This window comes from Kaistella sp. SH40-3 (assembly GCF_030686865.1).
GTDB lineage: Bacteria > Bacteroidota > Bacteroidia > Flavobacteriales > Weeksellaceae > Kaistella.
Genome location: NZ_JAQYUS010000001.1, coordinates 115,344 through 230,686, shown reverse-complemented (window position 1 = coordinate 230,686; position 115,343 = coordinate 115,344). Strand labels below are relative to the sequence as shown.

Sequence of the window (115,343 nt, the reverse complement as noted above, 5' to 3'; positions counted from 1 at the left end):
TCGGGTGGTTAAATTTTTTGCAAAAGAAAGTTACATCGAAAAAAGTTACGGAACGAAAGTAAAAGATTATCAGGATAAATCATTAGATCTTGCAAAAACAGAGGCATATTTTTTTACCATTATTCTATTTGTTATTGGTCTATTAAATGTGGTTATTCTCTTAATTGGCGGGCAAAAATATATGGCGAACGAGCTCTCCGTCGGTAAGATTGCAGATTTCTTTTTATATATTAATATTTTGATTTTCCCTTTTTCAATGGTGGGTTGGGTAACTTCAGTCAATCAAAGAGCAGAGGCATCAATGGCTAGAATTAATGAGTTTCTGGATATGAAAACCGATATCATTAATACCAAAAATGAGATTTATCCCATTAAAGGAGATATCGAATTTAGAAACGTATCATATGTTTATCCGAACACCGGAATTAAAGCACTCAATAATTTAAGTTTTACAATTGAAGCTGGGAAATCCTTAGCAATTATGGGAAAAACCGGAAGTGGAAAATCTACCATTGCCCTTTTACTTTGCCGTTTAATCGATCCAACTGAAGGAGAAATTTTAATTGATGGAAAAAATCTAAAAGACCATAACCTAGAAAATTATCGAAAATTCATCGGATATATTCCACAGGAAAGTTTCCTTTTTTCAGATACCATCGAAAATAATATTGGTTTTGCGATTGATAAACCATCACATGATTTGGTAGTTGAATATGCGAAGAAAGCAGATGTTCATAAAAACATTGTAGAGTTCAAAAACCAATACAAAACACTAGTTGGCGAACGTGGAGTTATGCTTTCTGGTGGTCAAAAACAAAGGATTTGTATCGCACGCGCTTTGATTAAAGAGCCTTCCATTTTAATTTTCGATGATTCGTTATCGGCTTTAGATACCGAAACCGAAGAAAATATCCTTCAGAATATTGAGAATGAGATTCAGAACTGTACCTCAATCATTATTACACATCGGGAAAGTAGTGCAAAACGTGCGGATAAAATATTGAATCTTACGCCAATAGAAAATGATAATCTGAATTAATAGTCGGAATCATTACCAATAAATCATATTTTTGTATAAATATTTTAAAATAAATTTCTCAGTTAAAAGAAATCTTTTATATTTGTTAACAAGATTTGAAAAATAGCAAACAATGAGTGATTACAAGGAACGCCACGAAAACGAAATTTTTACAAAGGTGTTGAAGGCAGGAAGAAGAACTTATTTCTTTGATGTGCGCGAAACCAAAGCGGGAGATTATTATTTAACAATTACCGAAAGTAAAAAGAATTTTGGTGAAAATGGAGAAGCATCTTTTGAAAAACATAAAATTTATTTATATAAAGAAGATTTTAAAAGTTTCGAAGAGATGTTTAAAGAATCTACAGATTTCATCATTAGCCAAAAAGGAGAAGATGTTATTTCTGAAAAGCACGACAAAGATTTTAAATCAAAATCGTTTACGATTGAATCTGACGATGAAATTTAATTAGATTTCTATAAAAAACAAAAAAGCATTCAAATTATTTTGAATGCTTTTTTGTTTTCGAATTTTTAAAGTTCTTCTAAAGGATTCCAAAACACTTTTTTAAAATCCTGAATTTTTCCCTCTCTAACTTCTACACCTTCTTTCTTTAATTTCCCAACGAAGTCACGAACGCAACTTGCCGTAATTTTACCAGACCCATTACAAACCCGATGTGCCGGAAATTCTTCATCATAGTTTCGCAGTGCATTCCCAACATGTCTTGCATGATTCGGATAACCTACTGCTTTTGCAATCGCACCATAACTTGTCACCCGACCGCTCGGAATCATCATAATGATTTCAAAAACCTGTTTTTTGAATAGTTCATTCATAGATTAAAGTTAGACTTTTTCTAGAAATATTTTCGAATCTAAAATCTGGGAGAGAATAAATTCAAAAAAAGTCGTTCCAGATTTGGAGCGACTTTATATTATTCAAAGAAATTAATTTCTTAAGAATTCTCTAGGATATAAGAGAACATTAGCGGTGCACAAATGGTTGCGTCACTTTCAACGATAAATTTCGGTGTAGTGATGTCCAGTTTTCCCCACGTAATTTTTTCGTTCGGAACTGCTCCTGAATAAGAACCGTAAGAAGTAGTTGAATCAGAAATCTGACAGAAATAAGACCAGAACGGCGTGTCTGTCATTTCCATATCTTGGTACAACATCGGAACTACACAGATTGGGAAATCACCTGCGATCCCACCTCCAACTTGGAAGAAACCAACGCCTTTTCCACCTGAATTTTTCGGGTACCAATCTGCCAAATACATCATATATTCAATACCAGATTTTACAGTTGAAGGTTTCAATTCACCTTTGATACAGTAACTTGAGAAGATATTTCCCATAGTAGAATCTTCCCAACCTGGAACCACAATAGGTAAGTTTTTCTCTGCAGCAGCGATCATCCAAGAATTCTCTCTCGGGATTTCATAATACTGCTCCAAAACTCCAGACAAAATCATTTTGTACATATATTCGTGAGGGAAAAATCGCTCGCCTTTTGCTTCAGCATCTTTCCAAATTTTCACAATATGTTCCTGCAATCTACGGAACGCTTCCTCTTCCGGAATACATGTATCAGTAACACGATTCAAGCCTTTCTCCATCAAATCCCATTCTTCCTGTGGAGTTAAGTCACGGTAATGTGGAACTCTTTTGTAATGAGAATGAGCGACTAAATTCATTAAATCTTCTTCTAAGTTTGCACCCGTACAAGAAATAATATGAACTTTATCTTCACGAATCATTTGGGCTAAAATTTTTCCGATTTCTGCAGTGGACATTGCTCCAGCCAAAGTAATCATCATTTTTCCGCCATCTTTTAAATGCGCAACATATCCTTTTGAAGCATCAACTAACGCTGCAGAATTAAAATGCAGATAATATTTTTCGATAAATTCCGTAATCGGTTTACTCATAATTTTTTGATTTTAGCAAAGATAATGAATTTTAAGAATTTGATGAGGAGCAACCAAATTTTCGCTTCTTAGAAAACCCGTCCCGCTGTCCGTTTCAATTCCTCATTTCGGTACTCGTTTTGCTCGCACCTCATTCCGGGATTTCCTCTTCCATCGGGGCTAAAGAGAAAGAGCGATTTGTTTAAAAAGAGAATTAATGGTGAACTTCCAATAAACAATGAAGTAGTGAAGATAAAAACCGCAGAGTGGAACCCTATGAGATATCAATCAGAAAAAGGAGTAATTAAAAAAGTATCAAATTTTAAACCTCCTATTTTCCTTTTTTTCGGAAAGATGTTTATTGGCTTTTTTCCGTTTTTCGATTTTTGATTTCGAGGGTTTTGTGGCTTTTCGGGTTTTAGGAATGAACAAAGATTTTTCTACAATTTCTAAAATACGCTCGGTTGCAATTTTTTTATTTTGAAGTTGGGTTCGGCTTTCCGAAACCGTTAATTGTAAAATGCCTTCAGCATTGATGCGGTTTTTGAGTTTTTCCAAAATCATTTCTTTTCCTTCGATGGAGAAACATTCACTTTCCGCTACATTCCACATTACGGTAACCGAAGTTTCAACCTTATTTACATTTTGTCCTCCCGCACCGCTGCTGCGAGAAGTTTTGTAGGTTAATTCTTTGGAGAAATCTTTCATGTTTGGAATAAATGGTCTAAAGCAAATTTAGCAATTCTTTACGATTCACTTTGCCATTAGGAATCCGTGGGAAATTTTCGAGAAAAATAATTTCTTTCGGTTGATGATTTTTGGAAGGATAACTAATGGTAGACAATTCTTGATGAATGTTTTTACCCACTTCACCTTCAATGACTAAAACTAATTTTTGACCGAGTTTTTCATCCGGAATTCCCAAGAAAGCAACTTCATTTGGGACTACTTTTTTTGCCAGATTTTCTAATTGTTCGGGATATATTTTTAAACCTCCGGAATTAATGACGTTATCAATTCTACCAAGAAATTTAAATTCTTTACTGCTCTTAATCTCTGCTAAATCATTTGTTATTAAAAGTTCAGGATTCAGGTTCGGAGCAAATATTTGTAAACATCCTCTTTCATCTAGGGAGATTTCAACTTCATCTAATATTTTAAAATATTCTTCTGCGACAGGATATATTTGTTTTAACGCTATATGAGAAAGCGTTTCCGACATTCCGAAAGTCTCAAATATTTGTGCCTGAGTTCCTGACTTTTTAAGTTTTTCGGCGATTTTTGTCTTTAACGATTCTGAAACTGCAGCGCCACCGATTATCAATTTTTTAATCCAATGAAGGTCGTTCAATGAATTTTCAACCTGAAGTGGAGACATTGCACAGAAAGTAATCTCTTCGGTTAAATCTGCGATCGGTCTTGTTGAAGGTTTCTTAACCAGTAATTTTAACTTTCTTTCAACTGCTCTTACTACCATCATTTTTCCAGATATATAATCAACAGGAAGACAGAGTAGGGCAGTGTCACCTTCTTCTAATCCTAAAATATCGCATGTCTTATTTGCGGAATGACGCATGCGTTCTTTTTCAATTTCAAAAACTTTTGGTTTCCCGGTAGAACCCGACGTTTGAACTTTTACGGTTGATGATTTATTAAACCATTCCTGAATAAATGAAGTAACTTTCTTCTCAAATTCGGAACTTGGAGTTTGGAGTTTTGGGTTCGTAAAATCAATTTTCATCTCGAAATTTAAGTTTTTAAATAGAAGGATTTGCCGCATGAAATCGCAGTCGGAAAACCATATTCAGTTTTGAGGAATGGGTAGAAAAAAAGATAGATTCAATTTATTAATTTTAATTGAATCATTGAAACCCGTTCCTCATTTTGTGCCGAAGTTCGATGCAAACTTAAGATAGCCAAATGTTACATACGGTTTACCGTGCCAATTCCCAATAATTCTAGTCCTTTTTTTATTGTTTTCCCTGTTAATTCTGACAATTCCAAACGGAAGTTTTTCGCATTTTCATCATCTTGATTAAGGATTGGGTTATTTTGATAGAAAGAATTATACGATTTTACGACTTCATAAATGTAGTTTGCAACCAAAGCCGGAGAAAGCGTTTCTGCGGCTCTTGACACAACTTCTTTGAAATTGGAAAGATTCATAACCAGTTCCTTTTCAGAGTCGTTAATTTCATAAGCGGAAACGGTTGTCTGTTTGTATTCTGCTTTCGCCAGCAAAGATTGAATCCGTGCGTAAGTATATTGAATAAAAGGTCCAGTGTTTCCAGCGAAATCGATACTTTCTGCGGGATTAAAGAGCATTTTTTTCTTTGGATCGACTTTTAGCATAAAGTATTTCAATGCACCTAAGCCAACGGTTTCGTAAGATTTCTCTTTTTCTTCAGCAGATAAATTTTCTAATTTTCCTAATTCCTGTGCTTTTTCTTTAGCGGTGATGTACATTTCCTGCATTAGATCATCTGCATCTACCACGGTTCCTTCACGAGATTTCATTTTGCCAGCAGGCAGTTCAACCATTCCATAAGAAAGATGGAATAAGTTTTCTGCCCAATCGTAGCCTATTTTTTTAAGGATTTTGAACAATACATCAAAGTGATAATCCTGTTCATTTCCTACAGTATAAATTAATTTCTGAATAGAGTTTTCTTTGAAACGCTGAACGGCTGTTCCTAAATCCTGAGTCATATAAACTGAAGTTCCGTCGCCGCGCAATAGTAATTTATGGTCTAAACCTTCTTCGGAAAGATCACACCAAACGGAGCCATCTTCTTTTCGGTACAAAACTCCTTTTTGCAAACCTTCCTGAATTAAATCTTTTCCTAAAAGGTAGGTATTGCTTTCATACTGAACCTGATCGAAATCTACACCGAGTCTTTTGTAAGTTTCAGCGAATCCGGCATAGACCCAAGAATTCATTTCGCTCCACAAATTTCTTACCGTTTCATCTCCTTTCTCCCAGTCGAGGAGCATCTTTTGAGCTTCTAAAATAATGGGTGCTTGTTTTTTTGCAGTTTCTTCATCATATCCTTTTTCTACCAGATCGGCAATTTCTTTTTTATAGGTTTTATCGAAGGCTACATAATAATTCCCCACGAGTTTATCCCCTTTCAAATTTGTGGATTCTGGAGTTTCATTGTTTCCATATTTTTCCCAAGCAAGCATTGATTTGCAGATATGAATCCCACGATCATTGATGATTTGGGTTTTGATCACATTATAACCGTCTTCTTTTAGAATCTGGGCTACAGAATATCCCAAAAGGTTATTTCTGATATGGCCAAGATGCAATGGTTTATTGGTGTTTGGCGAAGAATATTCCACCATTACCGTTCTGTTTTTATTTTCTTTTTTATCGAAGTTTTCTTTCGTCGAATTAAAATTATCTAAAAAGAAATTATTTTTAATTTTTAAATTAAGGAAACCTTTTACAACCGTATAACTTTCGACAAAATCAGCTTGAGTTGTGAAAGCGTCGCCTAATTCCACTGCAATTACATCTGGACTTTTCTTTAAAATTTTCACAAGGGGAAAAGTAACGATGGTAAAATCACCTTCGAATTCAGATTTATTTTGCTGAACCTCTAAGGTCAGGTTATTTCTTTGGTTAACATCATCGATTTGAAAAACAGTATTTACAATTTCGGCGAGTTTATTCTGGATGATATCTTTAATATTCATGGTTTTATTTTGAAGGACAAATATACGGAAATAAAAAAACCACTCCGAAGAGTGGCTTATATTAATTCTTTAAAATAAATATTAGAATTTATCCCAGAATAGTTTAGTGTAAAGGAAATCTCCACCAATTGCCGATGAACCCGCTTCGTAGTTTGTTGGATTGGTAGTTTGCTCACTTACTGGATATTGCAATCTTACCGGTACCTTGTTGTTTGATCCTGCTACAGCATTTGCTGCAGGTAACAATACTGGGTAATCCAATCTTCTGTAGAAGTTGAAACTTGTAGGCGATTGATCATACATTGCAACCCAAGCTTGCTCTCCAATTGATTTCTTCCAATTGGTTGCATCATATGGATGAGCGGCGATGTATGCAGTTGCTTCTGCTGCTGTCTTACCCCATTGTAAAAATGAAGCAGTAATTGCAGTTGCATAATTTGCTGCAGGAGTACCGCCGATATTCCATCTTGCAGAGGCTTCTGCTAGGTAGAATGCAACTTCAGTATAATTCAAAAGTATTCCCGGAGTAGTGGTTGCGTACGCAAATGCACCCGGTCTGCTGTTTGAATTGAAAGAAGAACTTGAACCAATAGTACCACCTTTATAATAAAAACTGAATCCTAAATCATTTTCTGGAACAATGTCGCCTGCTTTGTAGCCACTTAAAGTGAAAGAGTTTCCAGAAATACTTGCAATGGTTCCAACTTTAGTGTTTGGCATTACAAAAACTTCATCTCCAACTTGAGGAGCCGCCGCTGGTGCAGTATCTGCTGGAGTATAAGTAACTGTGTTACCAGTCACTGCTGTGACAGCACCTGCTAAATAATGTACGTTCTTTTGAAAATAAACATCTCTACGAACATCATTATTAACATTCATGTAATCTACTAAAGTTTTACCTGCAACATAATCATTACGGTTACTTGCAACTAAGTTTGCATATAACTGGCTGTAGTTAGGAGATGCAAGGTAAGCTAGTACGCAATCATCTGCTTTAGAAGTAAATACTCCTCTTGTGATTGCAGTCTGTACTGTTGATTGTGCTAAAGCAGGATCTGAATCAGCTATTGCAATCCCTAGTTTTAACATTAATGAATTACCAAATTTCTCCCATTTTGCAACGCTTCCATTATAGTATTTGTCTCCAGTTGCGAAACTTTTACCAGTCAGGTCAAGAGATGTAACTGCTGCTTTTGTTCTGGCAATTAAACTCGCGTAGATATCTTTTCCAGAATCATATTTCGGAAGGGGATTTGCATCGATGTCACTTGCTTGGCTATAAGGAATATCTCCGTAAAGGTCTACAAGAAGTTGGAATGCATACACTTGTTGCAACTCTATGATGGCCAATTGGTTTTTCTTAGTCTGTTCCCATGTAGTTGCTTCATTGGCAGTTGGTGTATAAGCCAATACCAGTTTTCTTGCTTGATCAAGATTTTTAATTACTCTTACATATAGGTAATTCCAAGTTTGATCTGAAACATTTCTGGTCGAGAAATCATATCTACTTTCATCTAAGTAAGTAGTTTCTTGCCAGTATTGCGTTGTGAGTCTTAAATTATTAACGTTTACGTTAGGGGTACTCACATAATCTGCTAATTGTTTTTGTGCATATGTCAATACTGATGCAGGAACTGTTGTATAGTAACTGTTCGGATCTGTATTGAGTTCGGACATTGATTCCCGGCCGCAAGATTGCAGCAAAGAGACCAATAAGATTGATGCTAATATTTTTTTCATTTCTATTTTATTAAAAGTTTAATCTTATGTTTAAAGAAACAGTTCTGGTGGTAGGAAGTACACTGGTTTGGTATCCTTGAACGTTCCCAGCACTTAATCCAGATTCTGGATCTGCATAAGGTACATGTTTACTGATGATCCAAAGGTTGTTTCCTATTACACTAAACGAAGCACCTTGTACAAAAGTTGATTCTAAGAATCTTTTTGGTAAAGAGTAAGTTAATGCTACCTCTCTTAATTTCACATAAGATGCGTCATAAATGAAGTTCGCAGCAGGGTATGCAGAATATCCAAAGGCATTTTGACCTTCAGCATCAATTCTAGTTGTGTTTGCTGTGTAAATTGGGTTCGCATCTGTTCCGGTATTAACAACACCAGGTAGAATCACACCACCTCCATTTGCAAGTGAATTTCTTACAGGATTTCCTAAATCATTAGTAAATACAGTTTCAGGATATAAACCTGTCGATTGTCCATAGTACTGGTCAAGAGAGAATAATTCACCTCCTTGTCTTACATCAACTTGGAACGATAAGCTTAGATCTTTGTAGGAAACTCTGTTCGTTACACTTCCAAACCAATCTGCCTGCATGTTTCCAATTACTGAATTGGTGTTGGTGCTCAGGTATTTTCCTTTAGATGCTCCACTGTTAGAGAGGACTTTGTTTCCATTGTCATCATATACGAAATTTGAACCTTTTATTGTTCCATAAGAATCATTCAATGAAGCGTTAATGGTTACACCACCTTGGAATGAGCCTAAAGTAATGTTTTCAACACCAGATGCTAGTTCTGTAACTTTCGATTTAGGGTTAGACCAGTTTACATCAAGACCCCAAGTGAAATTAGATGTTTTAACTGGAACTAAATTCAAAGCAAGTTCTAAACCTTCTGATCTCATATTTCCTACGTTCTGGAATTTAGCAGAGTTTCCTGATGCTAAAGTTACAGGTAAAGCAAGAATTTGGTCAGACGTGTCATTTTTAAACCATCCGAAATCTATTCCAACTCTGTTTTTGAAGAACTGTAAGTTAATACCAGCTTCAACAGATTTGGTTTTCTCTGGTTTTAAATTAGGGTTTTTCGCCGTAGTATTATATACATAAGTTGGTGTACCGAAAGTGGTAGTTACGCCGTATGTATTTTGTAATTGGTTTGGTGCGGTGTCATTTCCAACTACTGCATAAGATGCTCTAATCTTACCAAAATTCAAAATAGAATCTTGTAAGAATGACCAGTTAGAAATTACAGCACTCATTGATACAGATGGATACCAGTAAGTATTGTTATCTGATGGTAAAGCCGTTGATACGTCTCTTCTAATAGATCCTTCAACGAAATAAGTGTCATAGAAACCTAAAGTAGCTTGTCCGAAAAGACCGAAGATTCTTTTTTCAGTGTCGGTAATAAGTGGAGCATTTGGAGTTGCTGCACTGTTAGATACTGCGTAAACACCAGGGATATATAATCCTCCTTGCGTTCCTTGTGCATTAGAATAGAATCTTTGAATGTTAATATTACTTCCTAATAATGCAGAGAAGTTAATGTTCTCGTTGAAACTATCTTTGTAGGTTCCGATGAAGTCGTAGTTTTCTTCGTTTCTTCTTTGGTTTACAACAGCGTATCCAGATGGTTGATTTCCGGTTGCAGGTCCTAGAGACATAGTATCAGGTAATGAACCAACTGCTCTTTTTTCATCAATTGTATAATTGAATCCATCATGAGCAACTCTACCCATTAAATTAATTTTGCTTGAAACATCATAATTTAAACTGAAATTACCAGCAAATCGATCTCTAGAATCAGAAATGTAGTTTTCATAAGCACGGAAATATGGGTTATCCCAATAAAGTGGAGCAGTATTGTCTGGAGACATAATGTTCCAAGAATTATTTTTACCGTTCAAGAAATACAAATCTCTTTGTTCTTTCATATCAACGTTGGTTGCCCACCACTGACGGAAATTACCAATCATACCGTGGTAACCAGTTGGGTTTTTACCTCGGGTTTCTTGGGTAACAAAGGTACCATATAAACTTGCAGTCAATTTATCGGTAATTTTATAGGATGCATTTCCTGTAAAACTATTCTTGTCTAACCTTGTATTTGGTAAAATGTCATTACCCTGTACATTCTGGTAAGATAAACGGAAAGAAGATACATCATTCCCTTTCGCAACGGAAATTGAATTATTGTAACTAAATGCTTTGTCAAATAAGTAAGAAGGGTCATTTTCTGCTACTTTCCAAGGGCTTGCTTTACCAAAGCTACTCGCACCTGGTACAAATGAAGTGTATTGCCAAACCAGTAAGTTAGGATCATAAGCAGCACCATAAGAAGCATCTTCGTACATTGGAGCCAACGGCTGTCCATTATAAACCTCAAAGAAAGAATCTTCGTTTGGTCCATAAATAGGTCCGTATCCTTGTCCATACTGTTGTTGGTAAGTAGGGAATGTTTCTTTGTTAATTGCCGATACAGATACTGAAGAAGAGAAATCGATATCTAATTTGTTAGAAGATCGACCTTTTTTGGTGGTGATAATAATCGCACCATTCGCAGCTCTAGAGCCATAAAGTGCAGTCGCAGCCGCACCTTTCAATACATTGACTTCTGCAATGTCTTCTGGGTTAATATCCGAGATAGAGTTTCCTGTATCCACATTTAGTCCAGATGAAGTAATAGAGTTCCCCGAGTTCATCATCGGAGCTCCATCAACAACAAATAAAACCTGGTTGCTACCAGACATTGAGCGATAGCCTCTTAAGGTCACGTCTACTGAACCTCCAATGTTACCACTGTTTTTAATGTTAAGTCCAGCAACTTTACCTGAAAGGTTACTTGTGAAATTCGAAGACGGTGATTTTGTAATATCATCCGACTTGATACTTTGAGTTGCATAACCCAAAGATTTTTTCTCTCTTTTGATACCAAGAGCAGTTACTACTACTCCTTCGATATCTTGCGTTTTTACAGTGTCTTTCTTCTGTGCATTTACCAAAGCAAATGACGAAGTTAGAACAACTACTAAAACGCTTGTTGTTAGTTTCTTCATATCAAATTAAATTTTTTCATTACAACAAAAATGCAAACTTTTTGCAATACTACCAAACAATTTGTTAAATAATTCTTAATAATATCGTAAATTTAACTTTTCAATGAAGTTAATGGAACTACAAAAATCTTTCTCAGGTAAGTATATAGAAGCAGGTTGCGACGAAGTTGGCAGAGGGTGCTTAAGTGGACCTGTCGTAGCAGCAGCCGTAATTCTAGACGAAAATTTTAACCAAAATTTGGTTAATGACTCGAAAAAATTAACATTTAAAACACGATCTTATTTAGATGATTACATCAAAAATAATGTCCAAGAATTTGCTATTGCGGAACTTTCTCCTGCTTTTATTGATGAGCATAATATCTTAAATGCAAGCATTCATGCCATGCATTTAGCTTTGGATCAACTTATAATTCGCCCAGAACTTCTCCTGATCGATGGAAATAAGTTCCATCCCTACCAATTTATTCCACATCAATGTATTATTAAAGGGGATTCTAAACTTCTTGCGATTGCGTGCGCATCTATTTTGGCAAAGAATTATCGAGACAAATTAATGATTGAATTGCATGAAGAATTTCCCGAATATGGCTGGAATAAAAATATGGGTTATGCTACAAAACAACATCGTGAAGCATTAAATAAATATGGACCAACGATTCATCATCGGCAATCATTTCGACTTAATTATGAGTAATATCTGATGAGCAATGTTCACTGAGCAATGAGCAATAAAAAAACGGAAGAGGTAATCTTCCGTTTTTTTAATATTTATCAGTAAAACTTTTATTTTTTCTTTCCGCCTTGCTGTTGTTGCGCTTTTTGTTGTTCCTGTGCTTTTTCCATCATCTCACGCATTCTTTTCTGGAATTTACCTTCTGGTTTTGGACCTTTAGTTTTATTCATCTGAATTTGAGCGTGGATTTTTTTCTCATCTAAAATCCAGTATTTGATGACCAAAATAATTAAAATATTAATCGCATTCGATACAAAGTAATACCAAGATAAACCTGATGCAGACGTATTCAAGAAGAATAGGAATGTAATCGGGAAGATGTACATGATCACTTTCATATTCGGCATTCCTTCTTGCGTTGGTTGCTGAATATTTCCTGCGGTCATTACCGTATAAATTAAAATTACTACCGTACACGCCAAAGCGAAAATACTTAAGTGATCTCCTAATAGTGGAATGTGCATTGGCAATTTAATCACATCATCATACGCGGTTAAATCTTTAGCAAACCAAAAACTCTTACCTCGTAAATCGATCATGTTCGGGAAGAAGCGGAATAAGGCGTAGAAAATGGGAACCTGAATTAATCCCGGCAAACAACCCGCCATTTGGTTGACGCCAGCTTTCCGATAAACAGCCATTGTTTCTTGCTGTTTTTTCATTGCGTCAGCATTTTTGTATTTGGCGTTTACTTCATCGATTTCCGGACGAATTACGCGCATCATCGCACTCAGTTTATGTTGTTTAAACATTACCGGAGATAAGATGATTTTTACAATAATCGTCATTAAGAAAATTACCCATCCTGCTGCAAGACCCCAACTTGAGATCAGATTATACATCGGGATAAAGAACCATCTGTTCAGTGTTCCAATAAACGACCAACCCAAAGGAAGCAGTTCATCGAAGTTTTTATCGTAAGATTTTAACAAAGGTAAATCCAAAGGCATGAAATACCATTTGAAATTTTGATTCAACTCGCCTGCGGCCAAATCAACCTGTCCATTGAAATTGAATTTTTTCACAAATTCACCTTCCTCGATTGTTTCTTGAGAACCGTGGGAGTTTTTGAAACCGTGTTGTGGCTCAATCACCATGGAGAAAAACTGTTGTTTAATTGCTAACCAGTTCAGTGTTTCTTTTGGTTCTTCCATCGTGGTTCTACCGTCGTAATCGAAACTTTTATAATTATCAAAAGTGTAATTGAATTCGGTATGAGTCTGCTCTTGCGAACGACCTTTTTCCATTTGTCTTGCGCTTAGATCCCAAACAAATTCTGCTTTAGAATCAGAAACCAATTGTGCTAAACCTTGTGTTTTTACATCAAAGTCAACCGTGTATTTATCTAATAGCGTATAAATGAATTGAATGACCGCACCATTTACATTCGCTTGCATCGTTACGGAATTTCCGTTTTGAGTCGGTGCGAAAACTAAATCTTTCGTGTTGAATGTTTTCCCCGATTTATCTTTAAACTGAAAGCCGTAAGATGAATTATTCTTATCAAACAGAAGCAACTTCTTATCGTTAACATCGGTTTTTTTGTTATACGCTTTATAAGCGTTTAATTCAACAGTAGAAAGTTGACCACCCAAAGTAGAGATCGCTAAAGTCAGATCTTTGTTCTTTAATTCAACTTGCTGAATGGAGGTTGCTTTTACGCTGTCGTTTAGATTGGTCGCAATTGCCGGTTTTGTAGCAGGATTTTGAACTGCTTTCGTTACTTGAGTTTTATTTTCTGCTTCTTTTAATTGCTGTTCGGTCTGCTGTTTATTTTGAAAATAAAACATGGCTCCCATAATAATCATCGAAAAGAGGGCGAAAATGATTAATTGATTTTTATCTAAACCGTTATTTTGCTGCATTTTAATTGATTTGAAATTTAAAACTGATGAATCGAAATTCACCTAATTTTTTCCATTTAATTTTGGGTGACAAAAATACTGAAATTTTTGGCAATGAAGAATTTTTTAGATGGTCATTTAAAAAGAAAAGAGATAAAAAACATTTTGTCTTTTATCTCTAACTTTTTATTTCTTAGTTGCTGCTTTAATCAAAGCTTTAAATAAAGGATGTGGAGAGGCAACTGTGCTCTTATATTCTGGGTGATATTGAACACCGATATAGAATGAATGGTCTTTTAACTCCAGTGTTTCTACCAAATCAGTTTCTGGATTAAAACCAGTTGGCACCAGACCATGTTTCTCGAACTCGTCCTTATAATCCGAATTGAATTCATACCGGTGACGGTGTCTTTCTGAAATGTTTTTTGAACCGTAGATTTCCTGAAGTTTTGATCCTGATTTCAACGTGCATTTCCACGCACCTAATCGCATTGTTCCACCTTTTTCAACTACATTCTTCTGATCTTCCATTAATGAAATAACAGGTTCTGGCGTTGAGGTGTCGAATTCCATGGAGTTGGCTTTTTTGTAACCAAGCACATTTCTGGCAAATTCAATGGTCATGATCTGCATTCCCAAACAAATTCCCAAAAGAGGAATGTTATTTTCACGTGCATATTTTGCAGCTTCAATTTTACCTTCGATTCCACGATCGCCAAATCCCGGTGCAATCAGCATTCCGTCGATTCCATGAAGTGCTTCTGCGATATTGTCTTCTGTGAGGTCACCACTGTAAACCCATCGTACTCTTACTTCGGTTTCTAAATCGGCACCAGCGTGAATAAATGATTCTGCAATTGATTTGTAAGAATCTTGTAGCGAAACATATTTTCCCACCAAAGCGATCTCAACAGATTTTTTTGGATTCTTATATTTTTTAAGGAAAGTTTTCCAGTCTTTTAAATCAGCTTGTTTGTCAGATTTTAAATTCAACTCCTTTAAAACTACATCATCGAAATCCTGTTTTTGCAGGTAAAGTGGAACCTCATAAATCGTTTCCAAATCTTTACATTCAATTACGTTTTCCAAAGCCACATTACAGAACTGCGCCAATTTCGCACGTTGTTCTTTCGGAATAGTATGCTCTGTTCTACAAACCAAAACATCAGCTTGGATTCCAGATTCCATCAACTGTCTTACAGAATGTTGAGAAGGTTTTGTTTTTAATTCTCCGCTAGAAGCCAGGTAAGGGAGCAACGTAAGGTGAATCACCATAGAGTTGCTGTCGCCCAGTTCCCATTTCAACTGGCGAACACTCTCTATATAAGGAAGCGATTCTATATCGCCCACCGTTCCACCAATTTCGGTGATGATGATATCGTAATTCTGTTTCGCCAGCATTTTTATACGGCGCTTAATTTCATTGGTGATATGCGGAATTACCTGCACGGTTTTTCCCAGGAAATCACCTTTTCTTTCTTTATCAATAACGGTTTGGTAGATTTTACCGGTCGTTACATTATTGTTTTGAGAAGTTTTAGAATTCAGAAATCTTTCATAATGCCCCAAATCCAAATCGGTTTCTGCGCCATCATCAGTCACATAGCATTCGCCGTGCTCATAAGGATTCAGCGTTCCTGGATCGATGTTAATATAAGGGTCAAGTTTTTGGATTGTGACATTGAATCCTCTCGATTTTAGCAGTAAGCCAAGTGACGCCGAGACAATTCCTTTGCCTAAAGAAGAAGTTACACCGCCGGTTACGAAGATGTATTTCGTGTTCTTTTTACTCATTAGATTAGGTTTGTGCAAAGTTAATGGATTTTGCAAGACGGGACAAATAAAGGTGGTGTTAATATTTTTTATGAGCCGGGAACCTGCTTTCCGCTCATACTCCTCACGCCATCGCTTTCCCATCGTTTGTTCCGGGGTAACCGCTGCAATCAGGGCTAGGAGAGATTTGCTAAAAATTGATGTTCATTTAAAGAAAAGAAACTTAATGATCTTTTTATATGAAGTGAGGAAAGTCGTTCTTTTAAATAAATAGGATTTAAAAAAAAACACTCTTATGAGCGAAATTAAAACCTGCTCAAAATTCCCCAATGAATTTTCGTATCTCCAAATTTAATCGGGTTTCCAAATTCATTTCCATTTGAGATTTGAAAACTCATCAAGCCAATGGGTAGAATAAAATTAAAGCCTAAGCCGAAACTGTATAATTTCGGTTTGAGTGCCAAGTTTTTATTGTGCAATTCTCCGTATTGTCCGAAGATATCGAAGAATGCCTGATTGCCAACTAAGTAACGATACTCCGCAGTCGCGAAATAATAGAGATCTGCGTAAAGCGAATTTTCATTAAAACCCCGAAACGAATTCCAGCCGCCAAAACGCAATAATTCATTAACTGCAAAATTGTTTTTAGAATTTAAAAGCGCAGTTTCTCCTCTTAAATTTAAATAGTTATTTCCCTTAATATGAAAGTTTCTTTCACCTGAAATGAAAAGGTTGGTTTGATTTGCAGCGACATTTTCTGCGGTATAATTCGTCGTAATATAATCTGCTTCCGCACGGATTCGGGTTTTGTATAAAAAAAGTTCAACCTCAGAAGGTTCGGAATAATCATACCAAAGCCCGATTCCTTTTTTATCATAATCTCTTCCTTGAACATACAGAGAATCAAGAACCGTAGAAGTTTCAAATGTTCCACGCAGACCAATTTTCTGATTATTTCTTAAATGAAGATAAAAAGCTGGCGTTAGTTTTACATTTGCATAAGTAGAATCCTGTCGGAAAATATTGACTTTGAAATTTCCACCAATATTCGATTTAAATAAATACGGAATATCGGTTTGCAAATCAAAAGTCTGACCTTTATCCGGGTTTCTTTGCCAAAAAATATTCACGGTTTCGAAACCATTAAACATATTTCTAAAATTCAAATTGAGACTTCCATTAAATGTAAACTTCTCGGTTTTATCATTTCCAAAACCAATTACACCATCAAAGGAATTTGATTTTTTCTTTTGGGTAAACAGATAAATGTTCGTAGAATCTTTGGTAAATAAAGTTTGCGGTGGTTTATCCAGGAGTAGAAAAGGATGATTTTGCAAAGACTGATTTAACTTTGCTAAAGTATTTTCCTGGTAATTTTTTCCGACATATTCCTTTTCTAAATTTTTCACAAAACGTTTCGGAACTTGCTCGTAACCTTTAAAAACGATTCCGTCTATTTTTCTTTGATCACTTTTAATGACCGAAAGTTCAACTTGTGGAATATCGGATTTCATTCCTTTGAATTGAGATTTTACCCGATTAAAAACAAAACCTTGATTTCGATATTTTTCGCTGATTTCCTTTTTTAAAGAATCTAAATTTTTGGTAAAAAATTCTGGTTTGTATTTAAGGTTTTGAACGATATCATCATCATCATCAACTTGAACTTGCGCTTGATTGTAATTTTTTCCTTTATCAAAAAAGATTTGTGTAGAATTACCTTCTTTATCAACCTTTTTAATTTCAGTAAAATAAAAATAATTTTGAGTTAAAGAATCCAGGAATTTCACCGCAGAAGTTGAATCTTTTGCCAGTGTTTTTTTATTAGTCTGCACATCGATCAGCCAATATTCTTTGACTTGCGCTTTGAAAAAAACACAGGAGAAAAGCAGTAAAATATAAAGTAGGATTTTCAATGAAATTGTTTCTCTGTTTGAACTCAATTTGTCGAGGTTTATTATACGTTCAGCAATATTTTTTTATCTTTATTAAATTAGTATTTGCGTAAAAATACAAATCTTTAAACAGCAAATGAGACAAAAATCAAATCTTAAAAAAGTTTTCAAAAGAATGCAAAAATATAAAGTCTTAATGCTAAATCGCCTTTTGCAAACTTTTGTTGGTCTAATAACATAATAAAACTTTTGTCTCTTTTGCGGTTAAAAAAAATTGACAAACTCTTTGTGGTTTTAATTACAATGACGCTTAACTTTGCATCATTAAGTGCTTTTATTTATGAAAAAAATTGGTTTATTTTTCGGGAGTTTTAATCCCATTCACATTGGTCATTTAATTTTGGCAAATTATATTATCGAAAATACGGATATGGATGAACTGTGGTTTGTGGTCAGTCCACAAAATCCGTTTAAAGATAAAAAATCTTTACTGAAAGATCATAACCGTTTAGACATGGTACAACTTGCGGTGAAGAATTACCCAAAATTGCGCGCTTCAAATGTGGAGTTCTCTTTGCCAATACCAAGTTATACGATCGATACTTTGACTTATCTGCATGAGAAATATCCGGAATATTCGTTCTCTTTAATTATGGGCGAAGATAATTTAAATGGACTTTCCAAATGGAAGAACGCAGAGACTTTAATTAAAAATCACCACATTATTGTTTATCCAAGAGTTTCTGATGAGTCTAAAAAAGAAAGTGAATACTTACAACACGAAAATATATCTTTGATAAAAGCACCGATTATCGAACTTTCTGCCACCGAAATTCGTAATATGATTAAAGATGGAAAAAATGTGAGACCGATGTTGCCACCAGAAGTTTTTGAGTATTTGGATGGAAGTAATTTTTATAAATAATTAATTACTAACCATAAAAGTCATAAAAGTTTTAATATTGCTAAAGTGTAAAGGGATCTTTTTGAAAGTTCACAAAAGCAATGTTTATATTTTGTCTTCGTGTCCATATTATAATCCTTAAATTTGCGCTCAACTTTATTTATAAGGTCTTTTCAAATAATTATTATGCAGTTCATCGAGAATTTTTTCGCAAAATATAGCCAGGAGCAAATCGACAAATGGTTTAAACAAATTTGTATCGCCGAGGCGATTTCTTGGGTGTTTCTTTTCAGTGCAATGGTTTGGATTCGCTATGATAGGGAAGGACTTTTGCCAACGATCTATATTATCATCATCGGAAATATTCACGGGTTATTTTTCTCGCTTTATTTGTTGTTGCTATTCAATGCAAGAAAAATTTATAAGTGGGATGAAGAAGATACCGTATTTGCCTTGCTGGCTGCATTTTTTCCGTTTGCCACGATTTGGGTGGACAAAAAGTTAGCGCGCTTCGATCGGGAGGAATAGTTATTTTTAAATTTATAATATATCAAGAGTAGAATTTTTCTACTCTTTTTTTTGGTTTAGTATGTAATATTTCTAGAACCTGAGTTGTGTGTTATGTAAGTTTCTATATTTTATTAAAATTTTTATCTTTGATAGTCAGTGATTTAAGTTTTATTTAAAATTAATATCAGTACTTTGTATTGCATAATACTAAAAAGATTATATATCTTTGCATAGTAAGATTCTTACAAAACTAAAAACCAAACTAAAAGAAGGAAGTAAATACGAGTAACCAAAAACGAATAACCATTCAAAAAACTAATAACCCAACTTCCTTCTTTTTTTTAAAAACTTCAAACCATGAAAAAACTAATTATTTCTCTTTCACTACTCATCGGATTTGTTGCATTTGCACAAAAAGGAACCAAAACTGATTCTACGAAAGTTAAAGATATTCAGGAAGTCGTAATGACGAAAAAGGTCTTTCAAAAAAAATCAGACCGTTTCATATATGATGTTGCTGCTTCTCCTGTTGCAAAAGGAAATACCGCTTTTGGATTATTGAAAGAAACACCTTTGATTTCTTCAACCGATGATAAAACATTAAGAATTGCAGGAAAATCAAATGCGGTCATTTTTATTGACGGACGGGTAACACAAATGGATGCTGAATCTTTGGTTCAGTTTTTAAAAAATACGCCCGCCGAAAATATTCAAAGAATCGAAGTAATAACCATGCCGGGAAGTGAGTATAAAGTGGAATCTTCTGACGGAATTATTAATATTGTTCTTAAAAAGAAATCGAGCAATGGTTTGAATGGAAGCATGAGAATGAATAATCAACAAAATTATTATAATGCTTCCGGCGCCGGTTTAAGTTTAAATTACCGAAAAGATAAATTGGGAATTAACACCAACATCAACACCAGCGAAAACATTGAGGAGCAGTATTATATTTTAAAAAATGGAAACAGCGAGTCAACGAACCGTTCAGAAGGACGAATCACAGATCCAAATAAAAATTTAGGAGGTTACCTAAACATTGATTATCAGTTGAATGATAAAAACAGTTTGGCTTTAACTTATAATTCGCGGGCTAACAGAAGTTATAATTCTACGGCCAATCTTTTTAATACAACTACTGATTTAGTTAAACAGGAAACGGAATACACCTGGACAAAAAGTAAAGAAGATGCGCGCTCATATAATAATTCTGTGAACTTAAATTATGAATTGAAAACCGATTCTTTGGGAAGTAAACTGAATTTGAATGTTGCCGGCTTATTCTATAAAAGGTTGCAAAGTGCCAATAACTTCACCATTGCCTCTGACCAATATGGAAACGATGATGGGAACGTGATCAAAATTTATCAGGAACAACCGCAACGCATCAATAATTTTTCGGCAACGGCTGATTATGTTCAGAAGTTTAAAAAAGATTTAACCGTTTCAGTCGGTGGAAATTTCAATAAAACCAAAACCGATAATGACACAAAATACGATAGGTTTTATTTTATAACAGACTCTTTAACGAGCGAACCTAATCATTTTCTCTACGACGAAAATATCTTTGGTGCTTATGTAACCGTAGAGAAAGTATTTTCTCCAAAATTCTCCGGAAAAATTGGAGCGCGCTATGAATTGACTCAAAGTGAAGGAAATTCGGATAACGCGCAAGATGAAAACCTTCGAAACATTAAAAGAGATTATGATGAACTTCTGCCCTATTTGAGTATGAATTATGCGATCAATGACAAGAATAATCTTTCTTATGCGTTTTCCAGCAGAATGAGAAGGCCAAGTTTCTGGGAATTGAATCCAGTGCGAAATGTTTTGACAGAGTTTAATTACACCCAAAATAATCCTTTCGTAAAAGCCTCTTCAGTGTATTCTCATGAATTGACTTACATGTACAAAAGTTCTTACTTTTTAATTCTAAGCCATACCTTGACGAAAGATGAAATCACGCAAGTTCCTTTGCAGGGTGTGATTGATGGCAAGAATCAACTAAGATATATCAGGACGAATTTCGGAGACAATCAGGAAATGAGTGCGATGCTTGGAATGCAAAAAAGTTTCTTTAAAGGCTATTTATCTTCTAATTTTAATATTGGAGTTCAAAGAAATATCAACAACGGAAGTTTAAGCCAGGATCCGCTGACTGGAGATATTTTCCCTTTGTATCAAAATAATGTCAAATCGAATAGTTTATTAATTCAGACCGATAATAATATTCAATTGGATAAAAATAAAACGTGGTTTTTAGGCGTGAATTATTTCTACGTTGACAAACAGCAAATTGAGTTGGGACAACTTCACAGTTTGATGAGTTTAGATTTTAACCTTAAAAAACTTTGGAATCAATGGACTTTCTCCCTTGGACTTGATGATATTTTAAATACCAATAAAATCATTATTGAGGATTATCAGAAAAATGGAAATTACAATTACGTAAACCAAAACCAATATAACCGAGGCGTCGAATTGACCATTGTTTACAACTTCGGAAATCAGAAAGTAAAGAAAGTGAGATCCATCGACAGCGCCGATAAAGAGATTAAATCACGAACCAAATAGCATTCATACAGGTTAATTATATTTTATTTTTTTCAAAAAAAATCCACAACGATCATGTTGTGGATTTTTGATATAACCTTGACAGGCTTTTTATTTATAAATTAATTTTTCGGCAAGAAAACTTCTGCCAACATACATCTTGCACTTCCTCCACCATTCACTTCAATGGTATTTAAATCGGCGTAAATGATTTCGCAGTAAGATTCTATTTTTTCAATCTGTTCTTTAGTCAAAGATTTATAAGCCGTTTCACTCATCACCAAAAACTGAGTTCCTTCTTCATTTTGAACTTGCAGCATATTTCCTGCAAACTGATGCATTTGGTCTTCAGAAATTTCAATCACTTCTTTTTCAGTTGATTTAATGACTTCCTGAACTTTTTCTCTTTCCAGTTCATCATCGATACAATCCAGACAAATTACCACAAATTGCTCTGCAACACACATCATTACATTGGTATGATAAATCGGTAATCTTTGGTTTCCGACATTTTGAAATGAATGGAAAACAACCGGCGTGTACCCAAACTCATCGCAAAAATCACGAAACAGTTCTTCATCTAAACGGAGCGAAACTGAACCATAAGCAATTTTATGATCGTGATCGAAAATCATACTTCCGGTTCCTTCCAGGAATTTATCTTCATTTTCAGGAGATGATAAATCGTTGATTTCCGAAATTTTAAAACTTTCATTACGAACGGTATCTAAAATATCAGCACGTCTTTCAACTCGTCGGTTCGGCGCAAACATCGGATACAAAGCAACTCTTCCATCTTCGTGAAAACTCACCCAGTTATTTGGGAAAATAGAATCCGGCGAGTGTGGTTCTAAAGTGTCTTTTACAGTGATCACCTTAATCCCTTTATCGCGAAGTTTTCCAACAAAATTATTGAATTCCTGAAGCGCTTTTTCCTGAATATCGGCTTCTTTTTGTTCCACCTGAAAATAATTATTTTCGGCAGTTTGAGAATTGTAACCGAAAGCGATCGGTTCTACCATAAGAACGGTACTGGCTGTTTGCATGAATTTTAAGTTTTAATAAGGAGTCATCCTTTATCTCACAAAAATACTTAAATTTATAGATAATAAAAAAACCATGTTAGAAATTGCTTGTTTCGAAATTACGTCTGCAGAAACTGCCTGTCAATCGATGGCAGACCGAATTGAATTCTGTGATAATTTTGAACTCGGTGGTACAACACCGGACTTTTACGAATTTTTGCATCTGAAAAGAAATTATAAAACGCCTGTTTATGTAATGATCCGGCCGAAAGGTGGTCCGTTCTTTTATTCTGATGAGGAATTCCTGCAAATGAAAAACAGCATTATTACTTTTAAAGAAGGAGGCGCTGATGGTTTTGTATTTGGAATTCTAACGTCTAACAATGAAATTGATGAAGCCAGAAATCGTGAACTCATTGAACTTGCGGGAGAAACTCCGTGTACTTTTCATCGTGCTTTTGATCGGACTCCGGATTTGGATCAATCTATACAGACTTTAATTAAATTAGGTTTCAAAACCGTTTTAACTTCTGGTGGAAAAAAATCTGCGATGGAAGGAAAAGAAAATCTGAAAAATCTCATTGAGAAATATGCTCATAAGATAGAAATTCTAATTGGCGGTGGCGTTCGTTCTGAAAATATAGAAGAACTGAAAAAGTTCACTGGAGGAACGAGTTTTCATTCTTCCGCGATCTTGAAATATGACACTTTTGTAACCGATGACGAAATTAAAAAATTGAAGAAATTGAGTTCTTAAAATCTTTAACCACAAAGTCGCAAAGTTTACATATTCAAAACGAGAAAATTTTTCTTTGATAGATCAAACTCCTTTGCAATCTTTAGGGTAATCTATTTTTACAGTAATCTTTTGTCTTTTTTACGGTAAAAAAGAATTGTATTTTAAAATTATTCTCTTACCAAAGGCATTGTAGAACATCGCAACAAACCTCCCATTTTAGAAATCTCACGGTACGGAATTTCTTCTACCGTCATTCCCCATTCGTTTCTCAGGTGATTATTCATTCTCGTAAATGCTTTGTCAGAAACTACTATCTCTGGTGAGATGGAGAAAATATTCGGATACATTTCAAACATTTCTTCATGTGTTACATGGAAACAATTTTCTTCGCCGAAAATATCCAGGATTAAGCGGTAATCAGTTTCATCAACAAATCCGTCTTTATAAATAATACATTTATCAGTGCCGACAGGATTGAACGTACAGTCTAAATGAAGAATTCCTTTATAGGGTTCGCGGTCGTTTTTCTTTAATTCAAAATCCAGAATTCTCTTTTTAGGAAAATATTCTTTAAGAATGTTAATGGCGTATTCGTTGGTTCTGGCAGTTTTAAAATTTCTGTAATCTTCAGAAAAGCAGGTTCCTATAAAAATGAAATCATCCCAAACAATTACATCACCACCTTCTATGTGAGCGGTATCCGGCAGATTAATAATATCCCGCCATTTCACTTTTTCAAAGATTTTGCGATACGCTTCCTGTTCATCTGCACGATCGGCAATAACATTTGAAATAATCATTTTGTCCTCAATAACGAACGCAACATCTCGGGCAAAAACCTGATTGTAATCTTCAATAATCTCCGGGCGATAAACCTGAACATTGTGTTTGCGTAACACTTGTTCAAAGGCCATCATTTCATTGATCACGTTTTCTTCCGTCGGATAAATCCCTTTTTGAATGGTGTCATAAGATTTAGCATCGTAACTTTCCTCTAAAGTGGGAACAGCACCTAATGATTGTGGTTGCCCTAAAACAACAGATTTAAGTCGGCCCGTTTCATTTTTAATATTAAGTTTCATATGATAATGCTTATTTCAAATTTAAAAGAAAGTAATTAATTTTACTTTATGTGCTAGGAATAGCGAACAGATTTCAAATATAATAAAGATTTTATTGTCTATCATCATTTATGTGACATTTTACCCTTTACAGAAACATCCAAGAAAATGTTAAAAAATCCTGTACAACACTCAATATTATTAAAAAATGTTTAAAATATCACGATTCTTGTTAATGTTTAGTTAAAGTTGAAACAAAGCCCTTTTAATGAATACTTATTTAGCACTAAATTTGTTTAGAATAGAATCCAAACTAACGTTTAAAATAATTTATGAAGATGAAAAATACCTTAAAAAAACTGATTCCATTTGCAATAGTAGGAGTAATGTCTGGTGCTACCACATTCGGCGCGATTAATTACTTTAATGAAAAAAGCAACAATTCAGATTTTTCTTATTTTGCGCCAAAGAATAATGACGCAAAATATGCCTCATTCAATATGGCTGGAGTAGGCGATGACTTTGTGAAGGCTGCCAAAATGACAGTTCCGGCTGTAGTGAGTATCAAAAATTTTTCTGACCGAAAAACCAGAGGTAGTGATCAGGATATGTTTGATCTGTTCTTCGGAAATCCCTTTGGTGGAAGTCCGAAACAACAACAGCCACCTAAAGATATGCCGACAGGAATGGGTTCAGGTGTAATTATTTCTCCCGATGGATATATAATTTCTAATAACCACGTAATCGCAGGAGCGACTAAATTAGAAGTCGTTCTATCTAATAAAAAATCCTACGTTGCCAATTTAGTTGGAACTGATCCAACCACCGATATTGCGCTTTTGAAAATTGAAGAAAAAGGATTGCCTTATCTTAATTTTGCGAACTCCGATAATGTAGAAGTTGGTCAGTGGGTTTTAGCCGTTGGAAATCCAATGGGTTTAAATTCTACCGTAACGGCAGGTATTGTTTCGGCTAAAGGAAGAAGCATTGATTTACTAAGTCAACAGTCAAGAACGCCAATTGAAAGCTTTATTCAAACTGATGCCGCGATTAATCCAGGAAACTCTGGTGGAGCATTGGTTAATCCAAACGGTGAATTAATCGGAATTAACTCTGCGATTTCTTCTAAAACGGGATATTATGAAGGATACGGTTTTGCTGTTCCTTCAAACTTGGCTAGAAAAGTGGTTGAAGATATCAAGCAGTTTGGTTTGGTTCAACGAGGATTCTTGGGCGTAGTTCCTTTGGATTTATCTGATCAAAGACAAGTTGCTGCTTATAATCAACAGAAAAAAACCAACATCAAATCTGGTGATGGAGTTTATTTAATTGAAGTTGCAGAAAAAGGTGGAGCAGAAGATGCTGGCTTAAGAAATGGAGATATTATTACAAAAGTTGACAACACTGTAGTTTCCAGTTATTACGATCTTTCATTTGCAGTTGGTAGTAAAAGACCTGGTGATAAAGTAGCGGTAACCTATTTGCGTAACGGAAAAGCAAACACCATCAATGTAACGCTGAAAGATCAAAAAGGTGGAACTTCATTGAGAAGTAAAGCAGATCTTACGGTAACTGAAAAAATTGGATCAGAGTTTGAGCCGTTGAGCGATAAATTCAAAACTGATTACGGTTTGAACAGTGGTGTGATTGCGAAAAATGTACAAGAAGGAAGTGAGATTTCGAAAATCGGAGTTGTAGATAATTACATTGTAATTGAAGTGAATGGGAAACCAGTAAACTCTCAGAAAGATGTAGAAAAAATCTTACAGTCTTATACTGGAAACGTACAAATAAAATATGTTGATGAATATGGTAGAATTACCACAAGAGGTTTTAAAATGCCTTAATCCTCATCCTCATTAAAAACGAAAAACGCAACCTTAATTGGTTGCGTTTTTTTCTTTATTGAGTAAGTTTCTATTCTTTCGTTTTTTTCTCTCATAAATAATTTCGGTAATCTTACCGCCAATCCAGGCAAATGGAAAGAAAGTCAGAAAGATTAAGATTTTATAAAAAGTAGGATGATACGGGAAAATAATAATGTCGAGCATTGCAATAAACAACAGAATGAATCCGATTAAAATCGCATAGGCTACTTTGGCATATTTTACGATAATCGCTGTAACTACACCGCCCACTGTGGCTGCAATTCCCGAGGAAATTAAAAGTGCTACAAAGAAATAAGGTTTGTGTTCTACGGATTTCAATACCGTTTCCCACTTTTGAAAGGCCGAGAACCCATCATAGGTGATCCACGACGAATTTAACCGTACTCCCAATGAAATAAGGAGTCCGGCAACAGTAAGGCCTAATAGAGCTGCAAATGTATTTCTTAAAAAGTTCATTAGAATTGATGTGCGATCATAGAGATTTCGATGTCAACATTGCGCGGTAAACAAGATACCTGCACCGTTTCTCTCGCTGGGTAACTTCCTTCGGTAAAATAGGACGCATAAATATCATTCATCACTGCAAAATCATCCATGTTTTTTAAGAAAATCGTTGCTTTCACTACATTGCTGAAAGTAAGTCCTGCTTCTGTAAGAATCGCTTCTAAATTTTTCATTACCTGGTGCGTGGCTTTTTCAAAGTCATCCTCTAATTTTCCAGTTTCTGAATTAAATGGAATTTGCCCGGAGATATAAAGGATTCCATTTGCAAAATTAGCTTGTGCATAAGGTCCAATTGCAGAAGGCGCTTTTGAAGTGGAGATGATCTTTTTCATATATTGATTATTATTTATTAAAGTATTAGTAAATCGCCAATATCTATTTCAATTTTCAGTATTTGAAAATAGCAATTTCCTAGGATTGATTTTTGGCAAATATAAAACTAAAGTTTAATTCTTTAAAATTTAAAACGGAGCATTTGGTTGGGTAAAACTTCTGTCCTTATATTTCACAGCATCTCGCAAGATGTTGGCTTTAATTCCGATAAAGAAATCATAAACTTTGTACTGTCCATAAGGGATCCAGTTAAAGTTTATAGTGAAACTTCTTTGGTCTCGGGAAAATCCTAACTGCGTGCTCGCAATTTCTTTGGTGACAATATCATAATACATATTCCCAGTGATGTTCCAAAAAGGAGTTAGTTTGATGCTTCCATCAAGGCCTAAAGAGGCAACGTTATTTCCGAATCTGGTTAAACTTCGGGTGTAGCCATATTGTGCATTCACATTTAAACTCCAAGGTTGTTTGAAACGCGCGTAATTATCTTCATCAAAATAATAATCTTCATTTCGTATTTCACCTTTGGTTTTAAATTTCTTGGCCAATTCTTCTTTTTCCCCAAATATGGCTTCACTCAAAGGATAAGAAAGTTGTGCATTAAAACCTTGAACACTGAAATGTCCGAAGTTTTCTGTTCTGATTCCGATATCACTTCCTGGCGCAAAAATAATTTGATACGGTTCTAAAGTTAAGTTCGTATTCAAATTTAATTTTTCAAATAAAGTAGTTTGTCCGCTGAAAGTGAACATCGACCATTTATGAGTTGGAGCAGCGAAATTATAATTGGTGTTGAAATTTAAACTTTCAAAAATTTTCAATTTTTTAGTTCCGGTAGAATCTTTTTTAGATTTTACCTTCATCTCTAAATTATTATTGATGGAAAAACTTAAAGCCTGCACCAAACCTGAATTAGGTGAACCGATAATTCCGCGGTCAAAAATAGAGTAGGGGGTCATTTCACCACGGTCGTTATAATAGTTTTTATAATATCCGAAACTGGCTGCAGAGAAATCTGGCGAATAACTAAAACCAATTTGGGGCGTCATCATGTGGCGAATCGCTTGTATGGTTGAATTTTTTTTGAAATTTACCTGACCGTATAAAACAGTTTGTAAACTTGTACTGGCGGAGAAAGAAGAATATCCGGCTATTTTATTATTGAAAATATCTTCAACTTTATTGCTAATTGGATTGTAATTACGGGTTAATGTTTTCGTTGTTATAGCATTATCAACATTGGCAGAAATCGAGAAGGTGAAAAATTGAGCAATCGTTGTATTCGTTCCTAAAGCGATATTGTTTTTAACACCGGTTTGCATTTTGTCCCACATCGCTTTTGTAAACAGTTCACCTTCGTTGGTTTGAACGTAATTATTCAAATTCAATCCGGTATTTATGGTGATGTTTTCTAATAAACCTTGTCTGATCCCCGTTTTTGGTTTGAATAAATAGAACTGGTTAATCGCGACATTCATAATCGGAAGTTTTAAATCTGCCAATCCCGTCGAGAAATTCTGAGAATAAGAAGATGTTCCAGTAATGGTAATTGGTAAAGTCAAAAATCTTTTAACAATACTCACCGATGAATTCTGTTGTGCGTTGAGGTTGTTTTGATTAAAAGCGTAATTGTTATTTACAGTATTGTTATAGAACTTATTACTTACCACATCTACCGAAGCTGCGAAAGTAAGGAAGGGATCTGCTTTCGAATCCTGTTGATGTCTCCAGGCAATTCTGTAAGTTCCGGTTTTTGAGTAATCGTCAAGTCCTTTAATTCCCCGAACGGTTGTTCCAATATCTGCGGAGAAATTTCCAGTGTACTTATAGTTCTTTTTGTAATTGACTTCTGGTTTTAGATTCCAACTTCCTTTGGTATAGATGTCGGTTAGGATTTTTAAATCAAAATGGTCGCCGATTGGTTGGTAATATCCCAATCCATTTAGAAAGAAACCCACATCTTCTCTTTCCCCAAAACTCGGAATCAAAATCCCAGCACTCCTTTTATCTGAAAAAGGTAAGATTGCAAATGGCATAATCAAAGGTGTAGGAACCTGTTCAATATACATTTGAATCGGACCAGTGATGACCTGCGATTTATTTTTCCCTTTGATTAGTTTAATATTTGGTGCGAGTAAGTAATAATCTGCAATGGTGTCTTTTTTCTTAATGAAATATTCATCGGTCGTATATTTTCCTCTTTTCATAAAGAAAACCGAATCATTATATTTCTTTGTTTTTTCTGCCACGATTACCCCTTCGCTTTCTTCCGTTCTTGCATTAAAAGCAATGGCTTGGCGTGTTTTGATGTTGTAGGTGAACTCATCATATTCATAAGTTTTACCACCTTGAATGGCAACTGCGGGTTTAATTATTTTCCCCAAAGAATCGAGTTCTCCTCTTGCAAAGACCAAAGACTTATCCCAATCAATTGAAATATAATCCGCATCGATGGTCATGTCCTGATATTTTACCTGCGCATTTTTGTTCAGGTAAGTCATTCTTTTTTGAATGTCGTTTCTATTTCGGTCGGCTTTGAATTTCACCACCGCTTCCAGTTGTTCTTTCTTAAGAACCACGGTGTCGGATTTAGAAACAGAAGGATTAACTATCTTATTTTCAGTCAAATTTTGAGCATGCAGATGTGCTAAAAAATTGTTAAAAATTAGGATAATTAAGATTTGTAGTATATTTTTGAAGCCAGTTTTGACCAAAGCGCTTTATCTATTATATATTGGCGTCAAAATTAATATAATTTTTAAAATTTACAGATGATTACCGATAGTTTTTCCATTAAAAGATATTTTTCCCTCTTATTTGTCCTTTTATTCATGTTTAGTGGAGCCCAGAAAAAATTTACCATCGTTCTAGATGCGGGTCATGGCGGGAGTGATCATGGTGCGAACCGCTTTTATGGTGATTTAGGAACCGTAAGAGAAAAAGATGTTACGCTAGCCATTACCCTTAAATTAGGAAGAATGCTGGAAAAAAATAAAGATTATAAAGTAATCTACACCAGAAAAATTGATGAGTTCCCTTCATTAACAGATCGTACAACATTGGCAAATAGGAGTAAAGCTGATTTGTTTATTTCAATTCACGTTAATGCAAGTACTAAATCTGCCCCATACGGAACGGAAACTTTTGTACAGGGTCCAGATCAAAATAAAACCAATCTTGAAGTTGCCAAAGCAGAGAATGATGTAATTTTTCTGGATGAAAAAGACCGTGAAACTTTTGCGACCTATGATCCTAAATCACCAGAATCTTTAATTGCTTTAAAAATTCAGCAAAGCAAGTATTTAGAAACCAGTTTGTTATTTGGTAGTTATGTTGAAGGTAATTTTGTGAAAAAAGACAATCGGTTTTCCCGAGGCGTAAAACAGCAAAATCTACATGTGTTGAGATTAAATGCGATGCCTTCTGTTTTAATTGAAACTGGATTTGTGAGCAACTATGACGAAGCGGCTTATTTGGCTTCGGATAAAGGTCAGAATCAAGTTGCAGAAAGTATTTATGATGCAATCGTTAGTTATAAAAAAGCGATTGAAAGAAATGGCAGTGTTCCAGTTCAACCCAAGGAGATAGAGAAACCTGAGGAAAAGGCATTGAAAAATGATTTCAGAATATTGTTGATGTCAGCACCGATTAAATATAACAGTGGTGATCCTGCATTGAAAGGCCTTAATTACATTCTTACAATCAAAGAGAACGATTTGTACAAGTATTACTATAGCGTAACCAATTTGGCGTCCGTAAGAGATAATAACTTGAAATCAGCGAAAGATGCCGGATTTAGAAATGCAACTTCAATCTCCTTTATTCCAAATCAAAAATTAGGAACAGGTTATTATACTTTAGAACTTGCAGTAAGCGATCAGAAATTAAGTGCGAATTCTTATATGCTCAATACCCTGAAAGACGTTATAAGAACTAAAGAAAAAGGCAAGTTCTACTATACCTATGGTAAATTTAGCAGTTTGGAAGAAGCTGTTAAGACACAGAAAGACTTAGATGAAAAGGGCATTAAGAATACAGTAATTCAAAAAAATTCAAGATAAATTCGAAAAGGTCTTGCAGGATTAAAACTAAATTTCTATTTTTGCAGTCCTTAAAGCAAAGGCCTATTCGTCTAGTGGTAAGGACTCAAGATTTTCAGTCTTGCAACAGGGGTTCGATTCCCCTATAGGCTACTAAGAAAATGAAAATTTTGAAAAGTTTTATAAAATAAATTTTGTAATTAAAAAAAAGATTGTTATCTTTGCACCCAAGTTTTTAAGAAGATATGGCAAATCATAAATCAGCTCTGAAAAGAATCAGACAAAGCGAAAAGAAAAGATTAAGAAACAGATACTACCACAAGACTGCTAGAACAGTTTTGAAAGTATTAAGAAATGAAGAAGATAAAGCTGCAGCAACATTACAATTGCCATCAGTAATCTCTTTGTTAGACAAGTTGGTGAAGAAAAACATCATCCACAAAAATAAGGCAGCAAACCTTAAGAGCAAGTTGACTAAGCACGTTAATAAATTAGCGTAATTATATAAAAAACAAAGACGCACTGGCCCGTTCGTCTATCGGTTAGGACCTCAGGTTTTCATCCTGGTAAGAGGGGTTCGACTCCCCTACGGGCTACAAAAAAGATTATCAAACGTCTTTAAATCAGGCACTTAGCATTTATGTTAGGTGTCTGTTTGTATTATATTAGTATTACTTCAATATTAAAATCACTTTTTTCACTATTTCCTTAATATCGTAAAAAGTTAAACAAACGTTTATTTAATATTCTTATCAATAAATTATCATTATATTTGCTGAAGGTAAACCGCACTCACTTACCTATCTTTTTACATAAATTCCACTTAGTTATCTAGGTGGTTTTTTTATTATACATACGCACTAGGGGGGCGTATAATGCGTATAATGCGTATTTAGGCTTGTAACATGTTGAATAATAGTAAGTTATGAATAAAAATCTAGGCGTATAATGGGTGTATAATGGGTGTATTTGGGCGTATTTAGACTTGATTACACTTCAATTTAGCGTATTAATTAAAAATAAATCTTGTTTTTAGACCGTCACTTCCGTCACTTGTGTCACTATTAAAAAAATAAGTTATCTTAGTGAATAATTAAAATTAAAATTTATGGAAGATTTTTTTCCTATTTACGTCATTGCATCTTTTGTCTCTCTGGTCATTTTTTACTTTATTATTAAATCCGCTGTTAAAAATGCTATAAAAGAAACTCAAAATGTTCATAATGAAACTGACAAACTTTTAAAAAGCATCCTTATTAAATTAGGTGGAAATCTACCGGAGCTCATGAAAATTGATAATCTTTTAAAAGATGACTTTGAAGTTAAAAAAAGGACACTCAATAAAAAAATAACTTCCGACCGTAATTATTATGCAAAGATTAAGGAGCTGGAGATTGAAGTTGCTCAAAAAGAGTATGATTTAAAATCTAAATTATAGTAAAATATGAAGTAAGGTATACTTGGATCATATGACCAAAGTGGTTTGAAACCATTTCAACCTGCATAACTATTTGATAATCAAGCGACATAACAAATCGGTATGTTGCTATGTTCAAAATTGGTCACTGATAATCAGACTGTTACGGAGGACGCCCCAACTTTGGGGAATCCCATAAAAGCGCTCAAAGGTGATTTCAAATCACCTTCGGAAATTCCGTATTTATGACTGAACGAAGTTTTCCGCTCACCTATAATATGGTTTGAAACCGTATTCACTCAAGGGAATATTTCCTTTAGCTAACTCTGATTTTATAGGAAGGTGGGATTTTCCTATTACCCATAATTCTGGGGATTTTAAATACACGGAATTCCGTGCATGTAGGGGTTGCCCAAAATTGTGCAGGGGTTATAATACCGTTTTTAGCGTTGTTATTGCTTGCCCAAATGGGAAAGCAAAGAAAATAATCCACTTTATTAACATCTCCCCAACTTGCTCCGCTTTTTGATGAAGCGAATTGAGAAATGCTTTAATCTCCTGATAATCAGGCGATATTGTGAAAAACTATTTTGCTCTATGAAATTCATTAGGCTTGCGGAAAATTGTGCAGGGGCAAGATGTAAGTCGTCGCCAATATTGAATCTCCGTCTCGGCACGAAGATGTAAGTTTCAAATACGCCAATAATGGGGTGTTTAGATTAGTTACTAAGGACAAAACTGCTCCCAGTGTTAAAAACGGAAATTTACGCTTATATGAAAAAACCACCTACATTACTGCAAGTGGTCTTATTGATTAATATCGACTAATTATAAATCTGAAAATGAGTTAGTTGCAAATTTACAACCATCTACCTACAGACTCTACCTGCATTACTCGGTTAAAGACATCGCGAATTACTGATTTATGTACTGTGAAATTCTCGCTTTGATGCTCTGGATTAAGTGCGTAAAAATAAATTTCATCGCCCCTAACTTCTACTTTTCTTAAAATATCAAGTTTAAGTTCATCTACTTGTAATCTATAGTATTTGCCATGCTGAATTTGCGTAGGACAAATATCTACACAAGTTAATGTGTCGCCCTTTTGAAATGAATAATTAGGTGCAACTGTCATAACTTCTGAATTTAGCACCCATTGAACTTTTAAATTTTCCATTTTAATTATATTTTGATTGTTATTATTATTATCTGATTACTGAAATAAAATTTTCGACTTTGAAAGACCTGAAAGCCACCGCTTCTAAGTCCCAATAATTAAATACTTTTGGCGTATGTATACCATTGCCTTTTACGAACTGTGCAACGTTCTTTAAAGTGCCGTAGGCTTTGCGTAGCGTTCCATCCTTCTTCTCATAGGTGAAGCAAACTTCTTCTTTGTTTTTCATCTCTTGAGATAAACGATACAGTTGCCATGCTTTTGATAAAGACACTGCAAAACATTTACCTGTGCTTTTCATAATTTCGTACGCTCTTAAAAATGCTTGTGATCTAAAATTTTTCATGATATTTATTTTTTTGATTTATACTAAATTGAAATATTTGGCTTCTTCTTCGTGACAAAGTGCTTTTATTATAACTTTCTCATCAGTCGATAAACTTGCAAGAATCTTGTTGAGTTTATCTTCAAGATTCGACCAAAATCGGTATGCTCTTGAATTATCGCAATATTGGTAATTGGTGTCCATAGCGTTAATGTTTCTCGCTATCTTTTCGGCTCTTTGCTTGGTAATGGTTTGCATGAAGTTTTTATTAAATTATACCTTTGTGTTTAACTTTCTTGGACAAAATTATACATTAATATTTAACTGTGCAAATATTTATTAACTTTTTTGTATAATTTATTTTTGTTGTGTTATACTTTTAGGTTATATTTGTAGAAAATTAAAACAATGGTAGAATTTAGAAACAAAAATTTATCGAAGTCAGAACCTAACTATTTTTATCAAGTAGATGAATTTGTTACTACGTTTGGAAAAGACGCTAACAAAACAGATTCATTCGAACACGTGGAGGTATTTAGAGATAATGATTTGTATCGAGCAAGAGTTAAGGCATTAGATTATTACAATGAAAGATTGAAAGGCATTGAAAATACATCGTACGTATTGCCTTTTGCTTCTCCTTGTGAATTTCGTGCTGCTGAAAATTCAGCATTTAGTATTACTGTCTCATTAGTTGAATATTATAATGAAGATGAGTTGTATCAATTTGCTATCGAAGGTGAGGATGAAGAGACTACTGTTGAAAACAAAGAAATTGAGAGAATTGTATATGAATCAAAGGGGTATGATATTAAATTTTAAATAAACTATTATGTTAAGAATCAAAGAGGTTTTAAAAAAAAAGAAAGTAAGCCAAATTGAATTGGCTGAAATGTTAGATATTACTACTGTTGGAATCAATAAGATTATTAATGGTAATCCCACCGCTGAAACACTGCAGAAAATTGCTGAAGTGTTGGATGTGGATATTCGTGATTTATTTGAACCGACGAAGGAAGCAACAACGGAACCCATCTATTTAAAACGTGATGGAGATTTTATTGAAATCGGTTCCTTAAATTTGAAAGGGTAGAAACTTATTTTATAGCTTTGCCTTTATGGATGAAATAAAGTCAATTGAACGCAAAATACACCGCTTAAAAAAGGATTTACAGCCATTAAATGAAAGGTTTGAAACGATCCTGAAAGAAGCCGAAAAGAAGCAATTAGAAATCACCCATTTGCAACAGAGATTAGATTTAAGTATTGAAATCGCACGAGGAGAAAACGGAGGGGAAGCCGTCTCGAAGTTGCAAATGGTTGTTCTAAAATCGAATCAAAGAAGAGGTATTAAACTTCCTAAAGAAAACTGATCAGCAGCAAAATCAAAATATACAGATTTGGTGCATTTTACATACCCCAAAATTGGTGTATGCTCCATGAATCCATGAATTACTGTTCTTATCATACACTCACCCTGAGTGCGAACGACCTGATGTGAATATTGTTCCTACCAGCTTCAGTGAGTTATTGCCCAAAATGCAAAAACCACCATGAACCTACTTAATTACTTGATAATCAAGAGATATGATTCCCCATATCGGGTTGCTGTACCTTAACCGCCTGATAATCAGACTCCATGAATTTATGGTGACTGGTATTCAATAAGTTACATCTTTCGCTCGATAAGAAGTTTCCCATAAATGCGAGAATATCCGTATTTATGAATGAACAAAGTTTTCCGCTGGTTGGCGGATAATTCCTTTATAATACCGTTTTTGGCGATGTTAATTTTATAATTTAGACTATTAAGAAGGATAAAAAAACCTCCCATCTCTGGAAGGTTTGAAGTTAAGGTTATACAGCCAAATCGTTTTCGAAAATGTCAGCCAATATTCTTTGAAAATTCCCCGGATCATCAAGGGTTTTCAGGTCAATAAGCATGTTTATTGTTTCCTCTTTATTTGGTGGTATTTTAAAATCTTTTAGTTCGCTTAAAGCTTTGACCACTCCCTCTACAATGTCCCATTTGACTATCGAAACTACATACTTCATAATATCTTCAAAAGAAGATACCTGAAATGACTGACTTTCTTTAGACATATTTAGAACTACAGACGAGTTAACTCCATTATTAGCAAAATCAACAAGTTCATCAGTATTGATTTTCTTCCTGATTTTCTCTTTGGATTCTTGGCTCATATCAAAACCTTCTATCCGTCTGTCTACTATCCTTTCAATAGTTTCCTTTTTTACTAGATCTCCCATATTCAAATTTATTATTTTTTTATGAAGCGGCATAGGCTTTCTACACCGCTATTTTTGTTAGATTATTGATAATGTGATTTAAACTCACATTTAAAATACTTTTTCTGCTAATTACCGTTTTTTAATTTCAACATTCCCGGATTGTTTCACTTTAGAATCGCTTCCATATTGGTAAACAATCACTTTGGAACTGTCTGCCGCTTCAATTTCAACGCTAGCAGAATCTAAGACGTTAACCATTAAAAAAGCGTTATCTGCTGCCTTTATCTTCATTTTTGAATTATGCCTAACAATAAGCACTGAAACAGAGTAATCTTTAAATATGGTTTCTACATCAGAATTTCCAAACACCGCAAAGCGGTTCCGTGCTGTAATGTCACCTTTATGATCTACAAAAAAACCATAGTTTTCTGCGTGCCCCTTGAAATGTTGTCTTAAGAGATTGATATTAGGAAAGTCATTGGACATTGCCCAACTATCATCCGCAAAATACTTAGAACACATTTGATCGTATGATGAATATTTTTTTATCTCTGAATAACATTCTGGAGACATTTTAATTGTCGTGCATTTCATTGCTTCGACTGCTAATTTTTTACCTAAGTTCATTTTTGTTGTTTTTTGATTAAATACCTGCAAGTCCTTTTGATTTAGAAATTAGTGTTTGGATCCCATCATCGATAGAGTGTAACCGTCGGGTATTAAATTCAATTGCTATCAGATTATTAAGAGAATTGATAAAAGTCAATTGATTATTTCTGTGAATCGCCAATGATTCTGCTTGATAGACTCGCATCGTATTAATTTGCGCTTCCAACGCTCCTGCAGTCTTTTCAGTAATACCTTTAATATCGCCTTTCATCCCTTCATTTACAGTCCCAACAGTCCCAACCGCACCAAACAAATCTTTATATTCTTGAAGAGCGCTCGCATAATTTTGAGACGAGGTGGTGATCATATTTTTTATATCCTGTCTCTCCTGATCTGTCAATCCGTCAAAAGTTCCGTTTCCGTTTGAATCATAACCCATACTAGAAAGCATCTTGTTAACAACATCCTTCATAGGACCTTCAAGCAGTTTCATTCGTAATGCATTGTTGACCATGTCTGCTAAAATTTTATCAACAGTTTTTCCCATTTCCTCGGCTGAATCCTCACCAGTTCTAAAAGCAGAAACAAGAGCGGTAGATAATTCATCTGCAAGTCCTTTAGCATTTAATCCATTCAAAATTTTATCACTCATACTTTGGCCTATGTCCGCAATAGAGTTATCAATTTCATTTAGCTTTTGTCTCCATTCCGCTATCTTATCATCATCTCTATTTTTTTTCTTCTTGCTTTGTTCCTGCCTAATCATCTCATTAATAGCATTCTTTTGCTGTCTAAGGTTTTCTATTCCTTGTCTGGACGCATCAAAAAACTTGTCACCTAATGCGCTGTTAATGGCTCTGGCCAAATCGCTGTAAGCTCTTTCTAAAGCTTCCACTTCCTTAGCATGCCTTTGGATTTCACGCTCTTTTTTCTTATCGCCGCTCATCCATGCTCCAACGGATTTGACAAGACCACCAATCGCTTTAATTGAACCCGCAACTCCTTGTAAAATATTTCCCTTAGCAAATCCCTCAATCGCTTGTGACGCTCCTGCTGAAAACTGTTCTAAACCTTGAATAGTGTTTTGAATAGAATTTAGGATATCACCAAAAACCCCATCCATATCTCCACCCATGGAAACGAAAACACCTTGAACTCCGCTTGCTATTTCACCTGCACTTTTCAAATATTCATTAAATCCCTCTAGTCCTTTTTGGACGGCTTGTAGTTTTTGTTCCGTAGTGGATGCGCTATTTCCGATAACATCAAACATTCGTTTAATTACTGCACCGGGATTCCTTTTGGTAATGAGATCATCAATTTTTTTAATGAATTCGCCAATCTTTATTTTATCGGCTTCGGCTTTGGTTTCTTTCAATTTTTCAATGAGAATGTCACGAAATTTTTGAAGTTCCTTTGTTGCAACAGAATTCATATCTGTGAACATTTTGGCGTATTCGGGGTTATCCTGCATTTGTTTGAAGAAAGCATCCAATTGTTCCGTCGCTTCTGCTGCATTGATTTTTTCACCTTCCTCTGGTGTTTTAGCCTGCTTTCTCAAATCATCGTACTTTTTGGTGATAGCAGCCTTTTGTTTCTCAAAGGTTTGGTGTTCCGCTAAAAATGACTTGTAGTTATCTTTGATTTGGTTTTTTGTCGCTTCAATTTGTGCATCATTTTCCCTTTTGAATGCCAAATAATTAGCCGTATTTCCTCCCTCTGATTGAAATATTTCAGCATCTTTATTCTCTAAAATTTCGATTTGTTCAGACAAAGAAACAACCCCACGAAGCGCATCACTTATATCATTTTCCCAATTTTGCAAAGGCGTTTTTACTCCGGATAAAGAATTGATTTTTTCCGTAATAAATACAAGAGACTGTTTCTCTTCATCGGTTAGAATTCCTGGTTTACTTTTTAGTGCTTCTTGTTCCTTTTCCAAGTACCCTAAGTAATTAGAAGAACCATTGATTAAATCTTTGTACTGAGCATCTGCTATTTCCTTTCCGTAGAATTCTGCAAGTTTATAGTAATTATTCCACTGTCTTTCCGCTTCTGTAATTTGCTCATCAAATGTTTGAATAGAAATTTCTTTTTCACGTTTGGCAATGGCTTTTCTAATCTTTGCTGCTTCTTCTTTTGCTTGAGCAACCGTTACGGTTTTACCAGTCTTAACAGTATCGCCAAACTTATTTTTTGTGAGTTCATTTACTGTATCGCCCGATGCTTTTTGCAAGGCTTCATTCCAAAGAGAAATTCTCTGCTCTAAATCTGCAATGGAACCTTTAGAGAAAATTTCCGCTAATTCTCGTTTGTGAGCTTCTTTTTTCTTTTTAACTTCTTCTGTTGAAATATTAAGCGCTTCACCAATTGGATCAGTGGGTGGTTTTACTCCTTGCTGTAATAATTTCGTGCTTTCTTTATCGATTTCACGAAGTGCGCGATTATTAGCCAATCTCTTTTCAATCATTGCACGCTCTTTTCTTTCTTGAGCGGTCAATCCACGAACTACATCACCAACACCTTTAATATTCCCGATACGTTCACCGGGCGTTAAATTATTAGGATTATCCCTGTCAATATCTTTATTGCTTTTTTCTAAAGCTAATTTCTGCTCGATTAAAGCCTTTAGTCTCGCTTCTTTCTCTAGCATTTGGAGATACCCACCAATAGCAACTGTATTTTGACCAATACGAATTCCCTCAATTGTCAGTCCTTTAATACGCTCGCCTGTAATGGAATTGATTTGTTTTAAAGCATTTTTTGCGACCTCGTCAGACGTATTTTTATCTTTTATAACTTTTAAAAGGCTGTCAATTTTAGAACGTTGCTCTTCTAAGGATTCAGAATGTTTTCGGGTTTTTTCTGAGAGTTTTCCCTGAATATCTGCATACGCTTCTGTAGCGGAAACATTCTTGTAAATCACGTAGGACAGACCCGCTAAAAGTCCAATAATAACGCCTATTGGATTTGCTGTCATTGCTGCATTCAATCTTAATTGCGCTCTTTGTAGAATAGTTGTTGCAGCAGCTCCGTATGCTTGTGCGGTGGTTAAAGTTCCTTGTGCTAATGCCTGTTGTAAAGTTGCCGTAGTGCTTAATTGTTGCCACGCTGCAGTAGCAATTAAAGCCGCTCGATAAACTCCATAAGTAGCAATCATTACGCCTACAACCTCAATCACATCTTCGTAATTCTCTACTAAATAATTCATTGCGGAAATACCGTCCGATAAAACCCCCTCATTTCCTTCACCTATTTTATTTAACATCTGATCCCATGAATCGCCAAGGTTTGAAACTTGACCCGACAATGAAGCGGACTGCTTTTCCATTAAATTAAAGAACATTCCACCCTCGTTTGTCATTGAGAATAGAACATCTTGAACATCTTTAAAGCCGATTTTACCAGCGGTAACCATTTTAGAGATTTCGGCTGTACTTGTGCCAAACTTTTTAGCGAGTTCAGCAAGCATAGGAATACCGGCTTCTGTGAATTGTCTAAGGTCATCACCTGCAAGTTTTCCCTTAGCCATAACCTGACCGTACACAAGGTTGATTCTGCCAAGCGGAACACCAAGACCAGCGGCAATATTTCCCATTCGGGTAAGCGTGTCAACAACTTGTTCAGCTGGAACTTGAAAGGCTAATAATTGTTTTGCACCCGTCGAAACATCTTGCAAAGAGAAAGGTGTCTTGGCGGCTAATTCCACCATTTGAGCCATTAAATCTTTTGCTTTCGATTGACTTTTTAACATTGTGCTGAATGCGATCTCAGTCTTTTGGAATTCACCTCGAATACTCACTACCTGCTGAATGAATCCGCTAAGCATCGAAGCCGAAAAATATCCAGCAACGGCTGTGGAAAGGTTTTTAAAAGAAGAATCCATTTGTCTGGTTTGCGCCTGTGTTTGGTTTCCAAGACCTAAAATATCCCGACGCATTTCCGTGAGGTTTTTTCTCCACTCTGTCATGTCGATGGCCGCACCAAAATATAAAGCTCCATTATTATTGTTCATTATTTTAATATTATTTGTTATTGATTAAAAGAAGGGTGTGAATTACTTTACACCCAATCTCTCTTAAAGGTCTGAGAAGTCGATGAAATCTAAGTTGGGAATTACTTTACCTTCTGCATCTTCTCTGAATAAATGCCTAAAGTCTAAGCGTCGATTAAAAACACTTTGTTTCAATTGTGGGAAGACTACATTGATTTGCTCCGCAATAGCCTCTAATTGGCTAAAAACGTCTAATTGAACGCCTTCTGCATACACGCTGTAACGCTCTTCAATATCTTTGATAACTTTAGGGTCTTCCACCGCCTTTAAATTCTTTACTCGAACATCTGCCATTGAATGGAATATAAGGTTCCAACCTGCAATAGCTTTTACGATAATACCCTTTAAATCGGTTGTAATCGCTCTTATTTCGGCTTCTTGTTGCGTTGGTGAAGTAGTTGACGAAATAGTAAGGGCGTATGCTCTCAAAGAATCATCATTGAAATTCCTCTGACAAAATTGATTCGCCTGTTTGTCTTCAATCGTGTATCCTGCATCTGTGAACGCTTTTAGTAAAGTATTAACTTTGTCGATTGCGGTTAAATAATCTGAAATTTGATTGTCAATTTTCGCTTGGTCTTTTTGAATTACTGTTGCTGTCATTTTTACTTTTTTTGATTGTTTATAAATTGTTTAATGTCTTCTGCCGTTATTTGGCTTTCTGGTTGTTTAGGTTGTTCTGTGCCTTCTTTCGGCTTTAATCCTTTTGCTTTAAGATAGGCCACCATGTCAGGAGACACTTCTTTGTCTTTTAATTTGTCGCTCATTTTTTATAAAATTTAATTAGATTATCTATTATTTCGTTTGGGTCATTGGGTATTTTAAACCCTTGTTTTTCGGCTTTCTCAATTGAAATGAAGTTTAGTCCTTTACGCTTCAATATCGCTTCCAAATCGTCTAACTGCTCATCTGTCAACAATGAAATGTTAAACTTGGGAATACTACTGTGCATTACTTCGCTAAGAATTTGTTTCCTGCTCTTCATGGCTTAGTTTTTACTGTATTCGGCTCTAATTTGTTCTACTACTCGGTTGAATTCTGACTCGCTCATCTCTTCCAGTACATCTCCAAACGATACCGTTTTGACTGTGGGAATTACAAACTTTGCAAAGTCGAAAATTATCTTAAATCTAGCAGCAGCATCTAATTGGTCAAAGTCAGATTGTAACGTCTCCAGATTGTCGTTAATGAAGTATAGGAACGTATCACGAATATTTTGTGTAACCTTATTTTTGGCTCCTTTGGTGCGCCCACCTAAATTATTTCCTTTGGTGAATTTTCCGCTTTCGTCTCTCATTTTTGTCTGTTTTTAATTAAAAAATTCCTCCATGCTTGTGTTAGTTCTCCTGCTACATCCTTCATCTTAGGATTGCCACTTAGTTTTAGAAAATAGCCGAATCCCTTTTTTATTTTTACGGGTTGCATTGCTTCTGTTATTTGCTTTTTTCTATTTGTCATGATTTCCGTTTGTTTTTCCGTTTGTTATTCGGCTGGTTGCTTCCAATAGTTATTCGACTTTCATTAAATGTAGTTGCTGCTAATTTTTGGGCTTGTTCATACACTTCCTGTGTTACCTGTTCCCCTTTCAATCTGTACTCATTTTTGAGTAAAAGTCCATCCGTGCTGTACTGAGTGAAATGAACCGGAAACTGTTCCGTGGGTCGCATCACTTCTTTTAAAATTTTTGCTCTGCTCATATTGTATTTGTTAGATTCATTATTCATCATCTATATTTTTAATAGTGATTCGTGGCGGATCCATTCGCTTTATTTTCTGTTTGAATTTGTGAAATGGGACTTCTTTGCCTCTCAGATAATATTCCGTTTTTACTGTCTTCCCAGCACTCTTATAAACAATGCATATTGGTGTATTACTTCTCATATCAATACGGTGTTGAGTTAAAAAGGAAGTATCTGCCATCATTGGTCTTGTCTATTATTTCCTTCAATCGCATTACTAGCATCAAATCGGTTGCGTCTTTTTTATCTAATCCTTCAATATCATAGAGTTTTTGGATTAACTCCTTAGCGGTTACCGAATCATTTTCAGGAATGATTTTCTTTGCGAGTTCTGCAAGTCCTTCAGTTGAGAACTCAAGTCCTACCTTTACCCTTTCGGCTTGTGTGTAAACTTGGGCCGTAATCGGTGGCGGTGGTGGCTCAATTGGAAGCGTTTCAGGCTCTCTTTTCAATTCTTCAGTAATATAATCTGCAATGTCATATCCTGCGGTTTTTTGCTCTATTGTTGCAATGTCTTCTAGAAAAGTTAGCATCTTAACGTTTAGCCCGGCATCGACTGCATTTTCTTTTATAATATTCCACTCATCAAATGCAACATTATCTACCGAAGTATCAGGAATCAATAGAATATTTCGCCCTCTTAATTTCTTCAGTTTTGATACCGATAATGTCCTTAATGATCCTGAAGCCATCCAAAGATATTCGGGCATAAAGAAAGTTCCTAGAATGGTGTTCTTTGGACTTTCTGCAATGATAATATCCTTTGTAGAATACTTATCTAGTAGATGTTCGCCAAATAAGCAATTAGTCTTCTTTTCATTATCATAATACTTTGTTATCCATTCAGGAATCTTAGTTTTATTTTTATAATAATGGTAGAGAATAGAGTGTAACCATGTTTGGTCTTGGGTCTTATTATTCTCATCAAACATTTTCACCTGAACGGAATTAATTCTCTGAAGGTGGTCGATAAATGGAAATGTAACCGCTCCCGAATATTTGCCATTTGTTAAGGCTCCAATTTTATAATCTTCAAGAGTTTTATTAATATCTTCTGAAGGAATCTTTAATTCTACTAGATTTTTATATAAGTTACTTTGGTTTATATTCTGCAAAGTTTTAATAAATACATCTTCAGGAAAGTAAACTTGTGGTTTCGGTGGTTTTGGTATAAATGGTTTCTGCTCTCCTTCAGATTCAGGATAAAGAATATACCCACAATTTACCTCACGATCACAACGGCCGTACTCTTCACTCTGCAAATTACCATCACCATCAACATAACGTACTAAACTCTTTTTTCCGCACTGTTGGCATCGGTACTTCTTGGAAGATTTATCCAAACTATATTTGTAATTAATCGTTGTCATCGGTGATCAATTTTTGATAAACTCCTTTAGTCACCTTAGCAAATAGTCTCTTATTTTTTAAGAAAGTACTGAAGGCGGTATGTCCTAGTAATTCATTAGTTTTAGCGATTTCCGCACCTTCTGAAGTGGTGAACTCTTCAGGTAGTAGATCGTATAATTTCAGTTTATTTTTATCCAACACTTCTAAAGGATCATCCAATTTCATTTTGGTAATCATTTTTAAAGCATTGTTACGGAAGTAATCAACTAAAATAAGGGCGTTTTCTGCGGTTTCCTTATCAATCTGATCACCTTCATAGAATTGCCCTTCATTGGCTCGTTTTAAGACGTGTAATATTAAAGATAACCTTATGGCGTATATTCTTAATTTGGCATCAAATAGACGTGTTGTAAAGTTGCTTGCTTTTTCTTGGGAATTTCTCCAGTTAACTAAAACCTCTCCAGCATCTCTTTTGAATGTCACTAGATTATTTTCAAAGTTTGCGTTTTCAAGTTCTAAAATGCTACGGATTATTTTCTCCCATTTTTCATCTATACTCCTATCCACTTTTTCAAGTGTCCATTTACCTTGTGGTGTATTTTCTGCAACTACCATTAAAAATCTAGGTGCGTACCCATCAGATACCATTTTCGCAAACATTTCGGAAGCTTCTTCTATCTGAATACCACCAATAACAGAAAGGAAGGCATCTTCAATAAATATAGAATCTTGCACCCTATCTTTTATAGATGTTTTACCATTCCATATACTTAGTTTAGTTTGTCTATCGCTACCTTTACCGCCTTTATACTGTCCATCACCTTCAACAAATCCTTTTAATTCGTCATTAATACTACCTAGACCATTCGGGTTTTTTTGCATTCTATCTGCATACGCCTCTACCGTTACATCCTGAAGGATTCTTTGTTTTCTTATTGGTGGTTCCGGTTCATCTTCTGCTGATCGTTCGGAATTTGGAAGGTTTTTAAATATTTTCAATGCTAACTTATAAGCATCAACTTCCTCTATGTATTTCTTATAATTCTCGGCTTCTACTTTTAATAATGGCTTGTAAAAACTATTTATACCTTCTGTTTTGCCTTCTCCGCTTTCTCCCACTACTGCTATCCATAGACTTGCATTTGTGGGCATATCAAAAAGTAATTCAACTTTGAAGGTATTACCTATTGATGTTGAAATTACACCTAGCACTGAAGCGAAAAGAAATTCAGTTGGAATACTTTGTTTGGTCGCTTTTTCAGTAATCATATTTTGCACTACTTCAGGGAATACCTGCAATGGTACATCGCTTTTTTTATCGTTTAAAGTCTCCTTAATGGAATCTTTTAAACTTTTTACCGCACTCATAACCTCTAATTACTTTGGTAGTTTATAATATTTTTTGCTACCAATAACAACCGCTGATATTTGTCCACGCTTCTCTTCCCTCCAAAGTGTAGTATCGGAAATTTTACGGATTTTTAAGTATTCCTTTTTAGTAAGTAGTTCAGAATTATCTGAAGTTTGAGAATTTTCACCTAGAATTTGATCTAGTTTAGAATCGATACTTGCCATCATATTATACATGGCACTAAATGGGTTTTCCATTGGTTAAATTTTTTAATGTTATTCAACCGCCTTGGAACTTTTGGAAATTTGTATCTTTGGAAAAGATTAGCAGTTCCCCAACTTTAATCTTAGTTTGATACTCTTTCCGCTAGCGTTCGTTGGCGGTTTTTTTATTTCGCTCTCTTTGAACTCTGTAAATATAAAAAGACTTAAAATATTTTGAAGTTTAACAAGTATTTTGGAATACTAGAATACTTTTAAAGAAACTCATTTAGTTGATTTTGGATGGTTTGAATGTACTGGGCATAGTCATCAGTTTCAATAAGACGATGTCCATCATCATTTTTTGCAAGGTATTTATTAACACCGCTTTCATTTAGATTTGGATTGAATGATTTGTAAAAATACTTTTTAGTCATATTTTCAGGAAGTAGAGGTTCTAGAATTGTGATTATTGCAGATAGTTCTTTTCCTTTTGCTTTCTGCATCATCTTTTTTAATCCATCAATATCTCTGATATTTGTTGTAAAATAATCTTCAAAGTTTTTATATTTTATCTGCTCTTCTTTTTTCTCTTTTTTCTCTTTAGGTCTTTGATCTAGGAAGGAAATAAATGATTTTAATAATATTTCAAGTTCAGAAATTTCAGATGGTGTTCTTAGTTGATCACCTTTGTAATATTGCTTAATTTCAGAAAAGTAATCCTGAAGGTCATCTTTTATAATTGATCTGCATTCCGCTTCTCCTATGCCTCTCAAATCGATTTCACGTTGTAGCAATATTTCAAAATCATCTTCGTCCTTCGCTAATATCGGAAAGTCAACAAATATTTCTACTTTGGTTTTAACCTTCTTTGGATCATCCGTTATATTTCCTTCACCATCACGCCAACCATATCCAGCTACTTTATTCTCATATTTGACTGTGAAAAAATTATTTAAATCCATGCGTTGACGGATTCCTTTATACTTATCATTTTCGTTGTTCATAACACTATCTTTTTACACGTTTTTTTTAAATTACACTCATTATTCACTCTAAATACGCCCAAATACACCCATTATACACCCATTATACGCCTGATTTTTTTCTTGTAACGTATTGATTTATAACAACTTATACTCGATTATACGCATTATACGCATTATACGCCCTAGTAAGGTGTATTTAGTCTTCAGTTATATTAATTTTATCATAGAAATTACCTAACATTTTTGAGTTGGTAGCATCTTTTTTTCCTATGTAACTAAGGAGGGTTCTCTCTTCTGTATGGCCCGAAACTTCAAGAATTAAACTAGTGGGAATTTTACCGTAGAAATTAGTACAGTAGTTTTTTCTCCCAATATGACTTCCTACTAATTTATATTTTGGATAATGTCCTGAAACTTTTCTCCAAACTCCTTTAGATACTTCAGTTAAAATAGATCCTTCTATAATTTCATTTATACCAGCAATTGCACAAACTTTTTTAATCTGATCATTATATAATTGTTCGCTTATTGGTGAAGGAAAATTCATATTATTATTTTGAAGGATCTTAACAACTTCAGGATGTAATAATAAACTCATTTTCTTTTCAGTCTTAACCTGAATAAAATCAATAAAATAATCTTTACCATCTTTTCTAATCATACTAGAATTAAATCTCATAAAATCGGATACACGTTGCCCAAGGAACGAAGACAGATAGAGCCATGTTTTAGCGTCTTCTAGTTCTTTTGGTACTTCAGTATTGATAATGGTTTGAAGTTCCTTAAATGATAGATAAACAACATCTGTCTCATCGTACGCCATTCTAAAATCTACATAGGTGGGACTTAACTCTATTTTGTATCTAGTAGAGTGATTACATACCGTTCTAATTACTTTAATGACTTTTGCAATAGTATTCTGCGAGTACTTTTTATTATTCTGAAGATAGGTAACTAGATCAAATTTCATTTCTTCATCTACTTCAGGAATCAATACTTTATAATCATATCCTTTTATTGAAGATTGGAAGGTTTCAAATGCTAGAATTATATTCTTAATATCTTCAAGTTTTAGAATCGTTCTAGGTTTTAGTTCTAGGCTTTTTAACTTGATATAATTATTGAAGTGGAATATTAAATCTTGTGGTTTGTCTTGTTGCTTTTTTCTTGCTTCAGTTCTATTCTGAATATTGTAATACTCATCAATAGTTTTTTGTAACCATTCTTTTGTAGGAAAATATATTGTTCCTTCAGGAAATGAAAGATCATATTTTTCTAGGATAAAATTTCTAATATCTTCTTGAAGTTTATAAACCTTATCAATCCTTTCATCTTTACCCTTGTGTTTTTTATGATTCTGCCAATACCATTTCCCATCAACCATTGGTTTATCCTTTACCTCTTCAGGATCGAATACAAATATTTTAGTTTTATATTCTACGAAGTCAAGACCAAATTTATTTCCTTCAGTTACTTTTGAAGGATTAGAGAATTGAAGTCTAGCAGTGAACGGATCGTTTTTCTTTACTGTGGATCTTAATAAGAAATTAACTGTTGCCATAATACTATCTTTTTACAAAACAAAGATAATGATAATTTGTATTATTATAGTATTAAATAATACATATTTTAAATAAACTGAAATTATAAGAAATTAGAATTTACTTTAAGTACCTATAAACGCTGTCTTTACAGTGCAAGTCTTTTCTAAGTATTTCTATAAAATTAGTCCCCTACGGGCTACCAAACTTCCGAAATTAATTTTTCGGAAGTTTTTTTTATGTCCTATTGTGAGGGTTTATAGACGGATAGAGAATAGACGGATAGATGAGAGACAAGAGATTATCAAACTAATTTGATGTTATTATTTCCGAAGTAAATCTTAATTTTCTTAACTCCTAAATCATTATCTTAATGTTGAAAAGATTTTAGATTTAAATGGTATTGTTGATAAAGTATATTCCCTTAATCTGAAATTACTTCTAAATCATTCGACAAAAAAACTTCTACACTAATGCAGAAGTTTTGTTTATTTGATGAACGAAAGATTATTTTAAGAGTCTATTTAATATCATCAACCGTTATATTCTTCTCTTCCAATGAATCCTGATACAGTTTCTCTGCACTCCATTTCGCATGTCTCGACGGCGTTATTTTAAATCCTTTGTTCCGAGAGTACACTTTGGTAAATTCTGCACCGAAAAAGATCAGCATGCAAGAGTAATTGATCCACATCATAATTAAAACAATGGTTCCCGCGGCACCAAATGCTGACGTCGGTTTCAGTTCAGAAAAGTAAAGACTAAGCAGAAACTTACCAATCGTAAAAAGAATCGCGGTAAGAACTGCGCCCGGCCAAACTGCTTTCCAGGAAATTTCTGCATCCGGCAGAACTTTAAACATAAAAGCGAATACCAATACCACCAAAAAAAAACCAAATAGGTAGTTCACCGTTTCCATTAAAACATAGGTTTCCACTCCTAGTTGATACATGATGAAGTTATTTAGTAAACTAATTGCGGAAGAGAGAACCATGGTGATCATTAATAAAAAACCAATCACGACGATCATTCCTAATGAATTGGCGCGGTCGAGTAGAAATTTTACGATTGCTTTTTTAGGTGCGGCTTCTACATCCCATAGTTTATTTAATGATTTCTGGAGTTGAAAGAAAACGGTGGTGCCACCATAAACCAGGGAAGCGACTCCCAATGTTTTCATGAAGATATTTTGTTTGTCAATCAATGCTCCTGCAATCATATCCTGAATGCTTTTGGCGGCTTCTTCACCCATCATGCCATTGATTTGATTAGTGATTTCACCACGAATGGCTTCTTCACCGAAGAAATTTCCGGCGATCCAGATAATGATAATTAATAAGCCCGGAATTGAAAAAATAGCATAATACGCCAGACTCGCAGAATCTCTACTTGCCGGTGAATTATTCCATTCCGTAAATGTTTCCTTTAAAGTTTTCCAAAAAAAAGATAATTTTTTCATTCCGTAAATATTAAGAAATCAATTAAATAAACACTAATTCTTTTAACCACAAATCAAAGATTCGCTGATTCCTCAAAAGGAATAAAAAGCAGAAGCAAAAGTCACAAAAGATCAGTTTAATTAATTATAGCAGTTTATAAAACTGAAAATGTACTGATCTATAAAGTTTTTTTTCTTTATAAAATATGATTTTAAACTTTGTAACAATCGAACTTTTGTGACTTTTTTGGTTCAAAATTTTTCAGTTTAAATCATTAGAAAGGATAACCAATCGCAATATTCAAAATCAAATTATCTTTTCTCCACGCGCCACTTCCGAAATCAATTTTATCAAAAGTCCAGCGATTGCCTTCTTCGTAGTAAGGAACTCTGAGCGGCATGGCTAGATCTAAACGAAGAATCAGAATTGAAAAATCAAGTCTTAGACCAACTCCGGCTCCCACTGCGATTTCTTTTGCAAAGTCTTTTGAAAACTTTCCGCCTGGTTTATTGTCATCTTCATTAATGAGCCACACATTTCCTGCATCTGCAAAAACGGCCACATTTAAAAATTTATAAATATTCGCGCGGTATTCGGCATTCATTTCTAATTTAATATCTCCCGACTGATCAAAAAAGAAAGAGGCTTCCTCAGTTCGTGGATCATAACTTCCCGGTCCTAAAGTTCTCGCCCGAAAAGCACGGATACTATTGCTTCCTCCGACGAAGAATTGCTTCACATACGGCATCGTCGTTGAATTTCCATATGGATATCCAATTCCTGCAATGAATCTTGTCGCGATGGTGCTTTTCTCATTGACTTTTCTGTAGTAGCGGAAATCATGTTCCATCTTCGCGTATTGACTGAATGGAATATTGAATAATTCTTTTTGTTTTCCTGCTTTTGCATCTGCGCCACTTACTAAACCGGTAATTGTTCCTGCTAAATCTAAACTTCCTTTATAATAGAACGTATTCTTTTTCGGAAGCATCGTATTGGTATAAGTATAATTATAGGTCGGACCGAAAATTAACTGTTTATCAATAACTCTCTGCAGAGATGGGTTCGCCTTAATGTTCTTCTCAGGATCAGGATCATAATGTCCATTGATTTGTTCTAAATATTTATCAGTAACATTTTTCGGTTTAACCAAAGTGACCTCAATTACTTTTAAATCGTGCTCTTTCCTTTCGTTCTCTTTCCAGACATATCCAAAAGAAGTATTGAAATTATGAAGTGTGTACAATTGAGTTCTGCTCAAATACTCATAACCGAGATTAATGTTGGTTCTCGGCACATACGCACTTGAAGAATGAAATCTAAAGGGCGCCACAATTCTTGGAATCGAAAGTTGCGCATTTGCCCCGACTCTGATGATATTATTCGCATCTTTTGGACCACCGACCTGAACATCTGCGGCACCATAAATTGCGCCTTTTAACTGTTCTGCGCCACGGAAGAAATTACGGTGAGTCCAGTTCAAGTTAACTTCTCCACCAGTATAATTCGCAGAATTGGTTTTTCCTAAAGTTTCTAAACGCAAGGATTGAAAAGGTCTCGGCGTTAAAAGATAATACGCATCAAATTTATGATTAAGTGAATCTGAAATAATAAATTCATTTTTTACAAATTTAAAAACGCCTAAACTGATTAATCGGTTCAATGAAAGATTGTGGTCTTTTCGATTATATAAATCTCCTTTATCAAAGTAAAGCGTACGATCGAAAATTTTCGGTTTAAACTTATTTTCAGGATCGATGATGTGAATGTTGTTGTAAATTTCTACCGAATCTGTATTGTAAGGAATTCCGTATTTCCCCAGTTTCAAATCTCTGATGTTGTAATCAGCAAACACAATTGTTTTATCAATCGTAAAAGGCTCTTTTGAAATCGCCGGCGTATTGTTTTTCAACTTCACGAAAAGTTCAACTTCCGGTTTTTTAGTAACAGTACTGTCCGCCTGAACTATTATATTATCAGGACTGAAATAATAGAAACCACGGTTTTTTAAATGTTCATCGATTCTTTCGCGTTCTGCTTTAATAACATCTAAATCAAACGGATTTCCAACTTTCAAAAAAGTCTTGTCTTTGATGGTTTGAATTTCTCTATTGATCACCGTAGAATCTTCCGGGACATTAACCTGACTGATTAAATATCTCGCGCCAGGTTTCAAAGTATAAATAACCTGGGCTTTTTTATTTTTAGAAATGGTGTCCGAAGAAGACTTCGCATTAAAGAAACCTTTGTTCTCCGAATAATTAACAATGATTTTTTTATTGAATTCCCGATCGACATCTCCTAACAAAACCGGTTTTTCACCCACTTTATATTTGAGCCAATATCCAATTCCTTTTTGCTTTTTTGGTTCTTTTGTAATGTTATAAATATACAGTTTCGGTCTTAAACCTAAAAAAGAAGAATTCGGTTTTGGACGCAGTTGATCTTGAAGCGCTTCTTTTAAATTAGACTTTTCCTTTTTTGAAAGCGTATCATTTTTAATGTTAATTTTTGCGCCGGTATATAACATCTGGCCTTCCTGCAGAAATTTAGTATTACTACAAGACGAAATTAAGAATGCAAAAGATAATGTTGCAAATATTTTAGAATAGGATGTTTTCAATTTGATCATTATTTTGAAGACGTATTTTGTTTTCTGTATGCTCTGTTTTTCTTAGAATTTTCAAAGATCTCCCGGAATTTATCATAATCCAAAGTGATGATAAATCCAAGACCGGTTTCTATAATCTGTCCTTGCAACGCCACCTGATAATCGTTTTTACGGTAAGCACGCAACATATATCTTCCGTTTTTAGAAAGACTGTAATCCAATGTAATATCGCCGGCGATATTGGTCATTTGTTCATTTTGTCGGGCGTCACCTTCCAGCGCGAAGTTGTTTCCAACGGTCACTTTCAGGCGGTCATCAAATAATCTTTTGGTCAAGCCAACGTTCAAATCAGTTCTTTCATTTTTATTTCCACTGGAATAATCTTCTGTAGATTCTAAATCGAAATTCAAGTCAACTCCGCCGATTAAATCTGCTGCCAGATTGTTTAATTGATCTGATAAAATACGACTCACACTTTGTTTCGCTAAAGTTGAAGCCGATAAACCGGTTTCACTTTGAAAAGGATTTTCACCCACGAATCTGTTTAAAAGGAGTAAAGCGAAAACCTGTTTATTCATTTCAGATTCCTCACGTCGCAACTCTGCCAGTTTTGCCGTTGTATTATCGATGACTTCCGAGGAAACCGAATTATTTTCTTTCGAAGTAGTAATGTCGAACGTAATGACCGGTTTCAACAATTCACCTTTCATAATCAGTAAAGTGTTGAACGGAATTCTTTGTTTGTACTGATTCAGTTCGCTCGCTGAGGCCGTATTCAATTGTTGCTGCAATAAATCGAGTGGCGCCGCATCGGTTTTATAAACTGCGGTAATATCCAGAGTCGCGGTCGTTGGTTCGCCCGTCCAGGTTATTGTACTTCCTTTTTCGATCTCGAATTTTCTTTTCAGTAAACTCACCGACATTTCATACGCTCCCTGTTCCACCTGATAAACACCAACTAACGTCGTTTTTCCGGAAGGGTCAATTCCGCCCGTCAATTGTGCTTCTCCCTGAAGTTTTACAAAATCACCATTTGCCTGATCAATAATTAAAGAAATTTTTGCGTCTTTTACCACTTCAATATTCACGTTCACATCCATTCCTTTAATTTTACTTTGGTTGGTCAAGGAATCTGCTTTAATGGTTTGCTGCAAAGCAATCTGATCTTGGTCGATGAATTCTACAATGCCTTCACGATCCTGCAAAGAGGGCGAAGATTGCGGTAAAACGAAAGTGAAATCTGTTTTATCAGTTACTTTTAAACTTCCGTCAACCTGTGGTAAATCGAGATCTCCGCGGATTTTTAAATCGGCATTGATTGCAAGAACGCCGTACATTATTTTGTCGTTGTCTTTTTCAGAATCGACTACTTTAAAGTTTCTTCCCTTCACATCAAGGTTAAAGGCAAAATCTTTGTAATTTTTGGTCAAGACTGCTCCGTCAACTGTAATTGCATTTCCGGTTTCATCTTTAATTTTAAAATTATCGAAATCAATTCCGCGATTGGTGAATTTTATTTCATCATTAATATTTTTAAAACGGCTTCCCAATTGGGTTAGACCTAAACCAACTTCATTAAATTTAACTCCACCCAGAATATTTGGCGCATCTGTTTTTCCACTAATTTTTAAATTCCCGGAAAGATAACCTTCCGCATCTTCAATCGCGTTCATCGAGAATCCCTGAACCGTTTTCATTTGAAGTTGGTTCATGTTGAGGTTCATATCCAAATCGCTGGATTTCGTATTGAAAGTTCCTGCTAATTTCACGTCATTATCAAAACCAGAAAGAGCGATGTCTGCACGAATTAAATCCGCAGATTGATTGTTTGCTTTGATTTCTAAATTCCCCGCAGGACTTCCGTAAACATACAAATCTGTCACATCAATATCCGATGTGAAAGTCATGTTGTTTTTCAAATCACGAAGTTGCGCCGTTCCATTAATATTTCCTTTTGCCAAAAGCGAATCTTTTTTAATAAGTTCGGTAATGGTTTCAATCTTGAAATTTTTAATGCCAATATTCAAAGGACTATTCGGAACATTGGTTTCTGATTGAACACTTATTTCGCTGCCGTTATTTGAAATCGCAAAATTGTTGGCCAAGATTCCTTTGCTGCTTAACTGTATAAAGTTATCAGAGGAAACTTGCCAGTTGTCGTAATTCAAAGTTAAACCATCAGGATTCAAACTGATCTTCGTGAGGTCGCCCATCTTCTCAATATTTCCTGCAACTAAAAATTTAGTGACATCTTTCTCGTCTTTGGTAGAAGCGTTGTAAGTGATGAGGTTATCTTTAATATCGCCATTCAAATTGACTTTCATTAAAGCAATACTTTCATTTTTAAATTCTGCCAGTTTCACATCGTAAACCAAAGCGTCATTTGAATTGTTGATTGTTAAAACGCCGCCGCTTATTTTATTCGCGCCATAAGTTACTTGCGGAATTTGTCCGTTCACTTCTAACTTTTTAGAATCGGCATCGTAATTTCCAACCAAAGTAATCGGTTCAAATTCTATTAATTCCGGAACAAATTTCCTTAATAAATTATCATCTTTAATTTTAGCATTTATAGTGAAAAACTGATTTGGATCAATCTTTTCAACTTTCGTTCCCGGCTTTTGAAATTGATAATATTGATTAATCGTATTTTGAAGCGAACCTAAAATTTGAGTCAACTTATATTTCCCCGTTAAATCGATATCTGCGATTTGGGATTGAAGCGTAATTTGATTCTGATTCGCCGTTGAAACAGCATTTAAGAACACTTCCTGTAACGGGAAAATATCTTTCGTATCAGAAATCGCAAAGTTTTTTAAAGTTAAATAACCATTTGGAGCATCCCGATTTAAACTCGTGAAATCGCCATCTAAATCTCCGGCCAAAATCATTTGATCATCGTAGAAACCGAGTTTGTGTAAATCTAATTTTCGAATAGTTCCATTTACTTTAATGGATGGATTTTTATCGGTGAAGTTTCCTGCAGCCAGTAATTTCAGATTTGCATTGGGGTCTTTCGAATCCAGATTCATCATGTAAGCACCATGATTTACTTTTCCGGTTAGCGCCATATTTTGGTAAGTGTAACCATTATAAGCGACCGATTTGATGTTTCCGGAAATGTTAGCGTTTGCTTTATTTGGATCGAAACTCTGTCCTTTCACTGCAATCTGTCCAGTGATTGAACCTAGATCTTTATTCTGAATAATCTTTCCGATTTGTAGATTTTGCAAGTTCGCCTGAACATCATATCGTTCCTGATCTTTGCGTTTCATATCAACCGAGGCTCGAATTCCGGCATTTCCTAAAGTGGATGTCAGTACCAAATTCGTGTTGACAATCTGAGTTGTTCCTTTGGCTGTTCCGGCAATTTTGAAATGAGAAGGAAGTGTAATGTTGTTGGGAATCGTATTTTTTGGAACTAAATTATAAATGGTTTTTGCAGAAGAAGATAATTCAGCAACTTTTAAATCATAATATAAATTATTAGGATCCATCGCATTTTTAATCGTTCCTGAAGCCTGAACTTTTAATTGATCAATTCCTGAAAGTTGCAGGTTTTGAATCAATAAATCGTTGACTGTTCCTTTTACTCTTGCGTCAACATTTAAGATTGCATTCGGATATTTATTAAATGGAACTGTGTTTCTTAAAGTTGGAACGAGCATTAATATATCTGAAAAACCAACTTTAGATTTTTGAATATTAGCCGAAATTTTCACCGCACCAGGATTTGCTGAAAGTTGTTCGATCGAATTGTAATTCAAAACAACTTCATCACGCAAAATCGTTTTTGAAGTTTGTAAATATAAATCTTTCAAATATGCTTGTTTGTCTTCAAACACGAAATCGGTTTTGAATTTCTGAATATCCAACCCACGACTTTCTTTGATTTCTGCTGATTTTACATTTCCGGCAAAAGTTCCGTCTTTCATTTTGAAATCGGAAAGTTCCAAATTCATTTTAGAAAAATTCAGATGATTGAAATCCATTCCGCTTCTGGTCGGAGCAATTGCGGTGTTGTCGTAAACCACTTTTACCTCATCTAAAACTAATTTATTCAGTAAGAGCGCTAAAGATTTTTCCGGAGTTGAAGTCGAAGTGTTTTCGTCATTTTTTGGATTGGCATTTTGGGTTGGCAGAAATAATTTTGCATTGATATCTGCGCCTTTTAAATAAACGTTTTCAATTCCGAAATTGCTGTTTTCTAGATCGAGTTGATTTATTTTGGTGCTTAATTCTTTAAAAATAACTTTCGCAAAAGTCTTGGTATTATCATTGCCGTAATCAATATTGAAATTGGTCAGATTAATTTTATTTAAACCTAATTTTAAAGGACTTTGTTTTTGAAGAGAATCTACTTTTTCTCCAACTTTCCCCGCAACTTCTTCTACTAAATCCTGTTTTAGTTTTAAACGAAGTCCATCCATATTGATGTCATTGACCGCGTAATTATTTTTTTCTAAATCAAAAGTTTTTACTCTGGTATCAAAAGATTTAAAATACAGATTAATGTCATTTCGGGATTGATCATCGATGAATGAAATTCCAATATCTTTTAATTTAATTTTATCCAAAGAAATAATAAAAGGTTTCGAAGGCGTTTCTTCTTCATCTTTAGTCGCAAAAGCATCGATGATATAATCGAAATTAAAAGTGCCGTTTTCGTTGCGAACCACATTTGCTTTTACGCCTTCTAAATCAATCGAAGTAATATCAGCCGTATTATTTAAAAGTTTTGGAATATTTAAACCGACATCTAATTTTCTGGCGAAGAGAAGAGTGTCCACTTTTTGACCTTGCAAATACAAATTCTCCATCACCAAACTGTTTGGGAAACCAATGTAAACGCGGTCTAAACTAACTTTGGTTTTGATTTTTTTCTCCAGATAATTCACCAGTTTTCCTTTGGCAAAATTTTGAACGGAAGGTAATTGTAAACTTAAAACCAAAACAATCACCAGCACCAATAATGATGCGATGAAGATTCCAGTATATTTTAAAATCTTTTTATAAATATTCACAGGGATAAATTAGAAATTGAGGTTATCACAAAAATACATTTTTCTTAAAGATCTAGTTCATTTACAATCTAATTTCAAAGAAATAACAAGATTTTCGTTTTTCAACAAGTTCATTAACAATTTTTAAGCCTAAAAATTTTTATTTTAACTAAATCGATATCTTTGTAAAAATTTCTAGATGAAAATTTTAATATTAAACGGTCCAAACCTTAATTTACTCGGAACTCGAGAACCCGAAATCTACGGAACCATTTCGATGGATCAATATCTCGAAGACTTAAGAAAAGAATTCCCTCAACACGAAATTATTTATTTCCAGTCAAATATAGAAGGTGAGATTATCAACCGTTTACAGGAAAATGATTTTGAATCATTGATCATTAATCCTGGTGCTTTTACCCATTATTCTTATGCGATTGCAGATTGTCTGAAAAATATTTCTCAACCGAAAATCGAAATTCACATCAGTAATATTTACAAGAGAGAAGAGTTTCGTCAAAAATCCGTTACTGCTGCAAATGCCGATGGGATTTTAAGCGGTTTCGGAATGAATGGTTACCGGTTGGCAATTCTGAGTTTAGATTAATATTCTGTTTAATTCTGATATTCCTCATATTCATTCCACTGCGATTCATCAAATGAGTGGCTGTCTTCTGCGAGAAGTTCTGCCTCGCGATCCAGATATTGAGTCATCGTAAAAGTTACTTTGTCATTTAACTGCTCTTTTGCTAATTTTCGAGTCATTGCTTTATCGATGACCATAAATCTTTGTCCTAATCTTCTTGCAGCGTACGCTCTCATTCCTGTTGCTCGTAAAATGTCAACGGCCATATTCACTGCGGTTCCCAACGTTTCGCGGTAAATGTTTTCGACGCCATTGTTAATGAAATCATAAGCATCAAGACGGTTTTTGGCTCGTACAAATATTTTTAATTGTGGAAAATGTTCCCGCGCATATTCCATAATAAACTTATTTTTCTCTGGACTGTCTAAGCATAGAATCAGCAGGTCTGCATTTTCTGCACCCGCCGAACGAAGGATTCCCGGTTTAGAAGCATCTCCATAATATACTTTGAATCCTTTGGAACGAAGTAAATTAATTCGCTCTGGATCGTTGTCTAGAACAGTGGCGCCAATTCCATTCACTCTTAATAATCTTCCAACGGTACTTCCGAAATGTCCAAAACCAACAATAATAATTCTTTGCTGTTTGATGTTACCTTCCAGTTCTAGTTCTGGTTCTTCATTTTTAATTTTATGAATTCGGGGTTCAATAAATTTTTCATTCAGCAATAAAAGTATAGGCGTAACACACATGGTTATCGCTGTAATTGCCATGAGTTGAGCATTGAGTTTAGGATCAAACAAATAGAGTTTTGTAGAATAGTTAATCAAGACAAAAGCAAATTCCCCAATTTGTGAAAGTCCAAATGCGACGAGGAAATTCTGATATAATTTTAATTTAAAGAATTTCAGAACTCCAACCAATACCAGAAACTTGACAATTAAAACCACAACGGTCGTGGTGAAAATAAACATGGGGTCACCCATAATGACCGTGAAATTAATCGTAGAACCTACGCTCACAAAAAATACCGCTAAGAGAAGTCCTTTGAAGGGATCAATTTGACTTTCTAATTCATGTCGGAATTCACTTGTTGCTAACATTACTCCGGCGATAAATGCTCCCAATGCCGGGCTTAATCCAACTGCATGCATCAATTCAGAAACGCCGATTACCAAAAATAAAGAAGAAGCGGTGAGTAATTCGTTCATGCCAGAACGAGAAACGTAACGGAGAAAAGGAACGAAAATGTAACGTCCCAAAATAATCAAAGCAAGAACACCTAATATAATAGAAAATGGCTGCAACCAATCTGGGAGGTATTGCAGCAATAATTGATTTTCATCTTTATCTGATTTTTTCGCAATAATGGGTAAAAGTGCAAGAATAGGAATCACTGCAATATCCTGAAAAAGCAGAATAGAAAATGATGCCTCACCAACCTCCGTACGAAAAATATTTTTTTCTTTTAAGGTTTGTAAAACAATTGCCGTAGATGATAAGCCGAAGCATAAAGCGGCAACCAACGCTTGATCCGTTCGCCAATCTGCCAGATAAAAGATAAGAAATAATAGAGAAACGGTAATCGCCATTTGTCCTAAACCCATGCCGATTATTTTCTTTCGAATTTTCCAGAATTTGCGTGGTTCTATTTCTAAACCAACCAAGAAAAGCAACATGATTACGCCAAACTCAGTGGCCTGCATAATATCGTGAGTATCATTTCCGGTCAATTTTAATCCAAAAGGACCAATGATAATTCCGCCCAGAATAAATCCAATCACAGAACTTAACCCCAGTTTTCTGACGAGTGGAACCATGATAATGGCGGCACCTAAAAATATTAAGGCAGTTTGTGCTGTTGAAGTTTCGTTCATTAATTTTCTAAAGTTTTTATAATTTTCTGGGTAATTTTTTTTAATGGAATTTCTTCTAAATCATCCGCATGATAGATTGCAATGATTTCTTTAACCTGAACTCCAGTCACTTCTAAGCATAAAGTTAATGGTCTCATCAGTTCTTCAATGGTGGTTTTATACAATCCGTTTTTCTGATAATTTTCTTCCGCCGCCCCAATGGTTACAATAATCACCGCATCTTTGTTCATCAAAGGATGACTGTTTTCATCTTCTGCTTTCCAACTCATGTCAAAAACTTCATCAATCCACAGACGTAAAAGCGGTGGCAAGCCAAACCAAATCAGGGGAAAGTGAAAAACCAACCTTTCATATTCTCTAATTCTTTTTCTTTCTTTAAAAGTTGCAATATGAAAATCTGGATACTCTTCGTATAAGTCTTTAAAAGTCAACTGTTCTGAACTTTCGTAGGCTTTAATCAATTCGATGTTGGTTGTAGAATATTCAAAATAAGGATGGGCAAAGATTGCAAGCGTTTTTTTCACAGATTTTGGATTTTTATAAAATTAGTAAAAAAATCAAAAAAATCGTTATTTATTGCAGAAAAACTTTATTATTTTTGAAAAATGAAGATAATTACTGTGATTTCTAAAGCGTCGATTTTAGAATTTCTGAACTTTCCAAAAATTCTTTTTGCAAAAGACAGCAATTATATTTGTCCCCTTGACCAAGATATCGAAAACGTCTTTGACCCGAAAAAAAATAAATTTTATAAATCTGGGGAATGTGAACGTTTCCTTTTTAAAAATGAGCAAAATGAAACCGTGGGGAAAATTGCGGTTTTCTTCAATAGAAAATACAAACAGGATCAACCGACAGGAGGAATTGGTTTTTTTGACTGTATCAATGATCAGCAAACGGCGAATTTTATTTTCGATTTTGCAAAAGATTGGCTGCAGGCAAAAGGAATGGAAGCCATGGACGGTCCGATTAATTTTGGGGAACGCGATAAATTTTGGGGACTTTTGATTGAGGGTTTTTCAGAACCACTTTACGCTATGAATTATAATCCGCCTTATTATAAAAATTTGTTCGAAAATTATGGTTTTCAAATTTATTTTAATCAATTATGTTTCGGCCGAAAGATTCATGATCCGGTTGCAAACAATTTTTTGGAAATGCATAAGCGAATTTCTCAAAATAAAAATATTACAGCACAACCACTTCAGTTAAAATCACTCGAAAAATTTGCCCGCGATTTTACCGCAGTTTACAATCAAGCGTGGGCAAGTCATGGTCAGGGAAAACAATTGACGGAAACACAGACCATGAAAATGTTCAATACTCTAAAGCCTGTTATCAATGAACATATTTCTTGGTTCGTCTACGAAAATGAAAAACCGATTGCAATGTGGATGAATATTCCAGACTTAAATCAATGGATTAAATTCCTCAATGGCAAGTTCGGAATTGTACAGAAAATTCTTTTTCTGTTGATTAAAAAATTCAGTAAGAATAAAAAAATGGTTGGTTTGGTTTTTGGAATTATTCCAGAATGGCAAAGAAAAGGAATCGATGGTTTTATGATTTGGGAAGGAACCAGACATTTTCGGAAAGCCACCGATTTTGAAGATTACGAAATGCAGTGGATCGGAGATTTTAATCCCAAAATGATTAAAATTGCAGATAATTTAGAAACAAAAGTCACCAGAAAACTGGCGACATATCGTTATCTTTTTGATGAAACAAAAGAGTTTAAAAGGCATAAAATCCTTTAATTAAAAATTAAATAAACTTAACGTCTCTAATATTTAAGAAATAAGTTACATTTCCTTTCCAATGATTTTCTTCTGCGGTAAAGGCAATATCAAAATTTTTCTTTCTAAAATCATCTGCGTATTTTCCTAATTTAAAGCCAATACATTCGATATTTCTTCCGGTAGATTCCTGTTTGATATAAAATTTCAGATGACTGTTTTCTTTTCCCATCGTTTTTACAAAGCCAGAAACTTTCTGATTTTTGAGCACTAAAACGGGTTTCATATTGTGTGGACCAAATGGGGCTAATTTTCGGTGAAAATTAAAAAAATCTTTGTCGAGATCATCAATATGTACATCTGAATCAATAGTGATACTCGGCTCGATTTGGTGTTCCTGAATAAGTTCCGAAACTACTTTTTCAAATTTTTCCTGAAACTGCTCAAATTTATCTTTCGCCATCGATAGACCAGCCGCAGCGGGATGTCCCCCAAATTTTAAGAATAAATCGGAACAGAGTTCCAAGGCACGATGCACATCAAAATCGGCAACCGATCTAGCAGAAGCAACCAGCTCGCCATCATTCCCATTGGTAAATACCACGGTGGGTTTGTAGTAACTTTCGGTCAAACGGGAGGCGACAATACCGATGACGCCTTTGTTCCATTCGGGACCATAAACTACGGTGCTGAAATTTTTAAGTTGTCCTGTGGTTTCAACTTGTTTTAGTGCTTCCGTGGTACTGCTCATGTCCATTTCCCGGCGAGAATCGTTTAGGTTTACGATGTCGTTTACGATTTGTGTGGCATGTTTCAAATTATCGGAAACCATTAATTCAACTGCTGCTTTTCCGTGGGAAATTCTGCCAGCAGCATTAATTTTTGGTGCGATTTCAAAAACGATATTTGAGATTTCGAAAGTTGCCAGTTTATCTTCTGGAATTAACATTCGCAATCCCAGATTCCTTGATTTTCTTAGAACTTTTAATCCTTGTTTTGCAAGAACTCGATTTTCTCCTGACATGGAAACAATGTCTGCAGCAATCGAGATTGCTAGTAAATCTGTTAATTCAAAAAGTTCGGCTTCTGGTATTTTATATAAAGTATTTAAGCCTTGACATAATTTAAAACCCACCCCACAACCTGAAAGTTCTTTGAAAGGATATCGGCAGTCTTTTCTTTTAGGATCCAAAACTGCAACCGCATCTGGAATTTCTTCGCCTGGTAAATGGTGATCACAAATAATGAAATCAACACCCAATTCTTTGGCGTAATCTATTTTATCCAGCGCTTTAATTCCACAATCTAATGCGATAATTACTGAGAAGCCGTTTTCTTTGGCGAAATCAATTCCTGTTTTAGATATACCATAACCTTCAATATTTCTATCGGGAATATAATAATCGAGGTATTTTTTCTCGACAATTTTACTTAGATATAAATACATTAAAGCGACTGCAGTAGTTCCATCAACATCATAATCGCCATAGACCATAATTTTTTCTCCGTTCTCAATGGCAGTTGCAATGCGATCTACCGCCAGTTGCATATCCTTCATTAAAAAAGGATTGTGAATATCGTTGAGGTTTGGTTTGAAAAATTCTCGTGCTTTTTGATAATCATCAATTCCACGAAGAACTAGAATTTTAGATTCAAAAGTACCAAAACCAAGAGACGAACTGATTCCGTCCACAATATCTTCATCGGGTTCGGGTTTGTAAATCCATTTTTGACTCATAATCTTACAAAAATAGTAAAAATATGTGAGGTATTTTTTTGGAATATTAGCAGTTTGGTTTATCAATATTATAAATTCAAATAATAGGTAATGGTGTTTCTAATTTCTTATTTATTAAATGGTTTTAGTGTGTTTTTTTTATTAAAAAGGAATAAGATAACAATTAGTACTATTAATGTGTAAAATTTTTACAATTGATAATCAGCCGTTTATGTTTTTGATTGATGTTTTTTGTCTTTTGTACAATCTGTAAATTTAAATTATTCGTAGGTAAAGTATAAGCATTAATTCTTAAAATTTTTATTATGGAAAAAACAATTAACGTATCAAACAAATGAGCAACTTTGGATACAAGCAGACGTAATTTCTTAAAATTGGGTGGAGTAGGACTTCTGGTTGCCGGACTTACCGTTGCAGGCTGTAGAGAAGAAGACTACCAATTCCCGCTGGAGGATAATATATTCGATTTGGGGAAGGGCGACGTGGGAATTCTTAATTATGCTTATGCATTAGAACAGTTAGAAGCAGATTTTTATACCAAGGTGGTCAATAATTTCTATAGTGGTATTTCAATGGAAGAAAAACAAGTGTTTACCGATATTTATCATCATGAGGTGATTCACCGTGATTTCTTCAAAGCAGCACTAGGGGGTGCAACATCTAATGTTTTACCAAAACTGGAGTTTAAATATGATGGAATTGATTTTAATAACCGGAATTCTATTTTAGCAACTGCAAAAGCGCTAGAAGATACGGGTGTTGCTGCTTATAACGGTGCGGGAAAGTATATCAGTAATTTAGATTATCTGGTTATTGCCGGAAAAATTGTTTCTGTAGAAACTAGACATGCATCGGCTATTAGAAATATTATCAGCCCTGGATCTGGAGCATTTTCTGGCGATGATGTTGTTGATGCTAATGGATTGGATGTAGCAAAAGAACCTAAAGATATTATTCAGATTGCTGGTGGCTTCATTAAAACACCATTTACCTGGAAAGAACAGGGAATCGGCTAAATAATTTAATTCTTTAATTTTTTTAAAACATACATTATGAACTTACTTAATATATTAGACAGATTAGCAGATGATCAATTTTTTAGTAAAATGACATCCCGATCCGAAGGTATTTCTAACCTTGCAAAATTCGGTAAAAAGGCAGCATTTGCAAGTATTCCATTAGGACTTGGATCTTTTATGGCTACTTCGGCTAAGGCTGAAAATATAAGTGTGAAAGCAAGTTTTGCACCTGCTTCAGCGTTAACCGATGCATTGCAGTTGGCATTAACTTTAGAATATTTAGAAGATGAATATTACAGAACAGGTTTGGCTGCTTCGGGTTTAATTCCTGCTGCTGATAAAGTTGTTTTTCAACAGATCAGTAAACATGAAACAGCGCATGTTGTATTTTTAAAAGCGGCCTTAACTTCTTTGGGAACTACACCCGGAACTAAGCCCAACTTTGATTTTACTGCAGGTGGAAATTTTCAGCCTTTTAATGATTATCAACAATTTATGATTCTTGCTCAAGCATTTGAAGATACAGGTGTGAGAGCGTATAAAGGTCAGGCAGGAAATGTGGCCTCAAATAAAGGGGTTCTGCAAGCGGCTTTGCAAATTCATTCTGTGGAAGCAAGACATGCCTCGCAAGTGAGAAGAATGCGAGCTAATAAAGGTTGGATTGAATTAAAAGATGGTGGAAATATGCCAAGTGTAACTGATGCGGTATATGCTGGCGAAGAAAATATGACGCAGGCAGGGTTCAATACTTCAACATTGTTTGGGGCAGCGGCTGGTTCGGCATCTTTTGATGAAATTCTTTCCGGCGACGATGCTGCTATGATTGCAGGTTTATTTATCGCTTAATCAAAGAAATTAATTTTCTCATTATCGTTTTATTTTTTAGTTAAAAAAGGCTTTGTTTGAACAAGGTCTTTTTGGATTAAAAAAAACCGCTCAATTGCTTGAACGGTTCTTTATTTTTTACTTTAGAAATATGGATTCATTAAGAATACATTTGCTGCTGTAATTCCTTTACTTTCTTGTCTTCTAGGTACTCGTCGTAAGTCATTTCCCTATCGATAATTCCTTTCGGAGTTAATTCAATTATACGGTTACAAACTGTTTGCAACATTTCGTGGTCATGAGAAGATAGCAAGATATTTCCTTTGAAACTCACCAACGAGTTATTTAAAGTGGTAATGCTTTCTAAGTCTAAGTGATTGGTTGGTTCATCCATCAAAAGAATGTTGGCACGTTGCAACATCATTCTACTAAACATACAACGCATTTTTTCACCTCCTGAAAGTACGGTACAGGATTTTAGAGCTTCATCTCCAGAGAAAAGCATTTTTCCTAAAAATCCTCGCATATATTCTTCGTGACGTTCTTCGTCGTTCTTGGTAAATTGTCTTAACCAATCAACTAGGTTGATGTCTTCTTGAAAAAAACTTGCATTATCTAAAGGCATGTAAGATTGGTTTGTCGTAATTCCCCAATTAAATGTTCCTTTGTCTGCTTCTGTATTTCCACTTAAAATCTGGAAGAATTCTGTAATTGCTAAAGAGTTTTTAGAAATTACGGCTACTTTATCACCTTTCTTTAAATTCAAATCGATATTTGAGAAAAGTAATTCACCGTCTTTGGTTTTTTCTAAACCTTTAACTTCCAGAATTTGATCACCAGCTTCACGCTCGGTATCAAAAATAATTGCAGGATAACGTCTTGAAGAAGGTTTAATATCTTCAATGTTTAACTTGTCGATCATTTTCTTACGTGCAGTTGCTTGTTTTGCTTTTGCTACGTTAGAAGAGAATCGAGCGATAAAGTCTTGTAATTCTTTTTTCTTTTCTTCTGCTTTTTTGTTGGACTGTTGACGTTGTCTTGTAGCCAATTGGGATGCTTGATACCAGAAAGAGTAGTTTCCGGTATATAGATTAAGTTTAGAATAATCTAAATCTCCAATGTGCGTACAAACGGTGTCTAAGAAGTGACGGTCGTGAGAAACAACAATTACTGTGTTTTCATAAGTTGATAAGAAATCTTCTAACCACGCAATGGTTTCGATATCTAAATCATTGGTAGGCTCATCGAGGATTAAAACGTCTGGATTTCCAAATAGTGCTTGTGCAAGAAGAACTTTTACTTTATTCTGGTTTTCTAACTCGCTCATCATTTGATAATGCATCTCGTCCTTAATTCCAACGTTAGAAAGCATTGTCATTGCATCAGATTCTGAATTCCAGCCTCCCATTTCATCATAAATAACACCAAGTTCACCGGCTTTAATACCATCAGCATCAGAGAAATCTTCTTTTGCGTAAAGCGCATCCATCTCTTCTTTGATTTTGAACAATGTTTTGTTTCCTCTTAAAACAGTGTCGAGCACTGTAAAATTATCGTACGCAAAGTGATCTTGCTCTAATACAGACATTCTTTTGCCTGGCTCTAGAGAAACAGAACCTGTGGTGGGATCTTGTTGTTTGGTTAGAATTTTTAGGAAAGTAGATTTTCCAGCACCATTGGCACCGATAATTCCGTAGCAATTCCCTTTCGTAAACATAATATTTACCTCGTCAAAAAGTACTCTTTTTCCGAATTGTAAAGATAAATTAGATACTGTTAACATATAGTTTTGTAAATTTGGTGCAAAATTACGAAAAGAAATCGGGTTTCGGGCATAGTTCTGAAAGTCTAGGTTTTAAGGTAATTAATTTGGTTATTTATTTTAGGATGCCAAATTTTTATAGTCTTGTGTTAAAATTGTATAATATTTAACACATTAAATAAATTAAAAAAAAATCATCAATATGAAGATTGAAAAATCAATTGCGATCTACAATAAAAGAGCTCGCTTTGAATATGAACTTTCTGAAGAAACAGAGGCGGGAATGGTACTTACAGGAACTGAAATTAAATCTTTACGTTCTTCAAAAGCAAGTATTACCGAATCGTTTTGCCAATTTATTGATGGTGAATTGTATATCATTAATATGATGATAGATGAGTATAAATTAGGAACTTTTTATAATCATAAAACAAAAAGGGAACGGAAGTTGCTGCTGCACAAAAGAGAATTGCAAAAGTTTGAAAAGAAACTAAAAGATGCTGGTAACACGATAATTCCTTTAAAGTTATATATAAATGATAAGGGAAAAGCCAAGATTCTTATTGCACTCGGTCGCGGTAAAAAACTCTTTGATAAACGCGAAAGCATTAAAGAAAGAGAAAATAAACGAAATCTCGACAGAATATTAAAGAAAAGTTAAAAAAAGACTAAAAATCTTTGTTTATAAGGAAAATTTATATTTATTTTGCATTATCAATTATTTAATCATTTAATTCTATGAAAAATCTAAAATTAGGAATTGCAGCAATGGCACTTACATTTGCCTCTACTGCTTTCGCTCAGACTACCAGTAATCCGTGGTTAATCGGAGTTGGTGCTCACGGAGTAAATCATGTCGCAGCAGGAGGAAATGCTGGAGACGTGTTCTCTACGGCATTCGGCGGTGGTGATAGAGGAGAATTGTATCATATGAACAATTTTACTATCACTCCACCATTATCAAAATTAACAGTTGCAAGAAACTTAAGCAAGTATTTGGTTCTTGATTGGCAAACTTCCGTAGGGAATGTTGACAACAAAAGAATCGGAATGGGGAAAGAGTTTTTCCTAATGACTGGTTTAGGTCTTCAATTTAAGTTCAACGGACTTTGGAATGAAGATTCTTGGTTCGATCCATTCGTAAGAGTAGGTGCTAACTATTTGAGACATGACTACTCAGGCGTAACTTTCCCTTTAACTGATGTTAATGGACAAACTTATGTTGGTTTCTCTGATGGGATGGCTTCAACTCAAAGAAGAAAAGATCACTTCACAGTATCAACTGGTTTAGGTTCAAATTTCTGGATCACTAAAAACTTCGGTTTAGGTGTTCAAGGAGATTATGTTTCTACTCCTACAGATAAATCAGATGTTGCTAACTTCTTCCAAGCTTCTGCTTCGATCTTATTTAGATTTGGTAACACAGATAGAGATAAAGACGGAATCTTAGATAAAGATGATAGATGTCCTGATACTCCAGGATTAGCAGAATTCCAAGGTTGTCCAGATACTGATGGAGACGGAATTCCTGATATCGATGACCAATGTCCAGATGTTGCAGGTCCAGTTGAAAACAACGGTTGTCCTTGGCCAGATACTGACGGAGACGGTGTAGTTGATAAAGATGATAACTGTCCAGATGTTGCAGGTCCAGCTGAAAACCAAGGTTGTCCTTGGCCAGATACTGACGGAGACGGAATTTTAGATAAAGATGACGCTTGTCCTACAGTTTTCGGACTTAAAGAATACAACGGTTGTCCTAAACCAAAAGAAGTAACAGGTGCTGAAGTTGAAGAAAATCTTAAAGCTGTTTATTTCGACTTTAATAAAGCAACAATCAATGCTAAATCTTCAGGAGCATTAGATACTGCTGCTTCAATCATTAAAAATGACGGAGGAAGATTCCTATTAGTTGGTGAAACTGACAAAAAAGGATCTGACGCTTATAACTTAGAGTTATCTAAAAAGAGAGCTGCTGCTGTAGTTAATGCTTTAGATGCTAGAGGTGTAGATCCAACGGTGCTTAAATCAATCGGTATTGGTGAGCAAAATGCAAAAGTTGCAGAAAACGCTTCAGATGCTGAAAGACAAGCAGACAGAAAAGTAGTTGTGAAATATATCGGCGAAGATTCTGAATGGAACAAATACAACAAATCAGATGTTGTTGTACCTGCCAAAAAAGCTCCAGCTAAGAAAAAAGCTCCAGCTAAAAAGAAAAAATAATTTAATTATTTTTCTAAATATAAGAACACCCTCGATTTCGGGGGTGTTTTTTTGTAAACAAATTTGTATTTTTGTACTCATTAAAAATGAAATAATATGGGACGCGCATTCGAATATAGAAAAGCTTCTAAAATGGCTCGTTGGGATAAGATGGCCAAAACATTTTCTAAAATTGGTAAGGATATTTCTCTCGCCGTAAAAGCCGGTGGACCAGATCCCGATACAAATCCAGCATTAAGACGATGCATACAAAATGCGAAAGGAGCCAACATGCCTAAAGATAATGTGGAACGTGCAATTAAGAAAGCAAGTGGTGCAGATGCGGAACATTATGAAGAGATTACCTATGAAGGTTACGGGCAAGGCGGAGTAGCATTCTTCGTTGATTGTACAACAAATAATCCAACCCGAACTGTAGCCAACGTTCGTGCGATTTTTAATAAGTTTGATGGCAATCTGGGAAAGAATGGTGAACTCGCTTTTATCTTTGACAGAAAAGGAATTTTTTCATTGGATCGTTCTTTAATTAATATGGATTGGGATGATTTCGAAATGGAAATGATAGACGGAGGTGCAGAAGAAATTGATCACGATGATGAAGAAGTTTTTATCACCACCGCATTTGAAGATTTTGGAGCATTTTCTCATAAACTTGAAGAGTTAGGAATAGAACCCAAAAGTGCGGAGATTCAGAGAATTCCAAACAGTACCAAAGAGGTTTCAGAAGAGCATTTTAAAATTAATATGAAAATGCTGGAACGTTTTGAAGATGATGACGATGTTCAAAATGTCTTTCACAATATGGAAATTACAGATGAGTTAATGAACTCATTATAATAAGTTTACCCAAAGAATTGCTTTGGGTATTTTTATTGAAAACTAAAATATTTCAGTCTAAAATTTATTTCACAAAAAAACCAAAACTAATCAATGTAGTTTTGGTTTTTTATATTTTTGAACTTTTTAGTTTTATTTTAGAACATTCACTTCCAAAAAGCTGTCGCCAAATATTTTGATAAATGCTTTCGTATAGTCTTCTTTCGTTGCAAAGTTTGGATTTTCTAAGAACTTCTGTGGATTCACAGCAAATAGTGGAAACCAAGTACTGGAAATCTGAATCTGAATTTTATGCCCTTTTTTGAATGTGTGGAGTACATCTTGTAATTTCACTTCTACTCCAGTCTTTTGATTAGGAACCAGCGCTTCTCCTTTCTCTCGGGAGTTTCTAAATCTTGCTGGCATAATTTCGCTTCGAACCATTTGATGGTAATTTCCATAAACAACACCATCCTTTTTTTCTTTTGGAACAAAATCTTGCGGATAGACATCAATTAATTTTACCGCAAAATCTGCATCATTTGAAGTTGAAGTCACTTTTAATTTTGCTAAAATTTCCCCAGTTAAAGTAAGATCTTCCGTTAAGATATCGGTAGTGAAAGTTAGTACATCTGGTCTTCCCTCAGCAAATCTTTGATCCTCACTCATGTAATTTCTAGGGGTGAAACCATTAAACTCTTTTAAATTATCGGAACTCAAAACTGGATTGTTTGGATCACTATAATATTCCGAAAAAGTTGAAGAAGTCGTGTTTTTTAATGTTCCATCAGCAAGATAGAAATTCACTTTTTGAGTGTTCTTTGGGGGATAAGTGGTGAATTCTTTCCATTTCATTTTTCCGGTGTCAAACATGGTAGCTTCGGGTAAACCTGCATCAACTTTAGAATTTCCTTTTAAATAATGTTTGAAAAATGGTGTTTCTAGTTTGGTTTGGTAGTAGGTTGAAATACTATCTCCGAAATAGATTTCATTATGGAATTGTTTTCCCGGTTCTCTTGACCAGGCACCGTGAGAAAATGGTCCCATCACAATCGTATTCTTTGCTTTCGGACTGGTCTTCTCAATTGTTTTATAAATATTTAATGGACCTGATAAATCTTCAGCATCAAACCAACCACCAACGGTCATTACCGCATGGTTAATGTTTTTTAAATGAGGAAGCAAACTTCTTTTTTGCCAATATTCATCATAGTTTGGATGATTCATAATTTCAGTCATAAAGAAATTATCTTTATAATACTTGTCGTAACCATCTTTCAAAGTTCCCATGTCTCTGTAAAACTTTAATCCATCTTCAGAGGTTTGTTTTACAAAAGTATCCATGTACCACGCTTTATCTTCTGGCTTTGTTTTCTGAATTCCAAACACAGGAAAGGTGCGGAAATAACCGAGCATGAATTTTCCATTATGTAGAAAATCATCATTCCAAAAATCAGAAATCGGCGCTTGTGGAGACGATGCGACCAAAGCAGGATGCTCTGAAAGTGCTCCCGCAGCCGTATAAAATCCAGGATAAGATGTTCCGTACTGACCAACTTTCCCGTTATTGTTCGGTGTGTTTTTCAATAGCCAGTCAATAGTGTCGTAAGTATCTGTACTTTCATCAACATCTTTTTTTGTCTTATGTGCAACTTGCGGCGTCATATTGGTAAAGGTTCCTTCGCTCATATACCTGCCACGAACATCCTGATAAACAAAGATATATTGGTCTTTCATCAAATACTGATTTGGACCTAAAGATGCTTTATATTCATTTTCACCATAAGGAGCCACACTATAACAGGTCCTTTGCATTAAAAATGGATATTTATTCGATTTGGAAATATCTTTCGGAGTATAGATAGAAGTGAATAATTTTACTCCATCTCTCATGGGGATATAAACTTCTTTTTTGGTGTAATGTTCTTTAACAAAAGTATTGTCTGGTCTATTTTGCGCCAGTCCAAAAATAAAGCAGAACATAAAGAAAATGTGAAAGTATTTTTTCATAGAATTATTTTGAACGAATTTATGAAATAATTTATAGAAATTTGAAACAGAAAAACCCAACGATGGAATTATTTGAAAACTTATCGGATCCAGAATTTAATTTGCTTCCAAAAGATGGAACCGTTAATTACTATGGTAAAATTTTCAGTTTGGAAGAGGCGACTCATTTTTACAAAATACTTTTAGAAACTATTGAATGGAAAAATGATGAAGCCATCATTTTTGGCAAGAAGATTTTAACCAAAAGAAAGGTTGCATGGTATGGGGAAGAAGAATTTGAGTACACCTATTCCAAAACGACCAAAAAAGCCCTTCCGTGGACGAACAAATTATTAGAATTGAAAAAAAAGGTCGAAGAAAAAACAGGAGAAAAATTTAATTCTTGTCTGCTCAATCTTTACCATAACGGTTCAGAAGGAATGGCTTATCACAGTGATGGAGAAAAGGATTTGAAGAAAAATGGAGCAATTGCATCTTTAAGTTTCGGTGCAGAAAGAAAATTTTCTTTTAAACATAAAACCACCAAAGATAAAGTAGAACTCCTTTTAGAAAACGGAAGTTTACTGGTAATGAAAGACCAAACGCAGTCTTTTTGGCTCCATCGTTTACCGCCTACCACGAAAATACTTATGCCCAGAATTAATTTGACTTTTAGGACTATCGTAAAAAAAGTATCCTAAAGATTATTGAAAAATCACTATATTTGAATTAGCAATAAATCGAATTTATCGACTTTATTATCAATGATTTGCAAAAGTTTTATGAAAAATTTATCATTTTTAAATAATTTGGCAAACATTTTATTATTATTTTTGAAATAATTTTTAACAATAAACCAATTTAATTATGAAAAAAACAATCGCAATGGCTGCATTAGCACTTGCCGTATCTTTCGGATCAATCTCTTGTAAAAAGAAAGTTTCCGATGCGGATTTGCAAACACAAGCTACAACAATAGTAACTTCTAATCCTAATGCTTCCGTAGAAGTAAAAGACGGTCAAGCTCATTTAAGCGGAACATTCGCTGATCAAGCTTCCAAAGATCAAATGATCGCTTCTTTGAAAGCAATTCCAGGAATCAAAGACGTTCATGATATGTCAACTGTTGAAGCGCCAGTTGTAGAAACAGTTTCAGCGGTAGATCCTGCAGTTCAGCAAAGTGTTGCAGATGCTGTTAAAGATTTCCCTTCTGTGAAAGTCGAAGTTGTAAACGGTGAATTAACTTTAACCGGGAACGTTTCTCCTGAGCAAGCAAGAAAAATTAAAATGTCTGTAGATGCTTTAAAAGCAGGAAAAGTTAATTATAATTATACTGTAAAATAATCAAAATGAGCACATTACAAGATAAGTACGCAAGCGTAATTTCTGCAGCACAGTCTGCCGGAGTTTCAAATCTTCAGGTTTCAGAACAAGACGGAATTCTATATGTTTCAGGAAGTACCACTTCATCTGCAGCGAAAGATGCAGTTTGGAATGCACTTGGAGCAATCGATTCTACCTACTCGGCTTCTGATATTAATGTAGATGTTCAGGTTGCAGGATTGGCTGCTGGAGCATCTCTAAAGGTGGCTACAGAATCTTCAAACCTTAACCTTAGACAAGAACCTTCTACAGAAGCTGCTGTTGTTGGTAAAGCAGCAAAAGGCGCATCGGTAACTTTGGTTGAACAAAGTTCTGATGAGTGGTGGAAAGTTAAAAATTCTGACGGTGTTGAAGGTTATGCTTACGCAAGATATTTAGAAGCATAGTTTTAACGCTATTAAAATACCAAACCTCTGATTGTTCAGAGGTTTTTTTATGGGCTGTATGCCGCGGTGGATCGAGCATTGCTCTATACTCTTTTTGCCCATGCTTTCCCTACTAAAAAAGAATTTTCAATTCAAAACGAGGAATGGGTTTACACGATTCAATTAAAAATATAAATGGAGTGAGTCAATTACTTGTGCAGAGATCGCAAGATTTAATTATATAAAATAAGAGTGGGTCAAACGCTTGCACATCGTTCGATTATTTAATTAAAATCAAATTAAAAAGAATAATCTTTTCTCAGAGATGTCACTTAGGAATATCTTTTGTTAAACGTCTTCAAGTTATTTTGTTTTTTTTGAAATCTATTTTAAATATTGTTTATGAAAAAGTTCTATTTTTTATTAGTTTTTCTCGCTATTAACTTAGGTGCTCAAACGTACACCATTAGCGGTAAAGTCCAGGATCCTGAAAATAATCCAATAGAAGATGCTACCGTTACTTTACTGAAACAGAAAGATTCCTCGGTGGTCAACTTTACGGGAACCAGTACGACCGGAAGTTTCAGTTTTAAAGTCCCACAACAAAATGAACCGACTTTTCTACAGATTTCAAACGATAAATCCCGGGTGTTTTCAAGGAAATATGAAACCATCGATAAAAATATTGAACTCGGTATGGTAAGATTAGAACGAGATCTCGTAAGCGATATCGAAGAAGTACAAATTACAGTTTCTCCCATTAAAATCAAAAAAGATACGGTTGAATATAATGCCTCTTATTTAAAGGTTGATCCAAATGACAAAATTGATAAACTTCTGGAGCAAATTCCGGGCGTAGAAACTGATGAAGATGGAAAAATGACCGTCAACGGAAAACCGATTAATAAAATTTTAATTAATGGAAAACCTCTTTTCAATAAAGACGGAAAAATTGCGATGGAAACGATTCCGGCTGATTTAATTAAAAAGATTCAGATCACGACCTCAAAAACTAAAGAAGAAGAATTAACGGGTAGAACTCCTATTTCCGACAGTCTAACCATCAACTTCAACATTGATGAGAAAAATAATAAAGGAAATATTAAGAATTTCAATTTAGGTTACGGCACCAATAACCGCTATGATGTAAAAGGATTATTTGCAAAATTCCAACAACAAAGAAATATTGCTTTGATTGGAGGTATAAATAATATTAATGTTTCTAATTTCTCAGTAGATGGTTTCTTCGAAAAGAATAACAGGAATAATTCTGCCAATGGACGAACCGCAAGTACTGGGATTTTACGAACTTCGATGATTGGCGTGAATTACGCAGATAAAATTGGTGATAATTTTGACCTTGATAAATTTAGTTTAGAATATAAAGACAGCAATCTCGATACGTATTCGAAAACCTCCAGGACCACCTATTTGCCTGAATATAAACTGGATAATAATGCAGAACGAAGTGGTAACAGCGATAAAAAAACATTTGATTTTAATACCAACGCTACCCTCAAAATTAATAAACTGACAAACATTATTTTTTCTAGCGACTTTTCTAATAACGCTACCGACAATACTAGTGAAAGCATTGTTTCTACGCTTCGAGATGATGTTCTTTTGAATAGCAACCAAAGTTCCTCAAGCGGAAATACCGTTGCGAACGTTTTTAAACCAAAGATTGGTATTGTTAGAAAATTCGAAAAACCGAACCGTTCCTTATCTGCTTCAGTTAGTAATACTTTTTCGGAAAATAAAAACACGAATTATAACCTTCAGGAAACTTTGTTTTATCAATCTCCTGATCAGAATGATTACCGGAATCAACTTTCTAAAAATAAAAATTCAACCAATTTATTCAGTGCGAACTTTAAATATTACGAACCTATTTCGGATTCTGCGACGGTTTCTGTGGAAGTGAATTATGATCTTCAAAAATTAGATCGAGATTTGGTTGTTAATGATTTTGACTCGGGAACAGGTGCTTATTCAGATTTTAATGAATTATTGTCAAATACTTTGAACCAAAATAACAGTTTATTAAATACGGGTATTTCCTATAATTTAAATAAAAGCAAATATAATTTTAGAGCCGGAACTAATTTGAATACAACACGATTAGATATCAATTCGATTTATAATTTAGAAGATTACAATTTTCAAAAAAACTTTATGTTGCCGGAATATGATTTAATGTTAAATTATAAATTCAATAAAACTACCAGTTTACGAATTACTAATTCAGCTAAATTTAATATTCCACAAGTCACTTATTTAAATCCTTATATCGATACATCGGATCCTTTATTAACCGTTCAGGGAAATCCTGATTTAAAAAGTACGTGGCAAAATACGACAAACCTGAATTTTTCAACGATGAATATTCCAAAAGGAATTAATTTTTACGCCAGATTAGGTTTTAATTATACGGATAACGACATTGTAAATTATTCTTTTTATGATGATTCTGGGAGACAGTTCAGCACTTATGAAAACATCAGTGGAAATAAAAGAGCAAATTTCTCAACCTCTTTAACCAAAACGTACAAGTGGAATGGAAATAAATTAGACCTGAGTCCGTCATTCTCGACCAATTACAGTTTCAGAAAAGGGTTCATCGATGCCACAGAATTCACCAACAATATTTTTACACTTTCTCCAAGATTTAACGTCAATTTAAATCTGAAAGATGTTATGAATTTACGTGCGTCTTATGGAATTAATTACTCGTCATCCCATTACACCAACTATAGAATCGACAAAACAAATACGGCGCGTCAGAATTTATCGTTGCGACTTACCAATTATTTTTTCAATAAAACTTTGTTTTTCAGCAATGATTTCAACTTGACCAAAAACACCAATATCGGTTCTGATTTTAACCGAAATTCTTATTTCTGGAATTCAAGTGTGAATTATCAGTTTTACAAAAATCAGATGATGCTGAAATTAAGCGTTAATGATTTACTGAACCAAAGACAAAATGCAACGAGAACAATTGGAGATAATTATATAGAAGATCGCGAAGAACTTATTCTGAAAAGATATTTCATGCTTTCATTGGTGGTGAATTTAAACAGTTTCGGCGGCAAGAAAAGTTAATATTCTTTAGATCGAAATCTTAAACCTCTGATTTATCGGAGGTTTTTTTGTGGATTCTATCCAAGATTCAGTTCAAAATATAAAATAAGAATGAGCCAATCGCTTATCTGAAATAGAAATCTAACGGCTTTTTCACAAAAAAACATATATTTGTAATCTTACATTAAAAAAATCTCATGAAAGGTCAAAACAAACTATTCATCTTCATCATTATCGCTCTCGTAGTAGGGGTAATAATGGGTGGAGTTGTACATACTCAATATCCTGAAAGTTCCGAAGGATTCTCAAAAAACATTAAACTCTTAGGAACTATTTTCATCCGATTGGTTCAGATGATTATTGCACCTTTAGTATTTACGACTTTGGTCGTGGGAATTGCCAAAATGAGTGATATGAAAATGATCGGGCGTGTAGGAACAAAAGCAATGCTTTGGTTTATTACCGCATCTTTAGTATCGCTAATGATTGGACTTGTTTTTGTGAATTGGTTAGAGCCAGGTCGCGTAATGCAACTTCCAAAACCGGCAGCCGATGCAGCCGGAGATATGGTGAGCCACAGTCAAGGTCTTTCTTTAGAACAATTTGTAACCCATATTATTCCCAAAAGTTTATTCGAAGCATTTGCCACCAACGAGGTTTTACAAATCGTAGTATTCTCTATTATGTTTGGGGTCGCTTTAGCCAATATGGGTGAAGAATACACCAAGCCAATTGTTAGAGCTTTAGATATTTGTGCACACGCTATTTTGAAAATGGTTGGTTATATTATGTGGTTTGCGCCACTTGGAGTATTAGGTGCAATTGCAGCAGTAGTCGCAACCAACGGTTTTGATATTTTTAAAGTCTATGCGATTTATCTGCGAGATTTCTTCTTTGCCTTGGCAGTATTATGGTTTGTGCTTTGTATCGTTGGCTATATGATTTTAGGAAATCGTTTGTTCGAATTGTTAAGAAGAATTAAAGCGCCTTTACTCATTGCGTTTTCCACCACAAGTTCAGAAGCGGTTTTCCCGAAACTGGTTGAAGAACTGGAAAGATTCGGTTGTAACAATAGAATTGTATCTTTTATTTTACCGCTCGGTTATTCCTTTAACCTTGATGGAAGTATGATGTACATGACTTTCGCCGCAATTTTCATCGCTCAGATTTACGGAATCGATATGACGCTCGGCCAGCAAGTGATTATGCTTTTGGTCTTAATGTTAACATCAAAAGGTATTGCTGGAGTTCCCAGAGCAAGTTTGGTAATCATCGTCGCAACTTGTACCATGTTCGGAATTCCGCCAGAAGGGATTGCTCTAATTTTACCAATCGACCATTTCTGCGATATGGGAAGAAGTATGACCAATGTTTTGGGGAATGCCTTGGCAACCTCTGCAGTTTCTAAATGGGAAGGACAATTGGAGAATCACGGCGGAGATTTGTAATCGATTTAAAATATTTAATATAAATCCAACTTTTTCAAATAAAGTTGGATTTTCATTTTTAAAGAACACTTTCTTTAATCAAACATTTATCATAGATTTTACTCATTCTAAATAAGAAAAAATTACCTAAATTTGTACTTCAATTTTTAGTAGAAAATTATGTTGACAAAAGATAAAGTTCAGGCCTTTCTGAAAGAAATAGAAGTAGATGATTTGGTTCACAATTTCCAGGTAATGGGAAATGATGTGTATATCGATATGACCGCGCATTCACCAGCAATGCACGAAAAGAAAAAATTAGAAGCTGCCATGAAACAGGCATTCGCTTCGGAATTCGGTGAAGATGTTGTTTTAAAATTGAAAATCGCTTCTCCAGAACCTTCAGAAGTTCAGCAAAGTCAGATCAAAGGAAAACAAATTAAAGGGATTCAAAACATCATCGCTATCGCTTCTGGTAAAGGAGGTGTTGGTAAATCTACGGTTGCAGCAAACATCGCAGTAACTTTAGCAAAAATGGGTTTCAAAGTTGGAATTTTAGATGCCGATATTTATGGACCATCTGTACCAACCATGTTTGATACCGAAGGAGCAAAGCCAATTACCGTAGAGGTTGATGGTAAAAGTTTAATGAAGCCGATTGAGAATTACGGTGTAAAAATGTTATCGATCGGGTATTTCTCTGGAGCCAACCAAGCTGTAGTTTGGCGTGGACCAATGGCTTCAAAAGCATTAAACCAAATGATTCGTGATGCTGCTTGGGGAGAATTAGATTTTCTTTTAGTCGATTTACCTCCGGGAACTGGAGATATTCATTTATCCATTATCCAGGAAGTTCCGGTAACGGGCGCAGTAATCGTAAGTACCCCACAACATGTTGCACTTGCAGATGTGAAAAAAGGAATCGCGATGTTCCAAATGGAAAGTATTAATATTCCTGTGTTAGGATTAATAGAAAATATGTCGTACTTTACTCCTGAAGAATTACCAGATAACAAATATTATATTTTTGGAAATCAAGGTGCGCAATTTTTAGCAGAGGATTTAGGAATACCAGTTTTAGGAGAAATTCCTTTGATTCAAAGCATCCGTGAATCGGGCGATGTTGGGAGACCAGCCGCTTTACAGGAAGGTTCTAAAATTGCCGAAATTTATACCACAACAACTCAGAATATGATTGAAAGTTTGGTGGAAAGAAACAAAAATCTTCCAGCAACTGAAGCGGTAAAAATTACAACCATGGCGGGTTGCTCTCCTAAAAAATAATTACCGAATACTCCTTTTTTGGATGGGTGTCAGTTCACCACGGCGAATTGATGGTGGTTTTTATATTAACAAGAATGAATTTAAAACGATGAACAAGGAAATAAAACACGAAGATACCGTAACCAAGGTGATGGATGCCCTCGAAAGTATTCGTCCGTTTCTCAACAAAGATGGTGGCGATATCGAACTCATCGATGTAAGCGGGACTACCGTATTGGTGAAACTTCATGGCAATTGTAATGGTTGTCCGATGAGTTTGTCAACCATGAAACTTGGGGTAGAGACAACTGTGAAACAATTTGCTCCAGAAATTCTGGAAGTTTTAGCAGTAGATTAGTTTTGAATTTTTAGAGATTTAATGAAATATCGAAACGGGCCTTTTGTCCGTTTTTTTTATTGAAGTTCTATTATAGGAACTAATTTTATTTATTTCTATAAATTTAAATAGGATTGAAATTAAATTAATATTTTAGCAGATTAAACGATTTTTATATGATTGCCATAATAGACGGCGGTTCTACCAAATGCGACTGGGTGATTCTCGATAATTCCGGTAACCCTCATTTGAAGACCACAACCTTGGGATTTAATCCTAATATCATTAATCCTGATTTCATAGGTCAGGAAATTGATAAAAATCAAGAGTTGTTTTTCTTGAAAAATCATATAGAGAAATTATTCTTTTATGGTTCAGGTTGCGGTACTGCATCTAATGCAAAAAAAGTAGAGACTGAATTTGTAAAGTCTTTCCCACATGCAGAAGTAAGAATAAAAGAAGATATGACAGCCGCAGCGTATGCCGCTTATAATGGGAAGCCAGGCATTGTTTGTATCTTGGGAACAGGTTCTAATTCTTGTTTTTTCGATGGCGAAAAGATTAGACTTGATTTACCTTCACTCGGTTTTTTAATCGGTGATGAAGGAAGTGGAAGTGCTTTGGGTAAACATCTTTTGCGAAGATTTTTCATGAAAAAACTGCCTACAGATTTAGAACGGGCTTTCATTAAAAAATACAACTTAACCATTGAAGATGCCATAAAAAACATGTATCATAATCCCAGAGCCAATGCATATTTGGGAGAATTTAATCATTTTATTGCAGAACATAAAAGCCATTCCTATTTCCAGAATATGGTTTTTGACGAAATGAAAAATTTCCTCGAATACCAAGTTTTACCTTACCCAGAAGCGGGCGAAGTAGAGATTAATTTCATCGGATATATCGCCTATATTTATGAAGATATTTTGCGCTCTGCCGCCGCTGATCTTAATTTAAAAATCGGTAAAGTAGTGCAGAAACCAATTGAAAGTTTAGTAGATTATCATAAGAAATATATCCTGAATTTCAATTAACTTCTAATTTTATTAAAACTATTCACAGCATACAACGTTAGAGGTTTTGTATCTTTACACGTTCATTAAAACTATTCAAAATATGTCCATTAAAAATAAAAGAGACGAAAAAAACTTTAACCAAGCAGCCCTTGATTATCATAGTGTAGAACCTAAAGGTAAAATTGAAGTAATTCCTTCCAAACCACACTCTTCGCAAAGAGACTTGTCACTTGCCTATTCACCCGGAGTTGCGATCCCATGTTTGGAGATTGAAAAAGACCCAAAATTAGCCTACGAATATACAGCGAAAGGAAATTTAGTTGCTGTAATTTCAAACGGAACTGCAGTTTTAGGTTTGGGAGATATTGGTGCAATTGCCTCAAAACCAGTGATGGAAGGAAAAGGATTGTTATTCAAAATCTTTGCCGACATCAATGTTTTTGATATTGAAATTGATGAAAAAGATCCAGATAAATTTATAGAAATTGTTAAAGGTATTGCACCAACTTTTGGTGGAATAAATCTGGAGGACATCAAAGCCCCTGAAGCATTTTATATTGAACAGCGATTAAAAGAAGAACTCAATATTCCTTTAATGCACGATGATCAACACGGAACAGCAATTATTTCTGCAGCCGCATTGATTAATGCTTTAGAAATTGCAGGTAAGAAAATTGAGGAGGTGAAAATGGTTGTGAATGGAGCCGGAGCCGCGGCAATCGCTTGTACCAACCTATATCTTCAGTTAGGTTTAAAAAGAGAAAACGTATTGATGTGCGATTCCAAAGGAGTCATCAGTCACCATCGTGAAAACCTGACGCCAGAAAAAATAGATTTCGTAGTCAATACAGAACTGAAAACTTTGGAAGATGCTTTAAAAGGTGCTGACGTATTTGTTGGTCTATCTAAAGGAAATGTAATGACACCAGAGATGTTACTCTCTATGGCAGATAATCCTGTTGTTTTTGGTTTGGCTAATCCAGATCCGGAAATCGAATATGAACTGGCGATGAAAACCAGAAAAGACACCATAATGGCAACCGGAAGAAGTGATTATCCTAATCAGGTGAATAATGTTTTGGGATTTCCTTACATTTTCCGTGGTGCGCTGGATGTGCAGGCGACTGGAATTAATGAAGCCATGAAATTGGCCGCAGTTTACGCAATTGCTAATTTGGCAAAGGAGCCAGTTCCTGAAGCCGTAATTTTAGCATACAACTTAAAAGGTCTTAATTTCGGACGGGAATACTTTATTCCGAAACCGTTTGATAACCGTTTGCTGACCAAAGTTTCTGTTGCTGTTGCAAAAGCGGCTATGGAAAGTGGTATTGCGGGTAAACCGATTGAGGATTTTGAAGAATATGAAAATACCCTGCTCGACAGAATGGGTCACGATGAAAAACTCATCCGTATGATGCAAAACCGTGCTCGCTCAAATCCGAAAAGAGTTACGTTGGGTAATGCTGAGGAATATAATGTTTTGAAAGCAGCACAGATTCTTTATGAAGAAGGAATTGCACAACCAATTTTAATGGGTGAGAAAAAATTTGTCCTGGAGCAAATGAAGAAATTCGGTATTGAACTGAATGTTCCAATCATAGATCCAATGGATGATGATCAGGAAGAGAACAGAATTAAATATCGCGAGACGCTTTGGAAAATGCGTGAAAGAAAAGGAATGAACGAATATAAAGCAAAGCGATATGTTCGACAAAGAGATTTCTTTGGCCCGCTGATGTTGCATCACGGTGATACTGATGCTCTAATCGTCGGTTTCTCTAAAAATTATTCTTCAACTTTAAAACCAATTTTAAAAGTTATTGAAAAAGAAAAGGGAGTAGATAAAATCTCATCTATGATGATGATTATGACGGAGAAAAAACCCATCTTCTTTACAGACACTTCGATCAATCAAAATCCAACTTCGGAAGATTTGGTAAATATTGCAAGAATGGCTGAAATTACTGTAAAAACTTTTGCAATCGAACCGAGAATTGCAATGTTGTCTTTTGAGAACTTTGCTGGTATCTCCGAGACTTCTAAAAAAGTGGCAAAAGCAGTTTCTATTCTTCATGAGAAATATCCGAAAATGATTGTTGATGGGGAGATTCAGCCAGATTTCGCTTTGAATAGTGATCATCTTTCAGATTATCCGTTCTCGAAATTAGGAACAACGCCGGCAAATGTTTTTGTTTTCCCAAATCTTGAAAGTGCAAATATTTCTTATAAAATTATCCGTGGATTAAAAGTGGCGCAGGTTGTAGGTCCAATTTTAATGGGCTTGAAAAAACCTGTTCACGTTTTACAAATGCGCGCAAGTGTTGATGAAATCGTGAACTTAGCAACGATTGCGGTGCTTGATGCACAGCGAAGAGAGGAAGCATAATCTATTTTACAAATTTCACCAAGATTAGGAACTCCATGGCTGGAGGAAATAATTTTGGTGAAAATTTTATTTAGGACTAAAATTTACAAACGACTTATAAAAACACAAAAATGATTTATTCTTTAAAAGGAATTGTACAACAACTCAATCCAACTTCTGTCGTTATTGATGTGCAGGGAGTTGGCTATTTTGTAGGCGTCAGTTTACAAACATCTGAGAAATTGGGTTTAGGAAAAGAAACCTTTTTAAACATTCAACAAATTCTTCGTGAAGATGCCAACTTGCTTTTTGGCTTTAACACAATTTTAGAAAAAGAAATGTTTAATCTGTTAATAAGTGTTAATGGGGTAGGGCCAGTTTCTGCCATAATTATGCTTTCTTCTTTATCCCTAAATGAGATCGCTGCCGGAATTCTTTCTAATAACAGCGCGATGTTGCAAAAGGTAAAGGGAATTGGGGCAAAAACTGCAGAGAGAATCATTATTGATTTGAGGGATAAAGTCCAAAGATTCAGTGTTTCTGAAGAAAATATTTCTATATTTGTGAATAATAAAGTGAAAGAAGAATCGTTATCTGCATTAGAGGTTTTAGGAATTTCCAAGAAGATGAGTGAGAAGATTGCAGACCGAATTCTAAAGCAGAATCCGGATCTTTCGGTAGAAGATTTGGTGAAGCAAATTTTAAAAAATATTTAACATTTGGAGAAGAATAGTTTTTTTCAGCATAGATTTTTAGTTTTTATTCTAACGTGTTTCTCGTTCGCACTGAGTTTTGCGCAAGAAAAACCAGCAGATAGTTCCTCCGTACGGAAAGATTTCTCTTTGCCTAACCCGATGCGTTATGATGCTTTTTACGATGTGTCGAGCGGAATGTATGTTCTTTATCCGAAAATAGGGAATACGGTAGTTGGAAATCCAATATCGATGACCTCGGCGGAATACAATCAATATATGCTAACCAATCAGTTGAGTACCTATTACAAGGAGAAATCTGCTACCAATGCGCTAGGATATAGAAAAGATCAAACCGACGCTATTAAAAAAGGTTTACTCCCAAGCGTAAATATTAAAAATAAAATATTCGAATCTATTTTTGGTGGTAATAAAATTGAAATTATTCCCCAAGGTTTTGCCTCTTTCGATATTGGCGGATTGTACCAAAAAATCGATAATCCTTTAATTCTACCACAAAACAGAACCAATTTTGCCATTGATATTCAACAGAGAATTCAAATGGGATTGTTGGGTAAAGTGGGTGAAAATCTTCAACTAAAAGCCAATTACGATACTCAAAGTGGTTTTGCTTTTGAGAACCGAATGAATCTTGTTTGGCAGGCAAAAGGAACCTGGAAAGATTTGCAGTCCAAAGGGTTAACCGATAAAACTACTGGTGGAGAAGATAAAATTATTAAAAGAGTAGAATTCGGAAATGTAAACATGCCGCTTTCTACCAATTTAATTCGAGGTTCAGAATCTCTTTTTGGTTTAAAGACAGAGTTTCAGTTGGGTAAAACTTATGGAACTTTGGTGTTTTCGCAACAACAGGGTGAAGCCAGAAATATCATCGCGCAAGGCGGTGGAGTTATGAATACCTTTAAATTTAATGCAGTTGATTATGAAGATAATCAGCATTATTTCTTAGATCATTATTTTTTAAATAAATATGATGATGCACTTTTAAATTATCCACAGATTAATTCCAGAGTTAGTATTACCAGAATTGAGGCTTGGGTTTTAGATAAAGGTTCGGGAAATCTTCAGGATCAAAAAGGGATTGTGGGGATTCGTGATTTGGGAGAAGGAATTTCTGGATATCCAGATAATTCGCAGAATGGACTTTATCAAAGTATTTCTACCGCAATCGGAACTCCCAGAGATGCAAGTGGCGATTATGCCAATGCGTTAAAAGGACAATCATTCCCGAATGCAAATGGCTCTCCAGAAAATTATGTTCTTGGGGAACAGTTCATTTTTAACAAGAAAGCGCGAAAATTAAATCAAAACGAATTCACCTTCAACCCACAATTGGGTTATGTCTCTCTGAATCAAAAATTGACAGACGATCAATTACTAGCGGTTTCTTATAGTTTTACTTTGAATGGAGACAACAAGGTTTATAAAGTCGGGGAGTTTTCTGAAGAAAGCCCAGTTCTGATTACCAAATTATTAAAATCGAATTCAAAAACAATTACCACCAGCCCAATGTGGGATTTGATGATGAAGAATATTTATTCTTTAAATACCAATCAAATTAATCCTGATGGTTTCTTACTGAACGTTTTTTATCTTGATCCACAAAGTGGTGGTAAAGTAAATTACCTGCCAACTACTGTTAATAATCCAGTTTCTGAGGTTAATCCAAATCTGTTGAAATTATTCAATTGGGATCGACTGAATATGAATAACGATTTACAGGAAGGCGGCGGAAAAACCGGAGATGGAATTTTTGACTTTGTTCCAGGAATCACCGTTGATGCCGAAAATGGAAGGGTAATTTTCACCAAAGCAAAACCTTTCGGTGCTTTTCTACAAAATGCTTTAGGAACAAGTGATCCGAAATTTGTATTTAATGATTTGTACGATCAGCAAAAGGAGGTTGCGACCCAAAGTAATTTAGCCCGTCGTTATACCATGGAAGGACGTTTCAAAGGAACGCAAGGCTCAGGTATTTCTCTTGGTGCTATCAACGTTCCGCAAGGTTCGGTAAAAGTTTCAGCCAATGGAGTTCAACTTCAGGAGGGAATTGATTATACCGTAGATTATATGTTGGGAACGGTGAACATTATTAATGAAACCGTGAAACAATCTGGTCAAGCCATTAATATTTCCCTGGAAAATCAGTTGACTTTCAATACGCAGAGAAAAAGATTTTTAGGTTTAAACTTAGAAAGAAAGTTCAATGAACATTTGACAGTTGGTGCAACCGTAGTTAATTATGCCGAAACACCATTAACCCAGAAAGTGAACTTTGGTCAGGAAGCCGTGAATAATACCATGGCGGGATTCAACATTTTATACAATAATGAATTGCCTTTCCTAACCAGATTAACAGATAAGATTCCGTTTATCAATACAGAAGCGCCATCGAATTTAAATTTCCTTGCAGAAGGTGCTTATTTAATTCCAGGTCAAAATAAAGGAATTGGCGATCAATCTTATATCGATGATTTCGAACAAAGTACTTCTAAAATTTCTTTGAAAGAACCTGCAATGTGGAGTTTGGCTTCGAAACCAGAGAAAAATCCAGAACCATTTTTCTTAAATGGAGACCTTAATAATAATTTGGCTTACGGAAACGGAAGAGGTTTATTAACCTGGTATAATATCGATCCAAGATTCTACGGAATTGGTGGCAAAGCGCCAAGCGGAATTAATGCTGCAGCGGTTTCTAACCACGCTTCTAGAAGAGTGCAAACTTCGGAATTATACAACAGTAGAGATTTCGTAGCGGGTGAGCAGTTGTATACTAATACTTTTGATATTACTTATTTTCCGAACGAAAGAGGACCGTACAACGTAAATCCAAATCCAGAAACAACCCAGCAAAGATGGGCTGGTTTAATGAGACCGATTTCCGTATCTAACTTTGTGAGTTCTAATATAGAATATGTAGAATTCTGGATGATGGATCCGTATGCGGATGGAAATACATTAGGAGCAAATCCGAAATTACTTTTGCATTTAGGAAACGTTTCTGAAGATGTTTTGAAAGATGGCAAATTGATGTATGAAAACGGATTGCCGACACCAAGTACTCCTGCAAATACGACAAATACCAATTGGGGAGTTCAGCCAAATCAATTCCCTGTTCTTTATGCATTCTCTTCAGAAAATGAAGATCGTGCAGCACAAGATTTAGGATATGACGGTTTGGATGCTCAAGGGGAAGCAGAAAAATTCGGAACCAGTTTTGTGAATCCGGTGACTAATAATTCGGATCCGGCATCAGATGATTTCGTCTTTTATTTATCAGATAAATTCAAGGGAAATCAAGCGTCTTCTTTAACAGAACGCTATAAATATTTCCGTGGTCCAGAAGGAAATTCACAGAGTAACACTTTGGAAGTTGCCACTCAAACTCCTGATGCGGAAGATATTAACCGTGATTATAACCTAGATCAAAATGAAGATTATAATCAATATACCATTGACCTTGATAAGAATAAAATGGTCTTGGGACAAAATAATATTGTTGATGTTAAAGAAGTAGAAGCAAAATTCCAGAACGGACAAACCAGCACGAATAAATGGTTCCTTTTCCGAGTTCCTGTTGCACAATATGATGCCGGAGTTGGTGAAGCAAATGCCTCTATTTTAAATAATGTTCGGTATGCAAGAATGCTATTGACAGGTTTTGACCAAGCGGCAACAATCCGTTTCGGAACTTTAGATTTAGTGAGAAGCGATTGGAGAAAATACACCAAAAATATTGCAACCAATACGACTGATCCGGAAGGAATCGATTTCGTGACCGATCAGAATTTAGATGTTGGAAGTGTGAACTTAGAAGAGAATGGATTAAACCAACCACCTTACGTTCTTCCTCCAGGAATCGACAGACAAGTGCTTAGCGGAAATGCTGGAGCACAAAGACAAAACGAAGCATCATTATATATGAAAGCCGCGCCGTTGGAGAGAAATTCTTCTCGTGGAGTTTACAAAAATGTGGCTTTGGATATGCGTCGTTACAAAAACTTAGAACTTTTTGTTCACGCTGAAGATTTGAAAGATGCTACTTCTTCTATTTACGATGAAGATGCAAAATTCTTTATTCGTTTCGGGAGTGATGCGACTGATAACTATTATGAATACGAAGCTTCTTTAAAATATACGCCTCAAAATGCAAGATCTCCACTGGAAATCTGGCCGACTGAAAATACCGTGAATCTGGCCATTCAGAATTTTGTAGATGCGAAAATGCGACGCGATCAAGATTTCCCAGGTGCAATCGATGTTCGTCGTGAAGATGTGGAATATGGTTCTTTGGACGTTCACAAGAAAATCTATATTAAAGGTCGTCCGTCTTTGGGGAATGTAACGACGATTATGTTGGGAGTTCGAAATAAAAATTCCCTCATCAGTAAAGACGTGGTTTTATGGGTGAATGAAATTCGACTTTCTGAAATTGAAAATAAAGGAGGTTACGCCGGAAACGCAAGTGTGAATTTTAACCTTGGAGATTTTGCTTTGGTGAATGCCAACGCGTCTTACTCGACCATTGGTTTTGGAGGAATTGCTGAAAAACCTTCAGAAAGATCACAAGCTGACCATTCTGCGTATAGTATAAATACTACGGTAAATGTTGATAAATTCTTACCGGAAAAAGTAGGTTTAAAAATTCCTGTAAATTATTCTTACACACAAACCATCGAAGATCCGAAGTACAATCCTTTAGATAACGATGTGACATTTGCCGAAGCACCAAACCGCGAAGAACTGAAAAAAGTAGCGAGAACCTATACCCAACAAAGAAGTTTGGGCGTAGTGAATATGCGTAAAGACCGAATGAACCCGAATAAAAAAGCCAGGTTCTATGATGTTGAAAATCTTTCCGTAACCGCGATTTATAATGATGATTACTATCGCGATGTTTATACCAAAAAAGATTACCGACAATATCTGAAAGGATATGTAGATTATAATTATTCTTTCAAACCGTATGTCATCCGACCATTTAATAAAATGGTAAGTGATACGGCAAAATCTTATCAATATTTAAGATGGTTGAAAGAAGTAAACTTTAATCCAGTACCTACGCGATTGTCCTTTAGAACAGAAATCGACAGAAATTACAATGAATTAGAGTTCAGAAATATCGATGCAATTCTGGGTGGAAATACAGGTCAGGATTTTGATGTGATCAGAAACAGAAACTTCTATTTCGGTTGGCAATATGGTTTAGGATTTAACTTCACCAAATCATTGAAGTTAGAAATAAACTCCGCCATGCGAACTTTAAATGATAATCTGAGCGTTTATGATATGAACAATAAATCGATTTTCGCTGATCCTTTCCGCGCAGGTCGACCAGTTTTATACAATCACCGTGTTCAGTTAAATTACAGATTCCCGTTTGAGTATTTACCGTATTTAGACTTTATTAATGCTGAATTGGGTTATGGTTTAACCTATAACTGGAATGCGAGAAGTACCGTGTTAACAAGTTTCATTAATCCTGAAACGAGAGTTGCAGAAAGTTTGGGAAGTATTGGTCAAAATACCAATAATATCGTAGCAACTTCTACGGTTGATGTGCCGAAATTCTTTGGCAAATTCAAGTATTTCCAAAATATTAATACGAAGATGCAAAAGCGTAAACAGGAAATCGATTCCCTGAATAATGTTTACAATTTAGCATGGCAAAAAACGAATAAGAAGAAAACATTTAAATCATATAAATTCAAAAACAAATTGAATCCGATGCAAAGTATTGCTTATGCATTAACTTCAATTAAACAATTGGATGTGACTTATAACGAAAATAATGGTACGGTTCTTCCGGGCTTACTTTCTGCGCCAAACTGGTATGGTTACGGACAAACTTTAGGCGGTCCAACGTATGGATTCCTATTAGGTTCACAGGCAGATATCCGACGAACGGTAATTGAAAGTGGTTGGATTTCAAACTCCAATTATATGAATGATCCGTATATGCAGATGAAGAATCAAAACTTCCTTGCCAATGTTCAGATCATGCCGGTGAATGATTTCAGAATTGATGTGAACTTCATGAAAAATTATACAAGCAACTTTACCCAAGGTGGTTATAATGTAGATGCAGATTCTGATCCGTCAAATGGATTCCAGTTTTCATTCGGAACCGATATGATTACTTATTCCAGAACAGCGTGGACTTTCGGAACTTCATTTGTTGATGGCAAAACGATTTACGATAATATTATTTCTAATGCCAGAATAATCTCCCAAAGAATGGGTGGACCACTTGATGCCAACGGATTTACAGACGGACATTCCTTAGCAAACGCTTACGTTTTGGTTCCGGCTTTCCAGGCAGCAGTCGAAGGAAAAACACCAGATGGAGCGATGAACGATCCAAAGAAAGCGGGTTTCCCACTTCCAAACTGGAGAGTAACATATTCTGGATTGAAAAACATTCCATTTATTAACAGTCAGTTTTCTAAGTTTGATGTTCTTCACGGTTATACTTCAACCTATACTGCATCTGGAATTCAGTCGAGTATTGATTATTATAATGTTCAGAATAATGCGATTTCAGACCGAGACGCTTTTGGCGATATTTATAATCCTTACACTTATTCTCAGGTTGGTTATGTAGAATCATTTTCACCACTTATTGGTGCCGATGTTACCATGAGAAATAATATGCAGTTCCGCGCTCAATATAATGTCGATAGATTGTTTATGCTTGGATTGGTAAATCATACTTTAACAGAAGATTCGGGCAAAGAATACATCTTAGGTTTCGGTTATATTCTGAAAGATTTGAAAATGAAAATGAATTTCAAAGGAAAAGAAAGAACCATTAAAAGTGATTTAAATATCCGTGGAGATTTCTCCTTAAGAGACAGTCAAACCAGAATCACCAATATTTTACAGGACGATTCTCAAGTAACGGGTGGACAAAGAATGATGAGTTTTAAACTCTCTGCAGATTACAATATGTCTCAGAACTTTAATGTTCGATTCTTCTACGATCAGTTGATGACGAAATATAAAATTTCTACAGCATTCCCACTTTCAACCGTTAGAGCAGGTTTGACCGCAACATTTACCTTCGGCGGAACAGGAGGTTTCTAAAGATCTTTTAAACTCAAATTTAAACTCAGGATTTCGATTCTGAGTTTTTTTATTTTTAATTAAAGTCGTTCAGTGCATGATAAAAAAAATTTGCTAAGCGAAACGCCTTTGCGTTCGTAATTCTTCAGCAACTTCATATGAGTTTACTTTGCGTCTTACTTTAGAAAAAACAGACAATTTTTGGATATCTCATATTAAGATTTCACAACCTCCCGAAAACAAAAATTAAATCCTTAATTTTGTTTTTATATTATCAAACTTATGAATGATCATTTAGATAACGACGACGATGTATTCTCCGGAAGCGAACATACTCCTTTACGACCTGACGCTTTTGAAAAATCTCCAGCAGAAAAAATTGAAATTATCCAGAAACATTTCCACGAAATCATGGAAACTTTAGGAATGGATATGACCGACGATTCCCTGAAAGATTCGCCAAAAAGAGTGGCTAAAATGTATGTGAATGAAATTTTCGGTGGACTTCTTCCAGAAAATAATCCGCGCATTTCTACTTTTTCAAATAAATACAAATACCGCCAAATGTTGGTGGAAAAAGATATTACCGTTTATTCATTCTGCGAACATCATTTTTTGCCAATTATTGGAAGAGCGCATGTCGCTTACATTTCAAATGGTGAAGTGATTGGACTTTCTAAAATTAATAGAGTCGTAGATTATTACGCCAAACGTCCGCAAGTTCAGGAAAGATTAACCATGCAAATTGTAGAAGCGCTTAAAGTAGCACTCGGAACGAATGATGTTGCCTGTATCATTGAAGCAAAACATTTATGCGTGAATTGTCGTGGAATAAAAGATACCGCAAGTTCCACGACTACGGCTGAACTCAGTGGGCTTTTTAGAACCAATTCAATTACCCGACAAGAGTTCTTGCATTATGTAGGAAGCCGTTCAAATTTGGATTAATAGAGAAATAAACAGTGATCAGTATTAAAATTGAAAAGGTATTGTTTGCATCATTGTGTCTAAAATTTGCATCATGATAAAGTGCTAAAAAACAGAATTCATTTCTGGTCAACCATCAACCATCAACTAAAGAAAAATGACTTTAAAAATATACAATTCCCTTTCGGGCGAAAAAGAAACCTTTACTCCAATTCACGATAATAATGTCGGGATGTATGTTTGTGGGCCGACGGTTTACAGCAATGTCCATTTGGGGAATGTGCGGACCTTCATGTCTTTCGATTTTATTTATCGCTCTTTGGTTCATTTGGGATATAAAGTTCGATACGTTAGAAATATTACCGATGCCGGACATTTAACCGATGATGGCGATGTTGATAATGACCGTTTCGTAAAACAATCCCGTTTGGAAAAACTGGAGCCAATGGAAATTGTACAAAAATATACCGTTGATTTTCATAAGGTTTTAGAAGTATTTAATTTACTTCCACCGACGATTGAACCAACCGCAACGGGACATATTTTAGAACAGATTGAATTAACTCAAAAACTAATCGATAAAGGATTTGCTTACGAAAGTAATGGTTCTGTTTATTTCGATGTTTTAGAATACAACAAACGTGGTTTAAATTATGGTGAACTTTCCCGCAGAAATATCGAAGAACTTTTTGCCAACACTAGAGATTTAGATGGTCAAAATGAAAAGAGAAATCCACAGGATTTCGCTCTTTGGAAAGCCGCTTCTCCTGCTCATATTATGCGTTGGAATTCTCCTTGGGGCGAAGGCTTTCCGGGATGGCATTTAGAATGTACCGCGATGTCAACGAAATATCTCGGTGATAAATTTGATATTCACGGCGGTGGAATGGATTTGAAATTCCCACACCACGAATGTGAAGTTGCCCAAGGAAAAGCATGCAACGGTGTTTCTCCGGTAAATTACTGGATACACGCCAACATGTTAACCATGAACGGCCAAAGAATGAGTAAATCCACCGGAAATTATATTTTGCCGATGGAACTCGTATCTGGAAATAATGATTTTTTTGAAAAGCCATTTCACCCGACCATTGTACGTTTTAATTTTATGCAGGCTCATTACAGAAGTGTTTTAGATATTTCTAATGAAGCGATGGTTGCCAGTGAAAAAGGATTTCAGCGTTTGATGGAAGCCATGAAAGTACTTTCAAATAACAATTTCCCAATTGCGGAGGTTTCTAGTTTTGATGTAAAAGCGTGGAAAGAAAAATGCTATGCTGCTTTGACCGATGATTTTAATTCACCGATTCTGATTGCACATCTTTTCGAAGCGGTAAATTTCATCTTTAAATTAAAGGACGGAAAAGAAACCATCAGCGAAAATGATTTACAGGAATTGAAAACACTGATGACTGATTTCGTTTTTGACGTTTTGGGTTTACAAAATATTGAAGAAAACAATAATGAGAAATTAGACCAGACTTTACAGGTTTTAATAGACTTAAGAAATCAAGCCCGTAAATCCAAGAACTTCGACCTTTCTGATCAGATTCGCGACCGTTTACTCGCTGAAGGGATTGAGTTGAAAGATGGAAGAGATGGAACAAGTTATTCGATTTCTTAGGTTTTACTTTTTAAAAGCGATATTTATATTTTAAGCCTTCTGAATTTTCGGGAGGTTTTTTTATTTCTAAAATTCCATTTTCTTCATTTTTAATGATTTATCATATGTTTATAAATTGTTGTTATAACCATTTGATTTTCAATAAATAAACTGCTTTTAATGAATTGTAAAGAAACGCTTTGAACTCATTAGTTCACCAAAAATTTCATAAATTGCATTGAATAGAGAAAACTTTTTATGAAATCGCCTTTAACAGTTCTTCAAAATAAACTTGTGTAAAGATTAGCGATAACATATGACTATTAAAAAACATTAAATAGGAACAAATGAAACTATATCTTAATATCAATTTCAGGACGAAAGTCGGTGAGAATCTGCAAGTTTGCGTCTTTGAAGTAGGAGCAGAAGAAAAAGTTCACGCCTTAAAATACACCGATAACGGAAACTGGTCTGCAGAAGTAGATTATTTTTCGAAATCAATTTCTTATAAATATCAGTTGGTGAATGAAGAGGGATTAATTTTAGATGAAGAGTTTTCTTTACACCACTTAAATTTTCCGCATAACTACGATGAGTTTATTATTTATGATTTCTGGAACGCCAAAAATTTCCCGGAAAATTATCTTAACAATAAAGTTTTAAAAAATAAACTCCGCCACTTTAAAGCAGAAAAAGTCTCAGTCTTAAAAAAGCATTCGCATCTTTTCCGTTTAGAAGCACCAATTTATAACCCGAACTGGAAAGTCGTAATTCTTGGAAATTGTGAAGCACTTGGAAACTGGCAATATTTAAAAACGGTTCCAATGTCGCAAACTGATTTTGGAAGCTGGGAAACGGCATTAGAACTTCCGACCGATCAATTGATTCAATACAAATACGGATTGATGAATACTGATTCTAACGAGGTTTTCGATATTGAATATGGCGATAACCGTTGGGCTTTACCTAATGCAGAAAAAAACATCCTTCAAATAAAAGCCGACCATTTTTTCAGATTTAAGTCATATCAAATGTATCACGCAGCAGGAGTTGCGGTTCCTGTTTTTTCTTTAAGGACGGAAAACGGTTTTGGGGTAGGTGAATTTCCTGACCTTAAAAAGGTAGCGGATTGGGCACATAGAACCAATCTTTCCGTTTTGCAAATTTTACCCATTAATGATACAACTGCAAATTACACATGGACTGATTCTTATCCATATGCTGCGATTTCGGTGTATGCTCTTCATCCACAGTATTTATCAATAGAAAATCTGGATTATTCTTTGCCGAAGGAATTAGTTAAAGAATTCAAAAAGGAAAAGGAGATTTTGAATAATTTAATCGATTACGAACAAATGATTGCTGCAAAATGGAAATACATCAAAGCCATTTTCGAAACCAATAAAGTTCAAATTTTAAAAGACAGAAACTTTAAAAAGTTCATTAAAGAAAATGAAAATTGGTTGGTTCCATATGCGGCTTTTTGTCTTTTAAGAGACAAGTACAAAACGCCGAACTTCAATAATTGGAAAACGCACAAGAAATACATCGCCGGAAAAATTTCGCCTTTCTTTACGACGAAAAATAAGGATTATGAAACTTCAATGCTTCATGCCTGGGTTCAATATCAATTGCATTTACAATTAAAAGATGCGGTTGATTACACCCACGATTTAGGGATTTCTGTGAAAGGAGATTTGCCAATAGGAATTTATAGATATTCGGTAGAGGCGTGGACAGAACCAGAATTATTTGGAATGGATTTTCAGGCCGGTGCACCGCCAGATGAGTTCACCGATCTAGGACAAAACTGGGAATTCCCAACCTATAACTGGGAAGCGATGAAAGAAGATGGTTACCGCTGGTGGAAAAACCGTTTCAAAGCATTGGAGCAGTATTTTGATGCCATGCGGATTGATCATATTTTAGGTTTCTTCAGAATTTGGAGAATGCCGATGAGTGCAACTCAAGGAATTTTGGGTTATTTTTATCCGGCGGTTCCAGTAAGATTGGAAGAGTTTTCAGCAAGAGGAATATACTTTAATGAAGATCGATATTGCAAGCAATTTATCAACGATCAGATTCTTTGGGACTATTTCGGTGAGGAAAGAGAACGTATTCATAACCATTTTATGAATAATCATTTTGATGGAACTTATACTTTTAAAGAAGAGTTTGATACGCAAAGAAAATTGACAGATTATTTTAAAACGAACTCTTTCGGTTGGGTTGAAGATCGGTTAATAACTTTGGCAGCAAATGTGCTTTTTTTGAAAGAAGAGATTAGTGAAGATGAAGCAGTTTATCACCCAAGATTCAATATTGAAAAAACCGATTCGTATAAATATTTAACCGAAGACCAAAAAAGAAAACTCTCTGATTTATATGTCGATTATTTCTTCAAAAGACAAGATGGATTGTGGTATGAAAAAGCCATGGAAAAACTTCCGGTAATTTTGAATGCAACCGATATGTTGATTTGTGGCGAAGATTTAGGTTTGGTTCCCGAATCTGTTCCGCAAGTAATGGATCGTTTAGGAATTACCGCTTTGAAAGTTCAGAGAATGCCTTCAGAAAATATTGCGTGGTATAATCCAAAAAATGCGGGCTATATGAATGTGGTGACCGCGAGTTCACATGATACTTCTACCCTTCGTCAGTGGTGGCACGAGGATCGGGAATTGAGTTGTCGGTACTTTCATGAACAGTTAGGTCAGTTTGGAACGGCTCCGTTGAATTTAGAAACGCAATTGGCGGAAATGATTATCAAGCAGCATCTTTATAATGAAGCAATGTTAGCGATTTTCCCCATCCAAGAGTTTCTGGCGACTGATAAAGAGTTGACCAATCCAAATATGGATGAAGAGAGAATTAATGATCCCGCAGTTTTTCCTCATTATTGGAGATACCGAATGCATATCAATGTGGAGGAACTTTTGAATCATGAGAATTTCAATCAGAAAATCGCACAATGGATTAAGGATTCAAATAGAATGTAGGCTATTTTCTAAATTTATTTGTAGTTTATTTGATTATCAATTATTAAAATTTAATCATTGATAGTTAGTAGTTTACATAAGAAGTTAATGTCTAGGTTTTAACTTCTTTTTCGTTTTGTAATCAAATGAATAGTTCTTTAGTTGAAATAATGATATTTTATCACTAAATAAAAAATTTAGTTAAATATTTGGCACGCTATTTTGATAATGATTAAAGAATTAATTTATAAAAGATAACGATAATGAAAAAAATACTACTTGGTCTATCAGTGTTTTTAATGACATTGGTTTCCGCTCAGAATTACCCAGATTATTATCCAAATAACAATTATGGAAATGGCAATTACGGAGATGTTGATGATGAATTTTATTTCCCAGATGATTACTACTACGAATATCCTTCTGATTATTATAGCAATGATTTGTACCAAAGTTATTATAATGATTACCGAAAAAGTATTTATGATGTAAATTGGAATCGTTTCTTTGCTGCACACCGTTTGTCTCCATGGCAAGTACAACAGATTATAATCTTGAATGATAGTTTCCCATCTTACTCAGCTTTTAATTCTTATTATAGATATAATCCTGACCGATGGTATTACGACAGATTTTATGCGATGCAAAGGATTTTAGGTCCAAACATTTTTATCGTTTTCCAAAATAATTATTATAACGGATACAATCCTGTAATCTATTATCAAAATTATAACAGAAGACATTATGCCAGAAATATTTATGTAGTGCCAAGATATCGAAATGTCAATGTCAATATTTATCGGGTAAATAAAGTTCAGTATCATCAAAGTAATCCAAGACAGAATATTGGTTTTCAGCCAACAAGAAACGGGACAACTGCCAGTACAAATGGGACAAGAGATAATGGATTTAGAAATGATGGAGTAACTGCGAACTCAAATACTAGAGACAACTCCATTAGAAATGAAAATCAAGATTTACGAAATAATGAGATTAGAAATGATAATTCAAATGCTAGAAATAATAGCGGGAGAAGCCAGTCGCAAATAAAAACTCAAAATAATAATGGATTCAGAAATGAATTTGGAAATAAACAGGAAAGTATTCGTAATGTTGCGCCAACAAGAAAAGTAGAAAGCAATTCTATTCCTCGCAGCAAACAGGGAACTGAGTCCAGAACGCCAAGTTCTAGTTCAAGAAATTCGGGTCAAAGATTTACCGCCCGATAGTTTTAGATTTTAATGTTAATAATGCGAGAGCAGTCTTTTTTAAAGGCTGCTCTTTTTTTATCCCAACAAGGAGTTTGTTTTTGAATTATTTTCTGACATTAAAATTCCTTTTAACAAAACTTTATATTTTGGGGTTTTAACCAAATGTGATTTTGTACATCAAACCATCAGAAAACATTTGATACAGGGAATTTATTAAGGTTTTTATTTTAACAAATGTTTATGATTATCCTGTTTAACTATTAGTTAATAGAAGTATCAAACCAATATAAAATAAATAATAATACAAAAATTTATACAATGAGAAAATTAGTTTTAAGTGTAGCTTTACTAGCAGTCGGAACATTTGCAATGGCTCAAAATCAGAAAATGCAAAAAATGGATCCAGCACAAATGGAGCAGAAAAGAGCAGATCATATGAAACAGATGCAAGCAGAATTAAATCTTTCTGATGCTCAAGTTACAAAAATAAAAGCATTGCAAGATCGCAGAATGGCAGAAAGAAAGAAAAATGCACCCCAAATGCAGGCAGAAAGAAAAGCCAAAATGGAGCAAATGAAAGCGAAACGTGATCAAAACAATGCGGAAATGAAGCAAATCTTAACTCCAGAACAATACCAGAAGTGGGAAACTTCAAAAAAAGGCAAAATGCAAAAAAGAGGACAAATGATGAAAAGCAAAAAAATGGACCGAATGCAAAATGCAAAATAAGCAGTTCATAATTTTATTTTTTTAATGTTAGGCGGAACAAATGTTCCGCTTTTTTTTATGCTTACTTTTTAGCTATATTTGTGTAAATAGTTATAAAAAATGATCAGTACAAAAATAGCAGATTTGCTTAATGAACAAATTACCAACGAGCAATTCGCAGCTCAATATTATTTATCAATGTCTGCCTGGTTTTCTGCCAGAGATTTAGACGGAATTGCTAATTATTTCCGCATTCAAAGTAAAGAAGAATTAATGCACGCCGACAAGATGTTTGATTACATGAACGATGTTGGTGCAGAAATCAGAATGGGCGCCATCGAGCAGCCACCTCATGAATTTGAAAACGCAACCGATATTTTTGTCAAAGCTTTAGCACACGAAAAATTAGTGACACGAAGTATTTTTAATATTTTAAAAAATGCAAATGACGAAGGTGATTTTGCTACCGTATCTTTCCTTCAGTGGTTTGTAACAGAACAGGTAGAAGAAGAAGCCAACGCTTCTCAATTGGTAACCAAGATCAAAATGGTTTGCGAAAATCCTTCTGCATTATATCTTTTTGATCAGGAATTGGCACAGCGGGTTTTAGTTCCGCTAGCGGCGAATTAGTCATTTTGTAAAAATATACGGATGACGGAAATCTACCAGTTGTGTTTCACCGTTTTATCATTGTGGAGTTTTGCGCAGGATTATGCTGTCGACTCAATACCAGAAAACCTTCTTCTGAATGCGAATGCAATTATTAGAGAACATTCTGAAGATTATATTTTGAAATCAGTGAATGATATGACGGTGAAAGAAACCCATGTCGTTACGATTATGAGTGCTGCGGGAGATCGGTACTCAACCGTGTTGATTCCCTATAATCCTACAACCAAAGTAAGTAACATTAAAGTTGAAATGCTAGATGGTGCGGGGAAAGTAATTAAAACCTTTGCAAAGAAAGATTTTTCGGATTATACCAATACACCAAGTGCGGCTTTATATGTTGATGATCGGATTTTAGTCCTAAGAACGATTTCGACAAAATATCCTTTTACACTGAAGACGTCCTACGAAACTAGTACATCGAACACCATTTATCTAAGTCGGTTTTCGCCTTTTAATGCGTATAATATTGCATTAGAGAAAAGTAATTTCACAATAACCAATAATTCCGGAATTAATATCCGAACCAAAATCAATGATAAACCTTTGGCTAAAGTTTCGGAATCGAAAGATGGAAATGTGTGGAAATATTCTTATCAAAATATTCCTGCAATCACCCATGAAGATTTATCGCCCAGTTTAGATTATTTAATTCCAGATGTAGAGTTTTCTCCAGAGAAATTTACGCTTGCTGGCAGACAGGGCGATCTTACCGACTGGAATAGTTTTGGGAAATGGTATTATAATGACCTCATTGATCCTGTTTCGAAAATTAGTCCAGAAATTTCCGCAGAAGTTGCTGCTTTAAATTTAACGGGAACTACTTCTGATAAAGTAAAAACGCTTTACCAATACATGCAGAATAAAACGCGGTATGTTTTAATTGCAATGGGAATCGGCGGTTGGCAACCAATGCCAGCTTCTGAAGTGAGTAAAAAAGGATACGGAGATTGTAAAGCCCTCACCAATTATATGCGGACATTATTGCAAGCGGCAGGGATTCCGTCTTATTTTGCAGTAATTTATAGTGATGATTCTGTCATTACTTTTGATAAGAATTTTCCTAAATTATCGGGGAATCATGCTATTTTAATGGTTCCTACAGAAAAAGATCCGATCTGGTTAGAAAACACTTCCCAGCGAATCGCTTTTAATCATCTTTCTTATTCTTCGCACAACAGAAATGTTTTAGCGGTGAATGAAAACGGAATTAAAATCATCGACACTCCAACGTACAAACCAGAGCAGAGCAAAGAATTATTGGTTGCCAAAGTTCAACTGGAAGAAGATGGCGGTATTACTTCAAACGCCAATTTTATTTTCACAGGCGGACAATACGATACGAACCTTAGTCTGTTTACTTTGAAAAATGATGAAATTCAAGAAGCACTTAAAAACAGACATTATAATTTACAAATCGATAAGATTACCGTTGATAATCTTTTGAACAATCGAGATGACGTGAAAATTAGTTATGATCTTAATTTAAAGGTGAAAAATTTTTCTAAAAAACTGGGTAACGATTTGTTTTTCCCTGTGATGCCTTTTTATCAGACAACTACTTTTTCTTCAAATGCAGAAAGAAAACTTCCTTTCGAAACGGCTTTCCCTTTTCAGGATGATTATGAAATAGAATTCAACGCACCGATTGGATATCGATTTTCTGATTTGCCTGATGCTGCAGAATTCTCTACAGAATTTGGGTCTTACTCTATTCTATATAAAATGAAAGGTGAAAAATTAGTAGTCAATAGAGTTTTAACCATTAAAAAAGGCCTTTATCCGAAAGAGAAATTTAAGGATTATGTGGATTTTAGAAAAAAAACAGCAACCAAAGACAACACAAAAATATTAATCACGAAAATATGATGAAAAAATTTACTCTTTTTATCGGATGCTTTTTAGTAAGTTTCCTTTATTCCCAGCATAAGTTCTTGAATGATCCAAAACTTTCTGATGAGGATTTGAAAAGTACACAATCAAAAATAGAAGCCGATGCACCTGCAGAAGTTTTATACCGTTCTGTGCATTTTATGATTGATTACAACGGTTACCTAACCCAGGAAATCACCAAGCGTGTAAAGATTTACAATAAAGATAATGCAGGAGATTATCTGGATCACGAAATTTCTATTTACGATAACAATCAAGGCGATCGTGAAACACTGAGTAATCTGAAAGCCGTCACTTATAATTGGGAAGATGGTAAAAAAGTCGCGACTAAAATTAAAGGAGACGAAAAGTTTAAATCAAAAGAAGATACGAACTTTACCATTAATAAATTTGCTTTTGCGAATGTGAAAGATGGTTCTGTGGTAGAGTATTCGTATAAATTGTTCAGTCCGTTTTTGTCTTCTACACCACGAATTTTGATTGAAGAAGAAATCCCTGTAAAATATGTAGAATATATTTTTGATGCTCCTAAGCCACTTGGGTATTCCATTAATTACAAAGGAAGTTTATCACCCATTCGTCGTGACACTGGCGAAAAGCAATTATACGGCGGCGAATACAATACTTACCGATTTGGTTATGAAAACATTCCTGCCTTCAAAGATGAAAAACATGTTTTAAATAATAACAATTATAAAACAGGAATTAAAGCAGAATTGAATTCAACAATGTTCAATAATGTTTTTAAATCTTACACCCTTTCCTGGAACGATATTCGAAAAAGATTATACGACCATGATGATTTTGGTCTACAATTGAAAAAAGATCATTTGGTTAAAAACCTACTTCCTGCAGAAATTTACAATTTGCCAACGAAAATGGAAAAAGCCAATGCGATTCTAAAATTCGTTCAGAAAAATTACACTTGGAATAAAGAAGACGAAGCATTTACCGACAAAGGAATCAAAAATCTGTTGACGACCAAAATCGGTAATACAGCAGAAATTAATTTACTCTTAACCATGCTTTTAAGAAGCGCTGATTTAAATGCCGATCCAGTTGTTCTGTCAACAGTGAAAAGGGGTATTTTGCTCGCGTATAATCCTTCCATTGCACAACTTAATTTTGTACTGGCCTCTTTTGTAGATAATGACAAACTTTATCTTTTGGATGGAACTTCAAAATTAACCGAAATCAATATGATTTCTCCACGAGCCTTGAATCAGTACGGAATTATGATGACGAAAGATGAAGCAAAACAACTGAATGTTGTTTTTCCAGAGGTGAGTAAAGTAATGCTTTCTATTGATGCAAAACTAACTCCCGAAGGAACTTTTGAAGGTCGTTTTGCGGATCGGGATACAAAACTATTTGCAATGGCTGCCAACGAAAGTTATTCGGATGATGAGAAAAAATTTGCAAAAGGTTATCAGGATGAGTATAGATTTCCGTACTCGAACATGAAACACGGTTTGCAAGAAAATAACGATTTTGAAACGAGTTTTGACTTTACTTCAGATACTTTTGTCGATAATATTGCGAACAAATTAGTTTTCAATCCTTTGCTGTTTTTATATTCTAAAAATCACAATTTCGATCAGAAAGAAGAAAGAAGAGCGCCGATTGAATTCTACTCTCCTCATGAACGTGTGAAGAAAGTAACCATTACTCTTCCAGATAATTATCAGTTTGAAAATTTGCCGAAATCTAAAAAATTCCGGACCGAAGATAATTCAATTGCATACACTTATGTCGTCACTCAAAATGGAAATGCATTAACGGTAGAAACTACTGTTTCAATTGATGACTCCAATTTCCCGAAAGAATATTTCCCTGCATTTAAGCAGATTTTCGATAATGTTACCAAAATGGAAGCACAAGTTGTAACCGCCGTTAAGAAGAAATAATATAATTTATATTTTGAAATTAAAAAGCCTGTCTCGTTGGAGACAGGTTTTTTTTAGACATAAACAATTTGAGACTCAATCACTTTTTTGCCCAGTTTTTCTAAAACCGTTTGGTATTCATCTAACTGCAATTGATGTTTTTCCTGTACATCACCTGTTTTAAAATCAATAATGATAATTCCATTTTCAGTTTCTATCAAACGATCCGGACGATAAATTGATGAGGTTCCGTTTTCCGAAATCATAATATCTTTTTCATTGATCACGGTTTGGTTTTCTTTAAAATACTTCGAATAACTTTCATTATGAATGATCTTGAAAATCCGATCACTGATTTCAAGTTTTTCTTCTTCCGTAATGGTTCCTTCCAAAAGATAACTTTCCAACACTTTTTCTACATCTTTTGCGGTGTTAATTCGCGCTAAAATCTCGTGCGTGAAAATTCCTATTCGTACTTTTTCGACCCTATTTTGATAACTTTTAGTCGGTGTTGCGATTTTAATCGCGTCCTTGTATTTTTCTTTTTCGGTGTGAAGATGGATTGCTTTCGAAGTAAATGCTGTGCTTTTTTCCTCGCTTTCCTTTTTTAAATTCTCTGCAGAAACTTGATATAAATCAAATGATGTAATGGTTTCTCCTGCTTCATCTCTTGGGATTTTAGATGCTATAAAGTCATAGATTTCTAAGTGATTGGCCGATTTATTTGGTTGTTCAATATAGAAGAAAAGTTCTTCTGCTGCACGCGTCGTCGCCACATATTGAATACAGAAATTATCAATTTTTTCTTGGTAGGAATGTTCATTATTAAAATCCGCAATTTCATCATCATAAATCTGAAGTTCACTGTCAAAGAATTTCACGTTCACAGAATTCAGTTTTTCCTCGTCGCTCGTTCCAAACCAATAACTGCCTTTTTTAGAAGAACCCTTATTTTGCATCGGCAAAAGAACAACCGGAAATTCCAGACCTTTTGATTTGTGAATCGTCATTATTTGTACGGCATCTACATTTTCAGAGGCTTGAATCGTTGTACTATTCGCTTCCTCCTCCCAATATTTAATAAATTCTTTTAGCGTTGAACTCGCATTTTGAGAATACGCATAAAGCATTTCCAGATAATTAAAGAGGAAATCGGTCTCCTTATCTTTTACCGAAAATTCATGCAGAAAATGTTCGATGAAGTTATAAAGATTCAGTTGCAATAAATCTTTTGACTGCAGTTGAAGTCCATATTTTTCTTCAATTAAAACTTCCATTTCGGATTTGTTTTTCAAAGCCAAAATTCCAAGAATCTCTTTGCTGAAATCTTGTATTTCAATTCGACCTAAAACCTTTAAATAATAAAGCATCTTGACTACAAACTGAAAGTTTTTAGGGTTTTCTTCCCACTTCAAAAACTCCGTTAATGCTAGTAAAGTTAATGATAGATTCAAAGTTAAACCTGATTCAGAAATGGTTTTAATATAAACTTCTTCGCCGTTATAGTTGACTTTTAAGTTTCCTAATAATTGAGAGAAATTAAAAATATCGAAATTTCCCCGGCACAGAATCGTAATGTCTGAAAACCGATAACCATTCGCCAGACAACTTTCAATATCATCTCGCATTTTCTCAGAAACACTGTCGTAATAAAGCGATTTTCTGGTCGAATTTTCGATGAGGTTGATTCGCACTCGACCTTCCTTTTTTGATTTTGCAGCCTGATGAGAACCATCGCCAAAAATTTTCTGATGTTCATTTTCTGTAAACTGCGACATGAATTGATACAACTGATTATTGAAATCAACAATATTTTTCGCGCTCCGATAATTGTTTTCTAAGTTTTCTACTTTCGCAAAAACGGGTGTAATTTCATTGTGATTAATGATATCCAGCATTAACTGAGAATCTCCACCACGAAAACGATAAATGCTTTGTTTAGGATCACCGACCAAAGTAAAACTCATGTTTTCCTGAGAAACTGCATGATCTCTTAACGGAAGAAAATTTTGCCATTGCAGCAAAGAAGTATCCTGAAATTCATCGAAAAAATAGTGCGTGAATTTCGTGCCTATTTTTTCATAAATGAAAGCAGTTGGCTCTTCGCGCAGATTCTCATGAATCATAATGTTGAATTTTGACAGCAAAACCAAATCATTTTCCTGTTCGATTTCTGCCAGTTTATCCTGAATATCTTTATTTACTTTTAAAGGTAAAAGTGCCTGAAGAATTTTTTCTTTTTTCTGTGCTTCTACATGATTGTGAATCAGTTTTTTACGTCTCTCCAAAAGAAATTCCAGGATTTCGAAAATTTCATCTTCCCGATGTTTAGATTTTGAAGATGCGCCTTTTCTGATTTTCTCTTCTCTGCCTTCTTCCTGATCAATTGTTTCATAAAGAAGCGGAATTTTTTTATCTAAAAACTTTTCAAAAAATCCAGCAATTCCATTTTTCCCATCGGCAAAATCGCCGACTTCTAAACTCTTTTCCTGAAGTAAAGTCATTACTTCTTCGGCAATCTTAACCGCTTCTTCTCTTAATTCTTTAATGTTTGTTCGAAGATTCTTTTTGGTGTTTTCGTAAACTTCCCAATCAAACTCTTTGTTTTCATTTAACCGGAAGTAATGTTTGTCCTGAACATATTCTTTCGCTGAATTATAAAGTGTTTTATTGAGGTCGATCCGGTCATTATTATCCAAAGTATAATTCACAAAATCCATGAAGGCATCAGAGATTTTATTTTCTTCCCCAATATCTTCCAGCATTTTATCAACGGCTTCAATCAGAAAAGGTTCTGGATTAATTTCTAAATTAAAGTTTTGCGCTAAACCCAATTCCTGTGCAAAACTCCTCACCAGTTTAGAGTTGAATTTATCAATCGTACCAATATTTAAAGTAGAGTAGTGGTGCAAAACATAATCCAGCATTCGTTTAGAACGTTCGTGCAATTCTCTTAAGGAAATATTGAAACCTTCTTCTTCTTCTAATTTTATTTGAATATTGATGAGATCAGTATTAGTTTCATAAGTTTCCAAAGAAAATTTCTTTAACCAATCGATGATTCGGTGTTTCATTTCATTGGCTGCTTTGTTGGTGAAAGTCAGCGCGAGAATATTTCTAATTTTATCAGACTGCGCAGGATACTTTAAACAAATTGCTAACAGATTCTGAACCAGAGCGTAAGTCTTTCCGGAGCCGGCAGAAGCGTTGATTACTTTATAGTCAGGTTGCATTATTTTACTTTATTAAGTTTAAAAGTAAGAAAAAAATTTGTCAACTCAGAAAAAAATCTTACTTTTGCAATCCAAAATGAGATGTAAATTATGTTAATAATCCCAGTAAAAGATGGTGAATCCATCGACAGAGCATTAAAGAAATACAAAAGAAAGTTTGACAAAACAGGAACTATCAGAGCTCTTAGAAGTCGTCAACAATTCAATAAGCCTTCTGTTGTGAAGAGAGCAGCGAATACCAAAGCCGCTTACAAACAAAGAAACTTAAGCATCGAAGAACAAGCTTAAAGAAAACTTTTCTTTGAGATTATACTTAAATCACTTTTCAAATACTTATATTTGAAAAGTGATTTTTTGTTTTTAATAATGATAGAAAGATTTTTAGAATATATTGAAGTAGAACGGCGCTATTCGCCACATACAGTAACAAGTTATCACAAGGATTTGTCTGATTTTGCTGCGTTTCTTTTGAAAACAGAATCACATCAGGACTTTACCAAAGTTGATAAAAAAATTATTAGAAATTTTATGACCGAATTAAGTACGTTGAAAATTTCTAAACGAAGCATCAACCGAAAAATTTCCTCTTTGCGAAGTTTCTTTCTCTTTTTATTAAAACTTGGTGAAGTAACAGTTTCTCCTCTGGAAAATATTCAATCTTTAAAATTTTACGCTGAAAAACAAATTCCATTTTCTGAAGATGAAATGGCGGACTTGCAATCGATGGAAGGGAGACCTCATAGTGGAAGTTTTTTGAAAGAGTTGATTATCGAAACATTGTATCAAACTGGAATGCGTAAAGCGGAATTGTGTAATCTTTTATTTAATGATGTTGATTTTACTAAAAAAGAGATTAAAGTGATCGGTAAAGGAAATAAATCCCGGATCATTCCTATTTCAGAGAAACTCCTTGAAAGTTTTAAATATTATTTAAGTAAAAGAAAGCCCTTGGAATCGAATGAGATGTATTTTTTCTTAAGTGAAAAAGGGAAAAAACTCAATGATAAATTTGTCTACTCTTCGGTAAATTCTTACCTTGGTCTTGTCACTTCGAAGACCAAAAGAAGCCCTCATATTTTAAGACACAGTTTTGCAACTCATGTTTTAGAAAATGGGGCTGAAATTTCTAAAGTGAAGAAATTAATGGGACATTCGTCATTAGCATCAACTCAGGTTTATACTACGGCGAATATCGAACAATTAAAGAAAGTGTTTAACAATGCTCATCCTAGAGCAAAAAAAAATCTAGATTATGAAAATTAAAGTTCAGTCAATTGGCTTAACCCCACACGCACCTCTTGAAGAGTATTTAGAAAAGAAACTTAATAAGTTAGAAACCTTTTATGATAAGATTCATGGTTGCCAGGTGTTTTTGAAAGTAGAAAATGGAGGAGGTAAAGAAAATAAGACAGCAGAGATTAAATTAGAGGTTCCGGGAGATGATATCGTGGTAAAGAAGACTTCTGCTTCATTTGAAGAGAGTATTGACCTTTGTGCTGATGCTGCTAAAAAACTGTTAATCAAGAAGAAAGAACTTGCGTAAAAAAAAATAAAAAAAAGCCTTGAAAAAATTTGTAGATTTAAAATTAACTATGTTATATTTGCACTCGCAAAAAAAGATAAATAGTTCTTTATTTCTACAAATTTTTTTTGAAAAAAGTTAAAAAAATATTGTAGGTGTAAAATAAATCACTATATTTGCACTCGCAAAAACAGATAAGAAGTTCTTTAAAATTTTGCCTCCGTAGCTCAGCTGGCTAGAGCAGCTGATTTGTAATCAGCAGGTCGTGGGTTCGAGTCCCTCTGGAGGCTCATTGAAAAAAATAAAAATAGGGGAGGTTCCAGAGTGGCCAAATGGATCAGACTGTAACTCTGCTGTCTTACGACTTCGTAGGTTCGAATCCTACCCTCCCCACATTTTTTATTAAAAAGTTTTTGTGAATATGTAAATTTATTGTAAATTTGCAAACCGTTTACCAACAGTTTTTGGAAACAAAAATGCGGAAGTAGCTCAGTTGGTAGAGCGTCAGCCTTCCAAGCTGAATGTCGCGAGTTCGACCCTCGTCTTCCGCTCTAAAAAATCACAACCAATACAGCGGCTTGTGATTTTTTTTTAATTTTTCGCCGACTTAGCTCAGGGGTAGAGTGCTTCCTTGGTAAGGAAGAGGTCGTGAGTTCAAATCTCATAGTTGGCTCTGTGTAATCTCTCTTTTTTTAGAGAGATTTTTTTATGCCTAAATTTTCCTAGATCTACTTTTGAATCCCTACGATATTTATTTATTCGACATTGATGTTCCTAAAGTAAACGGCTTATAAGTCTGCGAAAAAATTTCCGGAAGAGGATCAAAACATTCTCATCAACATGATTTCCGCGTACGGTGATTTATCTGATAAGAATGAAGTCTTCAAACGACTTGCTGATAAAGTCTTTCCACTTTGAAGAATTATTGATGAGAATTCAGTTGCTCGTTCGAAGAAATAATGCTCAGGACAAAGTCATCGACGATTTTTTTTCAATAGAAGATTTGAACATTAGCAAAACCGATCAGGAATTTTTTCGTGGCCGACAGGAAATAGCATTGACGTAGAGTTTCAATTATTGGTTTTTCTGGCAGAAGCCTCAGGTCGAACGGTTTCTAAACAACAAATCACGAATACCAAAACGGAGGAAGTTTATATTAATTTTTCAAGAAAGAAGATTGATGAAATTTTTGCAGTTACACTCATTCATACCCGTTCTGGCTATGTTTATTACTTAAAAGCAATATGATGTGGTCTCTAAAGTGTAAGATTGCCTTGAATCTGAGTGTTGCGTTTTCATTGCCTTTTGGTATTGTAATGACGATCATTTATGTCTCGTTTAATTCTTTTAGAAGAGAAGAGTTTAAAGATCGATTTGTAAAAAGGTTAATTCATAACCAGTTTCATTTCTCAATCGGATGGATTCAAAGAATGAATATTGTGAATCTCTTAATGTGAGCCCAAAAATTCGCATCTATTTTAGAGAAAATAAAACTTTAACAAAACTTTAATTCATTAACATTTAAATATGAAATCTAAAAAAAATATAGGATATAAAGGGTTTAAGGATATTTAGGCATTTGGGAATAATATTATAAATCATTAAAAAAGGGAAATGTTTTTATAAAATTATTTTATACATTTTCTTAAATAAATTTTTTTACCTAAATTTGCACTCCGGTATTTCGTTTATATATAGAATGGTGTAAACCAATATTTTTGAATATTCAACTTTTTTTTCTAAAAAAGGTTTTCAATATTCAAAAAATGACTATATTTGCGCACCGAAAAAAAGAATAATTAATTAATAAATAATTTATATCATGGCAAAGGAAACGTTTAATCGTAACAAACCACACTTGAACATTGGTACCATCGGTCACGTAGACCATGGTAAAACTACACTTACTGCTGCAATTAGCAAGGTGTTATCTGACAAAGGATACGGAACAGCAAGAGATTTCTCTTCTATCGATTCTGCACCAGAAGAAAAAGAAAGAGGTATTACAATCAATACTTCACACATTGAATATGAAACTGCAAACAGACACTACGCTCACGTAGACTGTCCAGGTCACGCCGATTATGTTAAGAACATGGTTACTGGTGCTGCTCAAATGGATGGTGCTATCTTGGTAGTTGCTTCTACAGACGGACCAATGCCTCAAACTAGAGAGCACATCCTGCTTTGTCGTCAGGTAAACGTACCTAACGTACTTGTATTCATGAACAAAGTTGACATGGTTGACGATGCTGAATTACTAGAATTAGTAGAAATGGAAGTAAGAGAGCTTCTTTCTTCTTATGACTATGATGGTGACAATACACCAGTTATCCAAGGTTCTGCTCTAGGAGGTCTTAACGGAGATCCAAAATGGGTAGCGAAAATCGAAGAATTAATGGATGCTGTTGATTCTTGGATCCAACTTCCAACAAGAGATGTTGACAAAACTTTCTTGATGCCAATCGAAGATGTATTCTCTATTACAGGTCGTGGTACAGTTGCTACAGGAAGAATTGAAGCAGGTGTTATTAATACAGGTGATCCAGTAGATATCGTAGGTATGGGTGATGAAAAATTAACATCAACTGTAACAGGAGTAGAAATGTTCCGTAAAATCTTAGATAGAGGTGAAGCAGGAGATAACGTAGGTATCTTATTAAGAGGTATTGAGAAAACCGACATCAAAAGAGGTATGGTAATCGCGAAAGCAGGTTCTGTAACTCCACACAAAAAATTCAAAGCAGAGGTTTATATCCTTTCTAAAGAAGAAGGTGGTCGTCACACTCCATTCCACAACAAATACCGTCCACAGTTCTACGTAAGAACAACTGACGTTACAGGTGAAATCTTCTTACCAGAAGGTGTAGAGATGGTAATGCCAGGTGATAACTTAACAATTACTGTAGAATTGTTGCAACCAATCGCTCTTAACGTAGGTCTTAGATTTGCAATTAGAGAAGGAGGTAGAACAGTTGGTGCTGGTCAGGTAACTGAAATCACTGATTAATTTCTAAAATATAATAAAGGTTCCGTAGGGAAACTTACGGAACCTTTTTTAATCTACGGGCATCGTCCAATGGTAGGATACCGGTCTCCAAAACCGTTGATCAGGGTTCGAGTCCTTGTGCCCGTGCAAATTAATGATAATGAGTTTAGTAGATTTTATTAAAGGTTCTTATATCGAATTCAAAGATAAAGTAGAGTGGCCAAAGTGGCCAGAGTTGCAATCTTCAACAGTAGTAGTAACTATTGGTACGGTGCTTCTTGCATTATTCACTTTTGGCGTTGATTCATTGTTCAGTAAATCTATTGCGAATATGATATCGCTCTTTATCAATCTGTTCAATTAAAATTATTTTCCGAAATGAGTGACTTGAAGTGGTATGTTCTGAAATCCATCAGTGGACAGGAAAATAAGGTGAAAACCTATATTGAGAGCGAAATGAAGCATTATGGCTTAGAGGAATTCGTAACTCAAGTAGTCATTCCTATGGAAAAAGTAATCCAGATAAGAAATGGTAAAAAGGTACCGAAAGAAAAACCTTATTACCCAGGATACTTAATGGTAGAAGCTAATCTAGTAGGGGAGGTTCCTCACATCATTAAGAATATTCCAGGAGTTATTTCTTTTTTGAGTTCAACCAAAGGTGGTGATCCTGTACCAATGCGTAAATCAGAAGTGAATAGAATGCTTGGTAGAATGGATGAACTTTCTGAGTTCGCAATCGATACAGCAATTCCTTTTGTAGTTGGTGAAAACGTAAAGGTAATCGATGGTCCTTTCAATGGGTTTAACGGTACTGTAGAAAAACTACACGAAGATAAAAAGAAAATTGAAGTATCTGTAATGATTTTCGGAAGAAAAACACCAATGGAACTAAGTTTTATGCAAGTAGAAAAAGTATAAACAGCTTTTTAAAAATATTTAAAAGACTATTCGAAAGAATAGTCTTTTTTTTTTTGTGCAAAAATCCAAATGCTATGAAAAAATATTCTCCTTTAAATGAAATTTATGTTGATGATGTGACTTTGACCACCCAGCAGAATTCTCTTCAGTAATTGATGATTGAAAATGCGGTGCTGACTTCTTTGAAAATTAAAACGAATAATTTCCTTCGTGATGTCGAGATTGCTTTATTCCTGGTAAAGAGTTTTAATAAAAACTTTAAAAAAAAATTGGACAATTTAGAAATCCCAGTTTCTGCTAAGAAAGGGATTTATATTTTAGGAATTTCATCAGGAAAAGAGAAGATTATGAAAAAATTAATGTTCACGAATTAAAAATACAAATTGCTTTCTTGAATTGCAATTGTAAAGAGGCCGTTCGAAAGATTGATCACTTTTATTATTTATAGCATATATAACACAGCAGTATTTTATAAGTTAAATCAATTTTAAAAGGGTGATTTAACTTGATGGTTTTATTTATGTGAATTTACCTTTGTTATCATAAAAATTAGAAACTATGAAAACAAATGTAGTAACTCTTCTGCTGTTTTGTTTCGCAGTTTATTTGAATGCACAATTCAATTATCCGGCAACACCTGTAAAAGCAGTCATTGACAATTATAATGGAGTGAAAATTACCGATAATTACAGGTGGTTAGAAGACATGAAAAATCCTGAAGTAACAAACTGGTTTAAAAATCAGGCTGACTTTAGTAAGAATTATATTGAAAAAATTTCCGGACGAGATCAATTATTTAACGACATGAAATATCTGGATGAATTGAAAGATGCCGATTATTATAACGTTAAAAAAAGTGGTAACAATTATTTCTACACTAAAATTTTGCGTGGCGAAAAAGTTGCAAAATTGTATATGCGTGACGGATCTGGGAATGAGATACTTATATTCGATCCAGAAAATTATGTTGCTGGTAAAACCTATGAGATTCAAGATTTTTCAACCAATATAGATGGATCGATATTGGCGATGGGTTTAGCAGAAAGCGGTGCGGAAATAGGTGAAAGCCGATTCATTGACATAAAAACAAAAAAACTATTACCCGATGTTTTAACTCCGGTTTGGGGTGGAATCAGTTCTTGGACGCCGGATCAAAAGTCTGTACTTTATATAAAACTTCAAAATGCAGATAATACAAGCAATGACATGCTTAGAGATATGCGTGCGATGCAGCATTTTTTGGGAACTGCAACCTCTAAAGATATCGAAATCGCATCCCGGTTAAAAAATCCTTCGCTTCCAATAAAACCTGAAAACTGGGTGTCCACTTATTTTTCCGATGATTACAGATATATGTTTTTAGATATAGGGTCGGTGCAGAGGGAGCAGTTAGTTTATTATGCTCCTGCTTCAGAATTCGGTAAATCATCCATCAATTGGAAGCCCTTCATAGGATTTGATGATGAGATCACAGATTTTAGTATTATCGGAGATAAAGTTTTTTTTCTTACTCACAAAAATGCGCCTAATTTTAAGATTGGAGTTACTTCTATGAGTAAACCTGATTTTAAAAATGCTAAAATTGTCGTCCCAGAAGGAAAAAATTTAATTACTCGAATTACAGCAACCAAAAATTACTTGGTCTATAGAGTGGCTAACGGAATGAATATCGACTTATACCAAATTGATGGAAATAGTTTAGCCCTAAACAAAATACCGCTTCCACAAGGAAGTAATGCGATGCTGCCTTTAAATAGTAGAGAAGGAGATGAAGCAGTTGCGGTTAACTATGGGTGGTTAAATCCATATGTTTTTTATAACGTACAATTAAAAGATAATAAAGTTGAGGTGAGTAAACTATTTAATACTAAAGCAGTTTATCCAAATCAGGGAGAATTTGTTGTAAAGGAGATAGAAATTAAAAGTTACGATGGAACGATGGTTCCACTTTCTATTATCTATCCAAAAAATATAAAAATAGACGGAAGTAATTCTCTTTATCTTGATGGTTATGGATCATACGGAGTGTCTATGTTCCCGTACTTCTCTGAAGCAAATTATGCACTTCTTAGACAAAATGTAATTGTTGCAGTGGCGCATGTAAGAGGTGGTGGAGAAAAAGGAGAAGCGTGGCACAAAGCCGCATTTAAAGGCACTAAAGAAAATACCTGGAAAGATTTTATTGCCTGCGCTGATTATTTAGTCAATAATAAGTACACCTCCAAAGATAAATTAATTGGTTCGGGAATGAGTGCTGGTGGTATTCTTATTGGGAATGCGGTGGCAGAACGTCCAGATTTATTTGCTGCAATCATTGCAGAAGTAGGCTGTACCAATATGTTAAGAATGGAGATTACCCCAAACGGTCCCAATCAAATTCCCGAATTTGGAGCGCTGGGAAATCCTGAGGAATTGAAAGGTTTAATTGCCATGGATGCACAACATAAAATTAAAGAAAATGTAAAATATCCCGCTGTACTAGTAAGAACAGGGATTAATGATCCAAGAGTTATTCCCTGGATGCCTGCTAAATTTGCTGCAACAATGCAAAACAGTTCAACATCTGGAAAACCCGTTCTGTTTTATGTAGATTATGAAAACGGACATTTTACTCAAGATAAAAATGTTACGTATCGAAATTATGCAGATATGTATGCTTTTGCTCTTGCGCAAACAAATCATCCTAATTTTAAATATATCAAATAATTACTTACAATAATATTATTTGTCAAAACCGTTTTCATAGCGGTTTTTTCATTATTAATAAATAATGGAAAGGCGGTTTCAACAATCTTTCTTTTGATAATAAGTTTTATTAAATTTGATGATTTAACAAAAATACAATAAAGCCATTTGAGATAATAGGTGATTGTTATAAATATTCGACAATTTTTAAAATTCTTTCTAAAAATCAATACCTTATCTATTGTGTAATCAAAATTTATTCTTAATTTTGCAATCCGAAATGTAAAGTTGTGTTTTATCGCGCCTCGTTACAGATTTATAAATGCTTCCACATTCATAAATTATTAATTTTTTATAAAAAATAAAAATGGCTAAAAAAGTCTTTAAAATGGTGAAGCTCCAAGTAAAAGGAGGAGCAGCAAACCCATCTCCACCAGTAGGTCCTGCATTAGGTTCTGCAGGGGTGAACATTATGGAGTTTTGTAAGCAATTTAACGGAAGAACTCAAGACAAGCCAGGACAAGTTTTACCTGTAGTAATTACAGTGTACGAAGACAAATCATTTGAATTCGTAATTAAAACTCCACCTGTGGCAATCCAACTTTTAGAAGCATCTAAGCAGAAAAAAGGTTCAGGAGAGCCAAACAGACTGAAAGTAGGTGCTGTATCTTGGGCTCAAGTTAGTAAAATTGCTGAGGATAAAATGGTAGATCTTAATTGTTTTACGATGGATGGTGCCCTTACTATGGTTGCCGGAACTGCAAGATCTATGGGATTGAGAGTAACAGGAACTAAACCAACTAACGCTTAAAACTTATAGATATGGCAAAATTAACTAAAAAGCAAAAAGAAGCTTTAAGCAAAATAGAAAAAAACAAAATTTATTCTCTTGAAGAAGCTTCGGCTTTGGTAAAAGAAGTAAACTTTGCAAAATTTGATGCATCTGTTGATATCGCAGTTAGATTAGGAGTTGATCCTAGAAAAGCGAACCAAATGGTAAGAGGTGTTGTATCTCTTCCACACGGAACTGGTAAAGATGTAAAAGTATTGGCCTTGGTAACTCCAGATAAAGAAGCAGAAGCGAAAGAAGCTGGTGCTGATTATGTAGGTCTTGATGAATATTTACAGAAAATTAAAGATGGTTGGACTGATGTTGACGTGATCGTTACCATGCCGGCTGTTATGGGTAAATTAGGTCCATTGGGTAGAATTTTAGGTCCAAGAGGTTTAATGCCAA

92 protein-coding genes and 7 tRNA genes (2 of these 99 cut by a window edge) are annotated in these 115,343 nt (G+C 34.8%); 58 read left to right on the top strand and 41 right to left on the bottom strand.

Annotated features, from left to right (window positions below; all coding sequences use genetic code 11):
* Positions 1-1,039 carry the 3' portion of an ABC transporter ATP-binding protein gene (locus PUH65_RS01005; RefSeq protein ID WP_305517992.1) on the top strand. 623 nt of this gene lie to the left of the window's left edge, so the window shows 1,039 of its 1,662 coding nt (coding positions 624-1,662); its start codon lies off the left edge, out of view; its stop codon occupies positions 1,037-1,039.
* A gap of 112 nt (positions 1,040-1,151) precedes the next feature.
* On the top strand, positions 1,152-1,487 hold the full coding sequence (locus PUH65_RS01000) for a DUF3276 family protein (protein WP_305517991.1): 336 nt from the start codon (positions 1,152-1,154) through the stop codon (positions 1,485-1,487).
* A 65-nt stretch (positions 1,488-1,552) separates the two neighbouring features.
* Here PUH65_RS01000 and PUH65_RS00995 read toward each other — a convergent pair whose 3' ends face one another.
* The 7 genes from PUH65_RS00995 to PUH65_RS00965 form a co-directional block, all read right to left on the bottom strand.
* On the bottom strand, positions 1,553-1,858 hold the full coding sequence (locus PUH65_RS00995; protein ID WP_305517990.1) for an MGMT family protein: 306 nt from the start codon (positions 1,856-1,858) through the stop codon (positions 1,553-1,555).
* Between the two features lie 119 nt (positions 1,859-1,977).
* Positions 1,978-2,952, bottom strand: a complete 975-nt coding sequence (locus PUH65_RS00990; protein WP_305517989.1) for a deoxyhypusine synthase family protein — start codon at positions 2,950-2,952, stop codon at positions 1,978-1,980.
* A 294-nt stretch (positions 2,953-3,246) separates the two neighbouring features.
* Complete coding sequence (arfB, locus tag PUH65_RS00985) at positions 3,247-3,639, bottom strand: alternative ribosome rescue aminoacyl-tRNA hydrolase ArfB (protein WP_305517988.1); 393 nt, start codon at positions 3,637-3,639, stop codon at positions 3,247-3,249.
* 16 nt (positions 3,640-3,655) lie between these two features.
* The gene (locus tag PUH65_RS00980) at positions 3,656-4,672 is read right to left on the bottom strand and encodes an AMP-binding protein (protein WP_305517987.1); all 1,017 of its coding nucleotides are present in this window, start codon (positions 4,670-4,672) and stop codon (positions 3,656-3,658) included.
* 182 nt (positions 4,673-4,854) lie between these two features.
* On the bottom strand, positions 4,855-6,633 hold the full coding sequence (argS, locus tag PUH65_RS00975) for an arginine--tRNA ligase (protein WP_305517986.1): 1,779 nt from the start codon (positions 6,631-6,633) through the stop codon (positions 4,855-4,857).
* 81 nt (positions 6,634-6,714) lie between these two features.
* Positions 6,715-8,373 carry a SusD/RagB family nutrient-binding outer membrane lipoprotein gene (locus PUH65_RS00970; protein WP_305517985.1) on the bottom strand — a complete coding sequence of 553 codons (1,659 nt, stop codon included), beginning with the start codon at positions 8,371-8,373 and terminating at the stop codon, positions 6,715-6,717.
* A gap of 10 nt (positions 8,374-8,383) precedes the next feature.
* On the bottom strand, positions 8,384-11,428 hold the full coding sequence (locus PUH65_RS00965; protein ID WP_305517984.1) for a SusC/RagA family TonB-linked outer membrane protein: 3,045 nt from the start codon (positions 11,426-11,428) through the stop codon (positions 8,384-8,386).
* A gap of 112 nt (positions 11,429-11,540) precedes the next feature.
* Between PUH65_RS00965 and PUH65_RS00960 the strand changes: the two genes are divergently transcribed.
* Positions 11,541-12,125, top strand: a complete 585-nt coding sequence (locus PUH65_RS00960) for a ribonuclease HII (protein ID WP_305517983.1) — start codon at positions 11,541-11,543, stop codon at positions 12,123-12,125.
* An 89-nt stretch (positions 12,126-12,214) separates the two neighbouring features.
* On the opposite strand, the gene yidC is transcribed toward PUH65_RS00960, so the two are convergent.
* From yidC to PUH65_RS00945, 3 genes are all read right to left on the bottom strand, one after another.
* Complete coding sequence (gene yidC, locus PUH65_RS00955) at positions 12,215-14,029, bottom strand: membrane protein insertase YidC (protein WP_305517982.1); 1,815 nt, start codon at positions 14,027-14,029, stop codon at positions 12,215-12,217.
* 165 nt (positions 14,030-14,194) lie between these two features.
* Complete coding sequence (locus PUH65_RS00950) at positions 14,195-15,802, bottom strand: CTP synthase (protein WP_305517981.1); 1,608 nt, start codon at positions 15,800-15,802, stop codon at positions 14,195-14,197.
* Between the two features lie 284 nt (positions 15,803-16,086).
* Positions 16,087-17,724, bottom strand: a complete 1,638-nt coding sequence (locus PUH65_RS00945; protein WP_305517980.1) for a hypothetical protein — start codon at positions 17,722-17,724, stop codon at positions 16,087-16,089.
* 292 nt (positions 17,725-18,016) lie between these two features.
* Between PUH65_RS00945 and nadD the strand changes: the two genes are divergently transcribed.
* The 3 genes from nadD (at position 18,017) to PUH65_RS00930 (ending at position 21,664) form a co-directional block, all read left to right on the top strand.
* Complete coding sequence (gene nadD, locus PUH65_RS00940) at positions 18,017-18,601, top strand: nicotinate (nicotinamide) nucleotide adenylyltransferase (RefSeq protein WP_305517979.1); 585 nt, start codon at positions 18,017-18,019, stop codon at positions 18,599-18,601.
* Between the two features lie 165 nt (positions 18,602-18,766).
* A complete protein-coding gene (locus PUH65_RS00935; RefSeq protein ID WP_305517978.1) occupies positions 18,767-19,108 on the top strand; it encodes a DUF3817 domain-containing protein in 342 nt (113 codons plus the stop codon).
* Between the two features lie 339 nt (positions 19,109-19,447).
* Positions 19,448-21,664, top strand: coding sequence for a TonB-dependent receptor domain-containing protein (locus PUH65_RS00930; protein ID WP_305517977.1), 2,217 nt, complete (start codon positions 19,448-19,450; stop codon positions 21,662-21,664).
* Between the two features lie 101 nt (positions 21,665-21,765).
* Here the strand turns inward: PUH65_RS00930 and ctlX are convergent, their stop codons facing one another.
* Positions 21,766-22,689, bottom strand: a complete 924-nt coding sequence (gene ctlX, locus PUH65_RS00925) for a citrulline utilization hydrolase CtlX (protein ID WP_305517976.1) — start codon at positions 22,687-22,689, stop codon at positions 21,766-21,768.
* 73 nt (positions 22,690-22,762) lie between these two features.
* On the opposite strand from ctlX, the gene PUH65_RS00920 reads away from it, so the two are divergent.
* Positions 22,763-23,425, top strand: coding sequence for a copper homeostasis protein CutC (locus PUH65_RS00920; RefSeq protein WP_305517975.1), 663 nt, complete (start codon positions 22,763-22,765; stop codon positions 23,423-23,425).
* Between the two features lie 149 nt (positions 23,426-23,574).
* Here PUH65_RS00920 and PUH65_RS00915 read toward each other — a convergent pair whose 3' ends face one another.
* Positions 23,575-24,489, bottom strand: coding sequence for a dimethylarginine dimethylaminohydrolase family protein (locus tag PUH65_RS00915; protein ID WP_305517974.1), 915 nt, complete (start codon positions 24,487-24,489; stop codon positions 23,575-23,577).
* 317 nt (positions 24,490-24,806) lie between these two features.
* Between PUH65_RS00915 and PUH65_RS00910 the strand changes: the two genes are divergently transcribed.
* On the top strand, positions 24,807-26,315 hold the full coding sequence (locus PUH65_RS00910) for a trypsin-like peptidase domain-containing protein (protein ID WP_305517973.1): 1,509 nt from the start codon (positions 24,807-24,809) through the stop codon (positions 26,313-26,315).
* A 33-nt stretch (positions 26,316-26,348) separates the two neighbouring features.
* On the opposite strand, the gene PUH65_RS00905 is transcribed toward PUH65_RS00910, so the two are convergent.
* From PUH65_RS00905 to PUH65_RS00895, 3 genes are all read right to left on the bottom strand, one after another.
* Positions 26,349-26,813 (bottom strand): hypothetical protein, encoded by a 465-nt coding sequence (locus tag PUH65_RS00905; protein ID WP_305517972.1) that lies wholly within the window; start codon positions 26,811-26,813, stop codon positions 26,349-26,351.
* Positions 26,813-27,193 (bottom strand): RidA family protein, encoded by a 381-nt coding sequence (locus tag PUH65_RS00900; RefSeq protein ID WP_305517971.1) that lies wholly within the window; start codon positions 27,191-27,193, stop codon positions 26,813-26,815. Before PUH65_RS00900 ends, PUH65_RS00905 begins: the two co-directional genes overlap by 1 nt.
* A gap of 129 nt (positions 27,194-27,322) precedes the next feature.
* Positions 27,323-29,908 (bottom strand): putative LPS assembly protein LptD, encoded by a 2,586-nt coding sequence (locus PUH65_RS00895; RefSeq protein WP_305517970.1) that lies wholly within the window; start codon positions 29,906-29,908, stop codon positions 27,323-27,325.
* 57 nt (positions 29,909-29,965) lie between these two features.
* Between PUH65_RS00895 and PUH65_RS00890 the strand changes: the two genes are divergently transcribed.
* The 5 genes from PUH65_RS00890 to PUH65_RS00870 all read left to right on the top strand — a co-directional run bounded on the left by PUH65_RS00890 (position 29,966) and on the right by PUH65_RS00870 (position 32,672).
* Positions 29,966-31,255 carry an N-acetylmuramoyl-L-alanine amidase gene (locus PUH65_RS00890; RefSeq protein ID WP_305517969.1) on the top strand — a complete coding sequence of 430 codons (1,290 nt, stop codon included), beginning with the start codon at positions 29,966-29,968 and terminating at the stop codon, positions 31,253-31,255.
* 60 nt (positions 31,256-31,315) lie between these two features.
* A tRNA-Glu gene (locus PUH65_RS00885) sits at positions 31,316-31,387 on the top strand.
* A 92-nt stretch (positions 31,388-31,479) separates the two neighbouring features.
* The gene (gene rpsT, locus PUH65_RS00880) at positions 31,480-31,734 is read left to right on the top strand and encodes a 30S ribosomal protein S20 (protein WP_305517968.1); all 255 of its coding nucleotides are present in this window, start codon (positions 31,480-31,482) and stop codon (positions 31,732-31,734) included.
* Positions 31,735-31,758: 24 nt separating this feature from the next.
* Positions 31,759-31,830: transfer RNA gene (locus PUH65_RS00875), tRNA-Glu, on the top strand.
* Between the two features lie 512 nt (positions 31,831-32,342).
* A complete protein-coding gene (locus tag PUH65_RS00870) occupies positions 32,343-32,672 on the top strand; it encodes a hypothetical protein (protein ID WP_305517967.1) in 330 nt (109 codons plus the stop codon).
* A gap of 838 nt (positions 32,673-33,510) precedes the next feature.
* On the opposite strand, the gene PUH65_RS00865 is transcribed toward PUH65_RS00870, so the two are convergent.
* From PUH65_RS00865 to PUH65_RS00855, 3 genes are read right to left on the bottom strand one after another with little or no spacing between them, the layout of a single operon-like run.
* Positions 33,511-33,828 (bottom strand): hypothetical protein, encoded by a 318-nt coding sequence (locus tag PUH65_RS00865; RefSeq protein ID WP_305517966.1) that lies wholly within the window; start codon positions 33,826-33,828, stop codon positions 33,511-33,513.
* A 28-nt stretch (positions 33,829-33,856) separates the two neighbouring features.
* Positions 33,857-34,174 (bottom strand): SH3 beta-barrel fold-containing protein, encoded by a 318-nt coding sequence (locus tag PUH65_RS00860; protein ID WP_305517965.1) that lies wholly within the window; start codon positions 34,172-34,174, stop codon positions 33,857-33,859.
* An 18-nt stretch (positions 34,175-34,192) separates the two neighbouring features.
* Positions 34,193-34,411, bottom strand: a complete 219-nt coding sequence (locus PUH65_RS00855) for a hypothetical protein (protein ID WP_305517964.1) — start codon at positions 34,409-34,411, stop codon at positions 34,193-34,195.
* Between the two features lie 150 nt (positions 34,412-34,561).
* Here PUH65_RS00855 and PUH65_RS00850 point away from each other — a divergent pair, with 150 nt between their 5' ends.
* Genes PUH65_RS00850 through PUH65_RS00840 form a run of 3 tightly spaced genes read left to right on the top strand, consistent with a single transcriptional unit; the run spans position 34,562 to position 35,526 of the window.
* Positions 34,562-34,975, top strand: a complete 414-nt coding sequence (locus PUH65_RS00850; protein ID WP_305517963.1) for a hypothetical protein — start codon at positions 34,562-34,564, stop codon at positions 34,973-34,975.
* A 10-nt stretch (positions 34,976-34,985) separates the two neighbouring features.
* The gene (locus tag PUH65_RS00845) at positions 34,986-35,246 is read left to right on the top strand and encodes a helix-turn-helix domain-containing protein (RefSeq protein ID WP_305517962.1); all 261 of its coding nucleotides are present in this window, start codon (positions 34,986-34,988) and stop codon (positions 35,244-35,246) included.
* A 25-nt stretch (positions 35,247-35,271) separates the two neighbouring features.
* A complete protein-coding gene (locus tag PUH65_RS00840; RefSeq protein ID WP_305517961.1) occupies positions 35,272-35,526 on the top strand; it encodes a hypothetical protein in 255 nt (84 codons plus the stop codon).
* Positions 35,527-36,010: 484 nt separating this feature from the next.
* Here the strand turns inward: PUH65_RS00840 and PUH65_RS00835 are convergent, their stop codons facing one another.
* The 17 genes from PUH65_RS00835 to PUH65_RS00755 form a co-directional block, all read right to left on the bottom strand.
* Entirely contained in the window at positions 36,011-36,421 is a 411-nt protein-coding gene (locus PUH65_RS00835; RefSeq protein ID WP_305517960.1) for a hypothetical protein, read from the bottom strand.
* 111 nt (positions 36,422-36,532) lie between these two features.
* Complete coding sequence (locus PUH65_RS00830; RefSeq protein WP_305517959.1) at positions 36,533-37,030, bottom strand: hypothetical protein; 498 nt, start codon at positions 37,028-37,030, stop codon at positions 36,533-36,535.
* Between the two features lie 16 nt (positions 37,031-37,046).
* Complete coding sequence (locus PUH65_RS00825; protein ID WP_305517958.1) at positions 37,047-41,027, bottom strand: tape measure protein; 3,981 nt, start codon at positions 41,025-41,027, stop codon at positions 37,047-37,049.
* 63 nt (positions 41,028-41,090) lie between these two features.
* Positions 41,091-41,669: a hypothetical protein gene (locus PUH65_RS00820; protein ID WP_305517957.1), complete on the bottom strand. Its 579-nt coding sequence runs from the start codon at positions 41,667-41,669 to the stop codon at positions 41,091-41,093.
* A gap of 2 nt (positions 41,670-41,671) precedes the next feature.
* Positions 41,672-41,833: a hypothetical protein gene (locus PUH65_RS00815; protein ID WP_305517956.1), complete on the bottom strand. Its 162-nt coding sequence runs from the start codon at positions 41,831-41,833 to the stop codon at positions 41,672-41,674.
* Positions 41,830-42,051: a hypothetical protein gene (locus tag PUH65_RS00810; RefSeq protein WP_305517955.1), complete on the bottom strand. Its 222-nt coding sequence runs from the start codon at positions 42,049-42,051 to the stop codon at positions 41,830-41,832. Before PUH65_RS00810 ends, PUH65_RS00815 begins: the two co-directional genes overlap by 4 nt.
* 3 nt (positions 42,052-42,054) lie before the next feature.
* The gene (locus PUH65_RS00805) at positions 42,055-42,363 is read right to left on the bottom strand and encodes a hypothetical protein (protein ID WP_305517954.1); all 309 of its coding nucleotides are present in this window, start codon (positions 42,361-42,363) and stop codon (positions 42,055-42,057) included.
* Positions 42,360-42,524, bottom strand: a complete 165-nt coding sequence (locus tag PUH65_RS00800; RefSeq protein WP_305517953.1) for a hypothetical protein — start codon at positions 42,522-42,524, stop codon at positions 42,360-42,362. Before PUH65_RS00800 ends, PUH65_RS00805 begins: the two co-directional genes overlap by 4 nt.
* Positions 42,521-42,793: a hypothetical protein gene (locus PUH65_RS00795; RefSeq protein ID WP_305517952.1), complete on the bottom strand. Its 273-nt coding sequence runs from the start codon at positions 42,791-42,793 to the stop codon at positions 42,521-42,523. Before PUH65_RS00795 ends, PUH65_RS00800 begins: the two co-directional genes overlap by 4 nt.
* A 155-nt stretch (positions 42,794-42,948) precedes the next feature.
* On the bottom strand, positions 42,949-44,175 hold the full coding sequence (locus PUH65_RS00790) for a DUF6371 domain-containing protein (protein ID WP_305532340.1): 1,227 nt from the start codon (positions 44,173-44,175) through the stop codon (positions 42,949-42,951).
* Entirely contained in the window at positions 44,162-45,523 is a 1,362-nt protein-coding gene (locus PUH65_RS00785) for a DUF3987 domain-containing protein (RefSeq protein ID WP_305517950.1), read from the bottom strand. The genes PUH65_RS00790 and PUH65_RS00785 overlap by 14 nt, the downstream gene beginning before the upstream one ends.
* A 9-nt stretch (positions 45,524-45,532) precedes the next feature.
* Positions 45,533-45,763, bottom strand: a complete 231-nt coding sequence (locus PUH65_RS00780) for a hypothetical protein (protein WP_305517949.1) — start codon at positions 45,761-45,763, stop codon at positions 45,533-45,535.
* A 218-nt stretch (positions 45,764-45,981) separates the two neighbouring features.
* Positions 45,982-46,713 carry a hypothetical protein gene (locus PUH65_RS00775; protein WP_305517948.1) on the bottom strand — a complete coding sequence of 244 codons (732 nt, stop codon included), beginning with the start codon at positions 46,711-46,713 and terminating at the stop codon, positions 45,982-45,984.
* A 178-nt stretch (positions 46,714-46,891) separates the two neighbouring features.
* Entirely contained in the window at positions 46,892-48,256 is a 1,365-nt protein-coding gene (locus tag PUH65_RS00770; RefSeq protein ID WP_305517947.1) for a phage integrase SAM-like domain-containing protein, read from the bottom strand.
* A 500-nt stretch (positions 48,257-48,756) separates the two neighbouring features.
* Entirely contained in the window at positions 48,757-49,695 is a 939-nt protein-coding gene (locus tag PUH65_RS00765; protein ID WP_305517946.1) for a YihY/virulence factor BrkB family protein, read from the bottom strand.
* Between the two features lie 254 nt (positions 49,696-49,949).
* Complete coding sequence (locus PUH65_RS00760; protein ID WP_305517945.1) at positions 49,950-52,307, bottom strand: BamA/TamA family outer membrane protein; 2,358 nt, start codon at positions 52,305-52,307, stop codon at positions 49,950-49,952.
* On the bottom strand, positions 52,307-57,316 hold the full coding sequence (locus tag PUH65_RS00755) for a translocation/assembly module TamB domain-containing protein (RefSeq protein ID WP_370692011.1): 5,010 nt from the start codon (positions 57,314-57,316) through the stop codon (positions 52,307-52,309). Before PUH65_RS00755 ends, PUH65_RS00760 begins: the two co-directional genes overlap by 1 nt.
* A 172-nt stretch (positions 57,317-57,488) precedes the next feature.
* On the opposite strand from PUH65_RS00755, the gene aroQ reads away from it, so the two are divergent.
* A complete protein-coding gene (gene aroQ / locus PUH65_RS00750) occupies positions 57,489-57,896 on the top strand; it encodes a type II 3-dehydroquinate dehydratase (RefSeq protein ID WP_305517943.1) in 408 nt (135 codons plus the stop codon).
* 8 nt (positions 57,897-57,904) lie between these two features.
* Here the strand turns inward: aroQ and PUH65_RS00745 are convergent, their stop codons facing one another.
* Together PUH65_RS00745 and PUH65_RS00740 are read right to left on the bottom strand one after the other, a co-directional pair.
* A complete protein-coding gene (locus tag PUH65_RS00745; protein ID WP_305517942.1) occupies positions 57,905-59,752 on the bottom strand; it encodes a monovalent cation:proton antiporter-2 (CPA2) family protein in 1,848 nt (615 codons plus the stop codon).
* Entirely contained in the window at positions 59,752-60,276 is a 525-nt protein-coding gene (locus PUH65_RS00740) for an NAD(P)H-dependent oxidoreductase (protein ID WP_305517941.1), read from the bottom strand. Before PUH65_RS00740 ends, PUH65_RS00745 begins: the two co-directional genes overlap by 1 nt.
* An 81-nt stretch (positions 60,277-60,357) precedes the next feature.
* Between PUH65_RS00740 and PUH65_RS00735 the strand changes: the two genes are divergently transcribed.
* Positions 60,358-61,509, top strand: coding sequence for a hypothetical protein (locus tag PUH65_RS00735; RefSeq protein ID WP_305517940.1), 1,152 nt, complete (start codon positions 60,358-60,360; stop codon positions 61,507-61,509).
* 7 nt (positions 61,510-61,516) lie between these two features.
* On the opposite strand, the gene recJ is transcribed toward PUH65_RS00735, so the two are convergent.
* Positions 61,517-63,226, bottom strand: coding sequence for a single-stranded-DNA-specific exonuclease RecJ (gene recJ, locus PUH65_RS00730; RefSeq protein WP_305517939.1), 1,710 nt, complete (start codon positions 63,224-63,226; stop codon positions 61,517-61,519).
* A 344-nt stretch (positions 63,227-63,570) separates the two neighbouring features.
* Between recJ and PUH65_RS00725 the strand changes: the two genes are divergently transcribed.
* Positions 63,571-64,242 (top strand): ferritin-like domain-containing protein, encoded by a 672-nt coding sequence (locus PUH65_RS00725; protein ID WP_305517938.1) that lies wholly within the window; start codon positions 63,571-63,573, stop codon positions 64,240-64,242.
* A 36-nt stretch (positions 64,243-64,278) separates the two neighbouring features.
* Complete coding sequence (locus tag PUH65_RS00720) at positions 64,279-65,091, top strand: ferritin-like domain-containing protein (RefSeq protein ID WP_305517937.1); 813 nt, start codon at positions 64,279-64,281, stop codon at positions 65,089-65,091.
* A gap of 139 nt (positions 65,092-65,230) precedes the next feature.
* On the opposite strand, the gene PUH65_RS00715 is transcribed toward PUH65_RS00720, so the two are convergent.
* Positions 65,231-66,853 (bottom strand): ABC-F family ATP-binding cassette domain-containing protein, encoded by a 1,623-nt coding sequence (locus tag PUH65_RS00715; protein ID WP_305517936.1) that lies wholly within the window; start codon positions 66,851-66,853, stop codon positions 65,231-65,233.
* A gap of 181 nt (positions 66,854-67,034) precedes the next feature.
* Between PUH65_RS00715 and smpB the strand changes: the two genes are divergently transcribed.
* The 3 genes from smpB (at position 67,035) to PUH65_RS00700 (ending at position 69,892) form a co-directional block, all read left to right on the top strand.
* A complete protein-coding gene (smpB, locus tag PUH65_RS00710) occupies positions 67,035-67,493 on the top strand; it encodes an SsrA-binding protein SmpB (protein ID WP_305517935.1) in 459 nt (152 codons plus the stop codon).
* Between the two features lie 77 nt (positions 67,494-67,570).
* Entirely contained in the window at positions 67,571-69,055 is a 1,485-nt protein-coding gene (locus PUH65_RS00705; protein WP_305517934.1) for an OmpA family protein, read from the top strand.
* Positions 69,056-69,151: 96 nt separating this feature from the next.
* Positions 69,152-69,892, top strand: a complete 741-nt coding sequence (locus PUH65_RS00700) for a YebC/PmpR family DNA-binding transcriptional regulator (protein WP_305517933.1) — start codon at positions 69,152-69,154, stop codon at positions 69,890-69,892.
* A gap of 132 nt (positions 69,893-70,024) precedes the next feature.
* Here the strand turns inward: PUH65_RS00700 and PUH65_RS00695 are convergent, their stop codons facing one another.
* The gene (locus PUH65_RS00695) at positions 70,025-71,881 is read right to left on the bottom strand and encodes a CocE/NonD family hydrolase (RefSeq protein ID WP_305517932.1); all 1,857 of its coding nucleotides are present in this window, start codon (positions 71,879-71,881) and stop codon (positions 70,025-70,027) included.
* A gap of 62 nt (positions 71,882-71,943) precedes the next feature.
* Between PUH65_RS00695 and PUH65_RS00690 the strand changes: the two genes are divergently transcribed.
* From PUH65_RS00690 to PUH65_RS00600, 19 genes are all read left to right on the top strand, one after another.
* Positions 71,944-72,561: an alpha-ketoglutarate-dependent dioxygenase AlkB gene (locus PUH65_RS00690; RefSeq protein ID WP_305517931.1), complete on the top strand. Its 618-nt coding sequence runs from the start codon at positions 71,944-71,946 to the stop codon at positions 72,559-72,561.
* A 166-nt stretch (positions 72,562-72,727) separates the two neighbouring features.
* Positions 72,728-73,204 (top strand): BON domain-containing protein, encoded by a 477-nt coding sequence (locus tag PUH65_RS00685; RefSeq protein ID WP_305517930.1) that lies wholly within the window; start codon positions 72,728-72,730, stop codon positions 73,202-73,204.
* A gap of 5 nt (positions 73,205-73,209) precedes the next feature.
* The gene (locus tag PUH65_RS00680; RefSeq protein ID WP_305517929.1) at positions 73,210-73,629 is read left to right on the top strand and encodes an SH3 domain-containing protein; all 420 of its coding nucleotides are present in this window, start codon (positions 73,210-73,212) and stop codon (positions 73,627-73,629) included.
* Between the two features lie 381 nt (positions 73,630-74,010).
* Positions 74,011-76,713, top strand: coding sequence for a TonB-dependent receptor (locus PUH65_RS00675; protein WP_305517928.1), 2,703 nt, complete (start codon positions 74,011-74,013; stop codon positions 76,711-76,713).
* Positions 76,714-76,889: 176 nt separating this feature from the next.
* A complete protein-coding gene (locus PUH65_RS00670) occupies positions 76,890-78,140 on the top strand; it encodes a dicarboxylate/amino acid:cation symporter (protein WP_305517927.1) in 1,251 nt (416 codons plus the stop codon).
* Positions 78,141-78,299: 159 nt separating this feature from the next.
* Complete coding sequence (locus PUH65_RS00665) at positions 78,300-79,403, top strand: Mrp/NBP35 family ATP-binding protein (protein ID WP_305517926.1); 1,104 nt, start codon at positions 78,300-78,302, stop codon at positions 79,401-79,403.
* An 88-nt stretch (positions 79,404-79,491) separates the two neighbouring features.
* Complete coding sequence (locus PUH65_RS00660) at positions 79,492-79,740, top strand: NifU family protein (protein WP_305517925.1); 249 nt, start codon at positions 79,492-79,494, stop codon at positions 79,738-79,740.
* A 155-nt stretch (positions 79,741-79,895) separates the two neighbouring features.
* Positions 79,896-80,756, top strand: coding sequence for a BadF/BadG/BcrA/BcrD ATPase family protein (locus tag PUH65_RS00655; protein WP_305517924.1), 861 nt, complete (start codon positions 79,896-79,898; stop codon positions 80,754-80,756).
* A gap of 82 nt (positions 80,757-80,838) precedes the next feature.
* Complete coding sequence (locus tag PUH65_RS00650) at positions 80,839-83,124, top strand: NADP-dependent malic enzyme (protein ID WP_305517923.1); 2,286 nt, start codon at positions 80,839-80,841, stop codon at positions 83,122-83,124.
* Positions 83,125-83,234: 110 nt separating this feature from the next.
* A complete protein-coding gene (gene ruvA, locus PUH65_RS00645; protein ID WP_305517922.1) occupies positions 83,235-83,819 on the top strand; it encodes a Holliday junction branch migration protein RuvA in 585 nt (194 codons plus the stop codon).
* 3 nt (positions 83,820-83,822) lie between these two features.
* Positions 83,823-90,902 (top strand): cell surface protein SprA, encoded by a 7,080-nt coding sequence (gene sprA, locus PUH65_RS00640; RefSeq protein WP_370692007.1) that lies wholly within the window; start codon positions 83,823-83,825, stop codon positions 90,900-90,902.
* Between the two features lie 261 nt (positions 90,903-91,163).
* Positions 91,164-91,829 (top strand): GTP cyclohydrolase I FolE, encoded by a 666-nt coding sequence (gene folE, locus PUH65_RS00635; protein WP_305517921.1) that lies wholly within the window; start codon positions 91,164-91,166, stop codon positions 91,827-91,829.
* A 136-nt stretch (positions 91,830-91,965) separates the two neighbouring features.
* Positions 91,966-93,432, top strand: a complete 1,467-nt coding sequence (gene cysS, locus PUH65_RS00630) for a cysteine--tRNA ligase (RefSeq protein WP_305517920.1) — start codon at positions 91,966-91,968, stop codon at positions 93,430-93,432.
* A gap of 326 nt (positions 93,433-93,758) precedes the next feature.
* On the top strand, positions 93,759-96,410 hold the full coding sequence (locus PUH65_RS00625) for a 4-alpha-glucanotransferase (protein ID WP_305517919.1): 2,652 nt from the start codon (positions 93,759-93,761) through the stop codon (positions 96,408-96,410).
* Positions 96,411-96,652: 242 nt separating this feature from the next.
* The gene (locus PUH65_RS00620) at positions 96,653-97,618 is read left to right on the top strand and encodes a hypothetical protein (RefSeq protein WP_305517918.1); all 966 of its coding nucleotides are present in this window, start codon (positions 96,653-96,655) and stop codon (positions 97,616-97,618) included.
* A gap of 300 nt (positions 97,619-97,918) precedes the next feature.
* Entirely contained in the window at positions 97,919-98,329 is a 411-nt protein-coding gene (locus PUH65_RS00615) for a hypothetical protein (RefSeq protein WP_305517917.1), read from the top strand.
* Positions 98,330-98,428: 99 nt separating this feature from the next.
* Positions 98,429-98,938: a ferritin gene (locus tag PUH65_RS00610; RefSeq protein WP_305517916.1), complete on the top strand. Its 510-nt coding sequence runs from the start codon at positions 98,429-98,431 to the stop codon at positions 98,936-98,938.
* 21 nt (positions 98,939-98,959) lie between these two features.
* On the top strand, positions 98,960-100,846 hold the full coding sequence (locus tag PUH65_RS00605; protein WP_305517915.1) for a transglutaminase family protein: 1,887 nt from the start codon (positions 98,960-98,962) through the stop codon (positions 100,844-100,846).
* Positions 100,843-102,777, top strand: a complete 1,935-nt coding sequence (locus tag PUH65_RS00600; protein ID WP_305517914.1) for a DUF3857 domain-containing protein — start codon at positions 100,843-100,845, stop codon at positions 102,775-102,777. Before PUH65_RS00605 ends, PUH65_RS00600 begins: the two co-directional genes overlap by 4 nt.
* A gap of 53 nt (positions 102,778-102,830) precedes the next feature.
* Here PUH65_RS00600 and PUH65_RS00595 read toward each other — a convergent pair whose 3' ends face one another.
* Entirely contained in the window at positions 102,831-105,989 is a 3,159-nt protein-coding gene (locus PUH65_RS00595) for an exodeoxyribonuclease V subunit beta (RefSeq protein WP_305517913.1), read from the bottom strand.
* Positions 105,990-106,079: 90 nt separating this feature from the next.
* Between PUH65_RS00595 and rpsU the strand changes: the two genes are divergently transcribed.
* From rpsU to rplA, 16 genes are all read left to right on the top strand, one after another.
* Positions 106,080-106,277: a 30S ribosomal protein S21 gene (rpsU, locus tag PUH65_RS00590; protein ID WP_133439727.1), complete on the top strand. Its 198-nt coding sequence runs from the start codon at positions 106,080-106,082 to the stop codon at positions 106,275-106,277.
* Positions 106,278-106,355: 78 nt separating this feature from the next.
* Complete coding sequence (locus tag PUH65_RS00585; protein WP_305517912.1) at positions 106,356-107,252, top strand: tyrosine-type recombinase/integrase; 897 nt, start codon at positions 106,356-106,358, stop codon at positions 107,250-107,252.
* Positions 107,242-107,532 (top strand): HPF/RaiA family ribosome-associated protein, encoded by a 291-nt coding sequence (locus PUH65_RS00580; RefSeq protein ID WP_305517911.1) that lies wholly within the window; start codon positions 107,242-107,244, stop codon positions 107,530-107,532. The genes PUH65_RS00585 and PUH65_RS00580 overlap by 11 nt, the downstream gene beginning before the upstream one ends.
* 195 nt (positions 107,533-107,727) lie before the next feature.
* Positions 107,728-107,801, top strand: a tRNA-Thr gene (locus PUH65_RS00575).
* 20 nt (positions 107,802-107,821) lie between these two features.
* A tRNA-Tyr gene (locus tag PUH65_RS00570) sits at positions 107,822-107,904 on the top strand.
* Positions 107,905-107,989: 85 nt separating this feature from the next.
* Positions 107,990-108,062, top strand: a tRNA-Gly gene (locus tag PUH65_RS00565).
* Between the two features lie 50 nt (positions 108,063-108,112).
* Positions 108,113-108,184 (top strand) — tRNA-Thr (locus PUH65_RS00560).
* A 201-nt stretch (positions 108,185-108,385) separates the two neighbouring features.
* Entirely contained in the window at positions 108,386-108,577 is a 192-nt protein-coding gene (locus PUH65_RS00555) for a hypothetical protein (protein WP_305517910.1), read from the top strand.
* 756 nt (positions 108,578-109,333) lie between these two features.
* The gene (gene tuf, locus PUH65_RS00550) at positions 109,334-110,521 is read left to right on the top strand and encodes an elongation factor Tu (RefSeq protein WP_305517909.1); all 1,188 of its coding nucleotides are present in this window, start codon (positions 109,334-109,336) and stop codon (positions 110,519-110,521) included.
* 55 nt (positions 110,522-110,576) lie between these two features.
* Positions 110,577-110,647, top strand: a tRNA-Trp gene (locus PUH65_RS00545).
* A gap of 13 nt (positions 110,648-110,660) precedes the next feature.
* Positions 110,661-110,864: a preprotein translocase subunit SecE gene (gene secE / locus PUH65_RS00540; protein WP_305518406.1), complete on the top strand. Its 204-nt coding sequence runs from the start codon at positions 110,661-110,663 to the stop codon at positions 110,862-110,864.
* A gap of 14 nt (positions 110,865-110,878) precedes the next feature.
* Positions 110,879-111,421, top strand: a complete 543-nt coding sequence (gene nusG, locus PUH65_RS00535) for a transcription termination/antitermination protein NusG (RefSeq protein WP_305517908.1) — start codon at positions 110,879-110,881, stop codon at positions 111,419-111,421.
* A 155-nt stretch (positions 111,422-111,576) separates the two neighbouring features.
* On the top strand, positions 111,577-111,795 hold the full coding sequence (locus PUH65_RS00530; protein WP_305517907.1) for a hypothetical protein: 219 nt from the start codon (positions 111,577-111,579) through the stop codon (positions 111,793-111,795).
* Positions 111,796-111,979: 184 nt separating this feature from the next.
* Positions 111,980-114,127 carry a prolyl oligopeptidase family serine peptidase gene (locus PUH65_RS00525; protein WP_305517906.1) on the top strand — a complete coding sequence of 716 codons (2,148 nt, stop codon included), beginning with the start codon at positions 111,980-111,982 and terminating at the stop codon, positions 114,125-114,127.
* A 346-nt stretch (positions 114,128-114,473) separates the two neighbouring features.
* Complete coding sequence (gene rplK, locus PUH65_RS00520; protein ID WP_305517905.1) at positions 114,474-114,917, top strand: 50S ribosomal protein L11; 444 nt, start codon at positions 114,474-114,476, stop codon at positions 114,915-114,917.
* A gap of 11 nt (positions 114,918-114,928) precedes the next feature.
* Positions 114,929-115,343, top strand: partial view of a 50S ribosomal protein L1 gene (gene rplA, locus PUH65_RS00515; protein ID WP_305517904.1) — the 5' portion only. The gene runs 278 nt beyond the window's last position; the window shows 415 of its 693 coding nt (coding positions 1-415); it begins with the start codon at positions 114,929-114,931; the stop codon falls past the right edge of the window.

Coding starts and splice junctions, on each gene's coding strand:
- PUH65_RS00840 (WP_305517961.1), top strand. CDS start 35,272: ATGGATGAAATAAAGTCAATTGAACGCAAAATACACCGCTTAAAAAAG.
- PUH65_RS00605 (WP_305517915.1), top strand. CDS start 98,960: ATGACGGAAATCTACCAGTTGTGTTTCACCGTTTTATCATTGTGGAGT.
- PUH65_RS00665 (WP_305517926.1), top strand. CDS start 78,300: ATGTTGACAAAAGATAAAGTTCAGGCCTTTCTGAAAGAAATAGAAGTA.
- PUH65_RS00600 (WP_305517914.1), top strand. CDS start 100,843: ATGATGAAAAAATTTACTCTTTTTATCGGATGCTTTTTAGTAAGTTTC.
- PUH65_RS00760 (WP_305517945.1), bottom strand. CDS start 52,307: ATGATCAAATTGAAAACATCCTATTCTAAAATATTTGCAACATTATCT.
- PUH65_RS00970 (WP_305517985.1), bottom strand. CDS start 8,373: ATGAAAAAAATATTAGCATCAATCTTATTGGTCTCTTTGCTGCAATCT.
- PUH65_RS00585 (WP_305517912.1), top strand. CDS start 106,356: ATGATAGAAAGATTTTTAGAATATATTGAAGTAGAACGGCGCTATTCG.
- PUH65_RS00870 (WP_305517967.1), top strand. CDS start 32,343: ATGGAAGATTTTTTTCCTATTTACGTCATTGCATCTTTTGTCTCTCTG.
- PUH65_RS00915 (WP_305517974.1), bottom strand. CDS start 24,489: ATGAAACTTAATATTAAAAATGAAACGGGCCGACTTAAATCTGTTGTT.
- PUH65_RS00650 (WP_305517923.1), top strand. CDS start 80,839: ATGTCCATTAAAAATAAAAGAGACGAAAAAAACTTTAACCAAGCAGCC.
- recJ (WP_305517939.1), bottom strand. CDS start 63,226: ATGAGTCAAAAATGGATTTACAAACCCGAACCCGATGAAGATATTGTG.
- aroQ (WP_305517943.1), top strand. CDS start 57,489: ATGAAAATTTTAATATTAAACGGTCCAAACCTTAATTTACTCGGAACT.
- PUH65_RS00660 (WP_305517925.1), top strand. CDS start 79,492: ATGAACAAGGAAATAAAACACGAAGATACCGTAACCAAGGTGATGGAT.
- PUH65_RS00980 (WP_305517987.1), bottom strand. CDS start 4,672: ATGAAAATTGATTTTACGAACCCAAAACTCCAAACTCCAAGTTCCGAA.
- PUH65_RS00825 (WP_305517958.1), bottom strand. CDS start 41,027: ATGAACAATAATAATGGAGCTTTATATTTTGGTGCGGCCATCGACATG.
- PUH65_RS00580 (WP_305517911.1), top strand. CDS start 107,242: ATGAAAATTAAAGTTCAGTCAATTGGCTTAACCCCACACGCACCTCTT.
- arfB (WP_305517988.1), bottom strand. CDS start 3,639: ATGAAAGATTTCTCCAAAGAATTAACCTACAAAACTTCTCGCAGCAGC.
- ruvA (WP_305517922.1), top strand. CDS start 83,235: ATGATTTATTCTTTAAAAGGAATTGTACAACAACTCAATCCAACTTCT.
- PUH65_RS00865 (WP_305517966.1), bottom strand. CDS start 33,828: ATGGAAAATTTAAAAGTTCAATGGGTGCTAAATTCAGAAGTTATGACA.
- PUH65_RS00860 (WP_305517965.1), bottom strand. CDS start 34,174: ATGAAAAATTTTAGATCACAAGCATTTTTAAGAGCGTACGAAATTATG.
- PUH65_RS00555 (WP_305517910.1), top strand. CDS start 108,386: ATGAAGTCTTCAAACGACTTGCTGATAAAGTCTTTCCACTTTGAAGAA.
- PUH65_RS00930 (WP_305517977.1), top strand. CDS start 19,448: ATGAAAAAACTAATTATTTCTCTTTCACTACTCATCGGATTTGTTGCA.
- PUH65_RS00720 (WP_305517937.1), top strand. CDS start 64,279: ATGAACTTACTTAATATATTAGACAGATTAGCAGATGATCAATTTTTT.
- PUH65_RS00810 (WP_305517955.1), bottom strand. CDS start 42,051: ATGAAGAGCAGGAAACAAATTCTTAGCGAAGTAATGCACAGTAGTATT.
- PUH65_RS00735 (WP_305517940.1), top strand. CDS start 60,358: ATGAAGATAATTACTGTGATTTCTAAAGCGTCGATTTTAGAATTTCTG.
- rpsT (WP_305517968.1), top strand. CDS start 31,480: ATGGCAAATCATAAATCAGCTCTGAAAAGAATCAGACAAAGCGAAAAG.
- nadD (WP_305517979.1), top strand. CDS start 18,017: ATGAAAAAAATTGGTTTATTTTTCGGGAGTTTTAATCCCATTCACATT.
- PUH65_RS00695 (WP_305517932.1), bottom strand. CDS start 71,881: ATGAAAAAATACTTTCACATTTTCTTTATGTTCTGCTTTATTTTTGGA.
- PUH65_RS00655 (WP_305517924.1), top strand. CDS start 79,896: ATGATTGCCATAATAGACGGCGGTTCTACCAAATGCGACTGGGTGATT.
- PUH65_RS00830 (WP_305517959.1), bottom strand. CDS start 37,030: ATGAACTTAGGTAAAAAATTAGCAGTCGAAGCAATGAAATGCACGACA.
- PUH65_RS00790 (WP_305532340.1), bottom strand. CDS start 44,175: ATGACAACGATTAATTACAAATATAGTTTGGATAAATCTTCCAAGAAG.
- ctlX (WP_305517976.1), bottom strand. CDS start 22,689: ATGCAAACAGCCAGTACCGTTCTTATGGTAGAACCGATCGCTTTCGGT.
- PUH65_RS00845 (WP_305517962.1), top strand. CDS start 34,986: ATGTTAAGAATCAAAGAGGTTTTAAAAAAAAAGAAAGTAAGCCAAATT.
- PUH65_RS00990 (WP_305517989.1), bottom strand. CDS start 2,952: ATGAGTAAACCGATTACGGAATTTATCGAAAAATATTATCTGCATTTT.
- PUH65_RS00995 (WP_305517990.1), bottom strand. CDS start 1,858: ATGAATGAACTATTCAAAAAACAGGTTTTTGAAATCATTATGATGATT.
- PUH65_RS00820 (WP_305517957.1), bottom strand. CDS start 41,669: ATGACAGCAACAGTAATTCAAAAAGACCAAGCGAAAATTGACAATCAA.
- PUH65_RS01000 (WP_305517991.1), top strand. CDS start 1,152: ATGAGTGATTACAAGGAACGCCACGAAAACGAAATTTTTACAAAGGTG.
- rplK (WP_305517905.1), top strand. CDS start 114,474: ATGGCTAAAAAAGTCTTTAAAATGGTGAAGCTCCAAGTAAAAGGAGGA.
- yidC (WP_305517982.1), bottom strand. CDS start 14,029: ATGCAGCAAAATAACGGTTTAGATAAAAATCAATTAATCATTTTCGCC.
- PUH65_RS00625 (WP_305517919.1), top strand. CDS start 93,759: ATGAAACTATATCTTAATATCAATTTCAGGACGAAAGTCGGTGAGAAT.
- PUH65_RS00905 (WP_305517972.1), bottom strand. CDS start 26,813: ATGAACTTTTTAAGAAATACATTTGCAGCTCTATTAGGCCTTACTGTT.
- PUH65_RS00960 (WP_305517983.1), top strand. CDS start 11,541: ATGGAACTACAAAAATCTTTCTCAGGTAAGTATATAGAAGCAGGTTGC.
- PUH65_RS00795 (WP_305517952.1), bottom strand. CDS start 42,793: ATGATGAATAATGAATCTAACAAATACAATATGAGCAGAGCAAAAATT.
- PUH65_RS00680 (WP_305517929.1), top strand. CDS start 73,210: ATGAGCACATTACAAGATAAGTACGCAAGCGTAATTTCTGCAGCACAG.
- PUH65_RS00685 (WP_305517930.1), top strand. CDS start 72,728: ATGAAAAAAACAATCGCAATGGCTGCATTAGCACTTGCCGTATCTTTC.
- PUH65_RS00910 (WP_305517973.1), top strand. CDS start 24,807: ATGAAAAATACCTTAAAAAAACTGATTCCATTTGCAATAGTAGGAGTA.
- PUH65_RS00780 (WP_305517949.1), bottom strand. CDS start 45,763: ATGGAAAACCCATTTAGTGCCATGTATAATATGATGGCAAGTATCGAT.
- rpsU (WP_133439727.1), top strand. CDS start 106,080: ATGTTAATAATCCCAGTAAAAGATGGTGAATCCATCGACAGAGCATTA.
- PUH65_RS00700 (WP_305517933.1), top strand. CDS start 69,152: ATGGGACGCGCATTCGAATATAGAAAAGCTTCTAAAATGGCTCGTTGG.
- folE (WP_305517921.1), top strand. CDS start 91,164: ATGAATGATCATTTAGATAACGACGACGATGTATTCTCCGGAAGCGAA.
- PUH65_RS00530 (WP_305517907.1), top strand. CDS start 111,577: ATGATTGAAAATGCGGTGCTGACTTCTTTGAAAATTAAAACGAATAAT.
- PUH65_RS00835 (WP_305517960.1), bottom strand. CDS start 36,421: ATGGGAGATCTAGTAAAAAAGGAAACTATTGAAAGGATAGTAGACAGA.
- PUH65_RS00765 (WP_305517946.1), bottom strand. CDS start 49,695: ATGAAAAAATTATCTTTTTTTTGGAAAACTTTAAAGGAAACATTTACG.
- PUH65_RS00775 (WP_305517948.1), bottom strand. CDS start 46,713: ATGAACAACGAAAATGATAAGTATAAAGGAATCCGTCAACGCATGGAT.
- PUH65_RS00670 (WP_305517927.1), top strand. CDS start 76,890: ATGAAAGGTCAAAACAAACTATTCATCTTCATCATTATCGCTCTCGTA.
- PUH65_RS00525 (WP_305517906.1), top strand. CDS start 111,980: ATGAAAACAAATGTAGTAACTCTTCTGCTGTTTTGTTTCGCAGTTTAT.
- PUH65_RS00610 (WP_305517916.1), top strand. CDS start 98,429: ATGATCAGTACAAAAATAGCAGATTTGCTTAATGAACAAATTACCAAC.
- tuf (WP_305517909.1), top strand. CDS start 109,334: ATGGCAAAGGAAACGTTTAATCGTAACAAACCACACTTGAACATTGGT.
- PUH65_RS00705 (WP_305517934.1), top strand. CDS start 67,571: ATGAAAAATCTAAAATTAGGAATTGCAGCAATGGCACTTACATTTGCC.
- PUH65_RS00715 (WP_305517936.1), bottom strand. CDS start 66,853: ATGTTAACAGTATCTAATTTATCTTTACAATTCGGAAAAAGAGTACTT.
- PUH65_RS00675 (WP_305517928.1), top strand. CDS start 74,011: ATGAAAAAGTTCTATTTTTTATTAGTTTTTCTCGCTATTAACTTAGGT.
- PUH65_RS00900 (WP_305517971.1), bottom strand. CDS start 27,193: ATGAAAAAGATCATCTCCACTTCAAAAGCGCCTTCTGCAATTGGACCT.
- PUH65_RS00935 (WP_305517978.1), top strand. CDS start 18,767: ATGCAGTTCATCGAGAATTTTTTCGCAAAATATAGCCAGGAGCAAATC.
- cysS (WP_305517920.1), top strand. CDS start 91,966: ATGACTTTAAAAATATACAATTCCCTTTCGGGCGAAAAAGAAACCTTT.
- PUH65_RS00965 (WP_305517984.1), bottom strand. CDS start 11,428: ATGAAGAAACTAACAACAAGCGTTTTAGTAGTTGTTCTAACTTCGTCA.
- PUH65_RS00595 (WP_305517913.1), bottom strand. CDS start 105,989: ATGCAACCTGACTATAAAGTAATCAACGCTTCTGCCGGCTCCGGAAAG.
- PUH65_RS00805 (WP_305517954.1), bottom strand. CDS start 42,363: ATGAGAGACGAAAGCGGAAAATTCACCAAAGGAAATAATTTAGGTGGG.
- PUH65_RS00950 (WP_305517981.1), bottom strand. CDS start 15,802: ATGAGTAAAAAGAACACGAAATACATCTTCGTAACCGGCGGTGTAACT.
- PUH65_RS00890 (WP_305517969.1), top strand. CDS start 29,966: ATGATTACCGATAGTTTTTCCATTAAAAGATATTTTTCCCTCTTATTT.
- PUH65_RS00815 (WP_305517956.1), bottom strand. CDS start 41,833: ATGAGCGACAAATTAAAAGACAAAGAAGTGTCTCCTGACATGGTGGCC.
- PUH65_RS00850 (WP_305517963.1), top strand. CDS start 34,562: ATGGTAGAATTTAGAAACAAAAATTTATCGAAGTCAGAACCTAACTAT.
- PUH65_RS00920 (WP_305517975.1), top strand. CDS start 22,763: ATGTTAGAAATTGCTTGTTTCGAAATTACGTCTGCAGAAACTGCCTGT.
- PUH65_RS00745 (WP_305517942.1), bottom strand. CDS start 59,752: ATGAACGAAACTTCAACAGCACAAACTGCCTTAATATTTTTAGGTGCC.
- PUH65_RS00855 (WP_305517964.1), bottom strand. CDS start 34,411: ATGCAAACCATTACCAAGCAAAGAGCCGAAAAGATAGCGAGAAACATT.
- secE (WP_305518406.1), top strand. CDS start 110,661: ATGAGTTTAGTAGATTTTATTAAAGGTTCTTATATCGAATTCAAAGAT.
- smpB (WP_305517935.1), top strand. CDS start 67,035: ATGAAGATTGAAAAATCAATTGCGATCTACAATAAAAGAGCTCGCTTT.
- PUH65_RS00620 (WP_305517918.1), top strand. CDS start 96,653: ATGAAAAAAATACTACTTGGTCTATCAGTGTTTTTAATGACATTGGTT.
- PUH65_RS00615 (WP_305517917.1), top strand. CDS start 97,919: ATGAGAAAATTAGTTTTAAGTGTAGCTTTACTAGCAGTCGGAACATTT.
- nusG (WP_305517908.1), top strand. CDS start 110,879: ATGAGTGACTTGAAGTGGTATGTTCTGAAATCCATCAGTGGACAGGAA.
- PUH65_RS00785 (WP_305517950.1), bottom strand. CDS start 45,523: ATGAGTGCGGTAAAAAGTTTAAAAGATTCCATTAAGGAGACTTTAAAC.
- PUH65_RS00800 (WP_305517953.1), bottom strand. CDS start 42,524: ATGACAAATAGAAAAAAGCAAATAACAGAAGCAATGCAACCCGTAAAA.
- argS (WP_305517986.1), bottom strand. CDS start 6,633: ATGAATATTAAAGATATCATCCAGAATAAACTCGCCGAAATTGTAAAT.
- PUH65_RS00690 (WP_305517931.1), top strand. CDS start 71,944: ATGGAATTATTTGAAAACTTATCGGATCCAGAATTTAATTTGCTTCCA.
- PUH65_RS00770 (WP_305517947.1), bottom strand. CDS start 48,256: ATGGCAACAGTTAATTTCTTATTAAGATCCACAGTAAAGAAAAACGAT.